This window comes from Streptomyces sp. NPDC087263 (assembly GCF_044744645.1).
In the GTDB taxonomy this organism is placed as follows: domain Bacteria; phylum Actinomycetota; class Actinomycetes; order Streptomycetales; family Streptomycetaceae; genus Streptomyces.
In genome coordinates this window covers 687,060-802,402 of sequence record NZ_JBIUYT010000002.1, presented here as the reverse complement: position 1 = coordinate 802,402, position 115,343 = coordinate 687,060, and the positions used below count along the sequence as shown (strand labels likewise).

Below are 115,343 nucleotides of genomic sequence, written 5' to 3'. Positions count from 1 at the left end.
CGCGATGGATCCCGTACTGATCCTGATGGTCCTCGTCATGTTCGTGGTGCTGCTGACGCCGGTCGGTGTCTTCATCGCCGCAGCCGTACGGTTCGGCGGTGAGCGGCGCGACCGCAGGCTTGCCGCGCTGCGGCTGGTCGGCTCCGACAGCCGGATGACCCGGCGGATCGCCGCCGGTGAGGCGCTCGCGGGCGCCGTGGTCGGGCTCGGCTTCGGCACGGTCTTCTTCCTGATCGGCCGTGAGATCGCGGGCTCCGTCGAGGTCCTGGACGTCAGCGTGTTCCCCAGCTATCTGAACCCCTCGCCCGCCCTGGCCGCGCTGGTCGCTCTCGCGGTCCCGGCGGCGGCGGTGCTGGTCACCCTGCTCGCGCTGCGCGGTGTGGTCATCGAGCCGCTCGGTGTGGTGCGCTCGGCACGGCCGGCGCGGCGCCGGCTGTGGTGGCGGCTGCTGCTGCCGCTGGGCGGGCTCGCGATGCTCTACCCGATGATCGGGCAGGGCCGGGAGAACGGGGACTTCAACCAGTACCTCGTGATCGGCGGCGTCATCCTGCTGCTCGTCGGCGTCACCGCGCTGCTGCCGTGGATCGTCGAGGCCGTCGTCGCGCGGCTCGGCTCCGGTGGCGTCGCCTGGCAACTTGCCGTCCGCAGGCTCCAGTTGAGCAGCGGTGCGGCGGCTCGCATGGTCAACGGTATTGCGGTGGCGGTGGCCGGGGCGATCGCCCTGCAGATGCTGTTCGCCGGCGTCGAGAGCGACTACGTCGAGGCTTCCAAGAACGATCTGACGCGGGCACAGTTTCAGGTGTCCGTGCCGAACGGGGTCCCGCTCGACCCGGCCGCCGAGAAGTTCGAGCGGACCAAGGGCGTCACGAGGGTCTCGGCGTCCTCCGAGGGCTACCTCGGCGACCTCAGGAAGGACCCCGAGTTCTCCAACGGGATCACGGTCGCCGACTGCGCTTCCCTGCGCGAGGTGGCGACTCTGCCCTCGTGCCATGACGGCGACGTCTTCGCCGTCAAGGGCGCCGACTACGACACCGACACGGAAGAGCTGGCCAAGCCGGGCAAGACGCTCTACATCGACCCGTCGTTCACGGACCTCCCGCGGTCCCAGGAGGTCGCCTGGACCGTGCCGCAGGACCTGAAGCAGGCCAAGGCGGTCGAGGACCAGACCGGTTCGTACCGCGGCGGGTTCCTGTTCACGCCGAGCGCCCTGCCGGCGAAGGCCGCGCCGGCCGTCTACGGGCAGATCTATCTCAGCGTCGACGAGTCGGTGCCGGACGTGAACGAGTACGTACGGAACACGGCGACGAGCATCAGCCGGTTCTCCAACCCCTTCCTGTGGTCGTCCAGCGACCAGTCCGAGCAGTACACCTCCATCCGCACCGGCCTGTTCGTCGGCGCCACCTGCGTCCTCTTCCTCATCGGCGCGAGCCTGCTGGTCTCCCAACTCGAGCAACTGCGCGAACGCAAGAAGCTGTTGTCGGTCCTGGTCGCCTTCGGCACCCGGCGCCGCACGCTGAGCCTGTCGGTGCTCTGGCAGACCGCGATCCCGATCGCCCTCGGCCTGGCCCTGGCCTCGGCGGTGGGCCTGACCCTGGGAACGGTCCTGCTGAAGATGTCGACCACTCCGGTACGGGTGGACTGGGCGAGCGTCCTGTCGATGACCGGCATCGGCGCGGGAGTCGTGGTCCTGGTGACGCTGCTCAGCCTGCCACCGCTGCTGCGGCTGATGCGGCCGGAAGGGTTGCGGACGGAGTAGGGCACGGAGCGGGTCCGTGCGCGTCCGAGCGGGGCCCGTACAGGCCCGCTCGGACGCGCACGGGCCATGGCCGCAGCGCCCCGGGCAGCAGTCTGTGGCAGCATCGGCCTCGTCCAGCCCATGGGAACCGCCCCCGAAGAGGGGCGTTCCTTCGCTGCAACGGAGCTTCATGCGGTCATGTCACTCGATGAACTGAAGTCCGCCGTACCGGACTACGCGAAGGACCTGCGCCTCAACCTCGACCTGGTCATCGACAACTCCGCCCTCACCCAGCAGCAGCTGTGGGGGACGGTGCTGGCGTGCGCCATCGCTTCCCGTTCCCCTCGTGTACTGCGGGAGTTGGCGCCCGAGGCCAGGGCGAACCTGTCCGCGGAGGCGTACACCGCCGCCAAGTCGGCTGCCGCCGTCATGGCGCTGAGCAACGTCTTCCACCGCACGCGCCACCTGCTCTCCGACCCGGAGTACGGGAAGTTGCGCGCCGGTCTGCGGATGAACGTGATCGGCGACCCGGGAGTCGAGAGGGTCGACTTCGAGCTGTGGTCGGTCGCCGTCTCCGCCATCAACGGCTGCGGTGCGTGCCTCGACTCCCACGAGCAGGCGCTCCGCAGGGCCGGGGCGGACCGCGAGACGATCCAGGAGGCGTTCAAGATCGCGTCGGTCGTCCAGGCCGTGGGTACGACGCTGGACGCCGAGGCGGTTCTCGCGGAGTAGTCGCACGTGGTGCGCGGGCGGACATGTTCAGCGCGGGCCCACCCCGGCCCGTCCGCGCCGGGATGTGGGGAACCACGCAAGTGAAACGGGCTGTTCCCCGGCCGAACCGAGGTCAATTCTGACGGAGGGTGTCCGTGCCCGGGCCGCCGGAGAGCGTGTCCGTGCCGGGGCCGCCGTACAGCTTGTCGTTGCCACTGTTTCCGTAGAGGGTGTCCTTGCCGCTGTTGCCGTACAGGGTGTCGTTGCCCTTCCCGCCGTACAGGTGGTCGTTCCCGGTCCCGCCGGAGATCTTGTCGGCGCCGTCGCCGCCGTACAGGCTCTGACCTCCCGCACCCCCGCTGATCACGTCGTTGCCCGCGCCACCGTCGACGAAACCGGTGGAGTAGATCGTGTCGTTGCCCTTGTTGCCCAGCGCGAGGGTCCCGTCGCCCGCGTGGATTGTGTCGTTGCCGTCACCGCCCATCGCGACCGAGGCCTCCCCGACGGCGAGGGTGTCGTTGCCGGCACCGCCGTCGACGTAGTTGCCGTTGACGCCACTGGCTTCGGTCAACGTGTCGTTTCCGGTACCGAGGTCGATCGACGCGAAGTTGTAGTCCTGCTCGGTCATGTTGGTATAGGCGACGGTGTCGTTTCCCTCGCCGAGATCCACCTTCAGGGTGGCGTACGGATCCTGGCTGTCCGAGATCGGGACCTCGCATTCGGTAATGCCGGGGCCGCGATACGAGCAGTTGTCGCCGAAGTCGATCGGCACGACGTCCTGGATGACGTAGGCGATGCTCCCGAGGCCGTTGAGATGGGCCGCGGTGATGGTCACCTTGTTCACCTGGCCGTCGGCGGCCGTGTACACGACTGACCCGTCGATGACCTCGGCGGTGGCCGACGATGTCGCGGCCCCGGCGGTCCCGGCGAGCGCCAGTGGAGCGGCCAGCCCTCCACCGAGAGCCAGCGTCAGCGCCGACGCGACTCGTAACATCGGCCGATTGACGAGATAAGGGGACATGGCAAAGCCTCCTTTTTGCGGACGTATGCTTTCTTGACGCAATGTGTGTGACCCGCCTGGGCGGCACTTGGTTGTACGCCCACTCGCCCGGTTCTCCCCGCTTCGCGCCGGCTGAGGGACAACACGTTGTCCCGCTCTGCAACCTTCCATCCCTCTCGCTCGTCGGTTCCAGTGGGGCTGGAGTGTGCCGCGTGCTGATTCTCACGTCCGTAAAAGACGGGATCGGCGGCCCTTTGTCATATCGCGCGGTGTTAGTTTGCTGAGCTGACCCGAGATACGAACCTGTGTGCCACACGAGAGTGAAGCGGAGCGGATCGACCCATGGGACGAGCGGATGAGAGACGAGCGCGGCAGGCGCAGGGCCACCGCCGCGCGGCGCCCAAGCGCTCGGCCAGGGGCAAGGACAAGGCCGGCCGCCGCAGTGGCATACGCCGGTTCCTGAACTGGAAGACGATCCTCGGCACGTTCTTCGGCTTCTGCCTGCTCGGCATGGGCGCCTTCATCGTGCTCTACATGATCGTCGACGTGCCCAAGGGCAACGCGGCCGCGGAGTTGCAGAGCAACATCTACCAGTACAGCGACGGCACGACCCTCACGCGCACCGGCAAGGTCAACCGCGAGGTCGTGGACCTGGCCAAGGTGCCCAAGGGCGTCCAGAAGACCTTCGTCGCCGCCGAGAACAAGTCCTTCTACACCGACTCGGGCATCGACCTGAAGGGCACGGCCCGCGGTCTGATCAACACCCTGTCGGGCAAGGGCCTGCAAGGTGGCTCGACGATCACCCAGCAGTACGTCAAGAACTACTACCTCACCCAGGACCAGACCGTCACGCGCAAGCTGAAGGAAATGGTCATCTCCCTGAAGGTGGACCAGCAGCAGTCCAAGGACGACATCCTCGCGGGGTACATCAACACCAGCTACTACGGTCGTAACTCGTACGGCATCCAGGCCGCGGCGCAGGCGTACTACCGCGTCGACGCGAGTGACCTCACCGTCGCGCAGGGCGCGTATCTCGCCTCGCTCCTCCAGGCGCCGAGCCAGTACGACTGGGCGGTCGCCACGGAAACCGGCAAGGAGCTGGTCACGGCCCGCTGGAACTACACCCTGGACAACATGGTCGAGCAGGGCTGGCTGGACTCGGCCGAGCGCGAGGCCATGAAGTTCCCGGTGCCCAAGGACCCCCAGGGCGCGCCCGGAATGGAGGGCCAGGTCGGCTACCTCTGGGACGCGGCCAACAACGCGCTGGCGCAGCAACTCGTCACCGACGGCACCGCCGCCGACCTGGACGACGCGAAGGCGCTGGTCGACGCGGGCGGCTGGACCATCAAGCTCAACATCGACAAGAAGAAGCAGGGCCAGCTGGAGGACGCCGTCAAGGCGAAGCTGACCAGCAACCTGGACGCCAAGAAGCGGGACGTCGACGCGGACGTCCAGGCCGGCGCCGTCTCCGTCGACCCGAAGACCGGCAAGGTCCTCGCGATGTACGGCGGCACGGACTACTTCAAGCACTACATCAACAACGCGACCCGCTCCGACTACCAGCCCGCGTCCACCTTCAAGCCGGTGATCCTCGCGGCCGCGCTGGACCAGAACGCCAAGACGCAGGACGACAAGCCGATCACGGCGAACACGATCTACGACGGTACGAGCGGCCGCCCGGTGAAGGGCAGCGCCATCGCCTTCTCGCCGCCGAACGAGGACGACCAGGACTACGGCGACGTCACCGTCCAGACCGCGATGAACAAGTCCATCAACTCCGTCTTCGCGCAGATGGGCGTCGACGTCGGCATGGACAACGTGCTGAAGGTCGCGGCCGACCTCGGCATGGACACCAAGGGAGTGCAGGCGGTGCCCGCGCAGACGCTGGGCACCATGGGCGCCAGCCCGCTGGAGATGGCGGGCATGTACGCCACCCTCGACAACCACGGCAGGAAGGTCACCCCGGCCATCGTGGCGTCGGCGGAGCACAAGGACCGTACGGTCAAGTTCGCCGACCCGATCGGCGAGCAGGTCATCAGCGTGGAAGCCGCCGACACCGTCACCTCGGTGCTGACGGGTGTGGTCGACGACGGTACGGCCCGGGTTTCGGTGGCCCAGGCGGACAACCGCAAGGGCCAGCAGGTCGCGGGCAAGACGGGCACCTCCGACGACAACAAGTCGGCCTGGTTCACCGGCTACACGCCGAACCTGGTCACCTCGGTCGGCCTGTTCGGTGAGGGCGCGCCCGGCAGCAAGGAAGCGAGCAAGCAGGTCTCCCTGAGCGGCGCCGCGGGCGGTGGCCGTGTCAACGGCGGTGGCTTCCCGGCGGAGATCTGGGCGGACTTCACCTTCGGCGCGATGGGCAAGGTCACCAAGTTCGACCTGGACACCACGCAGGGCGCGGCGGTGAAGCCCACCCCAACGCCCACCGTCACGCAGACGCCGTCCAGCACGCCCTCGACGGAGCCGACCACGGAGAAACCGACGACCGAGCCGCCGACGACCACCAGCAGCGCTCCGGTGACCCCGTCGGAGGAGCCCACGACGACCGCGCCGACGACCGGGGCTCCGACCACCCCGTCGGCGCCATCGACCATCGGGATACCGGAGGATCCGGCCGATCCGAACAGCCCGTAAGCACGGCGTGGGGGCGCCCGGTGATACACCGGGCGCCCCCACGCTCGTACTCAGCCTCCGTTGACGTTGTTCGCGATCCGGTCGCCGATCTCCTTGTCGACGTTGCGCCAGTACTGGACGGCGCGGTCGAGGACGGGACGCGAGACGGCGGCCTTCAGGTGGCCGCTGATGTTGGACACCAGCCGGTCGCGGGCCGCGTCGTCCAGCACCTGGCGGACCATCGTGCCCGCCTGGCCCCAGTCGTCGTCCTCGCGGTGCAGCGCGTACGCCTCGCGGACCAGCTCGCCGGCGGTCTGCCAGCTCGCGGGGTCACCGAAGCGCCCGTAGTCGGCCGCGGGGCCGCCGTAGGAGTTGGGCGCGTACGGCATCGCCGCGTTGGACGCCTCGTAGCGCATCGGGCCGTCCTTGGCGTACGAGTTCACCGGGGAGCGCGGCCGGTTGGGTGGCAGCTGGTTGTAGTTCGGGCCGATCCGGTACCGGTGGGTGTCCGGGTACGAGAAGAGCCGGCCGAGCAGCATCTTGTCCGGCGAGGGGCCGATGCCCGGCACCAGGTTCGACGGCTCGAACGCGGCCTGCTCGATGTGGATGAAGTGGTCGTCCGGGTTCTCGTTGAGGGTCATCCGGCCGACGTCGATCAGCGGGTAGTCCCCCTGGGGCCAGACCTTGGTCAGGTCGAAGGGGTTGAAGCGGTAGTCCGCCGCGTCCTCGAACGGCATGATCTGGACCTTCAGGGACCAGCTCGGCGCGTTCCCGGCCTCGATCGACTCGTACAGGTCACGGCGGTGCTTGTCCGCGTCGTGACCGGCGAGCTCGTCCGCCTCGGCCTGGGTGAGGAACTCGATGCCCTGGTCGGTCTTGAAGTGGTACTTCACCCAGAACCGCTCACCGGCGCCGTTGATCCACATGTAGGTGTGGGAGCTGTAGCCGTTCATGTGGCGGAACGTCTTCGGGATGCCGCGGTCGCCCATCAGCCAGGTCACCTGGTGTGCCGACTCGGGGGAGAGGGTCCAGAAGTCCCACTGCATGTCGTTGCTGCGCAGCCCGGTGGCCGGGTGCCGCTTCTGCGAGCGGATGAAGTCCTGGAACTTGATCGTGTCACGGACGAAGAAGACCGGGGTGTTGTTGCCCACCAGGTCGTAATTGCCGTGCTCGGTGTAGAACTTGAGCGCGAAACCGCGGGGGTCACGCCAGGTGTCGGGCGAGCCCATCTCGCCGGCGACGGTGGAGAACCGCGCCAGCATGTCGGTGCGCTTGCCCGGCTGGAAGAGGTCGGCCTTGGTGAACTGGCTGACGTCATTGGTGACTTCGAAGAATCCGTACGCGCCACTGCCCTTGGCGTGCACCACACGCTCGGGGACCCGCTCCCGGTTGAACTGGGCCATCTTCTCGATGAGGTAGTGGTCCTGGAGCAGGATCGGGCCGTCAGGACCCACGGTGAGCGAGTGTTCGTCGCTCTCCACCGGAATTCCGACGTTGTTCGTGGTGTACGGAGCCTTCTGGGGTGCCTGAGTCACGAGCGTCCTCCCGTCAAAGAAGAGGGTTGTTAGGTCGCTTCGTCCACCACAGCAGTCAACTCCGCCGACGGGATGTCGGCAACATTTGGACTGGGTCCAATTCCGGTTCGCATCTGGATGGCTGCTGAGGAGGGCCCCGCGCGGGTACCCCCTCAGCTCCGGTTCAACTCGAACCAGACGACCTTTCCCGTGCTCAGCCGCGTGGCGCCCCACCGCCTGGCCAGTTTGTTGACCAGGATCAGCCCGCGTCCGCCCTCGTCCGTGGCGCGCGCCTGCCGCAGCCGCGGAAGCTGCGGCACGTCGTCACCGACCTCGCAGCGCAGGACGTCCGTACGCAGCAGCCGCAGCGTCACCGGCCGTGACGCATAGCGCACGGCGTTGGTCACGAGCTCGCTGACGAGCAGCTCCACGGAGTCGCTCATCTCCTCCATGCCCCAGCGGGCCAGCGCCCGCCGGGCGAGCTTCCGGGCCCGCCCCGGGGCCGCGTCCTCCGGCTCCAGGTACCAGTACGCGACATCGCTCGGTGCGATCCCGTCGAAGCGGGCGGCGAGCAGCGCGATGTCGTCGTCCCGGTCGCCCGGGCCGAGCATGTCGAGCACGTCGTCGCAGAGCGCTTCCAGCGGCGGCGGATGGTCCGGCCCGGTCAGCGCCGCGGTCGCGGCCAGCCGCTCACGCAGCTGCTCTATCCCGGTCCACACGTCTCTGAGACGGGACTCGACCAGGCCGTCGGTGTACAGCAGCAGCGTCGCCCCGGCGGGCGCGTCCAGCTCGACCGCCTCGAAGTCCACCCCGCCCACACCGATGGGGGCGCCCGGCGGTATGCGCAGCACCTCGGCCCGGCCGCCCAGGTGCAGCAGGATGGGCGGAGGATGACCCGCGTTGGCGATCGTGATCCGGTGCGAGACCGGGTCGTAGACGGCGTACAGGCAGGTCGCCATCCGGTCGGTGCCCAGGCGTTGCGCCTGCTCGTCCAGGTGGTGCAGCACCTCCTGCGGCGGCAGATCGAGCCCGGCGAGTGTCTGCGCGGTCGTCCGCAGCTGGCCCATGATGGCGGCCGAGGTCATCGAGTGGCCCATGACGTCACCGACGACGAGGGCGACACGGCTGCCCGGCAGCGGGATCGCGTCGTACCAGTCGCCGCCGACGCGCGCGGTCTCGGCGGCCGGAAGATAGCGGGACGCCAGCCGCACACCCGTGGGCCTGGGCAGCGTCTCGGGCAGCATCGTGCGTTGCAGCTCGTCGGCGATGTACGCCTCGCGCCCGTACAGCACCGCCTTGTCGATCCCGAGCGCGGTGTGCGTGGCCAACTGGGCGGCGACCAGCAGGTCATCGGTCTCGAAGGCGAACCGCTCCGGACGGCGCAGGAACAGCGCGGCGCCGATCACCCGGCGGCGGCCGCGCAGCGGGGCCAGGATCGCGCGCTGCCCGCACGGCACGGACAGCTCGTCGCCGAGCAGCTCGGGCAGCGCGGCACGGGCCGCGGGCGCGTCGGCGAACACGGGCCGTACACCGCGCAGCACCTCGGCGAGGGCGCCACCGGGGCGCACCTCGCACAGCTCGGCGGAGACCGGCGGCAGCTCGACGGGCTCCGGCTGGAACGCGGGCGGCAGGGCGTTCTCCGCCGCCCGCTCCGAGGGGATCCGGTCGGTGCGCCGCAGCCGCAGCACGAGGGGCCCGGTGGGCCGCTCGTCACCGACCGGCAGCGGGTCGCGCAGATAGACCAGGATCTCGTCCGAGAAGGTCGGCACGGTCGCCCGGCACAGACCCATCACGATCTCGTCGAGGTCGATGCCCCGGGCGATCCTGCGGGTCGCGGCGCCCACGAAGCGCAGCCGGTCCCCGTCCCGCCGCATCGGCATCGGGCCACCCGGCGGCAGGCTCTGTCCGGTACGCCGGTCCGTGCCGCCGGAGCTCGCCGACGGCTGCTCCTGATCGGCGCCCTGCTGGGCCGGAACGCTGTCGGGAGCGGGGCGCGGGCGGTGCGGATCGGGCACGGCGGCCGAGGACTGGGCGTGCTCAGGGCCGGGGGATGCCGACGAAGGCGTGTCGGTGCCGGCCGAGGCCTGAGCGGCGGACGGCCCCGGCGGGAAGGGCACCGCCGTACCCGGTCCGGACGAGGCGTCGCCCGAGCGTGCCTGTACCGGTAACCCTGTGCTTCCTGAGACCTGCGACGGCTGCTCCGGGGTATGCAGGAGCGCCCCGCGTGGGTCCGCGGGGGCGGCTGGCCGGCCGGCGCCGGGCTTGCGGCGCTCGTGCGAGGTGGGGTGCTCCGTCACGCGTGTCGAATCCATCCGTCCGGGGCTGCGCGCCGTGCGCACAGTTCGTCCCGCAGCCCCGATACCCGGAATGTGTGCCCCGGGAACGGAATCTGCGCGTCGTCAGGACCGGGCTGGTCCGTTACCGGCCGGAGCGCAGTTGCGGCTCCGCCGGACACCGTCGCGGCCCGGTCCGGCCGCTGCGGCCACCCGCCCGCCGTACGGCCGTGGCCCTCGTACCCCTCGCTCACGTCTTGCCGCCCCTCGGTGACGTATGGTCAAGCCCGCCCCATACTGCGGGAGTTGTTCCTGCCGTGCGCCCTTGCGGAAGACGATCCTACGGTTGTACCACGGGGGCGCATCAAGGGTCTCATGAGGACACATGCGCGGGCGTACGGTCCCAGTCATCGGGGAGGGCGGGAACCGGCCATGCCGGATCGGGCCGCCAGTGCTGCCAGCCGTCGCGGAACGGCGAACCCCAGGAGCGGATCACCTCCACCGCGGCCCACCCCGCTTCCCTTACCCTTCCGGCCAGTTGGGCGTCCATCAGACCGGCCCGCTGAGCCTGCGCGAACTCGTCCTCGTCCAGCCAGCGCCAACTCCGGTCCGGATGCACGGCGATGTCCAGGAAGTGGTCCTCCGAGTCGACACCGCCCTCCCAACGGGCCATCGGCGCCTCAAGGTTCACGTACCAGTTCTTGAAACGCCATCCAGGCTCCCAGAAAAGCCACACCGACCAGGGCTCGCCGGGCCGCGCCAGTTTGAGCACCCCCGTGCCGAACCAGCGGTCGAGCCGCACCGTGCGCGGCTTCGTGTAGCGGGACTCGAGCGGTTCTCCGTGCACGGGCGTGCCGTCGGCCAGCACCGGCCGCACACACTCGGTGCCGGGTGCCATCCACACGGCCAGCAGTTCGTCGTCGTCCTGTACGACGGTCACCGGGCGGCAGATGTGGAAGCGCTCGCCGGCGTTCTCCCGGTACCGCCACAGGATCTGACTCCCGGGGGCCCAGTGCGCCGTCGAGCCGCCCGTTTCCACTTCTCTCACCGCTCCACCGTCTGTCATGACCAGATATTAGGTGCCCGGGGCATACGACGCTGTGGAGTGCGTCATGGTTCTCCCCACCGGCCGCAGGACGTTACGAAGGTGACATCAGCTGTTTGTCGGAGGGCGAAGCCTGTTACGGACGCGTCATCCGCAGGACATCCAAGGCCTCGTCCAACTGCTCGACCGTCAGATCGCCCCGCTCCACATACCCCGACTCCAGCACGACCTGGCGGATCGTCTGCCGCTCCGCCAGCGCCTTCTTGGCGACCTTGGCGGCCTCCTCGTACCCGATGTACTTGTTCAGCGGCGTGACGACCGACGGTGACGACTCGGCGTACTCCCGGGCCCGTTCGCGGTGCGCGACGATTCCGTCCACGGTCCGGTCGGCGAGCAGCCGCGAGACATTGGCGAGCAGCCGGACGGACTCCAGCACGTTCTTGCCGATGACCGGCAGCATGACGTTGAGTTCGAAGTTCCCGGCCGCTCCGGCGGTGGCGACGGTCGCGTCGTTGCCGATGACCTGCGCGGCGACCATCAGAACGGCCTCCGGAATGACCGGATTCACCTTGCCCGGCATGATCGAGGACCCCGGTTGCAGATCCGGCAGGCTGATCTCCGCGAGCCCCGTCCGTGGCCCGGAAGCCATCCACCGCAGGTCGTTCGCGATCTTCGTCAGCCCGACCGCGATCGTCCTGAGCTGCCCGCTCGTCTCCACGATCCCGTCGCGCGCCCCCTGCGCCTCGAAATGGTCGCGCGCCTCCGTCAGCGGCAGCCCGGTGTTCCTGGCCACCTCCGCGATCACGGCGGCGGAGAACCCGGGCGGCGTGTTGATCCCGGTCCCCACGGCCGTCCCGCCCAGCGGCAGTTCGGCCAGCCGCGGCAGCGAGGCGTTGAGCCGCTCGACCCCGTACCGCACCTGGGCCGCGTACCCCCCGAACTCCTGCCCCAGCGTCACCGGCGTCGCGTCCATCAGGTGCGTACGGCCCGACTTCACGACGTCGGCGAACTCCTGCGACTTGCGGGTGAGCGAGGCGGCGAGGTGGTCGAGGGCGGGGATGAGGTCGCGGGTCACGGCGGCGGTGGCGGCGATGTGGATGGACGACGGGAACACGTCGTTCGACGACTGGGACGCGTTGACGTGGTCATTGGGGTGTACGTCCCTGCCGAGCCGCTCCGTCGCGAGCGTGGCGATGACCTCGTTGGCGTTCATGTTGGACGAGGTTCCTGACCCCGTCTGGAACACGTCCACGGGGAAGTGTGCGTCCCAGTCACCCCGGGCGACTTCGGCGGCCGCCTCCTGGATGGCCTCGGCGATGTCCTTCCCGACCACACCCAGCTCGCCGTTCACCTTCGCCGCGGCCGCCTTGATCCGGGCGAGGGCTTCGATGTGAGCGCGTTCGAGACGCCGGCCGGAGATCGGGAAGTTCTCCACGGCCCGCTGCGTCTGGGCTCGCCACTTGGCGTCGACGGGGACATGGACCTCGCCCATGGAGTCGTGCTCGATGCGGTAGTCGCTGTCGCTCATACAGGGTTAACCGTGTTCGCGGGCGGTGGTGTTCCCTGGTGAGGTTTTTCGCCCCCTCCGCCCCTACCCGTCCCTTGCTCCTGGGGCTCCGCCCCAGACCCCGCCAGGGGGCGCTGCCCCCTGCACCCCCGCTCCTCAAACGCCGGAGGGGCTGAATCTTTCCCCACCCGAGCCGGTTCTTTCAGCCCGTCCGGCGTTTGAGGACGAGGCCGTTCAGGCCGACAGCGGGGGTCTGGGGGGGGCGGCAGCCCCCAGGGGCAAGGGACGGGTAGGGGCGGAGGGGGCGAAAAGAGTTACCCCAGCCCAGGCCCCCGTACCGGAATCGAAGTGAACGTAGGCGCCGGTGCCGGGTCCTGGAAGAAGTCGTTGCCCTTGTCGTCGACGACGACGAACGCCGGGAAGTCCTCGACCTCGATCTTCCAGACGGCCTCCATGCCGAGCTCCTCGTACTCGACGACCTCGACCTTCTTGATGCAGTCCTGGGCAAGCCGCGCCGCGGGCCCACCGATGGACCCGAGATAGAAGCCCCCGTGCGCGTCACACGCGCTGGTGACCTGCGCGGACCGATTCCCCTTCGCCAGCATCACCCTGGACCCGCCCGCCGCCTGGAACTGCTCGACGTAGGAGTCCATCCGCCCGGCGGTGGTCGGTCCGAAGGAACCGGACGCATACCCCTCGGGAGTCTTCGCCGGCCCGGCGTAGTACACCGGGTGGTCCTTCAGGTACTGCGGCATCTCCTCACCCGCATCGAGCCGCTCCTTGATCTTGGCGTGCGCGATGTCGCGCGCCACGACGAGCGGCCCGGAGAGCGAGAGCCGGGTCTTCACCGGGTACTTCGTCAGCTCGGCGAGGATGTCGTCCATGGGCTGGTTGAGGTCGATACGGACGACGTCGCCGTCCGACTCCAGATGCTCGTCCGTCGTCTCCGGAAGGAAGCGCGCCGGGTCGGTCTCCAGCTGCTCCAGGAAGACGCCCTCGGCGGTGACCTTCGCGAGCGCCTGCCGGTCGGCCGAGCAGGACACCGCGATGGCGACCGGGCAGGACGCACCATGCCGCGGAAGCCGCACCACCCGCACGTCGTGGCAGAAGTACTTGCCCCCGAACTGCGCCCCGATCCCGATCCGCTGCGTCAGCTCGAAGACCTTCTGCTCAAGGTCCTTGTCCCGGAAGCCGTGCCCGAGCTCGGAACCCTCGGCCGGAATCTCGTCCAGGTAGTGCGCGGACGCGTACTTCGCGGTCTTCAGGGCGTACTCGGCGCTCGTACCGCCGACCACGATCGCCAGGTGGTACGGCGGGCACGCGGCCGTACCGAGTGAACGGATCTTCTCCTCCAGGAACTTCATCATGGAGGCCTCGTTGAGGACCGCCTTCGTCTCCTGGTAGAGGAACGACTTGTTGGCGGAGCCGCCGCCCTTGGCCATGAACAGGAACTTGTACGCGCCGCCGTCGGTCGCGTACAGCTCGATCTGTGCGGGGAGGTTCGAGCCGGTGTTCTTCTCCTCCCACATGGTGAGCGGAGCCATCTGCGAGTACCGCAGGTTCAGGTTCAGGTAGGCGTCGTAGATGCCGCGCGAGAGGGCCGCCTCGTCGGAGCCCTGGGTGAGCACGTTCTGCCCGCGCTTGCCCATGACGATCGCCGTGCCGGTGTCCTGGCACATGGGCAGGACACCCGCGGCGGCGATGTTCGCGTTCTTCAGGAGGTCGAGCGCGACGAACTTGTCGTTGCCCGACGCCTCCGGGTCGTCGATGATGCGCCGCAGCTGCGCGAGGTGGGCGGGTCGCAGATAGTGCTGGATGTCGTGGATGGCCTCCGCGGCGAGCTGCCGCAGCGCCTCCGGCTCGACCTTGAGGAACGTCCGCCCGTCGGCCTCGAAGGTGGAGACACCCTCGGAGGTCACCAGCCGGTACGGAGTGGTGTCCTCTCCCTGGGGGAGCAGATCGGTGTACGCGAACTCAGGCATCTAGCCCATTCCTCACTTGACGGACAGCGGCATGCCTCCATCGGCAGCATCCACCAGCGTAGAACCTGACTGTGACACCAAGCTTGTGAGGTAAGGCTCAGTTCGTCATCCACACCCCCTAGTCGCGATCTATCGCGTTTGGGTACGCTGATGCCGTGGACCTTCAGAAGCGCCCTGACCCGACAGTCCCCACGCCTGCTCCGGCGTCTGCTCCGGCGGTGGCGAAGCCGGCCGAGCTCCGTGCCTCGGACGCCGACCGCGACCGGATCACCGACATCCTGCGCGACGCGCTCGCTGAGGGGCGCCTCACCCCGGAGGAGCACTCCGAGCGGGTGGAAGGGGTGTTGTCCACCAAGACGGTGGGCGAGCTGGACCAGTTCGTCCGGGACCTGCCCGCCGCCCACGGGGCCCGCGCGACCCCGGCGTACACGATCGCGCCGAACCGCCCCTCGGTGGGCGCGATCCCCCTGGAGCCCGATGACAACGTGGTGGCGGTGTTCAGCGCCGCCGTCCGCAAGGGCCGCTGGCGAGCGGGCCGCCGTATCCACGCGTACGCGGTCTTCGGCAGCGTCGAGATAGACCTCACCGAGGCGATCTTCGAGTACCAACAGGTCGTGATCAAGGCGATCTCGGTCTTCGGCAACGTGGAGATCCGCGTCCCGGAGAACGTGTCGCTGCGGGGCAGCGGCGCCGGTGTGCTGGGCAACTTCGAGGTGGACACGCTGGATTCGGGCGATCCCGGCGCGCCCGTGATCTACGTGGACGGTCTCGCCGTACTGGGAAACGTCGAGGCGAAGCCCAAGCGGGGCAAGCTGATCGCGGACATCCTCGGCCGCGTGACGGACCGGGTGTCCGACCGGCTGGACAAGAGTTTGCGCAAACACCTGGACCGTTGACGCCTGTGAATCCGACGGCTCCCGGGGCGAATTGGTCCAGTCGCGGCAGCCCGGACTTCCTGTGGTCGTCGTGGAGAAATCCCGGGCTTGGGAACCCAGTGCATAGGCGCGCGCACAGCGGGTAGGCCTTGCTGCATCGTCCCCTGGAGGGCGCTGTGGACCTCCCGCGGCGCCCGGCACGCTCGCGAAGCCGTCGTCAGGAGTAGACCGTGCTGCAACCGCTGCATCAGTCCCTGCAGGTAGCCGCCGTTCAGGCGCAGCGGGCGCCAGTGCGGGACAGGGATCAGGAAGCCCCATGGCACACGGAGGCCGTGTGCCGGCGGGACGAGGCAGGCCTGTTCTTCGCGCCCTCCAAGGAGCCCACCGCGGCCCGCCTCTCCCGTGAGGAGGCGGCGAAGCGCGTCTGTGCCCGCTGTCCGGTGATGGTCGAGTGCCGGGAACACGCGCTCCTGCAACCCGAGCCGTACGGAGTGTGGGGCGGCCTCACCGCCGCCGAGCGCCGCGTGGTCCTCGCCCGTCGCCGCCGCCGCGACCTCGAACTGAAGAAGGCGGCCCACCCGACGGGGACGATAGCCGCGGCCGGCTAGACCGGAGCACACGAAAGAAGGGGCGCCCCTCCGCACAAGGGGCGCCCCTCGATCTTCATGGGTGCGGGGAACTGCGCGACCAGCCACAGCGGACCCGCGGGTACGGGCGACCGCAGTGACCCGGCGAAACCGGCGGAGCTACTTGGCCCGGTCGAAGTCGATCGCGCTGTACGCCCGCAGCTTGCTCAGCCGGTGCTCCGAGGTGATCTGCCGGACCGTCCCGGACTTGGACCGCATGACGATCGACTCGGTCGTCGCGGTCTCGGCGCGATACCGGACCCCCCGCAGCAGCTCGCCGTCCGTGATGCCGGTGGCGACGAAGAAGACGTTCTCGCCGGAGACCAGGTCGTCCGTGTACAGGACGCGGTCGAGGTCATGGCCCGCGTCGATCGCGCGCCGCTTCTCCTCGTCGTCCTTGGGCCACAACTTGCCCTGGATGGTGCCGCCGAGGCATTTCACGGCGCAGGCCGAGATGATGCCCTCGGGGGTGCCGCCGATGCCGAGGAGCAGGTCGATGCCGGTGCCCTCGCGCAGGGCCAGGATCGAGCCGGCGACATCGCCGTCGGTGATCAGCTTGATCCGGGCGCCCGTCTCGCGGATCTCCTTGATGATCCCGTCGTGCCGCGGCCGGTCGAGGATGACGACGGTGACGTCCTCGGGCGTGGACCGTTTCGCCCTGGCGACGCGGCGGATGTTCACCGACACGGGCGCGTTGATGTCGACGAAGTCAGCGGCCTCCGGGCCGGTGACCAGTTTGTCCATGTAGAAGACCGCGGACGGGTCGAACATGGTGCCGCGGTCGGCGGCGGCGAGCACGGCGATCGCGTTCGTCATGCCCTTCGCGGTGAGGGTGGTTCCGTCGATCGGGTCGACGGCGATGTCGACCTCGGCGCCGGTCCCGTCACCGACGTGCTCTCCGTTGAAGAGCATCGGGGCCTCGTCCTTCTCACCTTCACCGATGACGACGACGCCGTTCATCGAGACGGTGGAGACGAGGGTTCGCATGGCCCGCACGGCGGCACCGTCGGCGCCGATCTTGTCGCCGCGGCCGACCCAGCGGCCTGCGGCCATGGCGGCTGCTTCGGTGACCCTGACCAGTTCCAGGGCGAGGTTTCGGTCGGGGGCCTCTGAGGGGACCTCGAGTTCGGACGGCAGATGATGCTCGGTCATCGAGACGCACCTTTCTGATACGACGACGGCCGGATGAGGGTGTACCTCGACTCTATCGTTAGGCTGACAAAATGAGCAGGGGACCCCACGGATGAGCAGGCCAGGGCACCTGCGACGATAGAGCCGTGGCAGGTATGAAAGGCAAGCAGTCGGTCCGGGACATGATTCTTTCCCTGGCCCTCATCGGGCTCGTGGCGGGCGTCATCTACGTCTTCATCCCGCACGACGACTCCGAACCCGAGCTCAAGCGCGTCGACTACCGCGTCGAGCTGCTCACCGCTCGCCGCGCGGCGGCCTATCCCGTGGCGGCGCCCGAGGGGCTGCCCACGGCGTGGAAGGCGACGTCGGTGCGGTACGACGGCTCGGAGTTCGACGCCTGGCACCTGGGCTTCCAGGACCCCGACGGCCAGTACGTGGCGGTCGAGCAGTCCACCGAGAAGTCGGCCGCGTTCATCGCGACGGCCAGTCAGGGCGCCGAGGAGACGCAGGCCACCCAGCGCATAGGCGACCAGACGTGGCAGCGGTACGAGGGCACCCAGTACGACGCACTCGTGCTCAAGGCCAAGGACTCCACGACGGTGGTGACCGGGACGGCGTCGTTCGGGCAGTTGACCAAGATGGCGCAGGCCCTGAAGACGACGTAACCGTCCCGGGTGGGGATGTGGGAAGGGCCCCGGCGCTACCGCCGGGGCCCTTCGCCCTGTCCATCACCGCGTCACACGGTCGTGATGACCTGCTCGCTCTCCAGTCGCGGGGAGCGCGGGAACGCGGCGTCCTCGCCGGGTCGGCCGATGTTGACGACCATCAGCGGGGTGTGGTCGTCGTCCAGGAACTCCTTCTGGACGCCGGCGGCGTCGAAGCCGCTCATCGGGCCCGCGGCAAGACCGGCGGCGCGGACGCCGATGATGAAGTACGCGGCCTGGAGGGAGGCGTTCAGGGCGGCCGACTTCTCGCGGAATTCGCGCGAGCCGCCGAAGACGTCCTTGGCGCCGGGGAAGTGCGGGAAGAGCTGCGGCAGCTCCTCGTGGAACTCGTTGTCGGCGGAGAGGATCGCGACCAGCGGGGCCGCGGCCGTCTTCGGCCGGTTGCCCTCCGCCATGACCGCGACGAGACGCTCACGGGCTTCGGCGGAGCGGACCAGGGTGATCCGCAGCGGCGACTGGTTCATGGAGGTCGGACCGTACTTGACCAGGTCGTAGATCGCCTGCACCTGCTCATCGGTCACTGGCTCGTCGGTGAAGGTGTTCGCGGTGCGGGCCTCGCGGAACAGCAGGTCCTGTGCGGTGGGGTCAAGAACGAGAGACATGGTTGAACCTTCTCGATACGTTGCGACGGATCCGGGGGGATCGGCTGGCAACATCGAGAGTACGCCACTATGTTTAAAGTTCAATTAAAAGCGGAGCGAAGTGATTCGCTTCACAGGTTCCGATGTCGTTCGCCTGAGGGGTGGAGCTACTCGGACCGGGTGTCGTCCGGGTCCTCCCCGTCACCGCCCTCGGCTCCCTCTTCCTCGGCCAGCGCCGCGTCCAGCCGCGCCCGCGCGCCCTCCAGCCAGCGGCGGCACACCTTCGCCAGCTCCTCGCCCCGCTCCCAGAGCGCGAGGGACTCCTCCAAGGTCGTGCCGCCGGCCTCCAGCCGGCGTACGACCTCGATCAGCTCGTCCCGCGCCTGCTCGTACCCGAGCGTCTCGTCCACCTTGCTGGTCATGCGCCCACCCTATGCATCGACTCGGACGGAGAACTCACCCTCGGCGACCCGCGCTCGCAGCGGCTCGTCCGCCGTCACCTCGGCGGGGTCCCGGACCACATGGCCGTCGGCCTTCTGCAGTACGGCATAACCCCGCTGGAGCGTCGCGGCGGGGGAGAGGGCCACCACGCGCGCGCGGGTGTGCGTCAGCTCGGAGTCGGCGCGGTCGAGGAGGTGGCCCAGGGTGCGCCGGCCGCGGTCCAGGACCGAGGCGACGTGATCCGCCCGCTCGTCGATCATCCGGTGCGGATCCTCTATCGAGGGCCGGGCCAGCGCGTGTGCCAGGCCGCGCTCCTCACGGTCGATGAAGGCATGGACGCTGCGCCGCGCCCGGTCCCGCAGAAGCCGCACCCGCTCGTACTCCTCGCCGACGTCCGGCACGACCTTCTTCGCGGCGTCGGTCGGCGTGGACGCGCGCAGGTCGGCCACATAGTCCAGGAGCGGGGTGTCGGGCTCGTGCCCGATGGCCGACACGACGGGCGTACGGCAGGCCGCGACCGCCCGTACCAACTGCTCGTCCGAGAACGGCAGCAGGTCCTCCACGCTGCCGCCGCCGCGCGCCACGACGATCACGTCGACGCCCTCCAGCGCGTCCAGGTCCTTCACGGCCTGCACGACCTGCGGCACGGCGTGCACGCCCTGTACGGCGACGTTGCGGACCTCGAAGCGGACGGCCGGCCAGCGGTGCCGCGCGTTCTCCAGCACGTCCCGCTCGGCCGCGGACGCCCGCCCGCACACCAGCCCGATGAGCTGCGGCAGGAAGGGCAGCGCCTTCTTGCGCTCCGGCGCGAACAGCCCCTCGGCGGCCAGCGCCTTCTTCAACTGCTCCAGACGCGCGAGCAGTTCGCCCACCCCCACCGGCTTGATCTCGGTGGCCCGCAGCGACAACTGCCCCCGCGGCGCATACCACTCGGGCTTCGCCAGTACGACGACACGAGCGCCCTCGGTCACCACATCGGCCACCGAGTCGAACACCTGCCGATAGCAGGTCACGCTCACGGAGATGTCGTACGACGGGTCGCGCAGCGTCAGGAAGACGACGCCAGCGCCCGGGCGCCGCGACAACTGGGTGATCTGACCCTCGGCCCACACCGCGCCGAGCCGGTCGATCCATCCCCCGATGAGCCGCGACACCTCGCCGACGGGCAGCGGAGCCTCTGCGGACGTGTTGAGAGCCATGCCGCGAGAGTAGCCGCAGCCTCGGACAACACAGCTGCACGATCCAGCCTGTCCGGCGTGCGAGGAGGAGGCGATGCCATCCCGATCCCCCACTCACGGGGGCCGCGGTTTCAGCCCGTCCGGCGTGCGAGGACGAGGAGCGCCATCCTGATCTCCCACCCACTCACGGGGGCCGCGGTCTCAGCCCGTCCGGCGTTTGAGGACGAGGCCGTTCAGGCCGATGCGGGGGTCTGGGGGCGGCAGCCCCCAGGAACAAGGGACGGGTAGGGGCGGAGGGGGCGAAAACCCACACGGCCGGCCCCAGCGGCGGCCGACTAACCAGCCCCCGCGACGCCCCGACCTCTCTGTCCCACCAACACCGCCAGCCCCACCGCCAGCCAGATCGCGCCCACCACCTGGGCCGTCCCCGAGGCCTCGACGATCACGGCGACAGTGATCGCGGCGCCGACGACCGGAACCAGGATGTGCCGCCACCACACCACGGGCCCGCCCCGACGGCGTACGGCGAACCAGCCCACCACGCTCGCGTGCAGCAGCGTGAACGCGGTCAGCGCACCGACGTTGACCACCGACACCAGTTGGTCGAGGCCGTCGTCGCGCCGTGCCGCCCAGACCGCGGCGATCAGCGTGATGACGGCCGCGCACAGCAGCGCCGGCCTCGGCACGCCGGAGTCGGTCTTCGCCAGGACCCGCGGCAGCCGCCGGTCACGGGCCATCGCGAACACGAGACGGCCCGCCGCGGCCTGCCCGGCGAGCGCGGCGAAGGCCGCGCCGATCGCCTTGCTCACGGCCACCAGGTCGTGCAGCCAGCTCCCGACGGAGGTGTCCACGGCGTCGTAGAAGGCCGATCCCTGCCTCCCGGGGTCGGCGGCGAGCTGCGCGGACGTCGTCGGATCGAGGAGCGCCACCAGGTAGGTCTGCGCCACGAACAGCACGCCCGCGAGCGCCAGGCAGAACAGCACCGCCCTGGCCACCTTCTCCGAACCTCCGGTGACCTCCTCCGCGAAGGAGGCGATCGCGTCGAAGCCCAGATAGGACAGGACGGCGATCGACACCGCGCCGATGACCGCCGACAGCGCGAACGCCCCCTGGGTGCCGTCACCGGACAGCGGCGACAGCCAGCCCCGGTGGGCCCCGTCGCGCGCGAGCATGACGATCGCCGACACGACGAAGACAAGAAGGACCACGATCTCCATCGCGAGCACCAGGAGACCGACCCGGGCCGCGGCCCGTACGCCCCACAGGTTCAGCAGCGTCGTGATGACCACGGCGAGCGCGGTCCACACCCACCGGGACACCTCCGGGACCAGCGCGTTCATCGCGATGCCGGAGAAGAGGTACGCCACGGCCGGGATGAGCAGATAGTCCAGCATCGCCATCCAGCCGGCGACGAACCCCGCCTCTTTCCCGAGCCCCACGCGCGCGTAGGCGAACACCGAACCCGCCTGGGGGACCACACGGACCATCTGCGCATAGCTGAACGCGGTGAACGCCATCGCGACGGTCGCCACGACGTAGACCAGGGCCACCGCGCCGTGCGACTTGGCGTCGAGGGTGCCGAAGATGCCGACGGGTGCCATGGGGGCAATGAACAGCAGCCCGTAGACCACCAGGTCCCGGAAGCCGAGACTGCGCCGCAGCCCGCGCTCCTCACCCGCACCACCGACCGCTTCCGCCGAGGTCTGTGTGTCGGACATCCGTGCCTCCCGAGAGTCGCGGCCGGCCTCATCCCTCCCAGCTCTCCAACAGTCTCCCCAAGGAGGCGATCTTTGACCTGTCGGGCGCGGCCTTACGATGGGGTGCATGACTGCTTCGCCTGGCCGCCGTGTCCTGCTTGCCGCCCCCCGGGGCTACTGCGCGGGTGTGGACCGCGCCGTGATCGCCGTCGAGAAGGCCCTTGAGCAGTACGGGGCCCCTATCTATGTCCGCCACGAGATCGTGCACAACAAGTACGTCGTCCGGACCCTGGAAAAGAAGGGTGCGATTTTCGTCGAGCGGACGGCGGAGGTCCCCGAGGGGGCCATCGTCATGTTCTCGGCGCACGGTGTCGCCCCCGCCGTCCACGACGAGGCCGCCGCCGGAAAGCTCGCCACCATCGACGCGACCTGCCCGCTGGTCACCAAGGTCCACAAGGAAGCCGTCCGTTTCGCGAAGGACGACTTCGACATCCTCCTGATCGGGCACGAGGGCCACGAGGAGGTCATCGGTACGTCCGGTGAGGCGCCCGAGCACATCACGCTCGTCGACGGCCCCTCGGACGTCGCCAAGGTCGAGGTCCGCGACCCGTCCAAGGTCGTCTGGCTCTCCCAGACCACGCTGTCCGTCGACGAGACCATGGAAACGGTCGACGCGCTCAAGGAGAAGTTCCCGCAGCTCATCTCGCCGCCCAGCGACGACATCTGCTATGCCACGCAGAACCGTCAGATCGCGGTGAAGAAGCTCGCCGAGGACGCCGAGCTGGTGATCGTGGTGGGCTCCAAGAACTCCTCGAACTCGATCCGGATGGTCGAGGTCGCCCTGGACGCGGGTGCCCCCGCCGCACACCTGGTGGACTTCGCCTCCGAGATCGACGAGACCTGGCTGGACGGCGTCAGCACGGTCGGCCTGACCTCCGGTGCCTCGGTGCCGGACGTGCTGGTGGACGAGGTGCTGGAGTGGCTGTCCGCCCGTGGTTACGGCGACGTGGAGACGGTGAAGACGGCCGACGAGTCCATCACCTTCTCGCTGCCGAAGGAGCTGCGCCGCGATCTGCGCGCGGAGGCGGCGGCCCTGGTGGCGGAGCGCACTGGCGGCAAGTGACCGACCGGCCGGTCGCACGGCCTCCGGACGTGAAGGTTCCGGGGCTGTGCTCCGTCCGAGAAGTGACTGTCAGTCGCACCACGTAACGTGGGATCCATGCAGATCTTTGGTGTGGACATCGGTGGTTCGGGGATCAAGGGTGCTCCGGTGGACCTGGACCGCGGCGAATTGACGGAGGAGCGCTTCAAGGTGCTCACCCCGCATCCCGCGACGCCCGACTCGGTGGCGGACGGCGTGAAAGAGGTCGTGGATCACTTCGGCTGGACGGGTCCGGTCGGGATCACGTTCCCCGGAGTGGTCACCGGCGAGGCCATCATCCGCACGGCCGCCAATGTCGACAAGAACTGGATCGACACCGACGCGCGCGCCCTGCTCAGCGAGCGGCTCGGCGGCCTTCCGGTGACGGTGCTGAACGACGCGGACGCGGCGGGCGTCGCCGAGATGCAGTTCGGCGCGGGCCGCGACCGTCAGGGCACGGTCATTCTGCTCACCTTCGGCACGGGCATCGGCAGCGCGCTCTTCATCGACGGCGAGCTGGTGCCGAACACCGAGCTGGGCCACCTGGAGCTGGGCGGCCACGACGCGGAGAAGCGCGCGTCCACCAAGGCCAAGGATGACAACGAGCTCACCTGGGAGCACTGGGCGCGCCGGGTCACGAAGTACCTCGCCCATGTGGAGATGCTCTTCTCGCCCGAGCTCTTCATCATCGGCGGAGGCGTCAGCCGCAAGGCCGACAGATTCCTCCCCCTGATCGAGGGCATCAGGGCCGAGATCGTCCCGGCGCAGCTGCAGAACAACGCGGGGATCGTGGGGGCGGCGATGCGGGCGGCGAAGGCGTCGTAGGCGGTCGGGGGGCTTTTGGAGCTGGACTTTCCGGCAGGGCGAGACGGGTCGCTGTGGTGGGAAACCGCCGTGAAGGGGCGAAAACCACAGCGGACCTTAGGCGGAACGACGCCGCACAGGAGCCTGGGCCTGCGTCGCCCTGCGCTGGGCGGCCCTGCGGCTCATGAGCCGAACCTTCCGTACGGTCGCGATGAGCCCCGCGACCAGGGTCCCCCCGTACAGCCATCCCGCCTGCACGGCGAGCGCGGTGACCAGCCCCATCAGCCGCCCCCCGACCCCACCTCCGCTGTTGTCGGCGACGGGCAGCAGGCCGAAGGCGAAGGCGATCGGTACGACGACCGGCGCGGTGACGAGGTCACCGCGCCGCACCCACACCGCGGTCAGCGCGCAGACCGGCAGGAACAGCACGCCGTACACCAGCGGCGACGCCCCGAACAGCAACTGGTCGAGGCAGCCGAGCGCGAACATCAGCGCACCGCAGAACAGCCCGCTGCCCAGCCCGGTGAGCCGGGGGTTCGGCATCCGCCGTACCGCCTGGACGACGGGCGGAACGGGCCGCCGGGTCACCGCCGAACTCCGCCGCACCGCGCCCGCCGTACTCCGCCCGGCCTGCGAGGGGAACGGCGTGCCGCGGCGCGGTCGGTACTGCGGTCCGGCCTGAGAGGGACGCGTCCTGTGTTGCTCCACTGGACCAACTTAGGTCGGTTTATGTGTGGAATAGGCCTTCAGACACGCCGGAGAGCAGACCTTGGCCAAGCGTTCGATACGTCGCCGGTGCGGGATCGCGCACGCCGTAGACTGGTGGATCGGCCCGCGCTCTCCCGGGGCCCCCTCGCCCATCCTCATGTACGGGAAGTCGTAACGTGTCGCTCACGATCGGAATCGTCGGTCTGCCCAATGTCGGCAAGTCGACCATGTTCAACGCCCTGACCAAGAACGACGTGCTCGCGGCCAACTACCCGTTCGCCACGATCGAGCCGAACGTCGGGGTGGTCGGCGTCCCTGACGCGCGACTGGCGACGCTGGCCGGGATCTTCGGCTCGCAGAAGATCCTTCCCGCCACCGTCGACTTCGTCGACATCGCCGGCATCGTGAAGGGCGCCTCCGAGGGTGAGGGCCTGGGCAACAAGTTCCTCGCGAACATCCGCGAGTCCGACGCGATCTGCCAGGTCATCCGCGCCTTCCAGGACGAGAACGTCGTCCATGTCGACGGCAAGGTCTCGCCCAAGGACGACATCGAGACGATCAACACCGAGCTGATTCTCGCGGATCTCCAGACGATCGAGAAGGTCCTGCCGCGCCTCCAGCGGGAGTCGCGCATCAAGAAGGACATCGGCCCGAAGGTCGCGGCGGTCGAGGCCGCCCAGGCGATCCTGGAGCGGGGCGAGACCCTCTTCTCCGCGGGCATCGTCCAGGGCTCCGGCAACGAGGAGCTGCTGCACGACCTGCACCTGCTCACCACCAAGCCGTTCCTCTACGTCTTCAACGTCGACGAGGACGAGCTGGTCGACGACGCCTTCAAGGCCGAGCAGCGCGCCCTGGTCGCCCCCGCCGAGGCGATCTTCCTCAACGCCAAGCTGGAGGCGGACCTCGCCGAGCTCGACGAGGAGGAAGCGATGGAGCTCCTGGAGTCGGTCGGCGTCGAGGAGCCCGGCATGGCGACCCTGGCCCGCGTCGGCTTCGACACCCTCGGCCTCCAGACCTATCTGACGGCCGGCCCGAAGGAATCCCGCGCCTGGACCATCAAGAAGGGCGCCACCGCCCCCGAGGCCGCCGGTGTCATCCACACCGACTTCCAGAAGGGCTTCATCAAGGCCGAGGTCATCTCCTTCGCCGACCTCGTCGAGACCGGCTCGGTCGCCGAGGCCCGAGCCAAGGGCAAGGCCCGCATGGAAGGCAAGGACTACGTCATGCAGGACGGCGACGTGGTGGAGTTCCGGTTCAATGTGTAATCGGGTCTTTACTCCACGCTGGTAATTCGTCAGGTGTGCAGGTGGGAAGGGGCCGGGCTTTGGTGAGGCCGGCCGGCTCCTTCTGTGTTCCCGGACCTCGCGAGTGCCCCTGGAACCACAGAGCTCCTCACTGTTCACGCTGTGAACGGTGAGGAGAGGCGCCTGGTCCGGCGAGCAATCCGCAGTACCCGCAGCGTGCCCAGGAGCGGCGGACTTGCGGAGCCGTGCAGAAGCGCCGCTCCGCGTGCCAGTGCCGCGTCGGCGGTCAGCAGCTCGATCTCGACGAAGGCGTTCAGCAGTGCGTGGCCGGGAGCCGAGACCTGGAAGGGCAGTTCACGGGCTGCCTTCAGGGCCGCCCGGGCCGCGCTGACCTCGTGCTCCACCAACAGGCGCAGACCGGGCGGCTCATGCCCCGCCACGAGGTCCGCCACCGTGACCGAGAAACTCGCCAGCGTCTGAGCCGGAATGCCCGGTCGCCCTTCTGCGACGTCCTCGGCGAGATCATTGACGAAGTCCAGTCGCTGGCTGCCGTCGATGAGCGTCCGGCACATCGCCCGGTACCGGCCGTCAACGTCCTCAGGACCCAGCAGTACCGCGACCAGCATGAAGGCGGGCAGTGAGTAGGCGTCCACGTAGGCCTGGTAGTCGGCCTCGGAGACGAAGCCGGTGAACTCCAGCTCGGCGCCGGCGGTGGACAGATACTCCTCCACCACTTCCCGAAGCCGTGGATACGCAGCGACAGTGTGCAGCAAGGTGCGGATCAGCGGGTCGTCGGCCACGCCTGTTTCCAGTGCCTTGCGAACCCGCAGCTCCCAGGATGCCCATGCCGCGATCCGCTGCGGCTTCGGGCCGGTGTCCAGCAGGTTGTCCCCGTGGTGCATCACGGCCGTCGCGGCCACCACATGCGGCAGCACCGACGGCGGCAGCAGCAAACGGGCCGCCAGGTAGGAACTACGGCGGAACCGCGACACCAGCCGACGCCCGTGGTCGTAGTCGTTGCGCAGTTGCGGCTCCCGGACCCCAGCCGCCGTCAGGCTCCGCTGCCACGTGCTCACTTTCGTCACCCTCCCGGGCATTCGTGGGCCTTCCCGGTGCAGTCCTTCGTCGCGGAAGTGACCTGGATGGGCAGGCCTCCCGGCGTGGCACCGTCGCCGAGGCCGAACTTCCTTCGTGCGGAGTGCGGTTGTCGTCGGTGGAGCCGGCATCCGCCGTGATTCTGTCACGTAGGAGGGGGGCCGCCTCTTACGAAGGCTGCCCCCCGATCAGGCCAAGGCCGTCGCTGTCAGTGCTCCGTGGAAGGATGCGCGCATCGGGGCGGACGGCTCAAGAGGGGCGCGGCATGGCGGGTGTGGAGGGGAGTGGGAGGCCGGGTCCGGCGCGGGCGGGGAGGGCCGGTGAGGCCCTGCCGGTCGGGCGGCGGGCCAGGGAACTGGTCGTGGCGGGCGCGCGGTTGTACGGGGCCGCGCGGGCCGTGCTCGCCGATCACGCGCGGGCCCTCGAAGCGGTGCGGGCGGCGCTGGCGCCGATACATGCCGAACTGGTCGCCGGAGAGCTGGAGTCCATCCCCGTCTCGCGGCTGAAGGACGTCACCGAGGGGCGGTTGCGGCTCGGCGCGCTGGAGTCGGCCGGGTTCGAATCGGTGCGGGCGGTGTACGGGACGAGCCGGTACGAGCTGCGGCAGGTGCCCGGCGTGGGGGCGCAGACCGCCGACCGTGCGCTCGCCGCCGCGCGGCAGATCGCGCGGGCGGTGGAGGAGACCGTCTCCGTGCGGATCGACGTCGATCACCCGGAGCCCCGGACGACCGCCCTGGTCGTCGCCCTGCGCACCCTGGTGGAGGCCGGTCCGGACCTGCGCCGGGCCGTGGACGCGGCCACCCGGCTCGACGAGCGGCTCGGCGCGCTGCTGCCGGCGGCCCGACCCGCCGGAGGGCGGCTGCGGATGGCGCTCGCGGGGCGGCAGCGGCGCGAGAGCGCCTGGGCGGCGGTCGTGGAACTGCGGGAGCTGACCACCGGCGCCGCCGCCAGAGACGTACGACTGCTGCTGGCCAGGCGTCGGCGGACCTGTTGCGCGAACCCGCCTCCGACATCGAGGCGTGGGTCGACTTCGAGCTGCGTTCCACGGAGTACTACAGCCAGCTCGCCGAGGTGTCGCAGCAGCGTCCGGATGTCGAGGCCTCCGAGGGGTTCCTGCCGTCGGAGGTCGCCGAGCGGGTGCACGCGCAGGAGCTGGACGACACGCACCGGCGGGTCTCGCTGCGCGGCTATCAGGCCTTCGGCGCCCGTTTCGCGCTGGCCCAGCGGCGGGTCGTCCTCGGCGACGAGATGGGGCTCGGGAAGACCGTGCAGGCCATCGCGGCGCTCGCCCACCTCGCGGCGGGCGGACACAGCCACTTCCTGGTCGTCTGCCCGGCCAGCGTGCTGATCAACTGGACGCGCGAGATCGGCGCGCGCAGCACCCTGCGGGCCCTGCCGGTGCACGGCTCCGAGCGGCTGGACGCGTACGAGGAGTGGCGGGAGCGCGGAGGTGTCGCGATCACCACGTACGACGTGCTGCACAGCCTGCCCGAGCCCGACGGCACCAAGGGCTCCACGGATACCAGGCCGGGGATGCTCGTCGTCGACGAGGCGCACTACGTGAAGAACCCCGACACCCGTCGCTCCAAGTCGGTCGCCGCCTGGACAGGACACTGCGACCGTGTCCTGTTCCTTACCGGTACGCCTATGGAGAACCGTGTCGAGGAGTTCCGCACCCTGGTCCGCTACCTTCAGCCCGGCCTTCTCCCCACCATCCACAACGGCTCCGCGGCCGCGGGCCCGCACGTCTTCCGCCGGTCCGTCGCCCCCGCGTATCTGCGCCGCAACCAGCAGGACGTCCTGACTGAACTGCCCGCCCTGCTCCAGGTCGACGAGTGGGAGGAGTTCGGCGCGGCGGACCGGGCGGCGTACCGCAAGGCCGTCGAGGACGGGAACTTCATGGCGATGCGCCGTGCCGGGTACGCCGACGCGGCGAGGTCGGCGAAGCTGCAACGGCTGCGGGAGCTGGTGGCGGAGGCGGCGGAGAACGGTCTGAAGGTCGTCGTGTTCTCCTACTTCAAGGACGTCCTCGCCACCGTCCAACACGCCCTGGGGGAGGGGATGTTCGGCCCGATCTCCGGCGCCGTTCCCGCCGCGCGCAGACAGCGCCTGGTGGACGATTTCACGGCCGCCCCCGGGCACGCGGTGCTGCTCTGCCAGATCGAGGCCGGCGGCGTCGGCCTCAATCTGCAGGCGGCGTCCGTGGTCATCCTCTGCGAGCCGCAGGTCAAGCCGACCATGGAGCACCAGGCCGTGGCCCGCGCCCACCGCATGGGCCAGGTCCGCCCGGTCCAGGTCCACCGCCTCCTCGCCACCGACAGCGTCGACCAGCGACTTCTGGACATCCTGAAGAACAAGACCCGCCTCTTCGACGCCTACGCCCGCCGCAGCGACACCGCCGAGCACACCCCGGACGCCGTCGACGTCTCGGACAGCGGCCTCGCCCGCCGCATCGTCGAGGAGGAACAGCAGCGCCTGGCGGGCGTGGTTTCCAAGGCCGTCCCTCAGTGAGCCAGTCCCGACTTCACCCCCGCCCCGCACAGCGGCACCACCGCCGACCGCTCGCCCAGCACCCCGTCACGGACGGCCGCCCAGCACGCCACCCCCGTCGACTCCACATACAGCCCCCGTGACGCCAAGTCCGTCTGTGCGTGCCGGATCTGGTCCTCCGTCACCGTAAGGAACGCGCCACCGGAGTCCCGTACGGCGCGCAGGATCTGGCGGGCCCGCGGCGGGCGCGGGATCGCGATGCCCTCGGCGAAGGTGGGAGCCGTCGGGGCCGGCCCGATCAAGTCGTCGGCGCCCGCGTGCCAGGCCTCGGCGAGCGGGGCGACGGCGGCGGCCTGGACCGCGTAGAGGGCGGGCCGGCGGTCGATGAGGCCCGCCGAGTGGAGTTCGGCGACGGCGAGGGCGGCGCCCAGGAGGAGGGTGCCGTTGCCCACGGGGACGACGAGGACGTCGGGGAGGCGGCCGCCGAGGTCCTCCCAGAGTTCGTGGACGTAGGTCTTGGTTCCGGCCAGGAAGTAGGGGTTGAAGACGTGCGAGGCGTAGAACACGCCCTCCTCGTCCGCGGCCTCCCGGGCGGCCGCCGCGGTGGCCTCACGGTCGCCGTCGACCACGCGCAGCCGCGCCCCGTGTGCCCCGATCTGCTCCAGCTTCTTCGGTGACGTGCCCTCGGGGACGTAGACGGTGCACGGCAGCGCGGCCCGCGCGCAGTACGCGGCGATCGCCGTCCCCGCGTTGCCGCTGCTGTCCGCGAGCACCTGCCGGGCCCCCAGCCGCAGGGCCAGCTCGGCGAGGAGCACGGCACCGCGGTCCTTGAACGACAGCGTCGGCATCAGGAAGTCGAGCTTGGCCGAGATGCCGTCCCGGAGCGGGACCAGGGGCGTACGGCCTTCGCCCAGGCTGATGGTGGGAGCCGCCAGCGGCAGGCACTCCGTGTAGCGCCAGAGTGAATTGACCCGCCCGGTAAGGGACTTGAGGGTCGCCGGTGTCGGGGCGAAGTCCAGGTCGAGCGGGCCGCGGCAGGCCGGGCAGCACCAGGCGAGCGAACCGGCGGGGACGCGGGTGCCGTCCACCGGGCAGTAACAATCCGGCAATGAGGTCATGTGCGCAGCGTAGATGTGCGGTTTGGTGACGTTGTGTCATGACTGGCGCATGGCACATGTGTTACGTCCCCGCAGGGCCCCTTGTGCAATTCCTGCGGGAGCCTCAATCATTCGGCAGACGCACAGGTTTTGCACGGGGTTCGAACAGGATCCGCACAGTGGATCGGCATGGCGATTCGCACAGTGGGTCGGCATGGCCCTGTCTGCCTGTGCTGTACCGCCCCCACGACAGCGCACCACCGATTGAGGAGGATCCCTCAGATGGCAGTGATGCGTCACACCCGCCGAAGAATGGCCGGTATAGCAAGCGCGGCCCTCGTCCTCGGAGTCGTCTCCGCCCTCCCCGCGAACGCGGCGCCGGAGCGAGTAGGACAGATCCAGTACGCCGGCGCCGCCAACGCGGTCGCCGACAGCTACATCGTGACCCTCAAGGCGGACGCCGCGAAGGCCGGTTCCACCGAGGCCAAGGCCCTCGCCAAGGAGTACGGCGCCACCATCGAGCGTACGTACAAGAAGGCCCTGAACGGCTACGCGGTCGAGGCCACCGAGGCCGAGGCGAAGGAGTTCGCCGCCGACCCGGCGGTCGCCTCCGTCGTCCAGAACCGCACCTTCCACGTCAGTGCGACCCAGCCCAGCCCGCCCTCCTGGGGCCTGGACCGCATCGACCAGAAGACCCTTCCGCTCGACAACAGCTACACCTACCCGGATTCGGCCGGGACGGGCGTGACGGCGTACATCATTGACACCGGCGTACGCATCACGCACAGCGACTTCGGCACCCGTGCCTCCTACGGCTACGACGCCGTCGACAACGACAACACCGCGCAGGACGGCAACGGCCACGGCACGCACGTCGCGGGCACGGTCGCCGGAACCCTGCACGGCGTCGCGAAGAAGGCCAAGATCGTCGGCGTCCGTGTTCTCGACAACGCCGGCTCGGGCACGACCGCAGGGGTCGTCGCGGGCATCGACTGGGTGGCCGCGAACGCGGTCAAGCCGGCCGTCGCCAACCTGTCGCTCGGCGGCGGCGCGGACACCACGCTCGACACGGCCGTCCGCAACGCGATCGCCTCCGGGGTCACCTTCTCCATCGCGGCGGGCAACAGCAACGCGAACGCGGCGAACTACTCGCCCGCGCGCGTCACCGAGGCCATCACGGTCGGCGCGACCACCTCGACCGACGCCCGCGCCAGCTACTCCAACTACGGCACGGTCCTGGACATCTTCGCGCCGGGCTCCTCGATCACCTCGTCGTGGAACACCAGCGACACGGCCACGAGCACCATCTCCGGTACGTCGATGGCGGCACCGCACGTGGCGGGCGCGGCGGCGCTCTATCTGGCCGACAACCCGACGGCCACACCCGCGCAGGTGGCGACAGCGCTCATCAACCTCTCGTCGACCGGCGTGGTCACCGGACCCGGCACGGGCTCGCCGAACCGGTTGCTCAACGTCCCCGGCGGTACGACGACTCCGCCGCCGACCGGGCCGCGCTTCGAGAACACCGCCGACTATGCGATCGCCGACAACACCACCGTCGAGTCGCCGGTCACGGTGAGCGGGGTCACGGGCAACGCACCCGCGGCGCTGAGCGTGCCGGTGAACATCGTTCACACGTACATCGGTGACCTCCAGGTGCAACTGATCGCACCCGACGGCACGGCGTACACGCTGAAGGCGTACAGCACCGGCGGCAGCACCGACAACATCAACACCACGTACTCCGTGAACGCCTCTTCCGAGGTCGCCAACGGCGTATGGAAGCTGCGGGTCAGTGACAACGCGGCGCAGGACGTGGGGCGGATCGACTCCTGGGCCCTGCAGTTCTGAGCCCTGAGCCCTGAGCCCTGAGCCCTGAGCCCTGAGTTCTGAGTTCTGAGTTCTGAGTTCTGAGTTCTGAGCAGGGACAGCGACTACTCGTCCTCGCGGTACGGCTTCGGGTCCGTGACCCGGCCGGCCGCGAGGACGAGGCGTGAGGCGCCGTGCAGCGCAAGGAGGACGTCGAGCACGGGCCCCCGCATTCCGTCCCCGCTCGTGCCGCGTTTACGATGCGCCCAGCCGTACTGCTGTTCGTACGGCGCTTCGTACGCCGACCCCGCACCCGCCCGGACCAGGAGCAAGGTACGTACCTGTGGCCATATCCCCGCCGCCCGGCCCCCAGCAGCCCGAGGGCCAGTACCCGCCTCCAGGGACGCCTCCAGGGACGCCACCGGGCCCGTACCCACAGGGCCCCTACTCCCAAGGCCCGTACCAGCAGCAGCCGTTCCAGCAGCCCCACCAGCCCTGGGGCTACGGCTACCCCGCGCCCATCCCGCCGGTCCCCGTCAACGGGCTTGCGATCTCCGCGCTCGTGCTCGGCCTTCTCTGCTTCCTGCCCGGCGTCGGGCTGGTCCTCGGGATCGTCGCGTTGGGGCAGATCAAGAAGCGGGGCGAGCGGGGCAAGGAGATGGCGGTCGGGGGTGTGGTGCTGTCCTCGCTCGGGATGGTGCTGGCCCTGCTCGCGGTCACCACGGGCGGTGCGCGCGACTTCTGGGACGGCTTCAAGGAGGCGGCGAACGACTCGCAGAACAGCACCTTCTCGCTCGACAAGGGCGACTGCTTCGACGTGCCGGGCGGTTCGCTGGAGGGCATGACGTACGACGTCGACAAGGTGCCGTGCGAAGGTGAGCACCATGGCGAGGTGCTCGCGAACTTCCTGATGAGCGAAGGAAGTTACCCCGGTGACAGCGTGGTCGCGGACACCGCCGACGACAAGTGCTACACGCTCCAGGACACGTACGCGATGGACACCTGGGCCGTCCCGGACAATGTCGACCTGTACTACTTCACGCCGACCCGGGAGAGCTGGGGCCTGGGCGACCGCGAGATCACCTGCGTGTTCGGGAACGTCGAGGAGACGGCCAGTCTGACCGGCTCGCTGCGCCAGGACGCCACGACGCTCGACGCGGACCAACTCGCCTACCTGGAGGCCGCGCGCGTGCTGAACACGGCGATGGACTCGGTGCCTGACACGGAGTACGTCGAGGACGATCTGCCGGGTCACAAGGAGTGGGCGACCAGGGTGGCGGACGCCCTCACGGAGCAGGCGGGCATGCTCCGGGGCCACACCTTCGCCCCCGACGCCGCCGAGCCCGTCGCCACTCTCCTGAAGGACCTCGACCTCGCGCAGGAGGAGTGGGCGAAGGCGGCGGACGCGGGGGACGTGGACGCCTTCTACGTGCACTACGAGAAGGGGCTGGACCTCACCGACCCCGACAAGACGGTCACCACGCGCGAGGCTCTGGGCCTTGCCACCACCCCGCCGACGTACGGCGGGGACGGCGGCTCGGCGGACGACGGCGGAGGTGACCCCGATCTGGAGGTGTGACGGCGGCTATACCGGGGAGAAAGTGCCTGGGTAAAGCCCTTGGCAAGCGCAAGTCATCACATCGAGTGAATCTTTGGCCTTTGCTTGCGTGAGACAACCCACGGTTGCCAGGCTGTTGCTGTCTGTACAACCTGATGGGAGCGGCCAGTGACATTCGGTGAGCAGCCGGCCTACCTGCGCGTCGCGGGTGATCTCCGCCAGAAGATCGTCGACGGTTCACTGCCCCCGCACACCCGCCTCCCCTCGCAGGCCAGGATCCGCGAGGAGTACGGCGTCTCGGACACGGTCGCGCTGGAGGCACGCAAGGTGCTGATGGCCGAGGGCCTGGTCGAGGGCCGCTCCGGCTCGGGCACCTACGTACGGGAGCGACCGGTGCCGCGCAGCGTCGCCCGCTCCGGATACCGCCCGGACAGCGGCGCCACCCCGTTCCGTCAGGAGCAGGCCGACGTCTCCGCGCGAGGCACCTGGGAGTCCCGCAGCCGGCAGGTCGAGGCGAGCGCCGCGATCGCCGAGCGGCTCTCCGTGCAGCCCGGCGACCGCGTGATGTGCACGAACTACGTCTACCGGGACGGAGGTGAGGCGATGATGCTCTCCACGTCCTGGGAACCCCTCGCCGTCACCGGCCGTACGCCGGTGATGCTGCCCGAGGAGGGCCCGCTCGGCGGCATGGGTGTCGTCGAGCGCATGGCGGCCATCGACGTGATCGTGGACAACGTCACGGAGGAGGTGGGCGCCCGCCCAGGTCTCGCGGAGGAGCTCCTCTCGCTCGGCGGCGTTCCCGGGCACGTGGTCGTCGTGATCCAGCGGACGTTCTTCGCGTCGGGGCGTCCGGTGGAGACAGCGGACGTCGTCGTACCGGCGGACCGGTACCGGATCTCGTACCACCTGCCCGTGAAGTAGCCGAGGGGAGTGGGCGGCCGCGCCGGTGCAGCAGTCGAGGGCAGCGGGCGGCCGCGCCGGTGGAGTGGTCGCGAGGGGTGCGGTAGTGGCCGCCGGTTAAGTAGCCGCAGGGAGCGTGGCAGCAGCCGCCGGTGAAGTAGTCGCAGGGGGCGCGGCAGCAGCTGCCGCCGGTGAAGTGGCCCCCAAACCAGCCCGGTTGGAATCTGGCCTTTCTCAACAGCCGTACCCTGTAAGGACTTTGCCCTGCTCGGAGGCGTGGCGGAATGCGGTCGACGGCGCGTTCGGCGGCGTGCGCCCCAGGACTCAAGTCCACTTCCTGGCTTGTTGCGTACCTCTTTGTGAAAAGCCGTGTTCGCTGCGTGAAGGTTAGGCGTAGGCTCGGGCATATGCGGATTGCGGTTTCGTTAGAGGTCGAGGCAAGGCGGGGGCCCGGGGCGGGAAGCGGAGGGGCTCGATGAACGACGGCACGATCACTCTTCCCTGGCTCGTCATCCGGCAGGACGACAACGGCAATCGCTATCGCGTGGGCAGGTACGCGACCCGTGCCGAGGCACAGAAGATCGCGGACAGCCTCGACGACCGCGGACACAAGCAGCTCTACTGGGTCGAGCGGCTCGGCCAGAACGGGCAGAGCGCGAGCAGGTGATCCCGACCGGCGGGCGCGCCCGGGGGCCGGGGGCGCTCCCGTAGGCTCCGGCGCATGACCGAACGGACCGTGGTGGTCGGAGCCGCCCTCCTGAACGGCGGGCGACTGCTCGCCGCCCGCCGCAGCGCGCCCCCGGAGCTCGCCGGACGCTGGGAACTCCCCGGCGGCAAGGTCGAGCCCGGTGAGACCCCCGAACTGGCCCTGGCGCGCGAGCTGCACGAGGAACTCGGCGTCACCGCGGAGCCGGTCGGCCGCGTCCCGGGGGAGTGGCCCCTGAGAGTGCCGTACGTCCTCCAGGTGTGGACCGCACGGCTGCGCCCCAGCTCGCCCGATCCGCGGCCACTCCAGGACCACGACGAGCTGTGCTGGCTGACACCGGGCGAGATCTGGGACGTGGACTGGCTGGACCAGGACGTTCCCGCCGTGAAGGCGACGCTGCTGGTGTGGGACACCGGTCGGGTTGTAGGGCGAGATCTGGGACCGCTGGGTGGTCTGCTCAGGCCGTGAGATGCCGCTCAGGCTCTACCTGACGGCGGGCTCGGCCTGTGGTGGGGCCGGTGCCTTCTTGCGTGGCTGGGCGAGAACCACGGCTCCGACGACCGCCGCCGCTCCGAGGAACTGGAGCGGGCGTAGTGACTGGTCGAGGAAGAGGTAGCCGAGGACGGTCGCGCACAGCGGTGAGGCGAACGAGAGGAACGAGGCCGCGAGCGCCGGCAGCAGCGAGAGGCCGCGGAACCACAGGACGTACGCGATCAGCGCGCCGATGATGCTCAGATAGGCGAACCCGCCGACGTTGCCCCAGGTCAAATGGTCGGGAAGGGTCTCGCCGAGCAGCGTGACCGGCAGCAGGACGAGCCCGCCGACGGTGAGCTGCCAGCCGGTGAAGGTCAGCAGCGAGACCCCTTCGGGCCGGCCCCAGCGCTTGGTGAGCACGATGCCTGAGGCCATGGACAGGGCGCCGAGGAGACCCGCGACCACGCCGATGGTGTCGAGCCCGGCGTGCGGCTGAAGGACGAGCAGGGCGACACCGACGGCCGCGAGCAGGCAGGAGCCGATGTGCAGGGGCTGGATGCGGGCCTTGAGCAGGACCGCGCCGAGCAGCAGCACGATCATCGGCTGGACGGCCATGACCAGGGCGGCCACTCCGCCGGGCAGGTGGTAGGCGGCGAGGAAGAGGAAGTAGAAGAAGGCGCCGATGTTCAGCACCCCCAGCACGATGGCCCGCCACCACCAGATGCCCCTGGGCAGCACCCGGGTCCACAGCAGCAGGGCCAGACCGGCGGGCAGGGCCCGCACGGTGGAGGCCAGCAGCGGCCGGTCGGGCGGCAGGAACTCGGTGGTGATCAGGTAGGTGGAGCCCCATACGGCGGGGGCGAGCACGGTGAGCGCGGAGGTGCCCGCGCGGCGCTGGCTGTTCCCGCGCAGCCCTTCGGGCGACGGCAAGAAATTGATCTTGTTCACGGTGGTCATGACGGACGATCCCCTGTCGTTCGGTGAGTGACGTGCCGCGGTGCTGGGTGACATGTCTGCGGCAGACCGAGCCCGCCCCCGTCGCCCGCGGCCCGTCAGCGGCCGTAGGAGCTGCTGGTGGTGCCTTTTCCGTGGTGCTTTTCCGTGGCGCCCTGTGGTGGCCGTCAGCGCCCGTGGGTCTCGCTGGAACAGCTCGGCGCACGGTCCCGGCGGCCCGGGTGGAGCCGCTCCTCGGGCGGATAGCCCGGCGGCACGAGCAGCGCGATGTGCAGGTCGTCGCGGCCGGCGACCCCGATGGCCTTCTTGACCTTGTCCTCGGCCCAGCCGTTCATCGGGTTGGTCGCCAGGCCCGCGGCCTCGGCGGCGATCATCGCGTCCTTGACCGCGTACTCGCGATCGAGCCCCCGGGCACGCAGGTCCTCGTGGAAGAGCCGGGCGTCGTCGGGAGCGGCGGCCACGAACGTCTGGATTCTGCGGCGCGAGCGGATCACCCCTGCCACGGTGGAATGATCTGCCTCGACGGAACCCACGGAACCCACGGAACCCACGGAACCCACGGAACCCACGGAACCCACGGAAGCACCTTTCGACGTCGAACTATCTGACATCGAAGCTAATCGCCGAACTAGAATGAAGTCAAACAGTTTGACGTCGAATTAACGAAGGGGAGGTGGCCCACGTGCGCGACTCCGTCGACGAGATCCTCGATCAGTGGTCGGCCCTGCGAACCGACTTGGACCTCGATGCCATGGGTGCCGTCGGGCGCATCATGCGCCTCTCGCGGTTTGCAAGTGCCAGCATCAAGGATTACTTCGCGCAATACGGCATGGAGAGCTGGGAGTTCGACGTCCTCGCCACGCTCCGCCGCAGCGACGGGGCCCTCACCCCCAAGGCCCTCGCCGCGAGTGTCATGATCGGCTCGGCCGCCCTCACCAACCGCGTGGACCGTCTCGTGGCCCGAGGTCTGGTGACGCGCGATGCCATCCCCGGGAACCGCCGCAGCTTTCACATCAGCCTGACCGGCGAGGGGCGGGAACTCGTCGACCGCACTATCGAAGGTCACGTCCAGAACCAGCGCAGACTTCTCTCCGGTCTCGGTGACGGCGACTTCGAGGAGCTGGAACGGATCATGCGGGCCCTGCTCGTCTCGCTCGGGGACACTCGCTGACGTCCGGAGGTGGGGGCGCGTTGGATGACCTTCGTTCGGCGCTTCGTACGCCGTTCGCGCCACAGTGCGCCGTCAGGTGCGGTAAGGCGTCCCGGATATCGGGTATGTGCCAATTAACCCCATGAAACCGGACATGGGTGCGCTTCGGGCCTGGGAAGTGATCGGCGTGATCGACACCGAAGGCGACTGTGCCGAGTGGACCTTTCCCGCGGAGCCGGGAGCCGTCCGCAACGCTCGGGCCGTCGTCCGGGACCAGCTGCGCACCTGGCAGCTGGATTGCCTCGCTGATATTGCCGCGCTGCTGGTCAGCGAACTGGTGACGAACTCGCTGCGACATGCGACGGGCCCCATCGGCGTACGGCTGTTGCGGCGCGGCGGAGAGCCGGACGCCCTGCTGGTCGAGGTCTCCGACCCGCTGCCCGACCCTCCCCGCGAACGGACCGCCGACGTCGACGACGAAGGCGGCCGCGGACTACAGCTGGTGGCCAGATCCTCGCGTCGCTGGGGCACCCGGCCGGGGGACACCGGCAAGACGGTCTGGTTCGAGCTGGCGGTGCCTGGATGAGGGGGATCCGTCCGGAGCACGGGCCAAACGATTGGTTCAGGCCACTGGCGGTTGCCGGACTCTTGGATTCGACGGGGTGCCACCTGGTTAGAAGACTGGGAGTATGTCGCGGCCGGTCCAAAAATCATCGGGACCGTGCTGTGATCGTGAACACCGTGTTGTGTGGCGCCGTAGTACTGGATACTGCGGTCAGCCGCCCCCGGTGACCGGTGCCGGACGCGGTGAGCTGGAGGGGACGGTTCGCGTGAGCGAGATACCAGCGAAGGCCACGGAGTCCGAGGACCCGTCGGACGGCGCGAGGACTGGCGCCGTGGGTGACTCGGCCGTGGGTGACTCCGTCGTGCGTCGATCCACCTTGTCCCCCTTGGACGAGGGGATGGGCGACACGAGAGGCGGCAGGGCGGGCGACGGGATGTGGCAGAGCAGCCCGCCCGGCTCGATCTACGACTACATCAAGGTCGCCTCGTTCTCCATAGGCGCCGACGGACTGGTCGACCAGTGGAGTCTGCGCGCGGAGCAGCTCTTCGGGATATCCGCGGACCGCGCCGTCGGCATGGACCCCATAGCGGCGTTCGTCGCCCCGGACCGGCGTGACTTCGGACACCGCAAGATGGCGGAGATCCTCGACGGCCGGGAGTGGACCGGCGTGGTTCCCTTCCGGATGCCGCCCACCGAGACCGATCAGGACGGCACCGAGGGCCTCGCAGAGGTCTATGTGATGCCGACCACCAACGAGGACGGCGAGCGGGCCGCCGTGTGCATCGTCGTCGACGTCCGCACCCTCCGGCGGATTGAGACGGACCTCGCCGCCTCGCAGGCGATTTTCGGACAATCTCCGTTCGGCTTTCTGCTGATCGACACGGACCTGCGGGTCCGGCGTGCCAACCAGCGGTTCGCCTCGACCTTCGGCGGCACCCCCGCGGACCACCGCGGGCGCGGCGTCCACGACTATCTGCCGCGCTCCGAGGCCGAGCGTGTCGCCGCGACCCTGCGCCGTGTCCTGGAAACCGGCGACTCCATCACGGACATGCACGTCACAGGCCATGTGCCCGGCTCCGAAGAGCGCCGCCACTGGTCCATCAACCTCTACCGCGTGCACAGCGGCAGTGGCCGCCCCATCGGCATCGCCTGGCTCGGAACCGACATCACGGCCCGCCGCGCCGCAGCCCGCGAAGCCGCCTCCGCACGGCGCAATCTCGCTCTTCTGAACGAGGCCGGCGCCCGCATCGGCAACTCCCTCGACCTGGAGACCACCGCCCGCGAACTCCTCGACGTCGTCGTCCCCGGCTTCTGCGACCTTGCCACCGTCGACCTCTACCAGGGCCTCCTGGCCGGTGACGAGACCCCGCCGGGGCTCGCCGACGGCAGCGCCGAACTGCGCCGCGTCGCCTTCGCCAGTGCCGTCTCCGACGCGCCCCTCGCCGGCGGACCCGCGCCCGTCGCCGTCGGCGCCGTCCACCGCTTCCCGTTCAACTCGCCCTGCGCGGACGTCCTGCGCACGGCCCGCCCCCAGTACCTCCCCGCCGAAGAGGGCGGCCTCATCCAGTCCACGCTCGCCGTGCCGATGGTCGCGCACGACACCGTGGTGGGGCTCGTGCAGTTCTCGCGTACGAAGGGCAGCGAGCCGTTCGGGGACCGTGACCGGGCGCTTGCGGTGGAGCTCGCCGCGCGGGCCGCGGTCTGCATCGACAACGCACGCCTCTACCGCCGTGAGCACGAGCGCGCGCTCATCCTGCAGCGCTCCCTGCTGCCCCCGGGCGACCCCGAGGCCTCCGGCCTGGACATCGCCTGCCGGTATCTGCCCGGCAACGCGGCCACCGAGGTCGGCGGCGACTGGTTCGACGTCATCGAACTGCCCGGTCACCGCACCGCGTTGGTGGTCGGCGACGTGATGGGGCGCGGTCTGCGCGCGGCGGTCGCGATGGGAGAACTGCGCACCGCCGTACGGACGCTGGCCCTTCTCGACCTCGAACCGGCCGAGGTGCTCTCGGCGTTGGACGAGATCGCCCGCGGACTCGGCACGCCGGGCGGTGTCCAGCAGGCCACCCGCACGGCCCGCACATCCCGCGACGCCGATCTCTCCGAGGTCTACCTGGCCACCTGTGTGTACGCGGTCTACGACTCCGTCACGCGCCGGTGCACCTTCGCCAACGCTGGCCATCTGCCGCCGGTCCTGGTGGAGCCCGGCGAGGCCGCGCTGATGCTCGACGTGCCGCCGGGCATGCCGCTGGGTGTCGGCGGCGAGCCCTTCGAGGAGGTCGAGGTCGAACTTGCCGAGGGTGCTCTTTTGGCGCTCTACACGGATGGACTGGTCGAATCGCGCGACCATCCCCTCGACGAGGGCCTGCAAGCCTTCGTCAGCGCGCTGACCGACCCCTCCAGCCCCCTGGAGGACGTCTGCGACCACGTCCTCAACACCCTCGACACCCTGCACGGCGAGGACGACATCGCGTTGCTCATGGCACGGGTCCAGGGGCTGCCCGCCGACTCCGTCGGCGACTGGACCCTGCCGCGCGAGCCGCGCAGCGTGGGGCGGGCCCGGGAGTACGCGCGCACCCAGCTGGTGTCCTGGGGCCTCGAACCGCTCGTCGACACCGCCGAGCTGCTGGTCAGCGAACTGGTCACCAACGCCCTCCGCTACGGCGAGGGCGAGATCAGGCTCCGGCTCCTCCTCGACCGAACCCTGGTCTGCGAGGTCTGGGACGCCGGCCTCGTCCAGCCCCGCCGACGCCGCGCCCGCGACACGGACGAGGGCGGCCGCGGCCTCCAACTCGTCGGCCTTCTCTCCGCAGGTTGGGGCTCCCGACGCACACCACGCGGCAAGACAGTGTGGTTCGAACTCCCCCTCCCGCACGGAGGGAAGGCCCTGGCGGATCCGGCGGAGGCGCTGCTCAGCCTGTTCTGACGCCGGGGGGAGATCTTTTGGCCTGTCCGGCATTCGAGGACGAGGCAGTGCCGTCCCGATCCCCCACCCACCTTCGTCGGGGCTCCGCCCCGTTCCAGCCCGTCCGGCGTTTGAGGACGAGCGCGTTCAGCGTGATACGGGTGTCTGGGGGCGGAGCCCCCAGGAACAAGGGACGGGCAGGGGCGGAGGGGGTGGAGGGGGCGAAAAAACCCGAACCCGCGCCCACGCGCTACGGCGCCGCCCGCCGCCCCCGCGTCCGGCATCCGCCGAAACTCGCGGGACCACCACCCGCTAGCAGGATCCCCCCGAGCAACGCCCCGCCCACCCCGGCCCCTTCGCCCAGGGGATGCCCGTACGCCCGTACATCCCGCTCCGCGAGCACCCGCGCCCGCTGGGCAAGCCCCTCGGCAGCCTGAGCCTCGGCAAGCTCACCCGAGAGCTGCCGTTCCGCCTCCGCCAGGCGGGTACGCGCCTCCCAGCCCACCGCCCCCCGATGCGTGGTGACGAAGTCGGCCGCGATGGCGACCGAACTACGCGCGGGGAGGAGGACATGATCAAGGACCCCGTCGGTGAGATCCGCACCGACCCGAGCCACTCGGCGCAACGCGTCGAGCGGATCCTGCGCCCCGCCGGCCGACAGCGGACGCCGTACGTCGGCAAGGACCGACTCGGCCTGCGCGACACGGCCGGCAGGCTCAGGCGAACCGTCGGCCGTGCTCTCCGGCTCGCCCCGCGCCTTGGCGAGGCCGTCCTCCACCACGGCGATCGCGATAGGCAACTGCTCCTCGGCAGCGGCCAGTTCGCCCGCGAGCCGGTCGACACCGTCGACGAGGACGGCCGCCTGGTCGACGGCCCCCTCCGCGGCGCGCAGACAGGCGGCGGCCAGGTCTTCGTCGCCCCGGTCGAGCGACTGCCGCGCCCGGTTGAGATGCACCGTCGCGAACAGGAGCCGGTCCTTGGCCTGTTCGACGTATCCGGCTACGGGAACGGACGCGGAAGGCGCGTACCGCTCGCGGAGTTCACGGAGCGTCGCCTCGGCGGCCGGGGTGCGCGTGGCGAGCCGACGAAAGCGGGCCTCGGCGTACTCCAACGCGGTCGGCGCGTCCTGCTCCAGGGCGCGCAGCTGGTCGAACCCGGCCGCCTCCGTGTCCAGCCGTCGCCCGGCCTCTGCGCACAGCGCGACGACCTCCTCCAGCAACTGACGGCGCTCGTCGTCGGATTCCGGTCCCGGGTCGTCCAGCCGCTGCCGCAGCCGGAAGGCCGCCGCCAGTTCGGACCTCGCGAACGCCAGCGCCTCCGCGTACGGCTTCACCGCCTCGTCGCCGAACCGGGCCGTGACGAGACCGAGTTCCTCGGCGCTGGTGCGGACGCAGTCGTCGGTGTCCACGAGCGACTGCTGGGCCTGCCGGTCGAGTTCGGCAAGCGGCACGATCGCCGGGGCCACCCCGCCCGGTGTCGTACGCGTCCTCGCCCGCCGCCTGCGCCGCGTGTAGGCGTACGCCGCCAGCACACCCGCCGCGCCCGCCGCGACGACCGGCAGTACGAGATCCCCGGTGTCCGTCCCGCCACCACCGGCGGCCTCGCGCGTCGGCGCCGCCGCACTCCGCGACATGGTCACCGGATCGTGATCATCGGCGCCCGTTCGAGCCAGCGGCAACACCAGCCACCCCACCGCCACCAGCCCCCCGAACAGGCCATACACGCCCCGCACGGCTCTGCGCGACGCCGCTCGGCGCGACCGGTTTCCACTCTGGGGCGATGCCACATTTGGGAGCGTATGACCGCCCGCGCGCCGCCGCGACCGGGGTGCGCCGACACGGGGGTCCTTAGGGTTTCGGAGGATGCGGGGGCGTACCGGAGGGGGCACGGGGATGGACACGGAGCGGACGGATTCAGAGGCGGGGCCGGATTCCGAGGCACAGGCGGAGCTCACGCCCGCCCCGACGGGCGCGGAGCCCGACCTCGACCCCGACCTCGACCCCAAGCGCAAGCGCAACTCCGACCTCGACCCCGACCCCGGCCTCGCCCCCGATCCCGCCCCCGCCCCCGACGCGACCGCAGACCAAGCCCCCCGAGCCCCCGGCGCCGGCCGAACCTCCCACCCTCGCCGAGTCCTCCGCGCCTGGCGGCACCCCCGCCTCCGTTGGCCCAAGCGCATCGCCCTCGGGCTGGTGCTCCTTCTCGTCCTCCCGGCCCTCGGCGCAGGCATCGCGCTGCGAGTGAACTACGCCGGAGACCCGGGCCCCGGCACCCAGACCAGAAACCGTGACGCCCTGTGGCTGGGCCACGCCTGGATAGACGGGCGGAAGGACGACGCGGATGTCCGCGCGCTCGCGGAGCAGGTGCGGGACAGCGGGATACGGGACCTGTACGTGCATGCGGGACCCTTGGAGCATGACGGGTCGTTGCCCGAGTCGGCCTATCCGCAGGCGGATTGGCTGATCGGGGCCGTGCGCCGCGAGGTGCCCGGCGTACGGGTGCAGGCCTGGCTCGGGGACGTACTGGCGAGTGAGGGGCCGGAGGGGCTGCGGCTGGAGCGGGAGGAGACGCGGGTCGCAGTGGTCGGGTCCACCGAGCAGGTCCTCGGGGCCGGCTTCGACGGCGTCCACTTCGACCTGGAGCCGCTGCACTCGGGCGACGACGACTACCTTTCCCTTCTCGACGACCTGCACACGGTCACCCAGGACCGCGGCGTCCTCCTCTCCGTCGCCGCCCACCAGATCGACCCGTTCCCGGCCGCCAACTCCATCAGGGGCACCCTCACGGGCCACCCGAAGTGGTGGTCCCAGGCCTACTTCGGCCAAGTAGCCCGCCGCGTCGACCAGATCGCCCTCATGTCCTACGACACGGCGCTTCCGCTGGAGAGCCTGTACGGCGGATACGTCGCCCAGCAGACCTCCCTAGCTCTCGAAGTCACCCCGGAATCAACGGACTTGCTGATGGGCCTGCCGTTCTTCCACGACGACGATCTGAGCCACCACGAATCCGCCGAGACGGTCGAGGCGGCCGTACGCGGCACCCGCCTGGGCCTCTCCCGCACGGACCGCGACCGGGAGCGCTTCGGGGTGGCCCTGTACATCGATTTCGCCGCCGAGGAGTCCGACTGGGCGGCGTACAGGGAGGGTTGGGTGTCGTGATCGTGGGCGCGTGATGCCCACACCTGCGGAGGGGCTGGATCGCCGCCGGTGTCGCCTGCACGGCGCTCGTGATCACGGGCAGCGCACTCGTGACCCGTGCCGAGCGGCTGGGCCCCGCCCGATCGTGACGGGCGACGTCCGCGACCCGCTCACGCACGATGACCTGGCACGATCGTCGATGGCAGCGGCAAGGGGAAGGTGACGTAAGCATTCCGCCACCCAGGTGTCATGCGGGGTTCGCCTGTATGGACGCGTCTGTTGGTTGTGAACTGCCTGTGTGGGGCATACCGTCCCACTTTCCCTATCCCCGTGAGGGCCACACAGTGATACGAGCGATACTCGCCAACAAGGTTGCCCGGCAAGCCTTGCGCCCCGTAACAGAGCTCATCGACCAGCGCATAGAGCGCCAGGCCCGTCGTATCGTCCAGAACTCCCTGAAGAACGTTCCGCAGAACGCCGAGTACGACGCGTTGCAGCAGGAGCTGAAGACGCTGCGCAACCGCCAGCGCCCCCTGGAGCTGTTCTTCGACGAGACCGGGCGCGGCTCGTCACGGCTGACGTCCGCACCCAATCTCGACCGCGCGATCAGTCAGTTGGCGGAGGTGACAGGCGACCGGGACGGTGCCGAGCGCAATGTCGCGCAGGCGTTCCGGCTGCTCATCGCGATGGAGGCGCTCGGGGTCGGCCGGATCGCCGGCGGCACGATGAACATCGTCGGCAAGCTGTCCGCCGTGCCGCTGCTCGACCCGCCGAACGACGAGATCCTGGAGATCGGGACTCTGTACGGGATGTTCGGCGCGGCCCTGATCCGCATGATGGAGCGCACAGGACGTGACCCGAGTCTGACGATCGTCGACCCTCTGGCGGGTAAGCAGCTACAGCCCGGCGCCGCCGTGGGGAAGGACGCGTCGGGCGCTCCCGTACGCGAAGCGGCGGTGCGCACCAATCTGGCGCTGGTGGGCGCGGCCGGCGCGGGGGCCCGGATCCAGCAGGGCTTCTCCGAGGACCCGGAAGTACGCGCGCTGCTCTCCGACCGCTCCTATGGCGTGATCATCGTCGACGGCGACCACTCCGCCGCCGGTGTCGAGGCCGATCTGCAGTGGGCGGAGCAGATCGTCGCGCCCGGCGGCATCGTCGTCCTGGACGACTTCGGTCACCCCAAGTGGCCCGGGATCAAAGAGGCCTTCGAGAAGCACATGACGGGGGACACCCGGCTCAAGTTCCTCGGCCAGGTGGCCCACTCCGGCTATCTCCGAGCGGAGGCGTGAGGCGCCTCAGGTCTAGGTCCGCCGCCGGATCTTGCTCCCGAGCCACACGAGCGGGTCGTACTTGCGGTCAACGGCCCTTTCCTTCAGGGGAATCAGCGCATTGTCCGTGATCTTGATGCCCTCGGGGCAGACCTCGGTGCAGCACTTGGTGATGTTGCAGTAGCCGAGGCCGTGTTCGTCCTGGGCGGTGCGTTTGCGGTCCAGGCCGGACTCGGCGGCGGCGTCCAGCGGATGCATGTCGAGTTCGGCCACGCGCATCAGGAAGCGCGGGCCCGCGAACGCCGGTTTGTTCTCCTCGTGGTCCCGGACGACATGGCAGGTGTCCTGGCACAGGAAGCACTCGATGCACTTGCGGAACTCCTGCGGGCGGTCCACGTCCTCCTGCTGCATCCGGTACTCGCCCAGGCCCAGCCCGGGGGGCGGCACGAAGGCCGGGACCTCACGCGCCTTCGCGTAGTTGAAGCCCACGTCCGTGACGAGATCGCGTACGACGGGAAAGGCGCGCAGCGGTGTGACGGTGATCGTCTCCTCCCGCGTGAACACCGACATCCGCGTCATGCACAGCAGCCGCGGCCGTCCGTTGACCTCCGCCGAGCACGAACCGCACTTGCCCGCCTTGCAGTTCCAGCGCACGGCCAGGTCGGAAGCCTGGGTCGCCTGGAGGCGGTGGATGATGTCGAGGACCACCTCACCGTCGTTGACCTCGACCTCGAAGTCCTTCAGACCGCCGCCCTTCGCATCCCCGCGCCACACCTTGAATCGGGCCTCATAGCTGCTCACTCGTAGAGCTCCTCTTCGGCGAGGTACTTGACCAGCTCCTCTTTCTCGAAGAGGGCCAGCAGGTCGGCGCGGATGGGTTCGGTGGTCTCGCTGGTCAGGTCGATCTGACCGTGCACGGGGTCGGTCGCCGCCAACCCGCCGGTGGGGTCGGTCAGTTGGCACAGGAGGTTGATACGGCGCCAGGTGCGCTCCATCGCCGGGTGGTCCTCGCGGGTGTGGCCGCCACGGGACTCCGTACGCTCCAGAGCGGCTCGTGCGACGCATTCGCTGACCAGGAGCATGTTGCGCAGGTCGAGGGCGAGGTGCCAGCCCGGGTTGAACTGGCGGTGGCCCTCCACCCCGGCCCGGCGGGCCCGTACCCGCAGATCCGCGAGCTTCTCCAGGGCCGCTTCCATCTCCTGCTCCCGACGGATGATGCCGACCAGGTCGTTCATCGTCTGCTGGAGTTCCTGGTGGAGGGTGTACGGGTTCTCGGGTGGGCGGCCGCCGGGGGTCTGGGGGCCGTCCCCCAGATGAGCACTGTCCTGGCCCGGCTCGGGTCCCTCGGCGGAGAACGGCCGCAGTGCCTCCGCCGCTGCCGCATCGATCTGGAGGTCGTCAACCGGGGGCCGTTCACCCAGCTCCGTCGCGTACCGCGCGGCGTGCAGTCCCGCCCGGCGCCCGAACACCAGCAGGTCGGAGAGCGAGTTGCCGCCGAGCCGGTTGGAGCCGTGCATGCCTCCGGCGACCTCACCGGCCGCGAACAGGCCGGGTACCCCGCGCGCCGCCGCCGTGTCCGACTCGACCGCGATGCCGCCCATGACGTAGTGGCAGGTCGGGCCGACCTCCATCGCCTCGGCGGTGATGTCGACGTCCGCCAGCTCCTTGAACTGGTGGTACATGGAGGGGAGTCGGCGCCGGATCAGCTCGGCGGGCATACGGGTGGAGACGTCGAGGAAGACCCCGCCGTGGGGTGTTCCGCGGCCGGCCTTCACCTCGGAGTTGATGGCGCGCGCGACCTCGTCCCGGGGCAGCAGTTCGGGGGGACGCCGGTTGTGGTCCGGGTCCTCGTACCAGCGGTCGCCTTCCTCCTCCGACTGCGCGTACTTCTCCTTGAAGACGTCCGGGATGTAGTCGAACATGAACCGTTTGCCGTCGGAGTTGCGCAGGACGCCCCCGTCGCCGCGTACCGACTCCGTGACGAGGATGCCCTTCACCGAGGGCGGCCAGACCATGCCCGTCGGATGGAACTGCACGAACTCCATGTTCAGCAGGGGCGCTCCGGCCAGCAGGGCCAGTGCGTGCCCGTCGCCCGTGTACTCCCACGAGTTCGACGTCACCTTGAAGGACTTGCCGATGCCGCCGGTCGCGATCACCACCGAGGGTGCTTCGAGGACGAAGAAGCGGCCGGACTCGCGCTGGTAGCAGAAGGCCCCGGAGACGCGCTCGCCGTCCTTCAGAACCCTGGTGACGGTGCACTCCTGATACACCTTCAGACGACTCTCGTAGTCGCCCGTCTCCTTCATGTCCGCCTGCTGAAGAGCCACGATCTTCTGCTGGAGGGTCCGGATCAGTTCAAGTCCCGTCCGGTCGCCGACATGCGCGAGCCGCGGATACTCGTGCCCGCCGAAGTTGCGCTGCGAGATCCGCCCGTCCTTCGTACGGTCGAAGAGGGCGCCCCAGGTCTCCAACTCCCATACCCGGTCCGGTGCTTCCTGCGCGTGCAGCTCGGCCATCCGCCACTGGTTGAGGAACTTCCCGCCGCGCATGGTGTCGCGGAAGTGGACCTGCCAGTTGTCACCGGAGTTGACGTTGCCCATGGCGGCCGCGATGCCGCCCTCGGCCATCACCGTGTGCGCCTTGCCGAACAGGGACTTGCAGATCACGGCCGTACGGGCGCCACGCTCGCGTGCCTCGATGGCGGCGCGCAGTCCGGCGCCCCCGGCACCGACCACGACGACGTCCCACTCCTGCCGATCGACCACGGACATCAGAAGAACCTCGGATCGTCAAAGGCGCCGGACGCGACCAGATACACGTAGAAGTCGGCGAGCGCCACGCTCACCAACGACGCCCAGGCGAGCAGCATGTGACGGGCATTCAGCTTCCCGACCCACTGCCACATCCGGTAGCGCACGGGATGCTTGGAGAAGTACCTGAGCTTCCCGCCGACGATGTGCCGACAGGAGTGGCAGGACAGGGTGTACGCCCAGATCAGGCTGATGTTGAGCAGGAAGACCAGGGTGCCCAGGCCCATGTGGCCCCAGTTGTAGTGCTCGTCGCGGAAGGAGAGCACGGTGTCGTACGTGAGGATCCCGGCGACGACGATGGCCGCGTAGAAGAAGTACCGGTGGATGTTCTGGAGCACCAGCGGGAAGCGGGTCTCGCCCGAGTACTTCTTGTGCGGCTCGGCGACCGCGCAGGCCGGCGGGCTCGCCCAGAAGCCGCGGTAGTAGGCCTTGCGGTAGTAGTAGCAGGTCAGCCGGAAGCCGAGCGGGAAGATCAGGATGAGGATGGCGGGGGAGATGCCCCACCAGCTCCCGAAGAGGTCGGCGTTGGGTCCGGAGCGCATGGGCTCGCAGCGGTCCGCCAGACAGGGTGAGTAGAACGGCGAGACGTACGGCGCCGCGTAGTAGTCCGTGTCGGCGAACGCCCGCCATGTCGAGTAGACGATGAAGGCCAGCAGACCGGCCGCGGTGGCGGCGGGCGCCAGCCACCAGCGGTCCGTCCGCAGGTGCGGGGCGGTGATCGCGGCGCGTGTACCGGCGCGTACACCGCCGCTGTGGGGATGGGGTTCCGTACCAGTGGCCAACTCATGACTCCGGTCGGGTTCGCGTTCGGGTTCCGGTCCAGGGGGCGGATTCAGGGGGCGCGGCGGTCGCGGGCGCCGAGTCCCTCGTCGTCCGAGTCCGTCCACAGGGACGTGTCGTACGGGGTGTCGGGGATGGATACGAGGTCGGGGCGCCGGAGGGTGGTCAGGCCGGGGGCGGCCTCCTTCAGCAGCGCGACGCTCTCGCGGAGGTGGTCGGCGTCGGTGCGCACGCGGCGCATCTCCAGGCCCGGGCCGATCTGCTGCTCCAGGCGGCTCACCGACCTCGCGAGGTCGTCGAGGCAGCGCTGGACTGACGTCAGGTCGTCTTGCACGGACATGACTTGCCCTCACTTCCCGGGGCGCGTCGGCCCCTCGGCGGCAACGTTCATGCGCCTGCGAGTGTTGCGCGTCACATGAGCCCCTGTGAAGGCATCTGCACGGATTGGTGGATCGCGCGCCTCCGTGCGCCGGGGCTGGGGGTTGGTTTTCTCGCCCCCTCCGCCCCTGCCCGTCCCGTGTTCCTGGGGGCGCTGCACCCAGACCCCCGTGTCGCGCTGAACGCGCTCGTCCTCAATCGCCGGACGGGCTGAAAGGGGGCGGCGGGGCCGAGAAGCGTTGTTCGTTGCGCCGCACGGGTGGGCTTCCGCCCTTCCCCCGCCGTGTCGCCGCCCCGTCGGCGAACCCCTCCCCTTCAGTGGGCGCATACATCTGATCAGCTCCATATACCGCCAAACGTGATCAGAAGCCGACAGTAGAGCGTCCCCCGGAGGTTGCAGTGATGTCCCACGACGGCGTCGGTCTGCGCGCGGTGATGCGCTCGGTCGCGTTTCTCACCGCGGGCGCGCTCGCGGTACCCGTTCTCACCGCGTGCAGCGAGCAGGACCAGGCGGGCAAGCCGGTGGCCGCGCAGGACATCGCGCCCGCGACCCGCGACCTGATCGCCGACGGCGGCACCCTGCGCTGGGCCGTGGACGCCGTACCGGAGACGCTCAACACCTTCCAGGCGGACGCCGACGCCGCGACGTCGAGGGTCGCCGGCGCCGTACTGCCCTCGATGTTCCGGCTCGACCCGAACGGGCGGCCGCAGGCCAACCCCGACTACCTGGAGTCCGCGAAGGTCGCCGACCGCGAGCCCAAGCAGGTCGTGCTGTACAAGCTCAACCAGCAGGCCGTCTGGAGCGACGGCCGCGAGATCGGCGCCCCCGACTTCGCTGCCCAGTGGCGCGCCCTGTCCGGCAAGGACACCGCGTACTGGACGGCCCGCAACGCGGGCTACGACCGCATCGAGAAGATCGAACGCGGCGCCAACGACCTGGAGGTCAAGGTCACCTTCAGCCGCCCGTACGCCGACTGGAAGTCGCTGTTCTCGCCGCTGTACCCGAAGGACGTCATGGGCACCCCGGACACCTTCAACGACGGCGCGCGCCGCAAGCTGAAGGTCACCGCGGGACCCTTCGCACTGAAGAAGGTCGACCACGAGGACGGCAAGGTCACCCTCACCCGCAACCCGCGCTGGTGGGGGCGGCCCACCAAGCTCTCCGAGATCGTGCTGCGCGCCGTCCCCCGCGACGAGCGGGCCGCCGCACTCGCCGCCGACAAGCTCGACCTGGCCGAGATCGACCCCTCCGAGGCCGAGCGGATCACCCTCGCGGCCCGCGACAAGGGCAGCACGCCCCTCCAGGGTCCCGGTGCCGCGCTCACCCCCGCGAAGGCGCTGCACTCCTGGGCCCTCGCGCACGGCTCCGACGAGGAGGCCGCGGGCGAGGAGATCAGCGCCCGGCAGAAGCGGCGGGAGACGCTCGCGGAGTACGCCGACCAGCAGTCCGCCCTGCGCGGTTTCGTGGTCCGCAAGTCCCTCGAACCCGCCTACACCCAGCTTGCCCTCAACGGCTCCGAGGGCCCTCTCGCCGACGAGCGCGTCCGCCGCGCCGTGGCCCGCGCCCTCGACCGCGAGGAGCTCGCCAAGGTGGTCCTCGAACCGCTCGGCCTGCCCGCCGTGCCGGTCGGCAGCCACCTCGCGCTCTCGGGCCAGCAGGCGTACGCCGACAACAGCGGCGCCCTCGGCGGTCAGGACACCGAGGAGGCGCGGGCGCTGCTCGCGGACGCCGGATGGGTGCCCGGCGGGCCGGTCAAGAAGCAGAAGAAGGCGGAGAAGGCGGCCGGGTCCGAGGGCGAGCTGGCGGACTCCCAAGAAGGCTCCCAAGACGGCCCCCAGGAAGGCTCCGGGGAAGGTGCCGACGACGGGACGTACATCGTCGGCGAGGACAACAAGCCCGCCGAGGCCGACCGGGAGAAGAAGAAGGACCCCAAGGACCACTCCAGGAAGCAGTCCGGACGGTACGCGGACGAGCAGGCCGGCAAGCACCTCGACGGCAAGCAGTACGGGCGCAAGGAGGCGAACGAGGCCAAGAGGGGTGGTGCGCCCGGCGCGTACGCCCCCAAGGGCACGGCCGCCCCGGCGGGCGCCGCGGCCGGCGCACTCGCCAAGGACGGCAAGCCGCTCACCCTCCGCTTCGTGGTCCCCTCCGGCCCCGGCTCGGAGTCGCTGCGCGCCGTCGCCGACCGCATCTCGCGGATGCTGGAGCGCGTCGGCGTCCGCACGGAGATGAACCGGGTCCCCGACGACAGCTACTTCAAGGACCACATCGCGTCCGGCGAGTACGACCTGGCGCTGTACTCCTGGCCCGCCTCCGCCTACCCGGCCACCGACGCCCGCCCCATCTACTCCAAGCCCGTGCCGGCCGCCGACGGCTCCCTCACCGTCGAGCAGAACTACACCCGCGTGGGCACCGACCAGGTCGACCAGCTCTTCGACCAGGCCATCGCCACACTCGACGAGGAAGAGGGGCGCTCCCTGGTCCGCAAGGCCGACGCCCGCATCTGGGCCGCCGCCGGATCGATTCCCCTCTACCAGCGCCCCCAGCTGACAGCCGCCCGTTCCAACCTCGCGAACACCGGCGCCTTCGGCTTCCAGACCCCTGTCTACGAGGACATGGGCTTCCTGCGAAAGGGCGCGCAGGGCCCGCAGGGGACGGAGAAGAAGGACAAGTAGGGGACAAGTAGTCCTCTCGCGCAGATCCTCTTCGCTCAGATCATCCTCAAGCCGAGTGCCGGACGGGACCGGGCTGGGCAGAGTGTCCCCGACGGCCGGTGATCACCACCGGCCGTCGGAGACACCGGGGGAAGACCATGCGCGAACACACTCGCAGGAACACGGCGGCGGGTCTCGCCGCGGCGGCGCTGTTCGTCGCCGGCACGGGCTGCACGAGCGGTGCGGACCAGAAGGACAGACAGGACAGTGCCGTGCCGTGCAGGCAAGGGACGTACGCCTGGTCCGGCATCGAACGCGAGCAGAAGCTGACCGGGCTCGCCGACCCGATCAGGCTGACGACGAAGACGGACTCCGTGTCGGTGGACCTCAATCCGCTGAGGGGCGTCAGGTACCAGCCCCACATGACCTCCACGGCCCCCGGTGTCCGGGCGGCCGACGCCATCAAGGCGCTGGGCAGGCATCTCAAGACGACGGTGCCCCTCGCGGACCCCTCGGAGGCGGCCGTGCCGAGCGAACTCGGGGAGCACTTCGAGGCACATACAGGGCACCTCCAGGGGGCGTACTACGCATGGATGTACGTCGATCTGGTCGAGGCCGATTTCACGTACACCTGTCGGGGTGGCGGCCCCCAGCCGGTCAAGGGCCATGTACTGACCTGGGAGACGACCGGCAGCGGGTTCCTGACCTGCGGCGACCCCCGCGACGTCGGGGGCTTCGCCCCAACGGGCGCCGCCGAGCGCACCGCCGCCCGGAAGCTCTGCCCGACCGATTCGCCCGCCGCGAAGAGCGCCTGACCACGAGCCCGGGAACGCCGTGCGCGGGCCTGCGTCCGCAGGCCCGCGGAGGCCGCGGGTGTCAGGGCCACGTAGCATGGGGTAAGGCCGTGGCGCGTTCAGCCCGGCAGGGCCCCACCCCGGTGAGCGGAGGGGCCGTCCACTCACTCCGGGAGAAGCGCCTCAATATGGCCACGCGCCACGACATCCGCAACGTTGCCATCGTCGCCCACGTCGACCATGGCAAGACCACTCTGGTCGACGCCATGCTCAAGCAGGCCGGTGCCTTCGCCGCGCACGCCGCCGAGTCGCTCGACGACCGCATGATGGACTCGAATGACCTGGAGCGTGAGAAGGGCATCACGATCCTGGCCAAGAACACGGCCGTGAAGTACCACCCGAAGGATGGCGGCGACGTCATCACCATCAACATCATCGACACCCCCGGCCACGCCGACTTCGGTGGCGAGGTCGAGCGCGGTCTGTCGATGGTGGACGCGGTCGTCCTGCTGGTCGACGCCTCCGAGGGTCCGCTGCCGCAGACCCGCTTCGTGCTGCGCAAGGCGCTCCAGCAGCGTCTGCCGGTCATCCTGTGCATCAACAAGACCGACCGCCCGGACTCCCGGATCGACGAGGTCGTCAACGAGACCTACGACCTCTTCCTGGACCTGGAGGCGGACGAGGAGCAGATCGAGTTCCCCATCGTCTACGCGTGCGCGCGTGACGGAGTGGCCTCGCTGACCAAGCCGGAGGACGGCACCGTCCCGGCCGACAGCGACAGCCTGGAGCCCTTCTTCTCCACGATCCTGTCGCACGTCCCGGCCCCCGAGTTCGACGAGGCCGCCCCGCTCCAGGCGCACGTCACCAACCTGGACGCCGACAACTTCCTCGGCCGTATCGCGCTGCTCCGCGTCGAGCAGGGCGAGCTGCGCAAGGGCCAGACCGTCACGTGGATCAAGCGCGACGGCACGATGTCCAACGTGCGCATCACCGAGCTCCTGATGACCGAGGCGCTCACCCGCAAGCCGGCCGAGATGGCGGGCCCCGGTGACATCTGTGCCGTGGCCGGTATCCCGGACATCATGATCGGCGAGACCCTCGCCGACCCCGCGAACCCGATCGCGCTGCCGCTGATCACGGTCGACGAGCCGGCGATCTCGATGACCATCGGTACGAACACCTCGCCGCTGGTCGGCCGCGGCGGCACCGGCAAGGGCGCCTCCGCGAAGGCGGCCGTCAAGGACCGCAAGGTCACCGCCCGTCAGGTCAAGGACCGTCTGGACCGCGAGCTGGTCGGTAACGTCTCGCTGCGCGTCCTGGACACCGAGCGTCCCGACGCCTGGGAGGTCCAGGGCCGTGGTGAGCTCGCGCTCGCCATCCTGGTCGAGCAGATGCGCCGTGAGGGCTTCGAGCTGACCATCGGCAAGCCGCAGGTCGTCACCCAGGTGATCGACGGCAAGGTCCACGAGCCGGTCGAGCGCATGACGATCGACGTCCCCGAGGAGCACATGGGCGCGGTCACGCAGCTCATGGGCGTCCGCAAGGGCCGGATGGACAACATGTCGAACCACGGTTCGGGCTGGGTCCGTCTGGAGTTCGTCGTGCCGTCCCGTGGCCTCATCGGCTTCCGGACCGAGTTCCTCACCGGCACCCGCGGTACCGGCATCGCGCACTCGATCCACGAGGGCCACGAGCCCTGGTTCGGCGTGCTCACGACCCGTAACAACGGCTCGCTGGTCGCCGACCGCGCGGGCGCCGTCACCGCGTTCGCGATGACAAACCTCCAGGAGCGCGGTGTGCTCTTCACCGACCCCGGCACCGAGGTGTACGAGGGCATGATCGTCGGCGAGAACTCGCGCGCCGACGACATGGACGTGAACATCACCAAGGAGAAGAAGCTCACCAACATGCGGTCCGCCGCGGCCGACTCCTTCGAGGCGATCGTCCCGCCGCGCAAGCTCTCGCTGGAGCAGTCGCTGGAGTTCTGCCGCGACGACGAGTGCGTCGAGGTGACTCCGGAATCCGTTCGCATCCGCAAGGTCAACCTGGACGCCCGCGAGCGCGGCCGCGCCGCGAGCCGCGCCAAGCACGGCTGATCCGGCTGTTTCCGGACGGCTGAGCGCGCCGTCGGGCGCGGCTGATCCGGCCGTCCGGAAAAGCTGATCCGGCCCCCTCGGCATGACCGAGTCACCGGCAACTGAGCCCGGGTTCCCCCATGATGGGGAACCCGGGCTTTTTGCTGCGACAGATCGAGCCGTCCCGCATGACACCTGCAACCGGATTTCCCGTCGCACCGTGTCCGAAATGCGGTTCCTCCCGCCCGATACATATGTAACAAGTCCGTTTCGCGGACTTCTCCCGCAGATGATTTTGTCCAGATTTTGGAAGATGTACGTGTCAGCTGTGATGGAACCGAGACCTAAAGGCAGTGGTCGGTATCTGGCTCATGTCAGATAGTTAGCCGCGTAACGCTCGGGTCAATGGGTCATGCGCTGCCGGGGGCAGCGCCGACTCACGAGCACTGTGGGGCGCTTGACCCTCCGTCAGGGGTGTCGGAGGTCAAGCAAGAAGCCCCTCCTGTCCGTGCACCGGTTGAGTCATGAGGAGGCACAAGATGCCAACTACGCGTGTTCACCTGCGAGTTGTCGCCCGCCGCGCCCTGGCGCCCAGCGACTACTAGGCATACGTCTCTCCTGATTCACATGGTCCGAACCGTGGCCGCCCCCACCCTGTGGTGGCCCGCGGACTCGGCGTACCCATGAAATGGACGAACCATGACCAGTCCGATCGAGATCCAGGGCGCGGAAGCCTCCACCGAGGTCGACGAGAAGGCCGGGCCGAAACGTTCCGAGCAGCCGGAGAAGTTGGCGGGCCGATCGCCCGGCCAGCTGATGTGGCTCCGGTTCAAGCGTGACCGCACCGGTGTGCTGTCCGCGTACATCGTGCTCTTCTTCTTCCTGATCGCCGCCCTCGCTCCGCTGATCTCGAAGCTGTACGGCAAGAATCCGTACACGCTCTACGGGCAGGACGACCCGACGCTCCTGAACGACTTCAACATGCCGTCAGGACCCAACGGCGGCATCACGTCCGAGTTCTGGTTCGGCATCGAACCGACTCTGGGGCGCGATGTGTTCATGCAGCTCCTGTACGGCATGCGTACCTCGCTCTACACGGCACTCGCGGCGACGGTCGCCATGGTGATCATGGGCATCGTCATCGGGCTGGTCGGCGGGTACTTCGGCGGCAAGGTCGACTACTGGCTCGGCCGCCTCACGGACTTCCTGCTGGCCTTCCCCAACCAGCTGTTCATGATCGCGTCCATGCCCGTGATCACGGTGGTGTTCGTCGCTCCTGACGAGGAGACGCCCACCTACATCCGCACGCTCGCCATCGTCGGCGTGCTGTGGTTCCTCGGCTGGATGGGGCTCTCCCGGCTGATCCGGGCGGTCACCCTCTCGCTGCGTGAGCGCGAGTTCGTCGAGGCCGCGAAGGTCGCCGGCGCCTCCCCGTGGCGGATCATCCGCAAGGAACTGCTGCCCAACCTCGTCACACCGATCCTGGTGCAGGGCACGTACATGCTGCCCAGCACCATTCTGTCGGTCGCGTTTCTCTCCTTCGTCGGCGTCGGATACACCGAGCCGACGCCTGACTGGGGCCGGATGTTCGCCATTGGGTCGGACATCTACGAACAGGACCCTGTCTACATGTTCTTCCCGGGTGTCGCCATGGTCGTCTTCGTCGTGGCGTTCAACCTCCTCGGGGACTCCGTCCGGGATGCCTTCGATCCCAAGACGGGCCGCTGATACCAGCGAGGGCCGCTGCCCCCCGGGAGCCGGCGACGGGGCCGTGCACCGCAAGGCAGCACCAGTGATCACTACTCACAGGCAGGTGGACTCGACTCCATGAGCATCCTCAGTTCCCGCAGAGGGCGGACCGCACTCGCCGCGGTCGCGGTCGGCGCCCTGGCGCTGGCCGGCTGCAGCAGCAGTGACAGCGGCAGCAACACCGACGACAGCAAGAAGAAGGAAGACGCCGCCGCGCAGTCCGCGGCCGTGAAGTTCGGCACCGCGGCGGACTCCACGGGTCCCGCGGCGGAGGTCGCCGGAGCCAAGGCCGGCGGCACCATACAGGTCTATCAGGAGACCGACTTCTCGCACCTCGACCCCGCCCAGATCTACGTCAGCGACGGCGGCCTGCTCTCCAAGCTGATCTACCGCGGTCTGACCACGTACAAGGAAGACGACAACGGCGGTCTCACCGTCGTCGGTGACCTCGCCACCGACCCGGGCAAGATCTCCGACGGCGGCAAGACCTGGACGTTCACGCTCAAGGACGGCATCAAGGACGAGAACGGTCATGTGATCGACTCGGCCGACATCAGGCACACCATCGAGCGGCTCTACGACCCGTTCATCACGGACGGGCCGACCTACGTCCAGCAGTGGCTGTCGGGCTCCGGTACCACCTACCGCGACGCGTACGCGGGTCCGTTCAAGGACAAGCACCTGCCGGACACCGTGCTGGCCACGCCCGACGCCAAGACCGTCGTCTTCAAGTTCAAGAACGCGCAGCCGGACCTGGCGCAGGCCCTGGCCATGCCCGGATACTCCATCGTGCCCGAGGAGACGGACACCAAGGAGAAGTACGACACCGACCCGGTCGCCGTCGGTCCGTACAAGATCTCGGAGTTCAAGCCTGGCAAGAGCGTGTCGCTGGTCAAGAACGCCAACTGGGACGCGGCCTCGGACCCGATGCGTCACCAGTACGTCGACGGCTTCAACATCGAGGTCAACCACGACGACGAGGACCAGACCAAGACGATCCTCGCCGACCGCGGTGACGCCCAGAACGCGATCATGATGACCGGTCAGGTCGCCACCACGCAGGTGCAGAAGGTCGTGTCCGACGCCGCGGCGATGAAGCGCTCCGTCCAGGGCTACGCGCCGTACGTGTGGCAGCTGAACTTCAACCTGGACCGCGTCAAGGACAAGAAGCTCCGTGACGCGATCACCCTGGCCCTGCCGGCCACCTCGGTCTTCAAGGCCGACGGCGGCGCCTACGGCGGTGAGGTCGCCAACAGCCTGATGTCGCCCACCACTCCGGGCTACGACAAGGCGTACGACCCCTTCAACCGGGCCAAGAAGCCCAACGGTGACATCGAGGCGGCCAAGAAGCTGGTCGAGGAGGCCGGCGCCGACGGCAAGAAGATCGTCTACGCCTACGCCAACACCCCGGTCCGCCAGCAGCAGGCCCTCCTCATCGAGAACGCCCTCGGGAAGATCGGTCTGGACGTCCAGAAGAAGGAGATCGACTCCGCCACCTGGTACGAGCAGGTCGGCAAGGTCGACAACGGCTTCGACATCTACATGACCGGCTGGGGCCAGGACTGGGCCTCCGCCAGCACCGTCTTCCCGCCGCTGTACGACGGCACGCAGATCCAGGACGGTTCGTCGAACTACGCGCACATCAACGACGACCACGTGAACTCCGAGATCGTCCGCATTCAGAAGATCACGGACTCCGCGGAGGCCACCAAGGCCTGGAACGCCCTCAACCAGTACATCAGCGAGAAGGTCAACCCGGCCGCGCCGATCTACTACACCAAGGTGTTCCAGATCGCCGGCTCCAACGTGGGCGGCCTGCGCTACTCCACGGTGACCAGCTACATCGACCCGACCCGGGTCTTCCTCAAGAGCTGATCATGGTCCCGGGGGCGCACTCAGCCGAGCGCGCCCCCGGGTGCTCCTGTCCGTCCCTGGCCGTAGCCGTCCCGAGAGCAGCGTTCCGCCATGCTTCGATTCATCCTTCGCCGGACGTTCGGCGCGATGCTCATCCTTCTGCTGATCAGCGTCGTCACGTTCCTCATGTACTACGCCATTCCCCAGGATCCGGCGTTGCTCTCGTGCGCCAAGAACTGCACCCCGGACGCGCTGGCGATCATCCACAAGAACCTGGGCATGGACGAACCGTTGCCCGTGCAGTACTGGAAGTTCCTCTCCGGCGTCTTCGTCGGGCGGGACTTCGCCGTGGGTCACTGCCCAGCCCCCTGCTTCGGCGTCTCCTTCCGCGACCAGCAGATGGTCTGGGACACGATCATGGACCGCTTCCCGCTGACGCTGTCGCTCACGGTCGGCGGCCTGGTCGTCTTCCTCATCGTCGGCCTCGGCACCGGCATGATCGCCGCCCGTTTCCGGGGGACCTGGCTGGACAAGGGCGCCAGCAGCATCTCGCTGGTCCTCAGCTCGTTCCAGATCTACTTCCTCGGCCCGATCGTCCTCGGCATCTTCGTCTACAGCACGGGCTGGCTCGACAAGCCCAAGTACGTGCCGCTGACCGAGAATCCGTGGGGGTGGTTCATGGGCCTGCTGATCCCCTGGCTCGTCATGTCCGTGATCTTCACCGCCAACTACACGCGTATGGCACGCTCGACGATGATCGAGCAGCTCCAGGAGGAGCATGTGCGCGCCGCCCGAGCGAAGGGCATGTCCGGCAGATACGTCTTCTTCCGGTACGCCTGGCGCGGCTCGCTCATTCCCATCCTCACCATCCTCGGCATGGACCTCTCCGCACTGCTCGGCGGCGCCATCGTCACCGAGTTCACCTTCGGTCTCGCGGGCCTCGGCCGGCTCGCGGTCGACTCGGTGATCGGCAAGGACCTGCCGAAACTGATGGGCGTGATGCTCGTCAGCGCCGCGTTCATCCTTGTACTGAACGTCATCGTCGATGCCCTGTACGCGGTGGTCGATCCGCGGGTACGACTGGCGTAGTCCCGTAGTCCCGTAGTCCCGTAGTCCCGTAGTCCCGTAGTCCCGTAGTTCAGATGGCTCCGTAGTCGAGTAGCCCCGTAGTAGCTCTGCCGTATTGGCTGTGCCGCAGTCCTGCTCGTCGTCCTGCTTCGTAGTACCGGGAGAAACCGCAGTGACCACTCTCACCAAGCCGGAGGACGCGCCGGCTCCCACCGGATCCGACGCGTTTCTCTCGGTCCGCGACCTGCACGTGCGGTTCTCCACGGAGGACGGCGACGTCAAGGCGGTCGACGGTCTCTCCTTCGATCTGGAGCGCGGTACGACCCTCGGCATCGTCGGTGAGTCCGGGTCGGGGAAGTCCGTCACCAACCTGACGGTCCTCGGCCTGCACAGCCCGCTCAACACCACGATCGAGGGCGAGATCGTCCTCGACGGCAAAGAGCTGACCACCGCCACGGAGAGCGAACTGGAGAAGCTCCGTGGCAACAAGATGGCGATGATCTTCCAGGACGCGCTGACCGCGCTGTCGCCCTACCACTCGGTCGGGCGGCAGATCGGTGAGCCGTTCCGCAAGCACACCGGAGCCTCCAAGAAGGAGGCGAGGGCGCGGGCGATCGAGATGCTGACGAAGGTCGGCATCCCGCACGCCAAGGAGCGTGTGGACGACTACCCGCACCAGTTCTCCGGCGGTATGCGCCAGCGCGTGATGATCGCGATGTCCCTCGTCTGCAACCCGGATCTACTGATCGCCGACGAGCCGACGACGGCCCTCGACGTGACCGTCCAGGCACAGATCCTGGACCTCCTGAAAGACCTCCAGCAGGAGTTCGGCTCCGCCATCATCATGATCACCCACGATCTCGGGGTGGTCGCGAACATGGCGGACGACCTGCTCGTGATGTACGCGGGCCGGGCGGTCGAGCGCGGCACGGTCCGCGAGGTACTCAAGGCCCCGCAACACCCGTACACCTGGGGACTGTTGGGATCCATGCCGCGCCTCACGGCGGATGTCGACGAACCGCTGGTGCCCATTCCGGGCGCGCCCCCGTCGCTGCTGAACCCGCCCTCGGGGTGCCCGTTCCATCCGCGGTGCACCTTCACGGCCGAGGTCGAGGGCTCCGACCGCTGTGTGGACGTACGGCCCGAACTTCCGGTGGGGCGCGGCTCGGCCTGCCATCTGACACCGGATCAAAAGAGCCACATCTTCACCGACACGATTCGGCCCAGGCTGGGCTGAGGGGACTGACTGTGAGCGACGAGAAAACCGCGGTCGTGACCGACGCGATCCCCGGGCAGCGGGACGAGGCACGGGAACCGCTGCTGCGTGTCACCGACCTGAAGAAGCACTTCCCGGTCAAGGGTGGCTTCCCGATCAAGCGCACGGTCGGCGCCGTCCAGGCCGTGGACGGGGTCTCCTTCGACGTGTTCCCCGGCGAAAGCCTGGGCGTGGTGGGCGAGTCGGGCTGCGGCAAGTCCACGACGGGACGGCTGCTGACCCGGCTCCTTGAGCCGACGGACGGCACGATCCTGTACCGCGGAAAGGACATCAGCCGTTCCACCCGGCGGCAACTGCGCCCGATCCGCTCCGAGATCCAGATGATCTTCCAGGATCCGTACGCCTCGCTGAACCCCCGTCAGACGGTCGGCACCATCATCTCCGCCCCGATGGAGATCAACGGAGTCCGTCCGCCGGGCGGGCGCGAGGCCCGGGTACGGGAGCTCCTGGAGACGGTGGGCCTCAACCCCGAGCACTACAACCGTTTCCCGCACGAGTTCTCCGGCGGGCAGCGGCAACGTATCGGCGTGGCAAGGGCGTTGGCGCTGTCTCCCAAGCTGATCGTGGCGGACGAGCCGGTGTCCGCGCTGGACGTCTCGATCCAGGCGCAGGTCGTGAACCTGCTCCAGGAGGTCCAGCGCGAGATGGGCATCGCGTTCGTCTTCATCGCCCACGACCTGGCGATCGTCCGGCACTTCTCGCACCGTGTCGCGGTCATGTACCTCGGCAAGATCGTGGAGATCGCCGACCGTACGTCGCTGTACACCGGCCCGCGCCACCCCTACACCCACGCGCTGATGTCGGCCGTCCCCGATGCCGACATCGACGCCGAGAAGAAGGAACGCATCCGGCTGGAAGGCGATGTGCCTTCGCCCATCTCCCCGCCCTCCGGCTGCCGCTTCCGCACTCGCTGCTGGAAGGCGCAGGACAAGTGCGCGCAGGAGGAGCCACCGCTGGTCCGCCTTTCGGGGAACGCCGAGGGCCACCTGACGGCGTGCCACTTCCCGGAGGACCCGACGATCGGGGCTCGCGCGGAGGACATCATCCTGGACCCGGCGCTGGCGGCGCTGGAGGACGGGATCACGAAGAACTGAGGTTCACGGCCTGTCGGGGCGGGCCACCGTGATGATCTCCGGGGCGGCGGGGGTGAACGGCCCCCGCCCCCAGTCCCCGAACCGCTCGTGCACGACGAACCCCGCCTCGGCGAGAAACCCGTCGAGCGCGTCCGGGCCGATGAACCGCAGCGTGCTGCGGCTGACCCGGGGCTGCTCCCACTCCGGGTGGACGAAGGTCTCGGTGAACGTGACACGGTCCCCGGCGACGGGTGTCTCGACGTCGTGCCAGACCCGTACGACATTGCCGCGGGCGTCCGTCACCTCGCGCACGCGCTCGGGAGTCCACCTCTCCCAGGCGCGGCCGGCCGGGTTGCGGGTCTCGAAGACGAACCGGCCGTCGGGGGCGAGGGCCTGGCGCACCGCGGTCAGGGCTTCGCGTAACTGCTCGTCGCCCAGCAGCACTTGAAACGCGTGGCCGGTCATCACGACGAGGTCGAACTCCCGCTCCCAGCGCGTCGCGGCGAGATCCCCGAGCACCCACTCGACGCCGGGCCGCCGCCGCGCCTGCACCAGCATCGCCGCGGCGGGATCGAGCCCGCAGAGCCGTCCTTCGTGGCCGGCCTCGCGGGCCCGCCCGAGCAACTGCCCCGTCCCGCACCCGACGTCGAGCACGGACCGCGCGGACAGCACGAGGTCCAGATAGAAGTCGTCACCGGGCCCCCAGGGATTGAGGGTGTCGTACAGGGCGGCCAGCGAGAGGTCACTGAACGAATGGTCAGCCATCGCAGCAGTCTCTCAGCCCGGTGGGCTCGCTCGAGTCAGTGAGCGCGACACGGGCGGCTGCTCGCGTGCGCAGGTAACTGCGGCGAGGGGTCGGGGAGTTGGAAGGACGTGCGGTGGCTGTCGTCCTCCTCGACGTGGACGGCCCGTTGCGTGGTCATCGAGGACTGACCCGCGGGCGTCGAGGCGGCCCTGGCGGTCGGCTGCACGATGTGCGCGGTGGCGAGCACCCGCCGGCCGGCGGAACTCGCTCGTGCGGACGACTGATTCGCCTCGCTGCGGGAGACGGGCGGGGCGCTGAGCGCTGAGCGCTGGGGGCGTCGGGCGGGGCGCTGATCCGATATTCGCGGGGGAGCGATGGCGATGAGGATGAGGCTGAGGATGAGGAGGATAAGGATGGGGACGGGGGGAGAGGGCTGGCGGAACGAGGGGGTTAATCGCTCGACATCAAACGGGCGGGCGAGGATGCTTCACCCCGATGACGACGACACGAACAGACACGCCTCCCGCCTGGGACGAGCGCACGCAGTTGGCCACCTTCCTCGACTACGTCCGCGCGACGGCCCACGCCAAGTGCGAGGACGTCTCGCCGGAGGACGCCCGCAAGGCCCCGCTGCCGGGCTCCCCGTTGATGACCCTGTGCGGACTGATCAGCCACCTGCACTGGGTCGAGTACTCCTGGTTCCAGGTGGTGTTCCTCGGCGAGGAAAATGAAGGCCCCTGGACGGACGAGGACCCCGACCGTGAGATGCGCATCGCCGTCGACGTTCCGTTGACGGACCTGCTGGCCCGGTACGAGGAACAGTGCGCGCGCTACCGCCGGTTGGTGGCCGAGCACGACCTCGACACCACCGCCAAGCGCACCATCCGCGACGGCCGCCATGTCAACCTCCGCTGGATCATCCTCCACCTGATCGAGGAGACGGCCCGCCACAATGGCCACCTCGACATCCTGCGCGAACTGGCCGACGGCCGGACCGGTGACTAGGGTCTGCCCGGCGGACCATGCCGCAGACGCGGGGTGTGGCACGCCCCTCTGCGGCGTTGTCGTCGGTCGCCGACTCCCCCACTCTCGGCTTCGCTCGAGCGGGGGGACGCCCATCGCGTCGACTCCCTCGTCCGCCTTGCAGCTGCACGCACCACACCCCGCTCACCAGCGCTGATCAGTTGCCGCCGATTTCCTGCGTCCTGATCCGCCGGACAGACCCTGGACCTTGGGAGAGACAGGCTTGCTGAACCCCACCATCCGCACCCTCACCTTCGACTGCACCGGCGACCCGTACGATCTCGGCCTCTTCTGGAGCGAGTTGCTCGGCCGCCCCCTGGCCGACGACGACAAGCCCGGCGACCCCGAAGCGCTGATCCGCGACCCGTCCGGAGGCCCGACCCTCCTCTTCGTCCACGTTCCGGAGGGCAAGGCGGCCAAGAACCGGGTCCACCTGGACTTGCAGCCACAGGGACGTACACGTGCGGAGGAGGTCACACGGGCCCTCGGCCTCGGCGCCCGGCGGATCGCGGACCAGACCCGCCCGGACGGCGGCGGGTGGGTGGTCCTGGCCGATCCCGAAGGGAACGAATTCTGCGTGGAGCGGGGGGAGTTGGGCTGAGAGCGGCGGCGGAGTCCCGCCTGCGGACTCTCGACTGCCGCTTCGTTCCCGACGATGCGGATGATGTTCCCCGCTCCGGTTGATGGGGCCTGCGCATCATGCTGCTTCGCCCCGGTCGAGACGAAGGCCCGCACCCGGGGCGGGGTGCGGGCCTTCGTTCCCCCGGAACCGGACGTTCGTCTGCTCGGGTCAATGGGCCGGCGAACTTCGGTCCCGCAGGTCGCGGGCTGACGGAATGGGGTGTGTCAGGCCGCGACCTCGGGGTCTTTGGCGAGGCGGGGAGCCGGGACGGACTCCTTGACCTCGGGGTAGTGGCACGCCGTCAGATGGCCGTCGCTGCTGCCGCCGATCTGGACCAGCGGCGGAGCCTCGGACGCGCACTTGTCGGTGGCCTTCCAGCAGCGGGTGCGGAAGCGGCAGCCGGAGGGCGGGTTGAGCGGCGAGGGCACGTCACCGGTGAGGAGGATGCGCTCGCGGGAGGGAACGTCGTCCGCCGTGGCCTCGGGAACGGCGGACAGGAGCGCGCGCGTGTACGGGTGGCGCGGGTTGTCGTACAGGTCCTCGCGGTTGGCGATCTCGACGATCTTGCCGAGGTACATCACGGCGACGCGCTGTGAGAAGTGGCGGACGACGGCGAGGTCGTGGGCGATGAAGAGGAACGCGATCCCCAGGTCCTTCTGGAGATCCTGGAGGAGGTTCACGACCTGCGCCTGGATCGAGACGTCGAGGGCCGAGACCGGCTCGTCCGCCACGATCAGCTTGGGCGAGAGGGCCAACGCCCTTGCCACGCCGATACGTTGCCGCTGGCCGCCGGAGAACTCGTGCGGGAAACGGTTGTAGTGCTCGGGGTTGAGGCCGACGGTTTCGAGGAGTTCGCGTACGCGGTTCTCGCGGCCGCCCGCCGGGTTGATGGCGTTGATCTCCATCGGACCCGAGATGATCTTTCCGACCGTCTGACGGGGGTTCAGAGAGGCGTACGGATCCTGGAAGATCATCTGGATCTCGGAGCGGACCGGGGCGAGCTGCCGGCGGTTCGCGTGCGTGATGTCCTGGCCGCGGTAGGAGATCTTTCCGGCGGTGGGCTCCAGGAGGCGCGTGATCAGCCGGCCGGTCGTCGACTTGCCGCAGCCGGACTCACCGACGAGACCCAGGCTCTCGCCCTCGGCGATCTGGAAGTCGAGGCCGTCCACCGCCTGGACCGCGCCGATCTTCCGTTTGATGGGGAAGCCTCCCATCACCGGGAAGTGCTTGGTCAGACCGGTGACGTCCAGGAGGGGTTTCGTGTTGCTCATGATCGTGAGGTCCCGTCTCGGTTACGTCAGTGCGACCGGGTCGCGGCGTAGTCGGCGAAGAAGTCGAGGCGCTGGTCCGCCGTGAGGTGGCAGGCGGCACCGCGCCCGTCCGTGATCTTCAGTGGCGGCTGCGCGGTGGAGCAGAGGCCGCCCGCGACCTTCTCGGTGAAGGTGCACCGCGGGTGGAAGCGGCAGCCCGTCGGCGGGTTGAGGAGAGAGGGCGGGGTACCGGGGATCGGCGACAGCGGAACGTCGACCGGTCCCTCGAGGCTCGGCATCGAGCCCAGCAGACCCCAGGTGTACGGGTGCTGCGGCTGCCGCAGCACCTCCCTCTTGGTCCCGCGCTCCACGCACCGGCCGCCGTACATCACCAGCACGTCGTCCGCGATGTCGGCGATGACACCGAGGTCGTGGGTGATGAAGATGATCGCCGTGCCGAACTCCTGCTGGAGGTCCTTGAGGAGGTCCATGATCTGGGCCTGGACCGTCACGTCGAGTGCCGTCGTCGGCTCGTCGGCGACCAGCAGCTCCGGGTCGCAGACCAGCGCCATCGCGATCATCGCGCGCTGGCGCATACCGCCCGAGAACTGGTGCGGGTAGTCGTCGACCCGCATGTCCGGCTGCGGGATGCCGACCCGCTTGAGCATTTCGATCGACCGCGCGCGGGCCTCCTTCCTGGAGGCGCCGGTGTGCTTGCGGTACGTCTCGCCGATCTGCTTGCCGATCGTGTGGTACGGCGACAGCGAGGCCAGCGCGTCCTGGAAGATCATGGACATCTTGTTGCCGCGCAGCCGCTCCATCTCCCGCTCGGAGGCGGTCAGCAGCTCCTTGCCGTCGAGCAGGATCTCGCCCTCGATGTCGGTGCGGTTGCGGTCGTGGAGGCCCAGGATCGTCAGGTTCGTGACGGACTTGCCCGAGCCCGACTCGCCCACGATGCCGAGCGTCTTGCCCTTGGCCAGGTCGAAGGTGAGACCGTCGACGGCCTTGACGGTGCCGTCTTCGGTGGAGAAGTGGACCTTCAGATCCCTGACGGACAGGAAGGGCTGCTGATCGGTGCTCGTCACGGGGACGCTCCTGAGGGGGGTGATGCCGGGGTAGCTGTCGGGGGCGGGGTGCCCGGGGTCAGGCGAGCCGGATCCGCGGGTCGATGAGGGCGTAGACGGCGTCGACGATGATGTTGAAGAACACGATCGCGCCGGCCGCCAGGATGGTGACGCCGAGCAGCATGGGCAGGTCGCTCTTGTTCACGGAGTCCACCGCGAGGCGGCCGATGCCCTGCATGCTGAAGACCGACTCCGTGATGATCGCGCCGCCGATCAGGGTGCCGAGGTCGATGCCGAAGACCGTGACGATGGGACCCATCGCGCCGCGCCAGGCGAACCGGAAGAAGACGTTCGCACGGGACAGGCCCTTGGCGCGGGCGGTGCGGACGTAGTCCTCGCTGAGCTGTTCGACGAGCTGGGAGCGGGTCATACGGGTGTAGTTGGCGGTGAAGATGATCGCCAGGGTCAGCCAGGGCAGCAGGAGCCCGGAGAACCAGGCGACGGGGTCCTCGGTGATGGGCGTGTACGAAGGCTGCGAGAACAGACCGAGCTTCGAGACCAGGAAGAACATCGCGATGTAGCCGACGAAGTAGATCTGCAGCGAGGAGCCGAACAGCGAGGCCGAGCTGGCGAACTTGTCCAGGAACTTGCCCTGCTTGAGGGCGGCGATCATGCCCGCGCCGACACCGACGATCAGGAACACGATGGCCGCGCCGAAGGCGAGTGAGAGGGTCGTCGGCAGCCGGTCGAGGATCGTGCCGAGGACGGGCTCGCGGTTGGCGAAGGAGTAGCCGAGGCAGGGGGCGTTGCAGTTCCCGAAGCTGGCGTAGTCGCGCCCGACGAAGACGCCCTTGAGCCAGTCCCAGTACTGCACCGGGATCGGGTGGTCGATGCCCAGGTTTTTCCGGATCTGCGCGAGCATGTCGGGCGTGCAGTTCTTGCCACAGGACATCATCGCCGGGTCACGCGGGATGGCGTAGAAGAGGCCGAAGGTGATGGCACTGATGATCAGCAGAATGACCAGTGCGCCGAGGACTCGGCGGATGAGGAAGCGGGGCATGGGGGCGTGACTTTCCGGACGGGGCGCCGTCGCCGGGGGCGTGGAGGGGAGAGGGCCGGAGGGGGCGGCCGGGCGAACGGCCGCCCCCCAGGTCGTACGGCTTACTTCTTGGCGTAGAGCTTGGTGAGCGCGACGCAGGTGTTGCCGCTGTCGTACACGACGTTGCCGACCTTGGAGCCATGCATCCAGTTGCGGATGGAGTGGTAGTCCGGGACCACCGCGGCCAGTTCCATGATCTGGCGGTCGATGTTGCCCCAGGCCTTGTTCGCCTCAGCGGTGTCCGTGATCGTGGAGGCCGCGTTGATCGCCTTGTTGACGCTCGCGTCGTTCAGCTGGGCGTAGTTGCTGCGGCCGTCGCCGATGTTCTCGCCGCTCCAGCAGGGGTAGAAGACCGAGTAACCGTTCGGCCAGTCCGGGCTCCAGCCGGCGGCGAACAGGTCGTAGTCGTTGTCGATCTTGCCGATCTGGGTGTAGAACGTCGACTTGTCGACCTGCTTGTTGACGACCGTGAAGCCGGCTTGCTCCAGAGCGTTCTTGATCGCCACGGCCGACTTCACCGCGGTGTCCGAGGACTGGTAGGCGATGACCAGCTTCTGGCCCTCCTTGCCGGCCTCCTTCAGCAGCGCCTTGGCCTTGGCCGGGTCGCCGCCGGGCTTCGTGGTCACGCCGTACAGGTCGAACTTCGTGTAACCCGGGGTGACCGGCGAGAGGATCGTGGTGGCCAGCTCGCTGGTGGAGGCGCCGCCGCGGATCGTCTGCAGCTGCTGGTGCGGCCAGGCCCAGTTGATGGCCTGACGGACCTTGACGTCCTTGATACGGGTCGTGTTGATCGGCCAGTAGTAGGTGACCGTGTCGACCTCGGTGAGCACCCGCTTCTTGAGCGTGGCGTTGGTGAGGACCTGGGCGATGCGCTCCGGGGCGACCTCGTTGAAGATCGACATCGCGTACTGGTCGTTGCCCTGGTCCGAGATGTAGCGGTCGGTCGAGGCGAGCAGCTCGAAGCCGAACTGGAAGACGAACTTGTCCGGGTAGTTGTTGCGGATCGCGTCGGTCGCCGGGTCCCAGTGCTCGTTGCGCACGTAGGTCAGCGACTTGCCGACACTGCGGCTGCCGATCTTGTACGGGCCGGAGGAGAACGGACGCTTGTCGTAGCTCTCCTTGGTGTCGTTCTTCTTGTTCACCAGTCCGTAGCCCGGCATGGCGAGCGTGAAGTTGAAGTCGGCGCGCGCCTCGGTCAGGCGGAAGGTGACGGTCTTGCCGTCGGTCTCCACGGAGTCGAGGGACTTGCCGTCGTAGGGCCCGGTGTACTTGTCGCCGCCGACCAGCCACTGCTGGACGTAGCGGGGACCCTCGGTGACGAAGGTGGCGAAGAGGCGCTCGAAGGTGTGGCGGACGTCGTCCAGGGAGATGTCCGAGCCGTCCTCCCACTTGACGCCGTCCTTCAGCGTGAAGGACCAGGTCTTGCCGCCGTCCTTCATGGTGCCGGCGTCGGTGGCGAGGTCGCCGACCAGGGTCGCGCCGCCCTTGGCGTCGATCTTGTAGCCGGTGAGGCCGCGGAGGATCGGCCGAGTGATGGCGCCCTCGGTGGAGACGTAGATCTGCGCCGGGTCCAGGTGGTCCATGTCGAACTGGTCGAGCGAGTAGATCGTCCCGCCCTTGACCGCCCCCGTGACCTCCGGCGCCGGGCCGGTCGAGTCGGCCTTGGTGCCGACCGGGATCTCCTGGGTCTTCGAGCCGCTGACCGAGGGGACCTTGCTGGCCGACTTGGTGTCGCTGCCACCGCATGCGGTCAGCACCGACGCCGAGGCCGCGACCACACCGGTGGCTATCAGGAAGTTTCTACGGGAGAAAGACATGGGTGAACCTGCCTTACGAGGACGATCGAAACGGATGGGCCGGCCGCCTGAAACGACCGGGTGGAACGGGGTGGCTACCGCTTGGACTTCGGGTCGAGCGCATCGCGCACCGAGTCGCCGAGCAGGTTGAAGGCGAGGACGAAGATCACCATGGACACGCCCGGGAAGAGCATGAAGGTGAGGTCCTCGGTGTAGAACTGGGCGCCGCGCTGGATCATGACGCCCCAGTCCGGGGTCGGGTCGATGATGCCGACGCCGAGGAAGGACAGCCCGGCCTCCGCGGTCACATAGGCGGGGAGCATCAACGTGGACTGGATGAGGATCGGCGTCCACAGGTTGGGAAGCAGCTCCTTGAACACGATGCGCCGTGGTGATGCGCCGGTGACCTTGGCCGCCTCGATGTACTCCCTCTCGCGCAGACCCAGGACCTGGCCGCGCAGCAGTCGGGCGATGGAGGCCCAGCCGAAGGCGGAGAGGACCAGGATCAGGGCGGCGGCCCGCAAAGAGGTGGGGATGTTGTCGTCGGGGGCGACGAACAGTCCGTACACGACCGGCATGAAGGCGATGAAGAACAGCGTGGACGGGAACGACAGCACGATGTCGATGATCCGGCCGACGAGATAGTCGGTCTTGCCGCCCAGATACCCCGCGGTGGTCCCGACGATCACGCCGACGACGGTGGTCAGCAGGGTGGCGGCCACGGCGATGCCCAGCGATGTCCTGATGCCGTACAGCAGGTAGGTGAAGACGTCCCTGCCCAGCTGCGGCTCGATGCCGAACCAGAACTCCGAGCTCATCCCGCCGTTCGCTCCGGCCGGGTAGGAGAAGGCGTCCAGGAGTTCCGGGCGCTGGCTGGCGTACGTCGTGTACGGGTTCTTGCCGTACAGCTTCGCTATCAGCGGGGCGCAGATCGCGATCGCGAAGAAGAAGATCACGATGTAGGCCGATATGACGCCCGTGTGGTCGCGTTTGAACCGCTTCCAGGCGAGTCGTCCCGGGGAGCGACTCTCGGAGCCCTTGGGGGTGGAAGAGGGCGTCGTCGTCTCGACGCTCTCGTCGGTCACCTCAAGCGGGGCGGCCGCGGAAGGAGTGGGGAGGGTCATGGTGCTCCGTGCCCGAAGGGGTCAAGGGCTCCGCAGGGCGCTCCCTACGGGCTACGCCGGACTTTTTCAACGCAATTCATGCAAGGTCAATAAAATCTGGCCCCCCTTGGGTTTGTCTTTACTTTCTTTACCTCGACTTGACTCAAGCATAACTACGCGTGTAGCGCGCCGTAGCCGATCCGTGTCCAGAAACGGACCAACTGCCCTAATCGGGCAAGGCGTTCGATATGCGGACGCTGGAGTCTCGGAATGCGTACATCCGGCGGACGCAATCCAACGGTTCCGCATCGAACCGTGAAGATCCGTTGTGCCGGTCGTCCGAAGCGTCGGCGTCAGGTGTGTCGACAACTGGCGTATCAGATTTCGGGGTGCCTGCATATGGCTGGCGCTTCCACTCGAAAGGGTGGGCTGAATGTGCAATATGCCATTTATGGGCCGATATTGAGCGCTAAAGGCACAGCGCACCGGAGTCGACAGCGAACGCCCCGGCGCCGGCGGCACAGCGCACTCTTGAGGAGGCACTCCATGCGTGGAGCCACGCACGCCAAATGGGCCGCATGTGCGGCCGCGGTAGCCCTCGCGGCGACCGCCTGTGGGGGCGGAGGGAGTGGCAGCGGCGGCGACGGCACCGGAGTCGTGAGTTCCTCGTGGGGAGACCCGCAGAACCCGCTGGAACCGGCCAACACCAACGAGGTGCAGGGCGGCAAGGTCCTGGACATGATCTTCCGCGGGCTCAAGCGGTACAACGCCAAGACCGGCGCCGCCGAGGACATGCTCGCCGACAAGATCGACACCACGGACTCGCAGAACTTCACGGTCACGATCAAGGGCGGCTGGAAGTTCAGCAACGGCGAGGCCGTCACCGCGCAGTCCTTCGTCGACGCCTGGAACTACGGCGCCAGCCTCAAGAACAACCAGAAGAACGCGTACTTCTTCGGGTACATCGACGGGTACGACAAGACCCACCCGGAGGACGGCAGCAAGCAGAGCGCCGACACCCTGTCCGGGCTGAAGGTCACCGGCACCGACACCTTCACCGTCAGGCTCAACCAGAAGTTCTCGACGTTCCCCGACACCCTCGGCTACGCCGCTTTCTCGCCACTGCCCAAGGCGTTCTTCGACGACCACGCGAACTGGCTGAAGAAGCCCATCGGCAACGGGCCCTACACCGTGGACGCGTACACCAAGGGCTCGCAGATGTCCCTGCGGAAGTGGGACGGCTACTCCGGCACGGACAAGGCGCAGAACGGCGGTGTGGATCTCAAGGTCTACACCGACAACAACACCGCCTACACCGACCTCATGGCCGGCAACCTCGACCTCGTCGATGACGTGCCCGCCTCCCAGCTCAAGAACGTGAAGAGCGACCTCGGTGACCGGTACATCAATACTCCGGCCGGCATCATCCAGACGCTCGCTTTCCCGTTCTATGACAAGAATTGGGGCAAAGCAGGGGTGGAGAAGGTCCGCCAGGGACTGTCCATGGCGATCAACCGTGCGCAGATCACCGACACGATCTTCCAGAAGACCCGCACTCCGGCTTCCGACTGGACCTCACCGGTGCTCGGCGCGGACGGCGGCTTCAAGGAGGGGCTCTGCGGTGCCGCCTGCGACTACAACCCGACCGAGGCCAAGAAGCTGATCGAGGAGGGCGGAGGCCTCCCCGGCGGGCAGATCAAGATCTCGTACAACGCGGACACCGGCTCGCACAAGGAGTGGGTCGACGCCGTCTGCAACTCCGTCAACAACGCGATGGGCAACGACAAGGCCTGCGTCGGCAACCCCGTCGGCACCTTCGCCGACTTCCGCAGCCAGATCACCTCGGACAAGATGTCGGGCCCCTTCCGGGCCGGCTGGCAGATGGACTACCCGCTGATCCAGAACTTCCTCCAGCCGCTGTACTACACCAACGCCTCCTCCAACGACGGCAAATGGACCAACCCGGACTTCGACAAACTCGTCGACCAGGCGAACGCCGAGACCGACCGGGCCAAGGCCGTGAAGCTCTTCCAGCAGGCCGAGGAGGTCCTGCGGGACGACATGGGCGCCATCCCGCTCTGGTACCAGAACGGCAGCGCCGGCTACTCGGACCAGATCTCCAACGTGGCGCTCAACCAGTTCAGCGTCCCCGTCTACAGCGAGATCAAGGTCAACTGAGCCGCGCCGGGCGGCCCCCCGACGGGGCCGCCCTCCCCTACCCCCGGAGCCCTCATGGGACGGTACGTAATCCGGCGCCTGCTGCAGATGATCCCGGTCTTCATCGGCGCCACCCTGCTGATCTTCCTGATGGTCAACGTGATGGGTGACCCCATCGCCGGCCTCTGCGGAGACCGGGCCTGCGACCCCGCCACCGCCGCCCAGCTCAGGAAGGAGTTCGGCCTCGACAAGCCCGTGTGGCAGCAGTACCTGACCTACATGGGCAACGTCTTCACCGGCGACTTCGGCACCGCCTTCAACGGGCAGCCGGTCACCGAACTGATGTCGACCGCCTTCCCCGTCACCATCCGGCTCACCATCGTCGCGATCGTCATCGAGATCGTCATCGGCATCGCGCTGGGCGTCATCACCGGCCTGCGGCGCGGTCGGCCCGTCGACTCCGGCGTCCTGCTGTTCACCCTCGTCGTCATCTCGGTGCCCACCTTCGTCACCGGCCTGCTGCTCCAACTGCTGCTCGGCGTCGAGTGGGGCTGGATCAAACCGTCGGTCTCCTCGGACGCCGAATTCGGCGAACTGATCGTCCCCGGCCTGGTCCTGGCCTCCGTCTCCCTCGCCTACGTGACCCGGCTGACCCGGACCTCCATCGCGGAGAACAAACGGTCCGACTACGTCCGTACGGCGATCGCCAAGGGCCTGCCCCGGCGCCGGGTGATCACCAAGCACCTGCTGCGGAACTCACTCATCCCGGTGGTCACCTTCATCGGCACGGACATCGGCGCGCTCATGGGCGGCGCGATCGTCACCGAGCGGATCTTCAACATCCACGGCGTCGGCTTCCAGCTCTACCAGGGGATTCTCCGCCAGAACACGCAGACCGTCGTGGGCTTCGTGACCGTCCTGGTCCTGGTGTTCCTGGTCGCCAACCTGCTCGTGGACCTGCTGTACGCCGTACTCGACCCGAGGATCCGCTATGCCTGAACCCCAGCCGCCAAAGCCGTGGATGTCGGGCGGTGGCCGCGTCCCGGAGGACGGCGCGATCGCCTCCACGGGCATGGGCGGCGCGATGGACCTCGCCATGAGCGAGGGGGAGACCCTGGAGCGGACTCCTGGGGGCCCAGAAGGCACCGGTCCCCAGGAGAAGCCGCGTTCGCTCTGGTCGGACGCCTGGCGCGACCTACGCCGCAACCCCGTCTTCATCCTCTCCGGGCTCGTCATCCTCTTCCTGGTGGTCATCTCCCTCTGGCCCTCGCTGATCGCCTCCGGGAACCCGCTCAACTGCGACCTGGCCAAGGCCCAGGAGGGCTCCCAGCCCGGCCACCCCTTCGGGTACGACGGACAGGGCTGCGACGTCTACACGCGGACGGTGTACGGCACGCGCGTCTCGATCGCCGTCGGCGTCTGCGCCACGCTCGGGGTCGCGATCCTCGGGTCGGTGCTCGGCGGGCTCGCCGGGTTCTTCGGCGGGGTGTGGGACGCGGTCCTTTCCAGGATCACGGACATCTTCTTCGCGATCCCCGTGGTGCTCGGCGGCCTGGTCCTCCTCTCCGTGGTGACGAGCAATACGGTCTGGCCGGTCATCGGGTTCATGGTGCTGCTCGGCTGGCCGCAGCTCTCCCGCATCGCACGAGGCTCGGTCATCACCACCAAGCAGAACGACTACGTCCAGGCCGCCCGCGCCCTCGGCGCCTCCAACTCACGGCTCCTGCTGCGGCACATCACACCGAACGCCGTCGCGCCGGTGATCGTCGTCGCGACCATCGCGCTCGGCACGTACATCGCGCTGGAGGCGACCCTCTCCTACCTCGGTGTCGGCCTGAAGCCCCCGACGGTCTCCTGGGGCATCGACATCTCCGCGGCGTCCGCGTACATCCGCAACGCCCCGCACATGCTCCTGTGGCCCGCCGGAGCCCTCGCGATCACCGTCCTGGCGTTCATCATGCTCGGCGACGCGGTGCGCGACGCCCTCGACCCGAAGCTGAGGTGACCGCCGTGCTGCTCGAAGTGCGCGATCTGCACGTGGAGTTCAGGACCAGGGACGGGGTCGCCAAGGCCGTCAACGGGGTCACCTACAGCGTGGACGAGGGCGAGACCCTTGCCGTGCTCGGCGAGTCCGGCTCCGGCAAGTCGGTGACCGCGCAGGCGATCATGGGCATCCTCGACGTGCCGCCCGGGAAGATCACCGGCGGTGAAGTCCTCTTCCAGGGCCGGGACCTGCTCAAGCTCAAGGAGGAGGAGCGGCGCAAGGTCCGCGGCGCCGAGATGGCGATGATCTTCCAGGACGCGCTGTCCTCCCTCAACCCCGTGCTCAGCGTCGGCGACCAGCTCGGCGAGATGTTCACCGTGCACCGCGGGATGTCCAGGAAGGCCGCCCGGGCCAAGGCCATCGAGCTGATGGAACGGGTACGGATCCCGGCCGCCGCCGAGCGTGTGCGCGACTATCCGCACCAGTTCTCCGGCGGTATGCGCCAGCGCATCATGATCGCCATGGCGCTGGCGCTGGAACCCGCCCTGATCATCGCCGACGAACCGACCACCGCGCTCGACGTCACCGTCCAGGCCCAAGTCATGGACCTGCTCGCCGAGTTGCAGCGCGAGCTCCACATGGGGCTCATCCTCATCACCCACGACCTCGGCGTGGTCGCGGACGTCGCCGACCGGATCGCCGTGATGTACGCGGGCCGGATCGTCGAGTCGGCGCCGGTCCACGACATCTACAAGGCCCCCGCGCACCCGTACACCAAGGGCCTGTTGGAGTCGATCCCGCGCCTGGACCAGAAGGGCCAGGAGCTCTACGCCATCAAGGGCCTGCCGCCGAACCTGATGCACATCCCCCCGGGTTGCGCCTTCAACCCCCGCTGCCCGATGGCCCAGGACATCTGCCGGACCGACGTGCCGCCGCTCGCGGAGGTCGACGAGAACCGCAGGAGCGCCTGCTTCTTCTGGAGGGAGTGCCTCGATGACACAAGCAGCCACTGAGGCGACACCAGCAGCCACCACGGAGGCGCTTCTGGAGGTCAGCGGGCTGGTCAAGCACTACCCGCTGACCCAGGGCATCGTCTTCAGAAAACAGATCGGCGCCGTCAAGGCCGTCGACGGCGTCGACTTCCACCTCGACCGGGGCGAGACCCTCGGCATCGTCGGCGAGTCCGGCTGCGGCAAGTCGACGGTCGCCAAGATGCTGGTCAACCTGGAGAAGCCGACCGCCGGAGTGATCAAGTACAAGGGCGAGGACATCACGAAGATGTCCGGCAAGGCCCTCAAAGCCGTACGCCGCAACATCCAGATGGTCTTCCAGGACCCGTACACCTCGCTCAACCCGCGCATGACCGTCGGCGACATCATCGGGGAGCCGTACGAGATCCACCCCGAGGTCGCGCCCAAGGGCGACCGGCGGCAAAGGGTCCAGGACCTGCTCGACGTGGTCGGACTGAACCCCGAGTACATCAACCGCTATCCGCACCAGTTCTCCGGCGGACAGCGCCAACGCATCGGTATCGCACGGGGGTTGGCGCTGCGCCCCGAGATCATCGTCGCGGACGAGCCGGTGTCCGCGCTCGACGTCTCGGTCCAGGCGCAGGTGATCAACCTGCTCGACCGACTCCAGGACGAGTTCAACCTGTCGTACGTCTTCATCGCGCACGACCTCTCCATCGTGCGGCACATCTCCGACCGGGTCGGCGTGATGTACCTCGGGCGGATCGTGGAGACGGGCCGGGGCGCCGAGATCTACGACCACCCGACGCACCCCTACACACAGGCCCTGCTCTCCGCCGTCCCCGTCCCCGACCCCGAGGCCCGGGAACACCGCGAGCGGATCATCCTCACCGGGGACGTGCCCTCCCCGGCGAACATCCCGTCCGGGTGCCGCTTCCGTACCCGCTGCTGGAAGGCGCAGGAGCGCTGCGCGCTGGAGGTGCCGCTGCTCGCGGTGCCCGCGGAGTTCCGGCTCACCGAGGGTCCGGCCGCGCACGACTCGGCCTGTCACTTCGCGGAGGAGAAACAGGTGGTGCCGCCGGAGGACCCCACAGAGGGGGCGGCATAGCCGCACAAATGTGCACCAATCGCGTTTACACGCAGGCAACTTCACGGAAGCGGACCCGATATACGGACGCGTCAGTCTGAACAACGTACGGCCGTGCGGGTGCCGTAAGCGGGCCGGGACGCGCCATGTCGTCCCGGCCCGCTGCCGCATTTTGCGCCTAAACCGGCGCCGCTCTCGCGGACATGGTGCGCACCTCCTTGCGCCTAAACCGGCGCCGCTCTCGCGGACCGGGTGCTCGCCGTCGTGGTTCCTCAATTGATGGTTGTTGTGCTCTGTGGGATCTTTTCCGCTCAGGCCGGCTTGAGGGCGCGTCGTAGGAAGTCCACCTGGAGCAGCAAGAGGTTCTCCGCGACCTGTTCCTGTGGAGTCATGTGGGTGACGCCCGACAGGGGGAGTACCTCGTGCGGGCGGCCGGCGGACAGCAGGGCCGAGGACAGGCGGAGGGTGTGGGCGACCACCACGTTGTCGTCGGCGAGGCCGTGCACGATCATCATGGGGCGGGCCGGTTCCGCGGCGGCCACCAGGCCGTTGTCGTCGATCAGCGAGTTCGCGGCGTACACCTCGGGCCGGGTGTTCGGGTCGCCCAGGTAGCGCTCCGTGTAGTGCGTGTCGTACAGCCGCTGGTCGGTGACCGGGGCTCCCACGATGCCCGCGTGGAACACGTCCGGGCGGCGCAGCACGGCGAGCCCCGCCAGATATCCGCCGAACGACCAGCCCCTGATGGCGACCCGGGTGAGATCCAGCGGGAAGGTCTCGGCGAGCGACTGGAGCGCGTCGATCTGGTCCTGGAGCACGACTGCGGCCACATCGTCCTTGATCGCCTTCTCCCAGGCCGGCGAACGGCCGGGGGTGCCCCGCCCGTCCGCGACGACCACCGCGAAGCCCTGGTCCGCGAACCACTGCGAGGTGAGGTGCGCGTTGTGCGCGGCCAGCACCCGGGAGCCGTGCGGACCGCCGTAGGGGTCCATGAGGACGGGCAGGGGAGTGTCGCCGCGGTAGTCCGTAGGCATAAGCACGGCGCATGGGATTTTCCGTGCGCCCCCCTGTGTGAGGGTCACGCGTGGGGACAGACCGGGACTTTCGGCGTACGAGGTGATCGTCGCCGCTCGCTTTCCGTCGCGCAGTACCTGCACTCGGGCGCCCGGCCGGTCCAGTACCGCCGAGACGAGCACGGTCACGCCCCCGGCGCGCACCGCCGAGTGCACGCCTGGCTCCTGGGAGAGGCGCTCCAGGCCGAGCTCGTTGACCCGGTACACATGGACTTCGCCGGTCTCGGGCGCGGCCGCCGCCTCGCCCGCCGACGCCGAGATCAGCACCTCCTCGTCCGTCACGTCGAGCACTGCGCGCACGTGCAACTGCGGTCCTGTGAGGGGGCGTTCACCGAACGCGAGGACGCGCGCGCCACCCTCGTCGGCGATCCGGACGAGCTGCCCGGCGGGGCTCCAGCACGGCACGCCGGGGAAAAGATCAAGCCATTGTGGATCTTCGTCCGCGTGCACCATCCGGGTCACTCCGGTGTCCGGATCCACCGCCAGGAACAGCTGGCTCAACTGGTCCCGCGCCTGCACGAGAACCAGCGGTGCACCAGCCTCTGACCAGTGCACATGCGCCAGATACGGGTACCGCGCCCGGTCCCACACAACCTCCGTGCGCACCCCGTCGAGATCGATGACGTAGAGCCGTACGTCCGCGTTGGCGCTTCCAGCCGCCGGATACGCGACCTGTTGCGGATCGCGTTCGGGCTGTGCGGGATCGGAGATCCACCAGCGGCGTACAGGTGCGTCGTCGGCCCGCGCGACCAACAGCCGGTCCCCTTGCGGCGACCACCAGAAGCCGCGCGAACGCTGCATCTCCTCGGCCGCGATGAACTCAGCCAATCCATAGGAAACCGTCCCTGGTTCTGCCGAGGGCTCCGGCTCGGCGAGCGCCCGGTCGTTCTCGCCCTCGGCGCCGACAACTCGCAGGGCGCTCCCGGAGACGTACGCCACGAGCCGCCCGTCGGGTGAGGGGCGCGGGTCGATCACCGGTCCGGGGACGCGGAGTTCGCGTGCCGTGCCGGCCCGCAGCTCGGCCGTGAAAAGCCGCCCTGACAAGGCGAAAGAGGCCAACTCCACTGCCGTGTCGGTGGCGTAGCCGACGATCCCGCCACTGCCCTCGCGGCTGCGCTCGCGGCGCGCGCGTTCCGCCGTCGACAGGTGCTCCGTGACGCCCCCGAGCAGCGCCTGTGGATCGGCCGCGACGCGCTCCGTGCCGTCCGCCACGTCGAGCACCCACAGCAGATTCGCCCGGTCCGTACCGGAGCGGGAACGCAGGAACACCACGCGGGAACCGTCCGGGGCCACGGCGAAGGCGCGGGGCGCGCCGAGCGTGAACCGCTGGGTACGGGCGTGCTGTCGGGGGAAGGAGAGGGGCTCGGTCGTCATGCCCCGACCATATTGGCCATGCGCCCCCTTGTGCGGCCGTGCGCCGATCGATGCGCGCGTACGGATAGTTATGATCACTAGCGCTGTGTGGGTATGAACCCGCTGGCTGCTGTATGGATTTACCGACCCCTCATGTCCGACCCCCGTACCGGACCCGTGTCCCTGGGATCTTTGGAGGTGAACCGCCGTGGCACTCTCGATTTCGGCGGTGGTGCTGCTGGCGATCATCGTCTTCATCCTGGTGAAGAAGTCAGGACTGAAGGCGCCGCACGCCATCGTGTGTGTCCTGCTCGGGTTCTATCTCGCCTCCTCGACGGTCGCTCCCACGATCAGCGAGGTGACCACGAACATCGCGGGCATGATCGGCAGCATCAACTTCTGACCGCCCCCGTCCGACCGGCCAGGCTCTCCGACCGACCCCGACCCGCGCCCGCCGCAGCGGCGGGGCGGGCGCCTCGTAGGGTGGGTTCCATGACGGAACTGCCCGACCGGCGTCTGCTTCTGGTGCACGCGCACCCGGACGACGAGTCGATCAACAACGGCGCGACCATGGCCAGGTACGCGGCCGAGGGCGCCCAGGTGACGCTGGTGACCTGCACCCTCGGCGAAGAGGGTGAGGTCATCCCGCCGGGGCTCGCCCACCTCGCGCCGGACCGCGAGGGCGGGCTCGGCCCGTACCGGATCGGCGAGCTGGCCGCCGCCATGAAGGAACTCGGCGTCACCGACCACCGCTTCCTGGGCGGCCCCGGGCGCTATCGCGACTCCGGGATGATGGGCACCGAGCAGAACCGGCGCCCCGGCGCCTTCTGGTCCGTCGAAGTGGACGAAGCCGCCGGACACCTCGTCGAGGTGATCCGAGAGGCACGCCCCCAGGTGCTCGTCACCTACGACCCCGACGGGGGTTATGGGCACCCGGACCACATCCAGGCCCACCGCGTGGCCATGCGCGCCGCAGAGCTGGCCGCGCAGCCGTCCTTCCGCACCGATCTCGGTGAACCCTGGGAGATCGCCAAGATCTACTGGAACCGGGTCCCGCGTTCCGTGGCCGCGGCGGGGTTCGCGCGGCTTCGGGAAGCGCTGCCCGGACTGGCGTACGCGAAGTCGGCCGTCATCGACGACGTACCGGGTGTGGTCGACGACTCGGTGATCACCACCGAGATCGACGGAACCGCCCACGCCGCCGCCAAGGCCGCCGCGATGCGCGCGCACGCCACCCAGGTCGAAGTGGCCGAGCCCTGGTTCGTCCTGTCCAACGAACTCGCTCAGCCGCTGTTCATCACGGAGTACTACGAGTTGGTGGCGGGCGAGCGACCGAGGTCGCGGGAAACCGATCTGTTCGCGGGGATCGACCTGCACGAGCGAAAGGCGGGCGTGTGATGAGTACGACGGGACAGCGGGGGAGTGGGATCGCCCAGCCGCTGGCACTGCCCTCGGGCGGGCGCATCGCCGTCTACGTGGGACTTTTCGTCCTCGGCGCCGTCGTCGGGGCCGCCGGGGCGCTGGTGCAACCCGGCTGGTTCCCGGGCGGGTTGCTGCTCGCGATCGCCGGCGCGGCCGGGCTCTTCCTGGGCGGGGCACAGGGTGTCTGCACCAGAGCCGGGGCCGTCGTTCCCGCGGCCGGCTGGATGGTCGCCGTCATCCTGCTCACCGCCAGCCGCCCGGAAGGCGACTTCCTCTTCGGCGCGGGATTCGGCTCCTACCTTTTCCTGCTCGGTGGAATGGCTGTGGCTGTGATGTGCGCCACGCTTGGACAAGTACGGCAACCTGGCGGCTCCGCCGTCCGACTTGGCAAGTGACGTACCACTTCGCCGTATCCGGCAGGTGCGGGTCCCGTGGGGTTTTCCTTGGCGGGCGAGGTTTGCGGGCCGGACATGGCCAGTATGGTGGTGCGCGCCGCCGAGCTGCCCGAGATGAGGTCGAGTAAACGGGCGGCGGAGCCAACCGGGAGAACTTGCCTTGAGTCGTGAAACTGACAGTTCGTCCTCCGGGCCCAACGGGCGCGGTGGAGCCGCGTACCCGTCGGGGACGCCGCCGTACGGGACCCCACAGGCCACCGACAGCGGTGCTGACGCGGCCCGTTCGGCTGCCGGCACCCCTCCGGAGGAGCGCAAGACCGAGACCACGCTGACGACGCGGATCCGGATCAACATCCCTGGATCGCGGCCCATCCCGCCCGTCGTGGTGCGTACACCGGTCGCCGACGCGTCCGCCGACGGTGCCGACAGCCCGGCCGGTGGCGCGGAGCCACCGCGTGCCCTGACCTCCGGCGGCGGAGCGGCCACCTACATGGACGCTCCGGGGGGCGCCGCTCCGGCTCCCGCGGCTGCCGCCGCCGAAGAGAAGGCGAGCGACTGGTTCGCGCCGCGCAAGTCCGGTGCGCCCAAGGGCGGCCCGGGCGGCGGGTCCACCAACGGGGCAGGTCTGCCCGGTGGTTCGGGTCCCGGGGGCGGCGCCGGTCCTGCCGGGCCGCAGGGTTCGGGCGGCCAGGGTGCCGGTGGCGGCCGTCACAGTGCTCCCGGCGGTGCGCGTCCCGCCGGCGCGAACGGCGCCGGTCCGCAGGGCGCCCCCGGTGGCGCCCGGCCCGGCGGAGCGAACGCGCCCCGTCCCGGCGGTACGAACGGTGCCGGGCTGCCCGGTGCCACCGGCGCCGGACCTGTGGCACCCGGCCACGGTGGCGGCACCGGTTCCTTCGACGTCTCCGGAGCGCTCGGCAACACCGCCTCCTTCCCGGCGATCGGATCCGGCGCCGGTGAACAGCGGCGCGACGACCTCCCGTACTTCTCGGAGTTCCCCGACGACGGCCGACGCGGTCTTGGCCCCGGCCCCTCGGGGCCGACCGGTGGTCCGGTCACCGGGGACGGTCCGCTGGTTCCCCCGATGGGCCCGGGCGTGGCGCCGGGCAGTCTGGCCGCGGGGCCTGGTGGGCCGGGGATGAGGCCGGGTGGGCCCGGCGCGGGCTCGGGGTACCCCCGTGGAGGTCCCGGAGGTCCCGGAGGTCAGGCAGGGCCCCAGGCGGGCCCTGGAGGCCAGGCAGGTCCGGGAGCCTCGGGCTATCCCGGCAGCGGCCCGGAATACAACTTCGCGAGCGGTCTCAGCGACGACACCGCGATCCTCACGCCGCAGAAGCCGGCCCCCGAACCGGGCCTCGGCGGCTACGGCGGCGCCGGGGAGAACGTCTCCGGGCACACCCTGACCAGCGGCATCCCCTTCGTACCCGCCACCCAGAACTCCCCGTTCGGGCCCGGCGCGCACCCCGACGGACCGCTGCCGCACACCCCGCCGAAGCTGCCCGAGCCGGTCCAGGAGCCCGCGCCCACGGGCAAGCGGACCAAGAAGAAGGGCCGCAGCAAGCTGGTGCTCCTCGGCGTCGGCGTGTTCGTCATAGGCGGTGGTGCCTACGGCGCCGGGCTGCTGATGAACCACTCGGACGTACCCAAGGGCACCACCGTGCTGGGCGTCGACATCGGCGGCGGCACCCGGGACGACGCCGTCAAGAAGCTCGACGACGCCTTCGGCGACCATACGAACAAGGCGCTCAGCCTGTCGGTCGACGGCGAGACGGTCTCGCTCAAGCCGGACCAGGCCGGCCTCCAGCTCGACACCCAGGCGACGGTCCGCGCCGCCGCGGGCAGCGACTACAACCCCGTCTCGGTGATCGGCTCCCTGTTCGGCCAGGAGCGTGTCGTCGAGCCCGCGATGCCCGTCGACGAGGAGAAGCTCAAGGCCGCCCTCCAGAGCACCGCGGGCGGCTCCGGTTCGGCGAGCGACGGCACGGTCAAGTTCGAGTCCGGCAAGGCCGTCGCCGTGTACGGCAAGGCGGGCAAGGGCATCGACGTCGCGTCCTCCACGCAGGCCGTCGAGGACGCCTACCGCACGCAGGTGGAGACCGGCACGGCCCCGCCCGTTCAGGTCGCCACGTCCACCCAGCAGCCGACGGTCAGCGACGCCGAGGTCGACCGGATGATGAAGGAGTTCGCGGAGCCGGCGATGTCGGCCATCGTGACCGTGCAGACGGACGCGGCGCACTCGATCCAGATGAGTCCGCAGAACTCGCTGTGGAAGTTCCTCGGGGTGGCGGCCGTCGACGGCAAGCTGGTCGACAAGCCGAACCTGACCGCTCTGGAGGAGCTCTACGGTCAGACCTTCGACGGTGTGCTCATCACCCGGGCCAACGGCGAGAAGACGGCGGTGACACCGCAGGACGTCTACGGCGCCCTGCGCCAGGCACTGCTGAGCACGACCGACCGGGTCGCGGTCATCGAGACCAACCCCAGCTAGGTCCTGTCGTCACATTCCCGTCGTCGCCCGGAGGGCGGCCTCGCGGCGTCAGGGCCCAGCGGTCGCCTCCGAGAGGGCGCCCGGCCATGAACTCCCATGGCCGGGCGCCCTCTTGTCGTCCGCCAGGATCCGATCCCGAACGCCTGTGCCGGGCCGTATGACATCTGTCATCCCGGATGCGCGACAGGCGGCACTGCCGGTGGTGCCCCTCGCGCCGCCACGATGGATCACATGACAACGACTGCGACGGCCACCACCTCGGTGGTCGGGTTCGAATCGGTGACCAAGAGCTACGGCGGAGTCCGGGCCGTGGACGGACTGACGCTCGACCTGCACCCGGGCGAGACCGTCGCCCTCCTCGGCCCCAACGGCGCGGGCAAGTCGACCACCCTCGACCTGCTGCTCGGCCTCAAGCGGCCCGACAGCGGTGTGGTCCGGGTGTTCGGGGCGGGCCCGCGCGAGGCCATCGTCGCCGGCCGGGTCGGAGCGATGCTTCAGAGCGGCGGACTGATGGACGAGGTCACCGTCGGAGAACTGGTGAGGCTCGCCTGCGATCTGCACCCGAAGCCGTTCCGGGCCACCGACGTACTGGCCCGCGCGGGCATCTCACAGCTCGCCGACCGCAAGGTCAACAAGCTCTCCGGCGGCCAGGAACAGCGTGTGCGCTTCGCCCTCGCCACCGCCGGCGACAGCGACCTGATCGTGCTCGACGAGCCCACCACCGGCATGGACGTCTCCGCCCGCCAGGCCTTCTGGGCCACCATGCGCGAGCAGGCCGACCAGGGCCGTACGGTCCTCTTCGCCACGCACTACCTGGAGGAGGCCGACGCGATCGCCGACCGGGTGCTCGTCCTGCACCGGGGCCACCTGCTGGCCGACGGCACCGCCGCCGAGATCAAGGCGAAGGCGGGCGCGCGGCGGATCGCCTTCGACCTGAAGACCTCCACGGGTGAGGCCGGTGAGGTCGGTGAGGCCGGCGGGGTCGACGAGGCCGCGCTGCGGGCGCTGCCCTTCCTCACCACCATCGACATCTCCGGCCACACGGTCCGCATCCAGTCGACCGACGCCGACGCGACCGTCCACGCGCTGTACGGCCTCGGCGTCTACCCCCGCAACCTCGAAGTCGCCGGGCTCGGTCTCGAGCAGGCCTTCGTCGCCATCACCGCCGCCGAGGAGGCGAAGCAGAAGTGAACAGCCTCATCAAGCTGGAGATCACCCGCGCCCTGCGCAACCGCAAGTTCCTGTTCTTCTCGGTGATCTACCCCTCGGCCCTGTTCCTGCTGATCGCGGGCAGCGCCGACAGTACGACCGAAGTGGACGGCACCGGGCTCACCCTGCCGACCTTCTACATGGTCTCCATGGCCTCCTTCGGCGCCCTGACCGCCGTCCTGATGGGCAACAGCGAGCGCATCGCCAAGGAGCGGGAGAGCGGCTGGGTACGGCAGTTGCGGCTCACCACACTGCCGGGCCGCGGTTATGTACTCGCCAAGACCGCGAGCGCCGCCGTCATCAGCCTGCCCTCGATCGTGATCGTCTTCGTCGTCGCGGCGGCCGTGAAGGACGTACGCCTCGACGCCTGGCAGTGGGTGGTCCTCACCTTCGCCATCTGGGCCGGCAGCCTGGTCTTCGCCGCGCTCGGTGTCGCCATCGGCTACCTCGCCAGCGGGGACGCGGTCCGCCCGATCACGATGATCGTCTACTTCGGCCTGTCGATGCTCGGCGGCCTGTGGCTGCCCAGTACGACCTTCCCCGACTGGCTCCAGGACATCGCGAAGTGGCTGCCCACGCACGCGTACGCTGCTCTGGGGCAGTCCATCGAACTGGGCAACGCCCCGCACGTGACTGACCTCGCCATCCTCGCCGTCTCCTTCGTCCTGTTCGCGGGAGGCGCGGCCTGGCTGTACCGGAAGGACACGCTGAAGGCGTGAGCGGCGTCGGCATCGGGCAGCGCCCGCAGAACCGCAGGCAGAAGATGGTCAAGTCGCTGTGGACCGGCATCTGGCTCGTCTACCTGAGCGCGCCCGTCAGCGACCTGCTGAACGGCGGGCACAGCACCGGCGTCCGGATCCTCGGCTGGATCGGCCTGGTCGCCTTCGTCTGCTGGTACATGATCCTGGTCTTCCGTACCGGCCGCGGCGAGACCAACGCCCTGGTGCTCGGCTCCCTCGGAGTCCTCGCCGCCCAGTCGGCGGTCCTGTCCCTCACCCTGGGCCGGGAGTGGCTCGTCCTCTTCGTGTACGTCGCGATCGCGTCCGGCGCCGCGCTGCCGCTGCGTTGGGCGCGCTGGAGCATCCCGGGCAGCGCCGCCCTGCTGACAGCGACCGCCCTGGCCGTCCCGGACGGCACGGCATATCTGGGCGCGCTCCTCATCCCGGCGGTCCTCGGCGGGTTCGCGATGACCGGCGTACGTGAACTCGTGCGCACGGCCATCGCGCTGCGCGAGGCCCGCGCCACCGTCGCCCAGCTCGCCGCGAACGAGGAACGGCTGCGGCTCGCCCGTGACCTGCACGACCTGCTCGGGCACTCGCTGTCGCTGATCACGCTCAAGAGCGAGCTGGCCGGGCGCATGCTCCCCGACCACCCCGACAAGGCGGCCCAGCAGGTCGCCGACATCGAGAACGTCAGCCGCCAGGCCCTCGTCGACGTACGCGAGGCGGTCAGCGGCTACCGGCGGCCCCGGCTGGCGGGTGAACTCGCGGGCATGAGCGTCGCGTTGACGGCGGCGGGCGTGATCGCGGACCTGCCGGCCGAGCCGGACCTCACCGGGGTCCCCGAGGAGAGCGAGTCCGCGCTGGCCTGGGCGCTGCGTGAGGCGGTCACCAATGTCGTACGGCACAGCGGGGCCCGGCGTTGCGTGGTGGGGCTCGTGCGCCGTCAGACGCTGGACGGGCCGGTGCTCGAACTGTCCGTGGAGGACGACGGGGCCGGGCGCTCGGGCGGCTCCGTCGACGGGCCCGGCAACGGTCTCACCGGGCTGTCCGAACGTCTGGAGAAGGCGGGCGGGACGTTGGAGGCCGGGCGGGCACGGAAGGGGTTCCGGCTGGTCGCGCGGGTGCCTACGGGCGATACGGGCGACGCGGCCGACCAGCTCGACGGACCCGTAGGATCCGGGGCATGAGCCGCACGATCAAGGTCCTGCTCGCCGAGGACCAGTCGATGGTCCGCGAGGCACTCGCCGCCCTGCTGGGACTTGAGCCGGACATCGAGGTCGTCGCCCAAGTGGCGCGCGGGGACGAGGTGTTGGCGGCGGCGCGAGAGCACGACGTGGACGTGGTGCTGCTCGACATCGAGATGCCGGGCAAGACGGGCATCGAGGCGGCGGCCGAGGTCCACCGGGCTCTTCCCGGCCTCAAACTGGTCATCCTCACGACCTTCGGCCGCCCCGGCTATCTGCGCAGCGCCATGGAGGCCGGCGCCGACGCCTTCCTGGTCAAGGACGCCCCGGCCGCCCAACTCGCCGAAGCGGTACGGAAGGTACTCGTCGGCGAGCGCGTCATCGACCCCACCCTGGCCGCCGCCGCCCTCGCCGAGGGCGCCAACCCACTGACCGACCGCGAACGCGAGGTCCTGCGCGCGGCGGCCGACGGCTCCACCAACGCCGAACTGGCCCTCACCCTCCACCTCTCCCAGGGCACCGTCCGCAACTACCTCTCCACGGCGATCCAGAAACTGGCGGTGCGGAACAGGGCGGAGGCGGTACGGATCGCGAGGGAGAAGGGCTGGCTGTAGTGCCCCACAGGGGCGCGGGGAACTACGTGACCAGCCACGATGCAGGCCGCCGTCGCGCGACACGGCGGATCCCGCTACGGCGACCGGGCGACCTCAGTTGAGCATGGAACGCGCGGCGTGCGCCTGCTGCCGCACACGGTCCCCGGCCGCTTCATCCACCGCGGCCACCACATCCGCATAAGCGTCGAGCTCAACCGCCCCACCGAGGAAGTCCCCACGCTGGACAAGAAGTTGAGCCCGCTCGTACCGCAACCGAGCGGGATGCGACGGCAGCGCCAAGGACAACTCGACGGCCCACAGGGCCACATCGGACCGCTCGGGCCGAGCGGCAGCCCACGCACGGATGTTGTTCAGGATCCGCAGAACGACATCGAGCGGGTCGGCGGGAGAGAGCATCGCCGCGTCGAGCGGCGCCCCCGTCGCCCCCGCGACGAGCAGCTCCGCGTCGGAGCCGGTGAGCACGCGGCCGCCGTCGAAGGGGTCGGCGAGGATCTGCTGCTCCGGGGGCCCGAAGCCGACGACGAAATGCCCGGGCAGGGCGACGCCGTACACGGGCGCACCGGCCCGCCGTGCGACCTCCATCCACACCACGGAGAGCAGGATGGGCAGCCCGCGCCGTCGCCGCAGCACCTCGTGGAGCAGCGAGGAACCGAGCCGCTGGTAGTCCCCGAGCGAACCCCGGAACTCGCAGCGCCCGCCGAGGAGTTCACCGAGCGCGGCCGCCCAGGACCGAGGCCCGCCGGGCCGGAACGGCAACAGCCCCGCCAGCCGGTCCAGCTCGATCTGCGCCGCGTCCATGCCGGCCTGGTCGAGGCCGCCGTCCGCCGCGGCCCCCACCAGCAGGCACAGCACCGCCAGATCGGGCCGCTCGGCCCGTGCCTCCTCACCGAACCGCCGCCGCACCTCGGCGGCCCGCTCCGGCTCCGGGGGATGAGGCGAACGCATAGCAGCTTCGTGCCCGTTCACGACGATCGATACCGGTCGCTGCCGGGAATCTGCGGCGTTTGCCGGGACCGATCACCGCCGGACGCTTGTGGCGTCTGTGGCATCTGTGGTGTCTGTGGCTCTCGGTAGTGGTGATACGCGTGATGTGCCCCGAACCCCATCCCGCCGTACAGCGCACGCGCCCCCGCGTTGTCGGCCTCCACCTGGAGCCAGGCCGCCGAGGCACCCTCGTCCAGGGCACGGCGGGCCAGCGCGGCCATCACAGTCGTGGCGAGCCCCTGCCGCCGGTACGCCGGGTCGACCTCGACGGCGGCGAAACCGGCCCACCGCCCGTCCACCACGCACCGCCCGATCGCGGCCGGAGCGGCCCCCGCCGCGCCCGGCACCGTCGCGAACCACGCCGAGGGCCCGCTCCCCAGCACCGCCAGGGCCACCTCGCTCAGCCCCTTGCGCTGGTAGCGGTCCAGCCAGGCCGCGTCCGCCTCGCGGGAGACCACGACAGCGGGAGCCTCCCGGTCCCCGACCGGCGCGAGCGCCCCGACCCACAGCTCGGCCGTCACCTCACGTGCCCACCCGCGTGCCTCCAGCTCGGCGCACAGCAGCTCCTGCGTGCCCTCGGCCCCGGTGGCGGTCTGGACGTACGCGGGCAGGCCACGGGCGGCGTACCAGCCCCGTACGTACGTCAGAGCCTCGTCCAGTGGCAGCCCGGCCTCGCCGAGCGGCAGCACGGAGTTGGCGCGCCGGGTGAACCCGGAGGCCGCCCGCAGCTCCCACGCACCGAGCCGCTCACTCTCCACCGGCCGCCAGGCCCGTGCGGAGACCCGCGCCAGTTCCTCGTACGACGCCGCCGGCCCGCGCCGCCGCGCCGGAGCGGACGGCACGACCTTCCCCGCGACCAGCGAGGATTCCGAAATACGGACGCGTTCGCCGGTCCGCCGTGTGATCGTCAACACACTGTCGTCCCATGATGTGAGAACACCCACCGTGTCAGTGAATTTCTCCCCGTCGGCGGCACCCGTGTATCGCCGTCGGACCGAGACGCGTTTGCCCACGTCAGCAGCGGTGATGCGGACCTCAAGGCGACCGGACGCAGAGATTTCCACAGGTCAGTTCACCCCTCCTGTTCGGATCAGGACCAAGAACGGAGATACTAGGTGTGGGCATCGACGACGCCGCGCTTCCGCGCGCCAGGCGGCGGAGCCTATGGAGGCCCGCCAGCGCCCTATCGAGGAGGAACGACAGCGTGACCTACGTCATCGCGCAGCCTTGTGTCGACGTCAAGGACAAGGCGTGCATCGAGGAGTGCCCGGTCGACTGCATCTACGAGGGCTCCCGGTCCTTGTACATCCACCCGGACGAATGCGTCGACTGTGGAGCCTGTGAGCCGGTGTGCCCGGTCGAGGCGATCTTCTACGAGGACGACACTCCCGAGGAGTGGAAGGACTATTACAAGGCGAACGTCGAGTTCTTCGACGAGCTCGGCTCGCCCGGCGGCGCCAGCAAGCTCGGCCTGATCGAGCGCGACCACCCCTTCGTCGCAGCGCTCCCGCCGCAGAACCAGTAAGCGGCCCGCACCCACGCGCCGCCTCGGTCCCGTACGGCCTGATCGCCTTGATCGCCGTACGGGACCGAGGCGTTTGCCGTACCGGTGAGCACAGCGACTGCACGTGAGTGCAGCGAGTACCAGCGATACGTATGGGCCCCAGGCCGCCGTACGTTCGAGAAAGTGAGCCCATCCCGTGTCCGCAGTCACCGACCGGCTTCCCGCCTTCCCCTGGGACAAGCTTGAGCCCTACAAGGCGACGGCCGCCGCCCACCCGGGCGGCATCGTCGACCTGTCCGTCGGCACCCCTGTCGACCCGGTGCCCGAGCTGATCCAGAAAGCTCTGGTGGCGGCCGCGGACTCGCCGGGCTATCCCACGGTGTGGGGCACCCCCGAGCTGCGCGACGCGCTCACGGGCTGGGTGGAACGACGGCTCGGCGCACGGGACGTCACCCACCACCACGTACTCCCGATCGTCGGCTCCAAGGAACTGGTCGCCTGGCTCCCGACCCAGCTCGGCCTGGGCCCCGGGGACAAGGTCGCCTACCCGCGCCTGGCGTACCCGACATACGAGGTCGGCGCCCGCCTGGCCCAGGCGGACCACGTGGCGTACGACGACCCGACGGACCTGGACCCGACGGGCCTGAAGCTCCTCTGGCTGAACTCCCCGTCGAACCCGACGGGCCGCGTCCTGTCCCGGGCCGAGCTCACCCGGATCGTCGCCTGGGCCCGGGAGCACGGCATCCTCGTCTTCTCCGACGAGTGCTACATCGAACTGGGCTGGGAGGCCGACCCGGTCTCGGTCCTCCACCCGGACGTGTGCGGCGGCTCGTACGAGGGGATCGTCTCGGTCCACTCGCTCTCGAAGCGGTCGAACCTGGCCGGCTACCGCGCCGCGTTCCTCGCCGGCGACCCGGCCGTCCTCGGCGACCTCCTCCAGATCCGCAAGCACGGCGGCCTGATGACCTCCGCGCCGACCCAGGCCGCGGTGGTCGCCGCCCTGTCCGACGACGCCCACGTCCGCGAACAGCGCGAGCGCTACGCCGCCCGCCGCACCGCCCTGCGCGACGCCCTGCTGCGGCACGGCTTCCGCATCGAACAGAGCGAGGCCAGCCTCTATCTCTGGGCCACCCGGGACGAGTCCTGCTGGACCACCGTCGCCCACCTCGCCGACCTCGGCATCCTCGTCGCCCCGGGCGACTTCTACGGCCCAGCGGGCGAGAACTTCGTACGCGTGGCTCTCACGGCGACGGACGAGAGAGTGACGGCAGCGGTGGACCGCCTGGCGGGATAACCCGCTGCCGACTGCCGACTGCCGTTGCTGTCGGCGCGGCTACCGCTTTTGCTACCGCTGTGGGCAATCGTCCCGCAGGGCGGGACGGGTGGGCACGGCCGACAGCGCCGGGTGCCGTGTGAGCAGGGCCCAGCTCCCGCAGGGGCACAGCGAAACGGGGGTCCAGGGAAACAGCTTCCCTGGACCCCCGTAGCCGTACAGCCTCGGCGCCTAGCCGAGCGGCAGCCCCTTCAGCGGCAGCTGCTCCGTGGGCAGTCCGCCCTTGGTGACGGCGTCGGTCGGCAGCCCCTTGGTAACCGCGTCCGTCGGAAGGCCGGCTCCCGCCGCCTTGGCGGTGTCACCGACCAGGCCTCCGGCCTGCCCCGCGGTGTCACCGGCCACCTGCTGCGCGGCCGGCGTCGCCGTCTTGGCGACCTTCCCGCTGGTCTTGCCCGCGGCCGGCACTGTCTTCTTGACCGCGTCGCCGCCGGACTTGCCGGCGAGCCCGGTCACGTTCTGAGCCGCACCGTCGACCGTGTTGCCGACGCTCGCCCCGTCCAGGGCGGTCAGCCCGCCGAGGTTGGGGGTGGTCGGCAGTTCGGGCGCCGCGCTGGCGGAGCCGGCCGCACCGACCCCGGCAGCCGCTCCCGCTGCGACGAGCAGCGCGGCACGGGCGATCCGGCGGGTCAGGGGGAGGGACATGATGCTCCTTAGACGGAAGAGAACGGTGAAATATCCATCCAGGCCCGGCAGTTGACCAACAAGTTGTCGGCCTACCGTCGACCGACCGAAGGTGATCGTTCCGGACTCGGACGCAGTGACTACCGCTCGAAGCCCGCGAAGGTTGCGGTGATCCAACGTAAAGAGTTGGTAATGCGTCGCATAATCATCTGCGGACAAAGGTGGGTAAAAAGCACCCGGTCAGAAAGTCTGCCGAATCCTTACGCCCCTTTGTTTTCAAGGGATTCGGCGGAAACGGCAGCGACCGCGCGAAAACCCGCATCCATCGCCGTCGGCACTCGCCCCGGGTCCCCCCAACGGGTGAGGACCCGTACTACTGCCCGGTGACGATTCGGACCTCGGCGGTGGACGTCTCCGCGGCCGGGCCCCCGTTCGCGTCGGACGTACTCCACCTGCTGTCGGTGCTGCCGGCCGTCCACTCCCGCCCCGCGTACGAGACGCGGTCGATGTGCAGTACCGAGGAGTTGGCCACGGCCCAGTGCGCCAGCTCCCAGCCACGCTGCCCGACGGTGGCCGTGGTGGTGCTCCCGGAGGCTTCCGCGGACACGGGCAGGGTCACGGTCCGGCTCGCGGTGGTCGTCGAGGGGGAGGCCGAGGGGGAGGTCGGGGCCGAGGTCTCCGTGGCGCTCACATCCGCCCCCGCCTCCTGGAGCACATCACGCCCGAAGTCCCGTACGAGCGCGGACCGTACCGCGTCCGGGCCGCCCGCCGGGGTCGACCCGGCGGGGCCCTGGCAGGTGAGGGTGGCCGCCGAGCGGCCGGTCAGAGCCGCGGCCAGCAGTGTGGCGTCCGGCTCGTGCTTCGCGTACGCGTCAGGAAAGGCGCTGCGCTGCACGCGCTGCGCGGCAACCGTGAGCGGGAGCTGCGCATAGTCGTCGACCTTGGCCAGGTGCTCGTAGAAGATGTCCGCCGCGTACGTCGGATCCATGATCTCCGCCGTCGTGCCCCAGCCCTGCGAGGGCCGCTGCTGGAAGAGGCCGAGCGAGTCCCGGTCGCCGTGCTTGATGTTGCGCAGGCCCGACTCCTGGAGCGCGGTGGCCAGGGCGATGGTCACGGCTCGCTCGGGCATGTCACGGTTGGTGCCGACCGCCGAGATCGTCGCCGCGTTCACCGCCTGCTCCGGCGTGAACTCGTACGACTCGCCGTCGTTCCTGCCCGAGACGACCGTGCAACGGGGAACGCCCGGCCCTCCGGTGAGGTACTGCACCGTGAGATAGGCGGCGAGCGCGAGCAGGACCACGACGGCCCCTCCGAAACGGAGGAGGCGGCCGCGCCGGACGGGGGTGGGGGACGGCTCTGACACGTCGTACAAGGTACTGGAGGTCCATGTTGGAGATGTGTGGGGCTGTGGATAACCGGTTCGAGCCGATGGAGCCGTGAGCGCTAGGGTCGGCCGCATGGCCGATACCCCCCTTGACCTCACGCTGGACGCTGCCGAGTTGACCGCGCGGCTCGTCGACCTCCCCTCGGAGAGCGGCAGCGAGAAGCCCCTCGCGGACGCCGTCGAGACCGCGTTGCGTGCCCTGCCGCACCTGACGGTCGACCGGTACGGCAACAACGTCGTCGCGCGGACGAACCTGGGCCGCGCCGAGCGCGTCGTCCTGGCCGGCCACATCGACACGGTCCCCATCGCGGACAACGTCCCGTCCCGCCTCGACGAGGACGGCGTGCTCTGGGGCTGTGGCACCTGCGACATGAAGTCGGGGGTGGCGGTCCAGCTGCGCATCGCGGCCACGGTGCCCGCCCCCAACCGCGACCTCACTTTCGTCTTCTACGACAACGAAGAGGTCGCCGCACACCTGAACGGTCTGAAGCATGTGTCCGAAGCCCACCCCGACTGGCTGAAGGGCGACTTCGCGATCCTCCTGGAGCCGACGGACGGCCAGGTGGAGGGCGGCTGCCAGGGCACGCTCAGGGTGTTCCTGAAGTTCAAGGGGGAGCGGGCGCACTCCGCGCGCGCGTGGATGGGCTCCAACGCGATCCACGCGGCGGCCCCCGCCCTGGCCAAGCTGGCCGCGTACGAGCCGCGCACGCCTGTCGTGGACGGCCTGCGCTTCCACGAGGGCCTCAACGCCGTGCGCGTCGAAGGCGGCGTCGCCACGAACGTCATCCCCGACGCCTGCACCCTGGTCGTCAACTTCCGCTACGCGCCCGACCGCAGCGAGGCCGAGGCGGAGGCGTTCGTCCGCGACTACTTCGCGGACTGCGGCGTGGACGAGTTCATCGTCGACGACCACACCGGCGGAGCCCGCCCGGGCCTCACCCACCCGGCAGCGGCGGCCTTCATGGCGGCCGTCGGCGGTGAGGCCCGCCCCAAGTTCGGCTGGACCGACGTCGCCCGCTTCAGCGCGCTCGGGGTGCCGGCGGTGAACTACGGGCCCGGCGCCCAGCTGCTGGCCCACAAGGTGGATGAGCGGGTCAAGGCATCCGCGATCCCGGAGGCCGAGGAGCGGCTGCGCGCCTGGCTGACGGCCTGAGAGGCGGCCGAGACGCGAGCTGAGCCCTGCCGGTGTCCGGCGGACATGCTCGCGTCCCCCCTCCGTAACCCGCGTAGATCTACGCTGGGGTGGAACTACCGCAAGCGGAGGGAGCGCACATGGCTACTGGCAACCCCGAGGGCAAGAAGCGGCCACCGGAGGAGCAGCGGCTGGGACCGGTGCTGCGGAGGCGGGATCAGGTGCAGGCGAGCACCACGGACCAGCGCCTGCTGGACGCGGGCGGGCCCTCCGACTGGGTGCACACGGACCCCTGGCGGGTGCTCCGCATCCAGTCGGAGTTCATCGAGGGCTTCGGCACACTGGCCGAACTCCCGCCCGCGATCAGCGTGTTCGGATCCGCCCGTACGAAGGCGGACTCGCCCGAGTACGCGGCGGGCGTGGCGCTCGGCCGCGGTCTCGTCGAGGCCGGTTTCGCCGTGATCACCGGCGGTGGCCCGGGCGCCATGGAAGCCGCCAACAAGGGCGCCTGCGAGGCCAAGGGCATCTCCGTCGGCCTCGGCATCGAGCTGCCCTTCGAGCAGGGCCTCAACCAGTACGTCGACATCGGCCTCAACTTCCGGTACTTCTTCGTCCGCAAGATGATGTTCGTCAAGTACGCGCAGGGCTTCGTGGTCCTGCCCGGCGGACTCGGCACCCTGGACGAACTCTTCGAGGCGCTGACCCTGGTGCAGACCCAGAAGGTCACCCGCTTCCCCATCGTCCTCTTCGGCACGGAGTACTGGGGCGGCCTGGTCGACTGGCTCAAGAACACCCTCATCGCCCAGGGCAAGGCCTCGGAGAAGGACCTGCTTCTCTTCCACCTGACGGACGACGTGGACGAGGCGGTGTCGCTGGTGTCGAAGGAAGCGGGACGGTAGCAGTTTTCGGCCCGTCCGGCGTTTGAGGACGAGCGCGTTCAGCGCGATTGCGGGGGTCTGGGGGCGGTAGCCCCCAGATACGGGACGGGTAGGGGCGGAGGGGGCGAACAAACCCCTACGCCAGCCCCCGCCGCGCCACAGCCGGCGCCCGACGCCCCGCGATCGACGCCACCATGTCCAGCACCTGCCGGGTCTCCGCGACCTCGTGGACGCGGTACACCTGCGCCCCCAGCCACGCCGAGACGGCGGTGGTCGCCAGCGTCCCCACCACCCGCTCCTTCACCGGCTTGTCCAAGGTCTCGCCCACGAAGTCCTTGTTGGAGAGGGAGACGAGAACAGGCCACCCGGTGGACACCATCTCGCCGAGCCGCCGCGTCGCCTCCAGACTGTGCCGCGTGTTCTTCCCGAAGTCGTGCCCAGGATCGATCAGCACGGACTCCCGGGCCACGCCCAGCGACACCGCCCGCTCGGCAAGACCCAGGGTCACCCGGAGAATGTCGGCCATGACGTCGTCGTACGCGATCCGATGCGGACGCGTACGCGGCTCGGCGCCCCCGGCGTGGGTGCACACCAGCCCCACCCCGTACCGCGCGGCCACCTCGGCCAGCCGCGGATCCACCCCGCCCCACGCGTCGTTGAGCAGATCCGCCCCGACCTCGCAGACCGCCTCGGCGACCTCGTGCCGCCAGGTGTCGACGCTGATGATCACATCGGGGAAACGCCGCCGGACCTCGGCGACGAACCCGACCGTGCGACGCGCCTCCTCCTCGGCGGTCACCTCTTCCCCCGGCCCCGCCTTGACCCCGCCGATGTCGATGATGGCAGCGCCCTCGGACACCGCCTGTTCCACCCGGGCGAGCGCGGGCTCGTCGCGGAACGTGGACCCCTGGTCGTAGAAGGAGTCCGGGGTCCGGTTGACGATGGCCATGATCACCGGCTCGTGCGGGTCGAATTCGTGCCTGCCCAGCCTGAGCATCCCCTGTGACCTCTCCCAGTTGGTCCCGCTGATAAGCCGCCTGTGACCTTAACTGTCAGACTCGCATGGCACGATCGGACCCGACACTGTCAGCATCAGCACCAACCGCTTCAGCACAGTCCGCTGCAGCGCTATCCACGCCGGCGCGCCCCGCGTCGGCACCAGAGCGTGGGGACCTCAGCGATGTTCATGTTCTTGTTCCTGGTCGTCGCGCTCGCCGTCGTGGTCGCCGCGGTGACGGTGGCCGTGGTGGGCGGCGGCGAGAGCGCACCCCTCCCCGAGGCCGGGCCCGAGCGGCTGGTGGACCCGTTTCCGCCGGACCGTCCCGTGAACCGGGAGGATGTCGAGATCCTGCGCTTCCCCGTCGCCGTACGCGGTTACCGCATGGCGGACGTCGATGACGCCCTCGGCCGCCTCGGCGCCGAGATCGGCGAGCGGGACGCCCGGATCGCCGACCTGGAGGCGGCACTCGACGGCGCCAGGTCCGCTTCGGTCACCTCCACCTCGCTGCGGAAGCCCGTCGAGGAGGATCACCAGTGACCGACGCACTCGCGGGCGCTGACGGCGCGCTGCGCTGCCCCTGGGCGCTGTCGACCGAGGACTACGTGGCGTACCACGACGAGGAGTGGGGCCGCCCGGTCCACGGCGACGGCGCGCTGTACGAGCGGCTGTGCCTGGAGGCATTCCAGTCGGGCCTGTCCTGGATCACGATCCTGCGGCGCCGCGAGGGGTTCCGTGCCGCCTTCGCCGGCTTCGAGGTGGCCAAGGTGGCGACCTTCACCGACGCGGACAAGGAGCGCCTGCTCGCCGACCCCGGCATCATCCGCAACCGCGCCAAGATCGAGGCGACGGTCGCCAACGCGCGCGTGCTGAGCGACTGGGCACCGGGTGAGCTGGACGAGCTGATCTGGTCCTTCGCCCCCGCCCCGGCCGGCCGCCCGGCCCCGAAGAGGCTCGGCGACGTCCCGGCCGTCACCGACGAGTCGATCGCCCTCTCCAAGGCCCTCAAGAAGCGCGGCATCCGCTTCGTCGGCCCGACGACGGCGTACGCCCTGATGCAGGCATGCGGCCTGGTCAACGACCACTTGGTCGATTGCGTGTCCAGGAGTGCCCAGTAGGGCCGCAGAGAACTGCGCGACCGGCCACACCCGGCCCGCAGTTCCCCGCGAACCGTCACCGCCCCAGGTACTTCGGCTTCTCCTTGTTCACGAACGCCTGCACAGCGATCATGTGGTCCTCCGACTCGCCCGCCCAGGTCTGGAGCTCGTCCTCCTTCTCCAGGGACTCGTCCAGCGAGTGGGACAGGGCGTAGGCGAGGGACTCCTTCAGCGCGGCGTACGCGAGGGTCGGCCCCTCGGCCAGCGCGCGGGCCACCTGCTCCGCCTCGGCGCGCAACTCGCCCGGGGGCACAAGCCGGTTTGCGATCCCCAGGTCGAAGGCCTCCTGCGCCGTGATGTTGCGCGGAAAGAGCAGCAGATCGGCGGCGCGGCTCGGGCCGACGACCCGCGGCAGCGTCCAGGAGATGCCGGAGTCGGCGGTCAGTGCGACCCCGGCGAAGGACGTGTTGAAGGATGCGGTATCGGCCACGACGCGGTAGTCCGCGGCGAGCGCGAAACCGAATCCCGCCCCGGCCGCGACGCCGTTCACGGCGGCCACCACCGGTTTCGCCGCGCCGGTCAGCGCGCGCACGATCGGGTTGTAGTGGTCGTGCACGGTGCTCATGACGCCCTTGCCCGCGCCCGACTCGCGCGGCGCGAGCAGCCCGCCGACGTGCTCCTTGAGGTCCTGGCCCACGCAGAACGCCCGGTCACCGGCGGCGGTCAGCAGCACGGCCCGTACGGAGTCGTCGGCCGCGGCGGCCTGTGCCGCGTCCCGGAAGGCGACCTTGATCTCGGTGTTCAGCGCGTTCATCGCCTCGGGGCGGTTCAGCGTGATCGTCGCGAGTCCGTCGCTCACCTCGTAGAGCACGGTGTCGGCCATGGTGGGTTCCCCTCCGGTGTCGCGGCTCCGTCGTACCCGCCTACCCGCCGGTACGTCCTGCTTCCGAGGACAGCATGACGGAGATCACCGACAGCGGAGCCGTTCGGACATGTGACCTGCGTCAAAGAATTCGGGACCTTGGAAGGTCATGCGGCGGCGCAGTATCGCAGTCACATCGCCGAATTGAGTGGTTTTGCTCAAGCGCGTTGCGCAAGCGATGCCGACTGATGTTGGTCATCGGGTCCTGAGATGCGGGATAATGGCCTGGAAGCAATGTGTTCGATGCCGGTGACGCGTGTCCTATGAGGGGACGGGCGTGCCCTTCTAAGGGGCCGTCGGCGACGATGAGCTGGTTTCAGGAAGGGGAACGAGCATGGCGGCCATGAAGCCGCGGACGGGCGATGGCCCGCTCGAGGTGACCAAGGAGGGGCGGGGCATCGTCATGCGCGTTCCGCTCGAAGGCGGCGGACGGCTCGTCGTCGAGCTGACCCCTGACGAGGCCGACGCTCTTGGCGACGCCCTCAAGAAGGTCGTCGGCTGACGCGGGACGCGACCATACCCCTTCAGCTGCCCCGGCATCGCACGCGGTGCCGGGGCAGCTGTATTTGCGGGGTACGGCGTCGATGAAACCCCTGGTCAGGGGCGCTGGCCGAGGGTCATGGTCAGCGCTTGACCGCGCATAGCAGGCCGTCGCCGACCGGCAGCAGCGAGGGGATCAGATCCTGGCTCTCGCGCACCGCGCGCAACAGTTCGCGCAGCCGCCCGACCTCCGCGGGCTGTGGCCCGGAGTCCACCGTGCGGCCGTCCGCGAAGACGCCCTCGAAGACGACGAGCCCGCCCGGACGCAACAGGCGCAACGATTCAGCGAAGTACTCCAGACACTCCAGACGGTCGCCGTCGCAGAACACGAGGTCGTATCCGGAGTCCGCCAGCCGGGGCAGGACGTCGAGGGCGCGGCCCGGGATGAAGCGGGCGCGATTGCTCGCGAAGCCGGCCGCGCGGAAGGCCTGGCGGGCGAACTGCTGGCGCTCCGGCTCGGGATCCACCGTGGTCAGTACCCCGTCCGGCCGCATGCCGTTGAGCAGATGAATTCCGGATACCCCGGTCCCGGTCCCGATCTCCGCCACCGCCTTCGCGTCCACGGTGGCGGCGAGCAACCGCAGCGCGGCCCCGGTACCGGGCGACACCGAGCGCAGCCCTGCGTCCTGAGCCCGGTCCCGGGCCCAGAGCACTGCTTCGTCCTCGGCGGCAAAGGCGTCGGCGAACGCCGCCCAGCTTGGCTGCCGGTTGCCGGTAATGACGCTCTCCTGTCCCCGTAGATGCCTGGCCGTGACTGTATCCGTTGGCGCCGGGAACCCGCAGATGGGACCAGGCGTTTAGAGGGGTGGGGAAACGCACTGGGGGAAGCACATGGATCAGACCGCGGAGCAGGGCGGTGAGCAAGTGCTGACGCAGCGATATGAGCGCGTATCAAATTCTCGTAAAACCGCTTATCCGGAGCTAACGGGCGAGGTGGCTATGGTAGGGGCTCCACTGGACACCACCAGAGCCGACAGGGGAGGTGCGGCTGCGCCTGTGGATCGGGGAGGAGTGCTGCGGCGCTTTCTCAGGTCGGCGGGTGAGCCGAAATCCGTGACCAACACCGCTGACCGTTTCCACAGTGCCGACTCCGGGCAGACCGCGACGTTCACCACCGACGCGGAGTCGCCGGCGTGGACTCCGCCCACCTGGGAGGAGATCGTCAGCACGCACAGCGGCCGGGTGTACCGGCTCGCCTACCGCCTGACGGGCAACCAGCACGACGCCGAGGACCTGACACAAGAGGTCTTCGTCCGTGTCTTCCGCTCCCTGTCGACCTACACGCCCGGCACCTTCGAGGGCTGGCTGCACCGCATCACCACGAATCTCTTCCTGGACATGGTGCGCCGCAAGCAGCGCATCCGCTTCGACGCCCTCGGCGACGACGCGGCCGAGCGTCTGCCCAGCCGTGAGCCGTCCCCGCAGCAGGTCTTCAACGACGCGCACTTCGACGCGGACGTCCAGCAGGCGCTGGACACCCTCGCGCCCGAGTTCCGCGCCGCGGTCGTCCTCTGTGACATCGAGGGACTGTCGTACGAGGAGATCGCCGCGACCCTGGGCGTCAAGCTCGGCACGGTCCGCAGCCGGATCCACCGTGGCCGTTCGCAGCTGCGCAAAGCCCTCGCACACCGGTCTCCCGAGGCCCGTGCCGAGCGCCGCGGCTTCGCGGTGACCGGTGTGCCCGCGCTGGGAGGAGGGGGCGCGTCCGCGTGAGTGGATCACGTCCTACATCTGCTGAGCAGCATCTGGGAGACCGACTGTCCGCCCTCGTGGACGGAGAGCTCGGTCATGAGTCGCGCGAGCGCGTCCTGGCCCACCTCGCCACCTGTGCGAAGTGCAAGGCCGAGGCGGCAGCCCAGCGCCGACTGAAGAACGTGTTCGCGGAGATGGCCCCGCCGCCGCCCTCCGAAAGCTTCCTGGCCCGTCTCCAAGGGCTCCCCGGCGGAGGTGATTCCGGCACAAGCGCCGGCTCGCCGCTGGGCGGGGGAGCCTTCGGCGGAAGAATCCCCGGCGGCTCCGACGGCACCGGCATCTTCGGAGTGAGGGGCGAGTCCTTCGGCTACGTCCCCTCCGAACCCCACGCCGACGTGCTGCCCCCCTCCCCGGGGCGCGGCTTCCGTATCCATGACGTCAGCCGTCACGAGGCCGAGCGGTCGGCCTCGCGCGGGCTGCGCTTCGCCTTCGCCGCGGCGGGAGCCGTGTCGCTGGCCGCGGTCGCGCTCGGCGGGGTGTCGACCGGGACCACCGCTGACACCACGGCCGCGCGGGGCGAGTCCGGTACCGGAAGCAATGTGACGCCGACGCGTCCGCAGGGCGCAGGAACCTCGACGGCTCCTGACGCGCAGCGGCGCCGGTCCGTGGGGCCGCTCCTCGCACAGGGCAAGCCGACGCTCGGCCAGAACACGGTGGCGCCCACCGAGGTGTCCGCGCCGCTGCTGCCCGGAGTCCCCGCTCCGGCCGACCGCGCCCAGGAGGTCATGCACACGCTGACGGCCCCGGTGGTCGCCGGTGCCGCAGTGATGTCCCCGCTCATACGTCCGTTCACCGAGGTCGACCCGGTCGCACTGACTTCCTGGTCCACGGCGCCGGACATCACCACCCCGGGCCTTCTCGCGGCCCCCGGGCCCCTCTTGTCCCCCGCTTCCTCCCCGTCCCCCTCCGCACCCTCCTCCGGCACCATCCGCTGACCCGCCCTCTGCGCGGCGGCCCCTGAACCTGGTTGAATCCGGGGTGGGCCGCGTTCGCCGGAGGGATCGCGGGCGCGGAGTCGACAATCTGCGGCAACCGTCGGCGAGTTGTGCCCGGGGGCCAGGTGTGGGGAGAGCATGAACGACGGGAAGCCCACGAAGCCGAAGTGGTGGAGCCGGCCCCGGCCGCCGGTCGCCTCCGGGGAGGCCGGGACAGGCCCGTCCGAGGGCGCACGGATACCCGACGCCCAGACCGAGGGCGATTTCGAGCTTCAGCGACCTCTCGGGGACGGTGACCCGACGCCGCCCGGCGCGGACCCCGAGGGCGACTTCGAGTTGGCCGGGCCCCGGCCGTACGGCCGGGAAGACGCTGATCCCGGTGGGGCCGGTGACCATGCCGATGCCGATGCCGTTGATGTCTCGGCAGGGTCGGGCATCGGCGGCGACAGTGGCTTGGCAACGTCGGGCGCTGATGGTCACAGCACTTCGGCAGGGTCGGGTGCCGGTGTCGGCACCGGCGGCGACTTTGACCTGGCCGGCCCCGTTCCGGTCCACGGCGCAGCCGAGTCGAACGGCATCCCCGCCGACGGCCTTGCCAACCGCCCCGCGGCCTCTCCCACCGACCCCTCCGTCGAGCGCTCCGTGGCCCCTCCCACAGACCGCTCCGCCGACCATCCGTCCGAACTTCCCCCAGCTCTTCCTCCCGACCTTCCTCCCCACAGCCCTTCGGACCTTCCTGCGCGTGCTGTGTCGGCTGACCGGTCCTCGGTCGAGTTGTCTGCGGGTCTTCCTCCGGACCGTCCTTCGGACCTTCCTCCGCGTGCTGTGCCCGCTGACCGGACTCCGGTCGAGGTGTCTGCGGCTCTTCCTCCCCACAGCCCTTCCGACCTTCCTCCGCGTGCGGTGCCGGCCGACCGGTCCTCGGCCGAGGTGTCCGCGGCTCTTCCTCCGGACCGTCCTTCCGACCGCCCATCCCACGCCCTGCCCGCCGACCAGACCCCGGCAGGCCGCCCCAAGCCCCTGCACGCCCCCGACCCCTACAGCACCCCGCCCTACGGCGAACCGGGCCCCTGGGCGTCCGCCCCGCCCGTCCAGCACCCCGCGGTCACGCCCGCGCACGGCACCCACGTCCCGGCGGCGACCCCAGCGCCCCCAGCGACTCCGTCACCCACGACACCGGCTCACGGCACATACGAACCCCCCGCCCCGGCCCCTGCCGCACCCGCACCCCCCGCACCCACCCCCTGGCAGAACTACGACCCCTGGGCCGCCCCCGGCCCCCTCCAGCAGAACGGCGCGGTCGTCGTCACCAAGGCGCAGCAGCTCAGGCGTGCGAAGAAGGCGCTGGTCGCCGGGGCCGTGTTGATCGCGCTCGTCTCCGGAGGCGTCGGAGGGATCGTCGGGGTGTATCTGGAGCGGAACGGCGGGGTGAGTGACGTAGAGCTGCCGCAGGCCGGGAAGGAGGCGCCCGGGCGGGCTCCGGACAGCGTGGCCGGGATCGCGGCGCAGGCGCTGCCCAGCGTCGTCACCCTGCATGTGAGCGGGTCCGACCAGGAGGGCACCGGCACCGGGTTCGTGCTCGACGGCCAGGGGCACATCCTCACCAACAACCACGTGGTCGAACCGGCCGCCGACGGCGGCGACATATCCGTGACCTTCAGCAGCGGCGACACCGCCGAGGCGAAGGTGGTGGGGCGCGACAGCGGGTACGACCTCGCCGTCGTCCGGGTGTCCGGCGTCAGCGGCCTGGACCCCATGCCGCTGGGCAACTCCGACAACGTCCAGGTCGGCGACCCGGTCGTCGCCATCGGCGCGCCCTTCGACCTCGCCAACACCGTCACCTCCGGCATCATCAGCGCCAAGGAGCGGCCCATCACGGCGGGCGGGGAGAGCGGCGACGGCAGTGACGTCTCGTACGTGGACGCCTTGCAGACCGACGCTCCGATCAACCCCGGCAACTCCGGCGGCCCCCTCCTCGACTCCAGGGCCCGCGTCATCGGAATCAACAGCGCCATCCGCTCCGCGGACAGCGGTTCCGGCCCGGAGAGCGGTCAGGCAGGGTCGATCGGGCTCGGTTTCGCCATCCCCATCAACCAGGGCAAGCGCGTCGCCGAGGAGATCATCAACACCGGCAAGGCGACCCACCCCGTGATCGGGGTCACGCTCGACATGGAGTACGCGGGCGACGGCGCCAAGGTCGGGACACAGGGCGGCGACGGCGGTCCGGCGGTCACGGCGGGCGGCCCGGGCGCCAAGGCGGGCATCAAGACGGGCGACATCATCACCGAGGTCGACGGTCGGCGCGTGCACTCGGGCGAGGAGCTGATCGTGAGGGTCCGCGCCCACCGCCCCGGCGACACACTGCGGCTGACCCTCCTGCGTGGCGGTACGGAAAAGCAGCTCACGCTGGTCCTCGGTTCGGCCGACAGCGACTGACGGGAATCTCACGGAAAGACGGCCGAGGGCTGCCCTGAACGGCAAACATCGCGGAAAACCCGGCGTGTACATGAACCCGGAAGCCCCGGGACAGTTCCGGACGGACGGGATGGCCGGGTACCGTGGACACGGCCCGGACCACGGAAGAACCGCCGAGGGCCCGAGGACCGAGGACATCGCAAGGAGCTTCAGGTGTTCAATGACATAGGACCGCTCGAGGTCGTGGCGCTCGTTGTCCTCGCCGTGCTCGTCTTCGGTCCGGACAAGCTCCCGAAGATGATCCAGGATGTCACGCGCACGATCCGCAAGATCCGCGAGTTCTCGGAGAGTGCCAAGGCGGACATCCGCGAGGAACTCGGCCCGGGGTTCAAAGACTTCGAGTTCGAGGACCTCAACCCCAAGACGTTCATCCGCAAGCAGCTGGACAACGACGAGCTGGGGCTCAAGGAAATCCGCAACGGCTTCGACCTGAAGAAGGAGATGGCCGAGGTCACGGACGCGGTGCACGCCCGTGAGTCCGAAGCGTCCGCCGGCTCCTCCAGCCCTTCCGGTGGCTCCGTCGACATGACGAAGAAGCCCGAGAAGCTCGACCTCGCCAAGGACGAGCGCCCGCCCTTCGACGCGGACGCCACCTGAGCCGTACGAACGCGCCGCCTGAGGCCGTCGAGCGTGCCGCCTGAGGCCGTACGAGCGCGCCACCTGAGCCCGTACGAGCGCGCCACCTGTGTCGCAAGAGCGTGCCCCTGCGCCGTACGGGACGCGCCCTCTGCGCCGTAGACGGCCCTCGCCACAGGTGATCTGAGTCTCACACGGCCTCAAAACATACCCACGCGCCGGGCGGTTTCCCGGCTGCTCGGAGTGGTGTGGCTATGCTGCCCAGTTGTTGTGCGGACCGATAAGGACGCCCGAGGGGGGTGGGCCCACCGGTCCGACGAGAGCTAGGAGGCGTCCGGCAGATGGAGACGACAAGTCGGGTAGGCGCGCAGGCGCCGGCCGCGGAGGGCGGCCAGCAGGTCCCCTCCGCCCGGCGCACGGTCGACGGTTACCTGCTGGCGCCCTTCCCGTGGTACGGCCTCGACGAGGCCTTCACGGGACCGCGCTGGCTGATGCAGGTCGGTACCTCGGCGGACGGTGCCGTCGAGCACGGTTCGATCGGGCACGGCGAAGAGCCCAGCGTGCGTGGCGAGACGACGGAGGACAAGGAGCGCTTCGCGGTCGTGGTGACCGTCGCGGCCAGCCCCGTACGACGCAGCGCGGACGGTACGGGTCTGCTGGAGGCCACCTCGGTCTCCTCGGCGGCCTGGCTCGCGGGAGTGGGGCTGCTGTCCTTCACCTGGCCCGGCCAGATGGACCACACCCTGCGGGACGACTGGCTGGACCAGCAGACGGAAACGGCATGGGTCCTGGCCGACGACCTGAGCGGCGCCGAGTGGTCCTCCCTGTCCCTCCCCGTGGACGGTGTCCCCACGCCCTTCCACTACCGCGAGTCCGAGTTCGGCTGGGTCCTCGCGGGTTCCACCCAGGAGGGCGTCCACGTGGGCGCGTACGGGCGGGGCATGAGCGCGTACGGGCTGGGCTTCTCGGTGATCAAGGACATCGGGGCGTACGCCTAGGCGGCGGGCGTACGAGGCTACGAGGAGGGGGGCGCCGTCACTCAAGACGGCGCCCCCCTCTTTGTGGGGAGCGTTTCAACCTGCGGGCGCGTCGTGGTTGCTCGCGCCGTTCCCCGCGCCCTGAAGGGGCGCCTCCAGTCCCGTACTCAGAATTTGTTGCGCGGCGTGATCCCCAGGGACATGCCCGACAGGCCGCGGGCCCGGCCACCCAGCTTGCCGGCGATGGCGCGCAGGGCGGAGCCCGCCGGGGAGTCCGGGTCGGTCAGGACGACGGGCTTGCCCTCGTCGCCGCCCTCGCGGAGGCGGACGTCGATGGGGATGCTGCCGAGGACCGGGACGTGGGCGCCCGTGGTGCGGGTCAGGCCCTCGGCGACGGCCTGGCCGCCGCCCGTGCCGAAGATGTCGACCATCTCGCCGCAGTGCGGGCAGGGCAGGCCCGACATGTTCTCGACGACGCCGACGATCTTCTGGTGGGTCTGCACGGCGATGGAGCCCGCGCGCTCGGCGACCTCGGCGGCGGCCTGCTGAGGCGTCGTCACGACGAGGATCTCGGCGTTCGGGACGAGCTGCGCGACCGAGATCGCGATGTCGCCCGTGCCCGGCGGAAGGTCGAGGAGCAGTACGTCCAGGTCGCCCCAGAAGACGTCCGCCAGGAACTGCTGGAGGGCGCGGTGGAGCATCGGGCCGCGCCATACGACGGGCGCGTTGCCCGGCGTGAACATCCCGATCGAGATCACCTTCACGCCGTGCGCGGACGGCGGCATGATCATGTTCTCGACCTGGGTCGGCTTGCCGTCGGCGCCGAGCATGCGCGGCACGGAGTGGCCGTAGATGTCGGCGTCGACGACACCGACCTTGAGGCCGTCGGCCGCCATCGCCGCCGCAAGGTTCACCGTCACCGAGGACTTGCCGACGCCGCCCTTGCCGGAGGCGACCGCGTACACGCGCGTGAGCGAGCCGGGCTGGGCGAAGGGGACCTCGCGCTCGGCCGTCCCGCCGCGCAGCGCGGCCGCGAGCTCGCGGCGCTGTTCGTCGCCCATCACGTCCAGCGTCACGTCGACGTGCGTGACGCCCGCGACCGCCGCGACCGCGGCCGTCACGGTGTCCGTGATGGTCTGGCGCATAGGGCAGCCGGAGACGGTCAGATAGATAGTGACCGCGACTGCACCATCCGCAGCGATCTCAACCGATTTGACCATCCCCAGTTCGGTGATGGGTCGTTGGATCTCGGGGTCGTTCACCGTCGCCAGTGCTTCGCGCACCGCGTCTTCCGTAGCCACCATGCTGTCGATGGTACGGGGCTCCCCATGTGCCCCGGAAAGCCTTGTCACAGGTCGTCTGCGTCACGTCCCCGGGGCCGCTCCGACGGGAATACGACACGGCCGTCCGGACGCCGCTCCTCCAGTTCCCTGATCAGGTCCTGGAGCTCGGAGCGGATCCAGTCGCGGGTGGCGACCTCGCCGAGGCCCACGCGCAGCGAGGCGATCTCCCGGGTGAGGTACTCGGTGTCCGCGATCGACCGCTCGTTCTGCTTGCGGTCCTGTTCGAGGTTGACCCGGTCGCGGTCGTCCTGCCGGTTCTGCGCGAGCAGGATCAGCGGGGCGGCGTAGGAGGCCTGGAGCGACAGCATCAGGGTCAGGAAGATGAACGGGTAGTTGTCGAAGCGCAGGTCGCCCGGCGCGAAGACGTTCCACAGCACCCACACCACGACGACGACGGTCATCCAGACGATGAACCGCCCGGTGCCCAGGAACCGCGCGATCCGCTCCGAGAACCGCCCGAACGCCTCCGGGTCCCACTCGGGCAGCAGTCTGCGGCGCATCGGCTTCGGCTGGTCGAGCCGGTTGCGCGGCCGGGGGGCCGCGGTCGCCCCGGAGACGGCGCGCTCGCGCGTCTCGCGTTCAGGCGCCATCGGCCACCCCCTCGTCGTCCACCTCGTCCTCGTCGAGGTGGAACTCCGTCTCCCGCCAGTCCTCGGGCAGCATGTGGTCCAGTACGTCGTCCACGGTCACCGCGCCGAGCAGCGAGCCGCTCTCGTCGACGACGGGCGCCGCGACCATGTCGTACGTCGCGAAGAACCCGGCGACGACGGGCAGCGCGGCGTCCGGGGAAAGGGGCTGTAGATCGTCGTCGAGGATCGCACTGACCAGGGTGTACGGCGGGTCGCGCAGGAGCCGCTGGAAGTGGGCGGTGCCCAGGTACTTGCCCGTGGGTGTCTCGTCCGGCGCGCGGCACACGTACACCTGGGCGGCGAGCGAGGGGGAGAGGTCGGGGCTGCGGACCCGGGCGAGTGCCTCGGCGATCGTCGCATCGGGCCGCAGAATGATGGGCTCGGTCGTCATCAGACCGCCGGCGGTCCGCTCCTCATACGCCATCAGCCGCCGTACGTCGGCCGCGTCGCCGGGCCGCATCAGCTTCAGCAGCCGCTCCACGTCGTCCTCGGGGAGTTCGGCGAGCAGGTCGGCGGCGTCGTCCGGGGCCATCGCCTCCAGGACGTCGGCCGCGCGTTCCTCCTTGAGCTTGCCGAGGATCTCGATCTGGTCGTCCTCGGGGAGCTGTTCGAGCACGTCGGCGAGGCGGTCGTCGTCCAGCGCGGCGGCCACCTCGCCGCGCCGCTTCGGCGACAGGTGGTGCATGACGTTCGCGAGGTCGGCCGGGCGCAGCTGCTCGAAGGTGGCGAGGAGGCTCTCGGCGCCCTGCCCCTGCTCGTCCAGCGAGAATCCGGTGAGCGCGGACCACTCGACGGTCAGGGTCACCCCCTTGGTGCGCCTGAACGCCCCGCTGCGGCCCTTGCGGACGAAGACCCGGTCGATCTCCCAGTCCCGTCGTGCCGGGAGCTGCTGGATGGACACGTCGAGCACGGTCACCTCCTCGTCCGTCTCGACGAGGGTGAGGCGCCGGTCGAGGAGTTCGCCGAACACGAGCCGCTCCGTGGGCCGTTGTTCGAAGCGGCGCACGTTCAGGACTCCGGTGGTGATGACCTGGCCGCTCTCGATGCCGGTCACCCGGGTCATGGGCAGGAAGATGCGGCGGCGCGTGGACAGTTCGACGACCAGGCCGAGGATCCGGGGCGGCCGCCGCGCGACACGCAGAATGGCGACCAGGTCCCGCACGCGGCCCACCTGGTCGCCGTTCGGGTCGAAGACGGCGACGCCGGCCAGGTGCGAGACGAAGATCCGGGGGGCGCCTGCGGCCATGCCCGCGCCTCCTGTTCCTGCCGTTTTGTCCGCTCGAGTGGGCTTCAGGCTAGCCCGTCCCGGTCGGATACGCCCTGGTGGGCGGTCCGGACGGACCCCTTCCGGCGGGCGAGGGAAGCACCGGTACGCTGCCGTAACGCCGCCGCCGGACCCCCGCTCGAAAGGCGCCCCACCTGTGACTGCAATTCTCCAGGGCCGTACCCGCAGGGCCGCACTGGTGAGCGCGATGTGCGCACTGGTCGTGACGGGGACAGGACTGACGGGGTGCAGTAGCGAGGATCCGGACGCGGGCACGAACGGGGTGGGCAAGCTGACCGCCGCCCAGATCCAGACGAAGACGAAGCAGGCGGCCGAGGCGGCGAAGACGGTACGGCTCGCCGGAACCGTCGTGACCAACGGGACCACGTACACCCTCGACATGAGCCTCAAGGACGACGGCGGCACCGGGTCGGTCACCTCGAAGGAGTCGACCTTCCGGCTGCTGAGGGTCGGCGAGCACCTCTATCTGAAGGCCGACGCGGACTTCTGGACCCACCCGGACGGCTCGGGCGGCGCCACCTCGACGGACACGGACGTCGCCGACAAGCTCAGCGGCATGTACGTGAAGGTTCCCACCGACGACCCCACCTACAAGCGCTTCAGCGGCTTCACCGACAAGGACGTCCTCCTCGACGGCCTGCTCACCCTCCAGGGCACCCTCTCCACCGACGGCTACCACGAGCAGTCCGGCGTCCGCACCTTCCGCATCACCGGAGGCGACGGCTCGGGCGGCTCCCTGGACGTCTCCCTGGAGGGAACGGCGTACCCCCTCCTCCTGGTCCGCGCGGGCAACGCCGGCACCCTCCGCCTCACGGACTGGGGCAAGGACTTCGCCCTGACGGAGCCCACCAAGAAGGAGACGGTGGACTACGGGCAGCAGCTGCCGTCCTCGTAGGCCTGCCGCGCCTGGCTCAGTCGTAGGCGTGCCGCGCCTGCTTCTAGCGTCGCCTGCGCTTCTTGAAGAGGAGACGGGGAAGACCCGCGGGGGCCGGCTGCCGGGTGGTGGCGGGGGTGGGCAGCGGCGGCGCGGAGAGCGAGCCGTCGGGGAGTTCGGAGGTGCCGCCCGTCGGATCGAGGCGCACCACCCGGCACTCGCGGGCCCAGCGCTCGGGCATCGCCTCCCCGTCGGGGGCGTTCAGCCGCTTGCCCTTGAGCTCGGCGACCGTCGCCTCCCACTCCGGGGATCGGGGCGTCAGCTCCACGACCTTCGCGGTCCAGGCCACCAGGCGCCCGCCCTTGTCCTTGCTGCGTACGGTGACGACCGCGTCGCCCCCGTCGACCAGTCCCGGCAGCGGCTGCTCGCCGGGCCCGTCGCCGATCAGACAGGCCGCGCCGTCGTGCCACACGTGCCACAGGGCGCGGGTGGGCACGGCACGGGCCTGCCCCTGAAGTACCGGCACCTCGCTGCCCCGGACCCAGATCAGCCCGGACTTCTTGGTGGCCTCCTCGACGAGGGCCTGGTCGAGCAGCTCTTGCGTCATGGGGCCAAGACTAACCAGCCGGGGTTCACAGCCAGCCGTTGCGCTTGAGCGTGCGGTGGATTCCCACGCAGAGGGTCACCATGAGGCCCATGACCACCGGGTAGCCGTACCGCCAGTGCAGCTCCGGCATGTGCTCGAAGTTCATGCCGTACACCCCGCACACCATCGTCGGTACGGCGATGATCGCGGCCCAGGACGTGATCTTGCGCATGTCCTCGTTCTGCGCGACGGACGCCTGCGCGAGGTTGGCCTGGAGGATCGAGTTGAGCAGCTCGTCGAAGCCGAGGACCTGCTCCTGGACCCGGGCGAGGTGGTCGGCGACATCGCGGAAGTACTTCTGGATGTCGGGGTCGACCAGCCGCATCGGCCGCTCGCTCAGCAGCTGCATGGGGCGCAGCAGCGGCGACACCGCCCGCTTGAACTCCAGCACCTCACGCTTGAGCTGGTAGATCTGCCCGGCGTCGGTGCCGCGCGGGGAGCCCTTGCGGCCGGGGGAGAAGACCTGGGTCTCGACCTCGTCGATGTCGTCCTGCACGGCGTCCGCGACCGCGATGTAGCCGTCGACGACATGGTCGGCGATGGCGTGCAGGACGGCGGAGGGCCCCTTGGCGAGGAGCTCGGGGTCGTCCTGGAGCCGGTGCCGCAGCGCCCGCAGTGAACCCTGCCCGCCGTGCCGGACGGTGATGAAGAAGTCCCGCCCGGTGAAGCACATGACCTCGCCGGTCTCGACGATCTCGCTGGTGGCGGTCAGCTGGTCGTGCTCGACGTAGTGGATGGTCTTGAAGACGGTGAAGAGCGAGTCGTCGTACCGCTCCAGCTTGGGTCGCTGGTGGGCCTGCACGGCGTCCTCGACGGCGAGCGGGTGCAGCCCGAACTCGCTTGCGATACCGGAGAATTCGGCCTCGGTCGGCTCGTGCAGACCGATCCACACGAAGCCGCCGTCACGGTGCACCTGACGCACCGCCTGGTGCGGCGTCAGGGGCTCGCGGGTCTCCACCCGGGCGCCGTCGCGGTAGATGGCGCAGTCGACCACGGCGGAGGGGGTCCCGGGGTCGCGCGTGGTGTCGTACGAGCCACTGTCCTTGCGGAGCGAGGGACGGGGGCGGACCGCGGCACGGAGGTCACGAATCATCGACATGGCAGGCTCCTTCGCAACGGAGGCGGCCGGCGGCGGTTGGAACTGCCCGGAATGGGGACGTCCTGACTGCGGATGTTTGGTACGTCCACAAAGCGGGGAGCACCGCACCGTCGCGGTGGCAGCTTCGCTACTGATTCAGATCAGGCAGATCACGTCTGGATCAGACGGATCGCGTTCGGATCGAACGGATCAGGTGGGAACGAAGCGCTCTTCCGTGGTGCACCGGGCAACGCTGACACGTATGCACACGTTCGCAGGAGGCGACAGCCAGCAGGATTACAGAGCCAGCTAAGGAACTCAGCGACCGGAAGAGCGGGTAGTACTGCACGGATGACTTCGGTCCATTGCAGCCCCACCTCCTCCGGTCGGTCCCCCGTGAGGGACGATCCATCCCCCGTAGGGAGTCCAGCTCCCTCCACAGGGGAGTTGGACGGTTCCCCCGTGGGGGGATTCAGCCTCAGAGGGCCGGGACTTGAGAGCGACGCTTCTGCGTGCTGCCCCGGCCGAGGGCCCAGAGTATCAGCGCACCGAAGCGTCAAGGCGCCGCTTTACCCCGTACTAACGAGTTCTATGCTCGGTTCATGGCTGATGTTCTCCCTCTGGTCGAGGCCCGGATGCGTTCCGCGCTGGGCGAGCCCGACGCGCGGGCCGCGGTCACCTTCCTCGGTACCGACCGCGTCGAAGTGCTCCGTTTCACCGAGGGCGACATCGTCCGCTACGCGACGCTCGGCATGTCCGCCCAGCCGATGGCGGACCCCACGTCGGTGGTCGCCGACCCCGTGAAAGGCCCGCGCGCCGAGCTGGTCCTCTCGGTGCGCGCCGGCGCCGCCGACACCGACAAGGTGCTCCGCCCGCTCGCCGTACTCGCCGCGTCCCCGCAGGTCGAGGGCCTGATCGTGGCTCCCGGCGCCTCGCTCGACGTGGGCGAACCCCTGTGGCCGGGCGCGCCGTTCACCTCCGTACTGGTCGCCGAGCCGGGTGGCCTGGTGGAGGACCTCGACCTGGACGAGCCCGCCGACCCCGTACGTTTCCTGCCCCTGCTTCCCATGACGCCGAACGAGGCCGCGTGGAAGCGGGTGCACGGCGCGGGCGCTCTCCAGGAGCGCTGGCTCAGCGGCGGAACGGACCTGCGTGATCCACTGCGCAGGTCCGTTCCGCTGGACTGAGGTTTCTGGCCCACTCCGGCTGATCCCAGGTCAGAGCCTGGCCGAAATCAGTCAGTTGGCAAAGACGGTGGCACTGTCCTCCGTGGCGTGCCGCGGCTCCAGCACCTCGGCGTCGTGCCTGAGCGCGTCCCGTCGTACGAAGACCACCGCGGCGCCGATCACCGCCGTGAGGGCGGCGACCACGAACGGGATGTGGATGTCGCTCCACTCCTCGATCTTCGGCGCGAAGTACGGCGCCGCCGCGGCCGCGAACCACCGCACGAAGTTGTACCCGGCGCTCGCCACCGGGCGTGGTGCGTCCGAGACTCCCAGGGCCAGTTCCGTGTAGACGGTGTTGTTCACGCCGATGAAGGCGCCGGACAGGATCGTGCAGACCACGGCGATGGTGTGACTGCCGTAACCGAGGACGAGTACGTCGACGGCGAGCAGGACCAGTGAGCCGCCGAGCACCTTGAGCGAGCCGAAGCGGGCCTGCATACGCGGGGCGACGATCACCGAGAAGAGGGCGAGCAGCAGGCCCCAGCAGAAGAAGACGGCGCCCGACTTGTACGGGGTCATGTTCAGCACGAACGGGGTGAAGGCCAGCACGGTGAAGAACGTGTAGTTGTAGAAGAACGCCGAGACGGCCGCTGAGGCGAGGCCGCCGTGGCCCAGTGCGCGGATCGGGTCGAGCAGGGAGGTCTTCTTCGCGGGCTTCGGCTGCTCCTTCAGGAACGCCGTGATGCACAGGAAGCCGACCGCCATCAGGAACGCGGTGCCGAAGAACGGGTAGCGCCAGCTCGCGTTGCCGAGCAGCGCGCCCAGCAGGGGCCCGCACGCCATGCCGAGGCCCAGGGCCGACTCGTACAGCAGGATCGCCGCGGCGCTGCCACCGGCCGCCGAGCCGACGATCACGGCGAGGGCCGTGGACACGAACAGCGCGTTGCCCAGGCCCCAGCCGGCCCGGAACCCGACGAGTTCGCCGACCGATCCGGACGTGCCCGCCAGGCCCGCGAAGACGACCACGAGGGCGAGGCCGAGCAGCAGGGTCTTCTTGCCGCCGATGCGGCTGGAGACGAAGCCCGTCACCAGCATCGCGACGGCGGTGATCAGGAAGTACGAGGTGAAGAGCAGCGAGACCTGGCTGGTGGTGGCGTCCAGGCCCTTGGCGATGGACGGCAGGATCGGGTCGACGAGCCCGATGCCCATGAAGGCGACGACGGACGCCCCGGCCGTCGCCCAGACGGCCTTGGGCTGGCGCAGGATGCTGCCGGCTCCCGCGTCGAAAGGGTCGCCGATGGGGTCCGCTTCAGCCGCTTCTCCTGTGGTGGTGCGCATACGTGGTCCTCGCAGTCCTCGACCAGATCGTTGACGTATACACATAATAAGTTAGGTCGACTAAATAATGCAAGCTACATCTAATTTCCCCGGGTGGCCCCGGGTGAGGTGCGGGCGCCGGACGGGTGATCGTCCTTGACGCGGCGCAGGACGGGGAGGACCGTTGGGCTCTATGAGGGGCGAACCCAGTTGCCCGAAGTGTGGTGGCCGGGTCAGGGCTCCCGGCCTCTTTGCCGACTCCTGGCAGTGCGATCTGCACGGCACCGTGCATCCGCTGCAGCCCGTGATCCCGCCCAGCGTCGAGGCCCTCGGCGTGGTGGTGCACCGTGCCCGGGTGCCCGTGTGGATGCCGTGGCCACTGCCGGTCGGCTGGCTGTTCACCGGCGCCGCCTTCGCCGGTGACGACCGCAGCGGCGGGCGCGCGACCGCCGTCGCCTGCTCCGGACCCGGACCGCTCGGCGGCACAGGAGAACTGATCCTCATCGCCGAGGAACTCGGCGTCGGTCTCGGCGCGCGGTACGCGGGAGTCGACGGCCCCGACCCCGGCCCGTACATGAGCGTCGAGAAACCGCCCGAGGCGAAGGTCCTCGCGGCCGGCCGCCCCACACCCCTCTGGCATGTGGCCGGCGCTCCCGAGGACCGCGCCGTCTTCGCGGGCGAGGCGCTCGGGCTGTGGCTGTGGGCGGTCGTGTGGCCCGAGCAGTCGGGGCTGCTGATGTACGACGAACTGGTGCTGACCGACCTACGGGACGCGGGCGCCGAGGCGGACCTGCTGCCGTGCGGGGCGCTGTCGCCGCGGATCCTGGAACCGTAGGGCTCACGGCGGTTCGTAGGGGGCGCCGGGTGTGTGCGGGTGTGACAGGGGAGGGTCGGGTTCCCGTTACCCTTGGGTGTTCCCCTCCGTGCCCCTGGGTGTTCTCGTCCCTTCCGTGTCCTTGGGCGTCCTCTTTCCGTCCCGTCCGTCTGGAGTCCGCGTAGTGCGCATCGACCTGCACGCCCACTCCACCGCGTCCGACGGTATGGACACCCCGGCCCAGCTGGTCCGCAACGCTGCCGCCGCCGGTCTGGACGTCGTCGCGCTGACCGACCACGACACGACCCGCGGGTACGCCGAGGCGATCGACGCGCTGCCCGCCGGGCTCACGCTGGTCACCGGGGCCGAGCTCTCCTGCCGCCTGGACGGCATCAGCATGCACGTGCTGGCCTACCTCTTCGACCCCGAGGAGCCCGCGCTGCTCGCCGAGCGTGAGCTCGTACGGGACGACCGGGTGCCGCGCGCCAAGGGCATGGTCGCCCGACTCCAGGAGCTCGGGGTACCGATCACCTGGACGCAGGTGGCGCGCATCGCGGGCGAGGGTTCGGTCGGGCGGC

100 protein-coding genes and 1 pseudogene (2 of these 101 cut by a window edge) are annotated in these 115,343 nt (G+C 69.5%); 59 read left to right on the top strand and 42 right to left on the bottom strand.

Annotation, left to right across the window (positions count from 1 at the left end):
* Positions 1-1,756 carry the 3' portion of an ABC transporter permease gene (locus ACIPC1_RS08800; RefSeq protein ID WP_402514576.1) on the top strand. Its footprint begins 590 nt before the window's first position, so 1,756 of the gene's 2,346 nt are visible here — the last part of the coding sequence; the start codon falls outside the window, past its left edge; its stop codon occupies positions 1,754-1,756.
* Positions 1,757-1,933: 177 nt separating this feature from the next.
* Positions 1,934-2,467: an alkyl hydroperoxide reductase gene (locus ACIPC1_RS08795; RefSeq protein ID WP_402514573.1), complete on the top strand. Its 534-nt coding sequence runs from the start codon at positions 1,934-1,936 to the stop codon at positions 2,465-2,467.
* Positions 2,468-2,579: 112 nt separating this feature from the next.
* Here the strand turns inward: ACIPC1_RS08795 and ACIPC1_RS08790 are convergent, their stop codons facing one another.
* Entirely contained in the window at positions 2,580-3,467 is an 888-nt protein-coding gene (locus ACIPC1_RS08790) for a calcium-binding protein (RefSeq protein ID WP_402514571.1), read from the bottom strand.
* A gap of 321 nt (positions 3,468-3,788) precedes the next feature.
* Here ACIPC1_RS08790 and ACIPC1_RS08785 point away from each other — a divergent pair, with 321 nt between their 5' ends.
* Positions 3,789-6,083 (top strand): transglycosylase domain-containing protein, encoded by a 2,295-nt coding sequence (locus ACIPC1_RS08785; RefSeq protein ID WP_402514568.1) that lies wholly within the window; start codon positions 3,789-3,791, stop codon positions 6,081-6,083.
* Between the two features lie 50 nt (positions 6,084-6,133).
* Here the strand turns inward: ACIPC1_RS08785 and ACIPC1_RS08780 are convergent, their stop codons facing one another.
* From ACIPC1_RS08780 to ACIPC1_RS08760, 5 genes are all read right to left on the bottom strand, one after another.
* Complete coding sequence (locus ACIPC1_RS08780) at positions 6,134-7,597, bottom strand: catalase (RefSeq protein WP_402514566.1); 1,464 nt, start codon at positions 7,595-7,597, stop codon at positions 6,134-6,136.
* Between the two features lie 152 nt (positions 7,598-7,749).
* Positions 7,750-9,888: a SpoIIE family protein phosphatase gene (locus ACIPC1_RS08775; protein WP_402514563.1), complete on the bottom strand. Its 2,139-nt coding sequence runs from the start codon at positions 9,886-9,888 to the stop codon at positions 7,750-7,752.
* Positions 9,889-10,222: 334 nt separating this feature from the next.
* Positions 10,223-10,915: a DUF402 domain-containing protein gene (locus ACIPC1_RS08770; RefSeq protein ID WP_402514561.1), complete on the bottom strand. Its 693-nt coding sequence runs from the start codon at positions 10,913-10,915 to the stop codon at positions 10,223-10,225.
* Positions 10,916-11,030: 115 nt separating this feature from the next.
* The gene (locus ACIPC1_RS08765) at positions 11,031-12,422 is read right to left on the bottom strand and encodes a class II fumarate hydratase (protein ID WP_402514559.1); all 1,392 of its coding nucleotides are present in this window, start codon (positions 12,420-12,422) and stop codon (positions 11,031-11,033) included.
* Between the two features lie 293 nt (positions 12,423-12,715).
* Positions 12,716-14,383: a fumarate hydratase gene (locus ACIPC1_RS08760; protein ID WP_402514557.1), complete on the bottom strand. Its 1,668-nt coding sequence runs from the start codon at positions 14,381-14,383 to the stop codon at positions 12,716-12,718.
* 155 nt (positions 14,384-14,538) lie between these two features.
* Between ACIPC1_RS08760 and ACIPC1_RS08755 the strand changes: the two genes are divergently transcribed.
* Together ACIPC1_RS08755 and ACIPC1_RS08750 are read left to right on the top strand one after the other, a co-directional pair.
* Positions 14,539-15,279, top strand: a complete 741-nt coding sequence (locus ACIPC1_RS08755; RefSeq protein ID WP_402514554.1) for a DUF1707 domain-containing protein — start codon at positions 14,539-14,541, stop codon at positions 15,277-15,279.
* Between the two features lie 209 nt (positions 15,280-15,488).
* Positions 15,489-15,866, top strand: coding sequence for a WhiB family transcriptional regulator (locus ACIPC1_RS08750; protein ID WP_402514551.1), 378 nt, complete (start codon positions 15,489-15,491; stop codon positions 15,864-15,866).
* Positions 15,867-16,004: 138 nt separating this feature from the next.
* Here the strand turns inward: ACIPC1_RS08750 and glpX are convergent, their stop codons facing one another.
* Entirely contained in the window at positions 16,005-17,036 is a 1,032-nt protein-coding gene (gene glpX, locus ACIPC1_RS08745) for a class II fructose-bisphosphatase (RefSeq protein WP_402514549.1), read from the bottom strand.
* A 125-nt stretch (positions 17,037-17,161) separates the two neighbouring features.
* Here glpX and ACIPC1_RS08740 point away from each other — a divergent pair, with 125 nt between their 5' ends.
* Positions 17,162-17,680, top strand: coding sequence for a DUF4245 domain-containing protein (locus ACIPC1_RS08740; RefSeq protein ID WP_402514548.1), 519 nt, complete (start codon positions 17,162-17,164; stop codon positions 17,678-17,680).
* A gap of 71 nt (positions 17,681-17,751) precedes the next feature.
* Here ACIPC1_RS08740 and ACIPC1_RS08735 read toward each other — a convergent pair whose 3' ends face one another.
* The 4 genes from ACIPC1_RS08735 to ACIPC1_RS08720 all read right to left on the bottom strand — a co-directional run bounded on the left by ACIPC1_RS08735 (position 17,752) and on the right by ACIPC1_RS08720 (position 21,658).
* Positions 17,752-18,342 carry a malonic semialdehyde reductase gene (locus ACIPC1_RS08735; protein ID WP_402514546.1) on the bottom strand — a complete coding sequence of 197 codons (591 nt, stop codon included), beginning with the start codon at positions 18,340-18,342 and terminating at the stop codon, positions 17,752-17,754.
* 146 nt (positions 18,343-18,488) lie between these two features.
* On the bottom strand, positions 18,489-18,743 hold the full coding sequence (locus ACIPC1_RS08730) for an exodeoxyribonuclease VII small subunit (RefSeq protein ID WP_402514544.1): 255 nt from the start codon (positions 18,741-18,743) through the stop codon (positions 18,489-18,491).
* Between the two features lie 9 nt (positions 18,744-18,752).
* Entirely contained in the window at positions 18,753-19,961 is a 1,209-nt protein-coding gene (xseA, locus tag ACIPC1_RS08725) for an exodeoxyribonuclease VII large subunit (RefSeq protein WP_402514543.1), read from the bottom strand.
* A 314-nt stretch (positions 19,962-20,275) separates the two neighbouring features.
* The gene (locus tag ACIPC1_RS08720) at positions 20,276-21,658 is read right to left on the bottom strand and encodes an APC family permease (RefSeq protein ID WP_402514542.1); all 1,383 of its coding nucleotides are present in this window, start codon (positions 21,656-21,658) and stop codon (positions 20,276-20,278) included.
* A gap of 97 nt (positions 21,659-21,755) precedes the next feature.
* On the opposite strand from ACIPC1_RS08720, the gene ACIPC1_RS08715 reads away from it, so the two are divergent.
* Together ACIPC1_RS08715 and ppgK are read left to right on the top strand one after the other, a co-directional pair.
* Positions 21,756-22,760, top strand: coding sequence for a 4-hydroxy-3-methylbut-2-enyl diphosphate reductase (locus ACIPC1_RS08715; RefSeq protein WP_402514540.1), 1,005 nt, complete (start codon positions 21,756-21,758; stop codon positions 22,758-22,760).
* Positions 22,761-22,856: 96 nt separating this feature from the next.
* A complete protein-coding gene (gene ppgK / locus ACIPC1_RS08710; protein ID WP_402514539.1) occupies positions 22,857-23,603 on the top strand; it encodes a polyphosphate--glucose phosphotransferase in 747 nt (248 codons plus the stop codon).
* Between the two features lie 96 nt (positions 23,604-23,699).
* On the opposite strand, the gene ACIPC1_RS08705 is transcribed toward ppgK, so the two are convergent.
* Positions 23,700-24,290, bottom strand: coding sequence for a DUF6542 domain-containing protein (locus ACIPC1_RS08705; RefSeq protein ID WP_402514536.1), 591 nt, complete (start codon positions 24,288-24,290; stop codon positions 23,700-23,702).
* Positions 24,291-24,466: 176 nt separating this feature from the next.
* On the opposite strand from ACIPC1_RS08705, the gene ychF reads away from it, so the two are divergent.
* Positions 24,467-25,555 carry a redox-regulated ATPase YchF gene (ychF, locus tag ACIPC1_RS08700; protein WP_402514533.1) on the top strand — a complete coding sequence of 363 codons (1,089 nt, stop codon included), beginning with the start codon at positions 24,467-24,469 and terminating at the stop codon, positions 25,553-25,555.
* 134 nt (positions 25,556-25,689) lie between these two features.
* On the opposite strand, the gene ACIPC1_RS08695 is transcribed toward ychF, so the two are convergent.
* Positions 25,690-26,610, bottom strand: coding sequence for a squalene/phytoene synthase family protein (locus tag ACIPC1_RS08695; RefSeq protein WP_402514532.1), 921 nt, complete (start codon positions 26,608-26,610; stop codon positions 25,690-25,692).
* A 284-nt stretch (positions 26,611-26,894) separates the two neighbouring features.
* Between ACIPC1_RS08695 and ACIPC1_RS08690 the strand changes: the two are divergent.
* Positions 26,895-29,140 (top strand): annotated as a pseudogene (locus tag ACIPC1_RS08690) (DEAD/DEAH box helicase).
* Here ACIPC1_RS08690 and ACIPC1_RS08685 read toward each other — a convergent pair.
* The gene (locus ACIPC1_RS08685) at positions 29,134-30,237 is read right to left on the bottom strand and encodes a pyridoxal-phosphate dependent enzyme (RefSeq protein ID WP_402514530.1); all 1,104 of its coding nucleotides are present in this window, start codon (positions 30,235-30,237) and stop codon (positions 29,134-29,136) included. The pseudogene ACIPC1_RS08690 and the gene ACIPC1_RS08685 overlap by 7 nt on opposite strands.
* 261 nt (positions 30,238-30,498) lie before the next feature.
* Between ACIPC1_RS08685 and ACIPC1_RS08680 the strand changes: the two genes are divergently transcribed.
* Positions 30,499-32,067: a S8 family peptidase gene (locus ACIPC1_RS08680; RefSeq protein WP_402514528.1), complete on the top strand. Its 1,569-nt coding sequence runs from the start codon at positions 30,499-30,501 to the stop codon at positions 32,065-32,067.
* 83 nt (positions 32,068-32,150) lie between these two features.
* Here the strand turns inward: ACIPC1_RS08680 and ACIPC1_RS08675 are convergent, their stop codons facing one another.
* Positions 32,151-32,357: a hypothetical protein gene (locus tag ACIPC1_RS08675; protein ID WP_402514527.1), complete on the bottom strand. Its 207-nt coding sequence runs from the start codon at positions 32,355-32,357 to the stop codon at positions 32,151-32,153.
* 11 nt (positions 32,358-32,368) lie between these two features.
* Here ACIPC1_RS08675 and ACIPC1_RS08670 point away from each other — a divergent pair, with 11 nt between their 5' ends.
* The 4 genes from ACIPC1_RS08670 to ACIPC1_RS08655 all read left to right on the top strand — a co-directional run bounded on the left by ACIPC1_RS08670 (position 32,369) and on the right by ACIPC1_RS08655 (position 35,657).
* Positions 32,369-33,604, top strand: a complete 1,236-nt coding sequence (locus ACIPC1_RS08670) for a DUF4190 domain-containing protein (RefSeq protein WP_402514525.1) — start codon at positions 32,369-32,371, stop codon at positions 33,602-33,604.
* 147 nt (positions 33,605-33,751) lie between these two features.
* Positions 33,752-34,504, top strand: coding sequence for a GntR family transcriptional regulator (locus ACIPC1_RS08665; RefSeq protein WP_402514522.1), 753 nt, complete (start codon positions 33,752-33,754; stop codon positions 34,502-34,504).
* A gap of 454 nt (positions 34,505-34,958) precedes the next feature.
* Positions 34,959-35,150, top strand: a complete 192-nt coding sequence (locus ACIPC1_RS08660; RefSeq protein ID WP_384388765.1) for an SPOR domain-containing protein — start codon at positions 34,959-34,961, stop codon at positions 35,148-35,150.
* Positions 35,151-35,204: 54 nt separating this feature from the next.
* On the top strand, positions 35,205-35,657 hold the full coding sequence (locus tag ACIPC1_RS08655; protein ID WP_402514519.1) for a (deoxy)nucleoside triphosphate pyrophosphohydrolase: 453 nt from the start codon (positions 35,205-35,207) through the stop codon (positions 35,655-35,657).
* A gap of 15 nt (positions 35,658-35,672) precedes the next feature.
* On the opposite strand, the gene ACIPC1_RS08650 is transcribed toward ACIPC1_RS08655, so the two are convergent.
* The gene (locus ACIPC1_RS08650) at positions 35,673-36,620 is read right to left on the bottom strand and encodes an EamA family transporter (protein WP_402514517.1); all 948 of its coding nucleotides are present in this window, start codon (positions 36,618-36,620) and stop codon (positions 35,673-35,675) included.
* 164 nt (positions 36,621-36,784) lie between these two features.
* The gene (locus ACIPC1_RS08645; protein WP_402514516.1) at positions 36,785-37,120 is read right to left on the bottom strand and encodes a hypothetical protein; all 336 of its coding nucleotides are present in this window, start codon (positions 37,118-37,120) and stop codon (positions 36,785-36,787) included.
* 179 nt (positions 37,121-37,299) lie between these two features.
* On the opposite strand from ACIPC1_RS08645, the gene ACIPC1_RS08640 reads away from it, so the two are divergent.
* The 3 genes from ACIPC1_RS08640 (at position 37,300) to ACIPC1_RS08630 (ending at position 41,258) form a co-directional block, all read left to right on the top strand.
* A complete protein-coding gene (locus ACIPC1_RS08640) occupies positions 37,300-37,788 on the top strand; it encodes a MarR family winged helix-turn-helix transcriptional regulator (RefSeq protein ID WP_402514515.1) in 489 nt (162 codons plus the stop codon).
* A gap of 133 nt (positions 37,789-37,921) precedes the next feature.
* Positions 37,922-38,353: an ATP-binding protein gene (locus ACIPC1_RS08635; protein WP_402514878.1), complete on the top strand. Its 432-nt coding sequence runs from the start codon at positions 37,922-37,924 to the stop codon at positions 38,351-38,353.
* Between the two features lie 244 nt (positions 38,354-38,597).
* Positions 38,598-41,258, top strand: a complete 2,661-nt coding sequence (locus tag ACIPC1_RS08630) for a SpoIIE family protein phosphatase (protein WP_402514512.1) — start codon at positions 38,598-38,600, stop codon at positions 41,256-41,258.
* Between the two features lie 229 nt (positions 41,259-41,487).
* Here the strand turns inward: ACIPC1_RS08630 and ACIPC1_RS08625 are convergent, their stop codons facing one another.
* On the bottom strand, positions 41,488-42,870 hold the full coding sequence (locus ACIPC1_RS08625) for a hypothetical protein (protein WP_402514511.1): 1,383 nt from the start codon (positions 42,868-42,870) through the stop codon (positions 41,488-41,490).
* 259 nt (positions 42,871-43,129) lie between these two features.
* On the opposite strand from ACIPC1_RS08625, the gene ACIPC1_RS08620 reads away from it, so the two are divergent.
* Both ACIPC1_RS08620 and ACIPC1_RS08615 read left to right on the top strand, forming a co-directional pair.
* Positions 43,130-44,395 (top strand): hypothetical protein, encoded by a 1,266-nt coding sequence (locus tag ACIPC1_RS08620; RefSeq protein WP_402514508.1) that lies wholly within the window; start codon positions 43,130-43,132, stop codon positions 44,393-44,395.
* A 365-nt stretch (positions 44,396-44,760) separates the two neighbouring features.
* Entirely contained in the window at positions 44,761-45,663 is a 903-nt protein-coding gene (locus ACIPC1_RS08615) for a class I SAM-dependent methyltransferase (protein WP_402514506.1), read from the top strand.
* 12 nt (positions 45,664-45,675) lie between these two features.
* On the opposite strand, the gene ACIPC1_RS08610 is transcribed toward ACIPC1_RS08615, so the two are convergent.
* The 4 genes from ACIPC1_RS08610 to ACIPC1_RS08595 are packed head-to-tail and all read right to left on the bottom strand — an operon-like array spanning position 45,676 to position 49,572.
* The gene (locus ACIPC1_RS08610; RefSeq protein ID WP_402514504.1) at positions 45,676-46,443 is read right to left on the bottom strand and encodes a succinate dehydrogenase/fumarate reductase iron-sulfur subunit; all 768 of its coding nucleotides are present in this window, start codon (positions 46,441-46,443) and stop codon (positions 45,676-45,678) included.
* Entirely contained in the window at positions 46,440-48,413 is a 1,974-nt protein-coding gene (locus ACIPC1_RS08605; protein WP_402514502.1) for a fumarate reductase/succinate dehydrogenase flavoprotein subunit, read from the bottom strand. Before ACIPC1_RS08605 ends, ACIPC1_RS08610 begins: the two co-directional genes overlap by 4 nt.
* The gene (locus tag ACIPC1_RS08600; protein WP_402514500.1) at positions 48,413-49,234 is read right to left on the bottom strand and encodes a hypothetical protein; all 822 of its coding nucleotides are present in this window, start codon (positions 49,232-49,234) and stop codon (positions 48,413-48,415) included. The genes ACIPC1_RS08605 and ACIPC1_RS08600 overlap by 1 nt, the downstream gene beginning before the upstream one ends.
* 50 nt (positions 49,235-49,284) lie before the next feature.
* A complete protein-coding gene (locus ACIPC1_RS08595) occupies positions 49,285-49,572 on the bottom strand; it encodes a hypothetical protein (protein ID WP_402514498.1) in 288 nt (95 codons plus the stop codon).
* A 440-nt stretch (positions 49,573-50,012) separates the two neighbouring features.
* Here ACIPC1_RS08595 and ACIPC1_RS08590 point away from each other — a divergent pair, with 440 nt between their 5' ends.
* The 8 genes from ACIPC1_RS08590 to ACIPC1_RS08555 all read left to right on the top strand — a co-directional run bounded on the left by ACIPC1_RS08590 (position 50,013) and on the right by ACIPC1_RS08555 (position 62,175).
* Positions 50,013-52,286: an ABC transporter family substrate-binding protein gene (locus ACIPC1_RS08590; protein WP_402514496.1), complete on the top strand. Its 2,274-nt coding sequence runs from the start codon at positions 50,013-50,015 to the stop codon at positions 52,284-52,286.
* 137 nt (positions 52,287-52,423) lie between these two features.
* Complete coding sequence (locus ACIPC1_RS08585) at positions 52,424-53,080, top strand: hypothetical protein (RefSeq protein ID WP_402514494.1); 657 nt, start codon at positions 52,424-52,426, stop codon at positions 53,078-53,080.
* A 167-nt stretch (positions 53,081-53,247) separates the two neighbouring features.
* Entirely contained in the window at positions 53,248-55,155 is a 1,908-nt protein-coding gene (typA, locus tag ACIPC1_RS08580) for a translational GTPase TypA (protein WP_402514493.1), read from the top strand.
* Between the two features lie 678 nt (positions 55,156-55,833).
* Positions 55,834-56,862, top strand: a complete 1,029-nt coding sequence (locus tag ACIPC1_RS08575; protein ID WP_402514492.1) for an ABC transporter permease — start codon at positions 55,834-55,836, stop codon at positions 56,860-56,862.
* Positions 56,863-56,961: 99 nt separating this feature from the next.
* Positions 56,962-58,758, top strand: coding sequence for an ABC transporter substrate-binding protein (locus ACIPC1_RS08570; protein ID WP_402514490.1), 1,797 nt, complete (start codon positions 56,962-56,964; stop codon positions 58,756-58,758).
* 90 nt (positions 58,759-58,848) lie between these two features.
* On the top strand, positions 58,849-59,826 hold the full coding sequence (locus ACIPC1_RS08565; protein WP_402514487.1) for an ABC transporter permease: 978 nt from the start codon (positions 58,849-58,851) through the stop codon (positions 59,824-59,826).
* Positions 59,827-59,977: 151 nt separating this feature from the next.
* A complete protein-coding gene (locus ACIPC1_RS08560; protein WP_384388725.1) occupies positions 59,978-61,042 on the top strand; it encodes an ABC transporter ATP-binding protein in 1,065 nt (354 codons plus the stop codon).
* A gap of 35 nt (positions 61,043-61,077) precedes the next feature.
* Positions 61,078-62,175 carry an ABC transporter ATP-binding protein gene (locus ACIPC1_RS08555; protein ID WP_402514877.1) on the top strand — a complete coding sequence of 366 codons (1,098 nt, stop codon included), beginning with the start codon at positions 61,078-61,080 and terminating at the stop codon, positions 62,173-62,175.
* 3 nt (positions 62,176-62,178) lie between these two features.
* Here ACIPC1_RS08555 and ACIPC1_RS08550 read toward each other — a convergent pair whose 3' ends face one another.
* Complete coding sequence (locus ACIPC1_RS08550; protein WP_402514486.1) at positions 62,179-62,919, bottom strand: class I SAM-dependent methyltransferase; 741 nt, start codon at positions 62,917-62,919, stop codon at positions 62,179-62,181.
* Between the two features lie 475 nt (positions 62,920-63,394).
* On the opposite strand from ACIPC1_RS08550, the gene ACIPC1_RS08545 reads away from it, so the two are divergent.
* Together ACIPC1_RS08545 and ACIPC1_RS08540 are read left to right on the top strand one after the other, a co-directional pair.
* A complete protein-coding gene (locus ACIPC1_RS08545; RefSeq protein ID WP_402514484.1) occupies positions 63,395-63,904 on the top strand; it encodes a DinB family protein in 510 nt (169 codons plus the stop codon).
* Positions 63,905-64,145: 241 nt separating this feature from the next.
* Entirely contained in the window at positions 64,146-64,523 is a 378-nt protein-coding gene (locus ACIPC1_RS08540; protein ID WP_402514482.1) for a VOC family protein, read from the top strand.
* Between the two features lie 245 nt (positions 64,524-64,768).
* Here ACIPC1_RS08540 and ACIPC1_RS08535 read toward each other — a convergent pair whose 3' ends face one another.
* The 5 genes from ACIPC1_RS08535 to ACIPC1_RS08515 form a co-directional block, all read right to left on the bottom strand.
* Complete coding sequence (locus tag ACIPC1_RS08535) at positions 64,769-65,815, bottom strand: ABC transporter ATP-binding protein (RefSeq protein WP_402514480.1); 1,047 nt, start codon at positions 65,813-65,815, stop codon at positions 64,769-64,771.
* A gap of 26 nt (positions 65,816-65,841) precedes the next feature.
* A complete protein-coding gene (locus ACIPC1_RS08530) occupies positions 65,842-66,879 on the bottom strand; it encodes an ABC transporter ATP-binding protein (protein ID WP_402514478.1) in 1,038 nt (345 codons plus the stop codon).
* 58 nt (positions 66,880-66,937) lie between these two features.
* Positions 66,938-67,918 carry an ABC transporter permease gene (locus ACIPC1_RS08525; protein ID WP_402514476.1) on the bottom strand — a complete coding sequence of 327 codons (981 nt, stop codon included), beginning with the start codon at positions 67,916-67,918 and terminating at the stop codon, positions 66,938-66,940.
* Between the two features lie 101 nt (positions 67,919-68,019).
* Positions 68,020-69,774 carry an ABC transporter substrate-binding protein gene (locus ACIPC1_RS08520; protein ID WP_402514474.1) on the bottom strand — a complete coding sequence of 585 codons (1,755 nt, stop codon included), beginning with the start codon at positions 69,772-69,774 and terminating at the stop codon, positions 68,020-68,022.
* Between the two features lie 74 nt (positions 69,775-69,848).
* Complete coding sequence (locus ACIPC1_RS08515; protein ID WP_402514472.1) at positions 69,849-70,877, bottom strand: ABC transporter permease; 1,029 nt, start codon at positions 70,875-70,877, stop codon at positions 69,849-69,851.
* A gap of 525 nt (positions 70,878-71,402) precedes the next feature.
* On the opposite strand from ACIPC1_RS08515, the gene ACIPC1_RS08510 reads away from it, so the two are divergent.
* The 5 genes from ACIPC1_RS08510 to ACIPC1_RS08490 are packed head-to-tail and all read left to right on the top strand — an operon-like array spanning position 71,403 to position 77,076.
* On the top strand, positions 71,403-73,034 hold the full coding sequence (locus ACIPC1_RS08510) for an ABC transporter substrate-binding protein (protein ID WP_402514469.1): 1,632 nt from the start codon (positions 71,403-71,405) through the stop codon (positions 73,032-73,034).
* 54 nt (positions 73,035-73,088) lie between these two features.
* Entirely contained in the window at positions 73,089-74,012 is a 924-nt protein-coding gene (locus ACIPC1_RS08505; RefSeq protein WP_388669175.1) for an ABC transporter permease, read from the top strand.
* Positions 74,005-75,018, top strand: a complete 1,014-nt coding sequence (locus tag ACIPC1_RS08500) for an ABC transporter permease (protein ID WP_402514466.1) — start codon at positions 74,005-74,007, stop codon at positions 75,016-75,018. The genes ACIPC1_RS08505 and ACIPC1_RS08500 overlap by 8 nt, the downstream gene beginning before the upstream one ends.
* A gap of 5 nt (positions 75,019-75,023) precedes the next feature.
* Positions 75,024-76,010, top strand: coding sequence for an ABC transporter ATP-binding protein (locus ACIPC1_RS08495; protein WP_384388688.1), 987 nt, complete (start codon positions 75,024-75,026; stop codon positions 76,008-76,010).
* A complete protein-coding gene (locus tag ACIPC1_RS08490) occupies positions 75,991-77,076 on the top strand; it encodes an ABC transporter ATP-binding protein (RefSeq protein ID WP_402514464.1) in 1,086 nt (361 codons plus the stop codon). Before ACIPC1_RS08495 ends, ACIPC1_RS08490 begins: the two co-directional genes overlap by 20 nt.
* A 290-nt stretch (positions 77,077-77,366) precedes the next feature.
* Here the strand turns inward: ACIPC1_RS08490 and ACIPC1_RS08485 are convergent, their stop codons facing one another.
* Positions 77,367-79,499: a prolyl oligopeptidase family serine peptidase gene (locus tag ACIPC1_RS08485; protein WP_402514461.1), complete on the bottom strand. Its 2,133-nt coding sequence runs from the start codon at positions 79,497-79,499 to the stop codon at positions 77,367-77,369.
* Between the two features lie 187 nt (positions 79,500-79,686).
* Here ACIPC1_RS08485 and ACIPC1_RS08480 point away from each other — a divergent pair, with 187 nt between their 5' ends.
* The 8 genes from ACIPC1_RS08480 (at position 79,687) to ACIPC1_RS08445 (ending at position 87,506) form a co-directional block, all read left to right on the top strand.
* Positions 79,687-79,881 carry a hypothetical protein gene (locus ACIPC1_RS08480; protein ID WP_384388679.1) on the top strand — a complete coding sequence of 65 codons (195 nt, stop codon included), beginning with the start codon at positions 79,687-79,689 and terminating at the stop codon, positions 79,879-79,881.
* Positions 79,882-79,970: 89 nt separating this feature from the next.
* Positions 79,971-80,876, top strand: coding sequence for an N-acetyl-1-D-myo-inositol-2-amino-2-deoxy-alpha-D-glucopyranoside deacetylase (mshB, locus tag ACIPC1_RS08475; protein WP_402514459.1), 906 nt, complete (start codon positions 79,971-79,973; stop codon positions 80,874-80,876).
* On the top strand, positions 80,876-81,295 hold the full coding sequence (locus ACIPC1_RS08470) for a DUF6113 family protein (protein WP_402514456.1): 420 nt from the start codon (positions 80,876-80,878) through the stop codon (positions 81,293-81,295). Before mshB ends, ACIPC1_RS08470 begins: the two co-directional genes overlap by 1 nt.
* 160 nt (positions 81,296-81,455) lie before the next feature.
* Positions 81,456-83,777, top strand: coding sequence for a hypothetical protein (locus ACIPC1_RS08465; protein ID WP_402514455.1), 2,322 nt, complete (start codon positions 81,456-81,458; stop codon positions 83,775-83,777).
* Positions 83,778-84,008: 231 nt separating this feature from the next.
* Complete coding sequence (locus ACIPC1_RS08460; protein WP_402514452.1) at positions 84,009-84,968, top strand: ABC transporter ATP-binding protein; 960 nt, start codon at positions 84,009-84,011, stop codon at positions 84,966-84,968.
* A complete protein-coding gene (locus ACIPC1_RS08455) occupies positions 84,965-85,705 on the top strand; it encodes an ABC transporter permease (protein WP_384392999.1) in 741 nt (246 codons plus the stop codon). The genes ACIPC1_RS08460 and ACIPC1_RS08455 overlap by 4 nt, the downstream gene beginning before the upstream one ends.
* The gene (locus ACIPC1_RS08450) at positions 85,702-86,895 is read left to right on the top strand and encodes a sensor histidine kinase (RefSeq protein ID WP_402514449.1); all 1,194 of its coding nucleotides are present in this window, start codon (positions 85,702-85,704) and stop codon (positions 86,893-86,895) included. The genes ACIPC1_RS08455 and ACIPC1_RS08450 overlap by 4 nt, the downstream gene beginning before the upstream one ends.
* Entirely contained in the window at positions 86,892-87,506 is a 615-nt protein-coding gene (locus ACIPC1_RS08445) for a response regulator transcription factor (RefSeq protein WP_402514447.1), read from the top strand. The genes ACIPC1_RS08450 and ACIPC1_RS08445 overlap by 4 nt, the downstream gene beginning before the upstream one ends.
* 93 nt (positions 87,507-87,599) lie before the next feature.
* On the opposite strand, the gene ACIPC1_RS08440 is transcribed toward ACIPC1_RS08445, so the two are convergent.
* Together ACIPC1_RS08440 and ACIPC1_RS08435 are read right to left on the bottom strand one after the other, a co-directional pair.
* Positions 87,600-88,451: a tetratricopeptide repeat protein gene (locus ACIPC1_RS08440; RefSeq protein WP_402514446.1), complete on the bottom strand. Its 852-nt coding sequence runs from the start codon at positions 88,449-88,451 to the stop codon at positions 87,600-87,602.
* Positions 88,452-88,468: 17 nt separating this feature from the next.
* On the bottom strand, positions 88,469-89,554 hold the full coding sequence (locus ACIPC1_RS08435; protein WP_402514443.1) for a GNAT family N-acetyltransferase: 1,086 nt from the start codon (positions 89,552-89,554) through the stop codon (positions 88,469-88,471).
* Between the two features lie 140 nt (positions 89,555-89,694).
* Here ACIPC1_RS08435 and fdxA point away from each other — a divergent pair, with 140 nt between their 5' ends.
* On the top strand, positions 89,695-90,015 hold the full coding sequence (gene fdxA, locus ACIPC1_RS08430; RefSeq protein ID WP_019058397.1) for a ferredoxin: 321 nt from the start codon (positions 89,695-89,697) through the stop codon (positions 90,013-90,015).
* A gap of 175 nt (positions 90,016-90,190) precedes the next feature.
* A complete protein-coding gene (locus ACIPC1_RS08425) occupies positions 90,191-91,288 on the top strand; it encodes a bifunctional succinyldiaminopimelate transaminase/glutamate-prephenate aminotransferase (protein WP_402514440.1) in 1,098 nt (365 codons plus the stop codon).
* Positions 91,289-91,498: 210 nt separating this feature from the next.
* On the opposite strand, the gene ACIPC1_RS08420 is transcribed toward ACIPC1_RS08425, so the two are convergent.
* Positions 91,499-91,969 carry an ATP-binding protein gene (locus ACIPC1_RS08420; protein ID WP_384393016.1) on the bottom strand — a complete coding sequence of 157 codons (471 nt, stop codon included), beginning with the start codon at positions 91,967-91,969 and terminating at the stop codon, positions 91,499-91,501.
* A 352-nt stretch (positions 91,970-92,321) separates the two neighbouring features.
* Complete coding sequence (locus ACIPC1_RS08415; protein WP_402514436.1) at positions 92,322-93,311, bottom strand: heavy metal transporter; 990 nt, start codon at positions 93,309-93,311, stop codon at positions 92,322-92,324.
* 94 nt (positions 93,312-93,405) lie between these two features.
* Between ACIPC1_RS08415 and dapE the strand changes: the two genes are divergently transcribed.
* Together dapE and ACIPC1_RS08405 are read left to right on the top strand one after the other, a co-directional pair.
* A complete protein-coding gene (gene dapE, locus ACIPC1_RS08410; RefSeq protein WP_402514435.1) occupies positions 93,406-94,485 on the top strand; it encodes a succinyl-diaminopimelate desuccinylase in 1,080 nt (359 codons plus the stop codon).
* 119 nt (positions 94,486-94,604) lie between these two features.
* Complete coding sequence (locus ACIPC1_RS08405) at positions 94,605-95,363, top strand: TIGR00730 family Rossman fold protein (RefSeq protein WP_365435368.1); 759 nt, start codon at positions 94,605-94,607, stop codon at positions 95,361-95,363.
* Between the two features lie 115 nt (positions 95,364-95,478).
* On the opposite strand, the gene folP is transcribed toward ACIPC1_RS08405, so the two are convergent.
* Positions 95,479-96,339 (bottom strand): dihydropteroate synthase, encoded by an 861-nt coding sequence (gene folP, locus ACIPC1_RS08400; protein WP_402514433.1) that lies wholly within the window; start codon positions 96,337-96,339, stop codon positions 95,479-95,481.
* A gap of 183 nt (positions 96,340-96,522) precedes the next feature.
* Between folP and ACIPC1_RS08395 the strand changes: the two genes are divergently transcribed.
* Together ACIPC1_RS08395 and ACIPC1_RS08390 are read left to right on the top strand one after the other, a co-directional pair.
* Entirely contained in the window at positions 96,523-96,879 is a 357-nt protein-coding gene (locus tag ACIPC1_RS08395; RefSeq protein ID WP_402514431.1) for a DivIVA domain-containing protein, read from the top strand.
* Complete coding sequence (locus tag ACIPC1_RS08390; RefSeq protein WP_402514429.1) at positions 96,876-97,457, top strand: DNA-3-methyladenine glycosylase I; 582 nt, start codon at positions 96,876-96,878, stop codon at positions 97,455-97,457. Before ACIPC1_RS08395 ends, ACIPC1_RS08390 begins: the two co-directional genes overlap by 4 nt.
* Positions 97,458-97,512: 55 nt before the next feature.
* Here the strand turns inward: ACIPC1_RS08390 and ACIPC1_RS08385 are convergent, their stop codons facing one another.
* Positions 97,513-98,319 (bottom strand): enoyl-CoA hydratase/isomerase family protein, encoded by an 807-nt coding sequence (locus ACIPC1_RS08385; RefSeq protein WP_384393033.1) that lies wholly within the window; start codon positions 98,317-98,319, stop codon positions 97,513-97,515.
* A gap of 373 nt (positions 98,320-98,692) precedes the next feature.
* On the opposite strand from ACIPC1_RS08385, the gene ACIPC1_RS08380 reads away from it, so the two are divergent.
* On the top strand, positions 98,693-98,860 hold the full coding sequence (locus tag ACIPC1_RS08380) for a DUF3117 domain-containing protein (protein ID WP_003966491.1): 168 nt from the start codon (positions 98,693-98,695) through the stop codon (positions 98,858-98,860).
* 121 nt (positions 98,861-98,981) lie between these two features.
* On the opposite strand, the gene ACIPC1_RS08375 is transcribed toward ACIPC1_RS08380, so the two are convergent.
* A complete protein-coding gene (locus tag ACIPC1_RS08375; protein WP_402514876.1) occupies positions 98,982-99,683 on the bottom strand; it encodes an O-methyltransferase in 702 nt (233 codons plus the stop codon).
* A gap of 226 nt (positions 99,684-99,909) precedes the next feature.
* Between ACIPC1_RS08375 and sigE the strand changes: the two genes are divergently transcribed.
* From sigE to ACIPC1_RS08350, 5 genes are all read left to right on the top strand, one after another.
* On the top strand, positions 99,910-100,611 hold the full coding sequence (gene sigE, locus ACIPC1_RS08370) for an RNA polymerase sigma factor SigE (RefSeq protein ID WP_402514873.1): 702 nt from the start codon (positions 99,910-99,912) through the stop codon (positions 100,609-100,611).
* Positions 100,608-101,585 carry a zf-HC2 domain-containing protein gene (locus tag ACIPC1_RS08365; RefSeq protein WP_402514427.1) on the top strand — a complete coding sequence of 326 codons (978 nt, stop codon included), beginning with the start codon at positions 100,608-100,610 and terminating at the stop codon, positions 101,583-101,585. The genes sigE and ACIPC1_RS08365 overlap by 4 nt, the downstream gene beginning before the upstream one ends.
* 825 nt (positions 101,586-102,410) lie before the next feature.
* Entirely contained in the window at positions 102,411-104,021 is a 1,611-nt protein-coding gene (locus ACIPC1_RS08360; protein ID WP_402514425.1) for a trypsin-like peptidase domain-containing protein, read from the top strand.
* 192 nt (positions 104,022-104,213) lie between these two features.
* Positions 104,214-104,657 (top strand): sec-independent translocase, encoded by a 444-nt coding sequence (locus ACIPC1_RS08355; protein WP_402514424.1) that lies wholly within the window; start codon positions 104,214-104,216, stop codon positions 104,655-104,657.
* A gap of 320 nt (positions 104,658-104,977) precedes the next feature.
* Positions 104,978-105,634 carry a hypothetical protein gene (locus ACIPC1_RS08350; RefSeq protein ID WP_402514422.1) on the top strand — a complete coding sequence of 219 codons (657 nt, stop codon included), beginning with the start codon at positions 104,978-104,980 and terminating at the stop codon, positions 105,632-105,634.
* A gap of 146 nt (positions 105,635-105,780) precedes the next feature.
* On the opposite strand, the gene ACIPC1_RS08345 is transcribed toward ACIPC1_RS08350, so the two are convergent.
* The 3 genes from ACIPC1_RS08345 to ACIPC1_RS08335 are packed head-to-tail and all read right to left on the bottom strand — an operon-like array spanning position 105,781 to position 108,831.
* Positions 105,781-106,914 carry an Mrp/NBP35 family ATP-binding protein gene (locus ACIPC1_RS08345; RefSeq protein WP_384393694.1) on the bottom strand — a complete coding sequence of 378 codons (1,134 nt, stop codon included), beginning with the start codon at positions 106,912-106,914 and terminating at the stop codon, positions 105,781-105,783.
* Positions 106,915-106,961: 47 nt separating this feature from the next.
* A complete protein-coding gene (locus ACIPC1_RS08340) occupies positions 106,962-107,546 on the bottom strand; it encodes a DUF1003 domain-containing protein (protein WP_402514421.1) in 585 nt (194 codons plus the stop codon).
* A complete protein-coding gene (locus tag ACIPC1_RS08335; RefSeq protein ID WP_402514418.1) occupies positions 107,536-108,831 on the bottom strand; it encodes a magnesium transporter MgtE N-terminal domain-containing protein in 1,296 nt (431 codons plus the stop codon). The genes ACIPC1_RS08340 and ACIPC1_RS08335 overlap by 11 nt, the downstream gene beginning before the upstream one ends.
* 226 nt (positions 108,832-109,057) lie before the next feature.
* On the opposite strand from ACIPC1_RS08335, the gene ACIPC1_RS08330 reads away from it, so the two are divergent.
* A complete protein-coding gene (locus ACIPC1_RS08330) occupies positions 109,058-109,765 on the top strand; it encodes a hypothetical protein (RefSeq protein WP_402514871.1) in 708 nt (235 codons plus the stop codon).
* Between the two features lie 43 nt (positions 109,766-109,808).
* On the opposite strand, the gene ACIPC1_RS08325 is transcribed toward ACIPC1_RS08330, so the two are convergent.
* Both ACIPC1_RS08325 and ACIPC1_RS08320 read right to left on the bottom strand, forming a co-directional pair.
* Positions 109,809-110,351, bottom strand: a complete 543-nt coding sequence (locus tag ACIPC1_RS08325; RefSeq protein ID WP_402514416.1) for a hypothetical protein — start codon at positions 110,349-110,351, stop codon at positions 109,809-109,811.
* Positions 110,352-110,376: 25 nt separating this feature from the next.
* Entirely contained in the window at positions 110,377-111,489 is a 1,113-nt protein-coding gene (locus ACIPC1_RS08320; RefSeq protein ID WP_384393673.1) for a magnesium and cobalt transport protein CorA, read from the bottom strand.
* 581 nt (positions 111,490-112,070) lie between these two features.
* On the opposite strand from ACIPC1_RS08320, the gene ACIPC1_RS08315 reads away from it, so the two are divergent.
* Entirely contained in the window at positions 112,071-112,655 is a 585-nt protein-coding gene (locus tag ACIPC1_RS08315) for a suppressor of fused domain protein (RefSeq protein WP_384393676.1), read from the top strand.
* A gap of 51 nt (positions 112,656-112,706) precedes the next feature.
* On the opposite strand, the gene ACIPC1_RS08310 is transcribed toward ACIPC1_RS08315, so the two are convergent.
* Positions 112,707-113,972 carry an MFS transporter gene (locus ACIPC1_RS08310; protein ID WP_402514412.1) on the bottom strand — a complete coding sequence of 422 codons (1,266 nt, stop codon included), beginning with the start codon at positions 113,970-113,972 and terminating at the stop codon, positions 112,707-112,709.
* 172 nt (positions 113,973-114,144) lie between these two features.
* Here ACIPC1_RS08310 and ACIPC1_RS08305 point away from each other — a divergent pair, with 172 nt between their 5' ends.
* Positions 114,145-114,786 carry a DUF6758 family protein gene (locus ACIPC1_RS08305; protein ID WP_384393680.1) on the top strand — a complete coding sequence of 214 codons (642 nt, stop codon included), beginning with the start codon at positions 114,145-114,147 and terminating at the stop codon, positions 114,784-114,786.
* Between the two features lie 163 nt (positions 114,787-114,949).
* On the top strand, positions 114,950-115,343 hold the beginning of the coding sequence (locus tag ACIPC1_RS08300) for a PHP domain-containing protein (protein WP_402514409.1). It continues 473 nt past the right edge of the window; only the first 394 of its 867 coding nucleotides appear in the window; its start codon is at positions 114,950-114,952; the stop codon falls past the right edge of the window.

Coding starts and splice junctions, on each gene's coding strand:
- ACIPC1_RS08635 (WP_402514878.1), top strand. CDS start 37,922: ATGGGTGCGCTTCGGGCCTGGGAAGTGATCGGCGTGATCGACACCGAA.
- ACIPC1_RS08730 (WP_402514544.1), bottom strand. CDS start 18,743: ATGACCAGCAAGGTGGACGAGACGCTCGGGTACGAGCAGGCGCGGGAC.
- ACIPC1_RS08625 (WP_402514511.1), bottom strand. CDS start 42,870: ATGTCGCGGAGTGCGGCGGCGCCGACGCGCGAGGCCGCCGGTGGTGGC.
- typA (WP_402514493.1), top strand. CDS start 53,248: ATGGCCACGCGCCACGACATCCGCAACGTTGCCATCGTCGCCCACGTC.
- ACIPC1_RS08515 (WP_402514472.1), bottom strand. CDS start 70,877: ATGACCCTCCCCACTCCTTCCGCGGCCGCCCCGCTTGAGGTGACCGAC.
- xseA (WP_402514543.1), bottom strand. CDS start 19,961: ATGGCTCTCAACACGTCCGCAGAGGCTCCGCTGCCCGTCGGCGAGGTG.
- ACIPC1_RS08685 (WP_402514530.1), bottom strand. CDS start 30,237: ATGACCTCATTGCCGGATTGTTACTGCCCGGTGGACGGCACCCGCGTC.
- ACIPC1_RS08655 (WP_402514519.1), top strand. CDS start 35,205: ATGACCGAACGGACCGTGGTGGTCGGAGCCGCCCTCCTGAACGGCGGG.
- ACIPC1_RS08765 (WP_402514559.1), bottom strand. CDS start 12,422: ATGAGCGACAGCGACTACCGCATCGAGCACGACTCCATGGGCGAGGTC.
- ACIPC1_RS08595 (WP_402514498.1), bottom strand. CDS start 49,572: ATGTCCGTGCAAGACGACCTGACGTCAGTCCAGCGCTGCCTCGACGAC.
- ACIPC1_RS08575 (WP_402514492.1), top strand. CDS start 55,834: ATGACCAGTCCGATCGAGATCCAGGGCGCGGAAGCCTCCACCGAGGTC.
- ACIPC1_RS08420 (WP_384393016.1), bottom strand. CDS start 91,969: ATGTCCCTCCCCCTGACCCGCCGGATCGCCCGTGCCGCGCTGCTCGTC.
- ACIPC1_RS08315 (WP_384393676.1), top strand. CDS start 112,071: ATGGCTGATGTTCTCCCTCTGGTCGAGGCCCGGATGCGTTCCGCGCTG.
- ACIPC1_RS08405 (WP_365435368.1), top strand. CDS start 94,605: ATGGCTACTGGCAACCCCGAGGGCAAGAAGCGGCCACCGGAGGAGCAG.
- ACIPC1_RS08395 (WP_402514431.1), top strand. CDS start 96,523: ATGTTCATGTTCTTGTTCCTGGTCGTCGCGCTCGCCGTCGTGGTCGCC.
- ACIPC1_RS08550 (WP_402514486.1), bottom strand. CDS start 62,919: ATGGCTGACCATTCGTTCAGTGACCTCTCGCTGGCCGCCCTGTACGAC.
- ACIPC1_RS08385 (WP_384393033.1), bottom strand. CDS start 98,319: ATGGCCGACACCGTGCTCTACGAGGTGAGCGACGGACTCGCGACGATC.
- ACIPC1_RS08445 (WP_402514447.1), top strand. CDS start 86,892: ATGAGCCGCACGATCAAGGTCCTGCTCGCCGAGGACCAGTCGATGGTC.
- ACIPC1_RS08715 (WP_402514540.1), top strand. CDS start 21,756: ATGGGGTGCATGACTGCTTCGCCTGGCCGCCGTGTCCTGCTTGCCGCC.
- ACIPC1_RS08525 (WP_402514476.1), bottom strand. CDS start 67,918: ATGCCCCGCTTCCTCATCCGCCGAGTCCTCGGCGCACTGGTCATTCTG.
- ACIPC1_RS08785 (WP_402514568.1), top strand. CDS start 3,789: ATGGGACGAGCGGATGAGAGACGAGCGCGGCAGGCGCAGGGCCACCGC.
- ACIPC1_RS08310 (WP_402514412.1), bottom strand. CDS start 113,972: ATGCGCACCACCACAGGAGAAGCGGCTGAAGCGGACCCCATCGGCGAC.
- ACIPC1_RS08335 (WP_402514418.1), bottom strand. CDS start 108,831: ATGGCCGCAGGCGCCCCCCGGATCTTCGTCTCGCACCTGGCCGGCGTC.
- ACIPC1_RS08330 (WP_402514871.1), top strand. CDS start 109,058: ATGTGCGCACTGGTCGTGACGGGGACAGGACTGACGGGGTGCAGTAGC.
- ACIPC1_RS08660 (WP_384388765.1), top strand. CDS start 34,959: ATGAACGACGGCACGATCACTCTTCCCTGGCTCGTCATCCGGCAGGAC.
- ACIPC1_RS08775 (WP_402514563.1), bottom strand. CDS start 9,888: ATGGATTCGACACGCGTGACGGAGCACCCCACCTCGCACGAGCGCCGC.
- ACIPC1_RS08735 (WP_402514546.1), bottom strand. CDS start 18,342: ATGTCTCTCGTTCTTGACCCCACCGCACAGGACCTGCTGTTCCGCGAG.
- ACIPC1_RS08490 (WP_402514464.1), top strand. CDS start 75,991: ATGACACAAGCAGCCACTGAGGCGACACCAGCAGCCACCACGGAGGCG.
- ACIPC1_RS08520 (WP_402514474.1), bottom strand. CDS start 69,774: ATGTCTTTCTCCCGTAGAAACTTCCTGATAGCCACCGGTGTGGTCGCG.
- ACIPC1_RS08680 (WP_402514528.1), top strand. CDS start 30,499: ATGGCAGTGATGCGTCACACCCGCCGAAGAATGGCCGGTATAGCAAGC.
- ACIPC1_RS08325 (WP_402514416.1), bottom strand. CDS start 110,351: ATGACGCAAGAGCTGCTCGACCAGGCCCTCGTCGAGGAGGCCACCAAG.
- ACIPC1_RS08790 (WP_402514571.1), bottom strand. CDS start 3,467: ATGTCCCCTTATCTCGTCAATCGGCCGATGTTACGAGTCGCGTCGGCG.
- ACIPC1_RS08545 (WP_402514484.1), top strand. CDS start 63,395: ATGACGACGACACGAACAGACACGCCTCCCGCCTGGGACGAGCGCACG.
- folP (WP_402514433.1), bottom strand. CDS start 96,339: ATGCTCAGGCTGGGCAGGCACGAATTCGACCCGCACGAGCCGGTGATC.
- ACIPC1_RS08350 (WP_402514422.1), top strand. CDS start 104,978: ATGGAGACGACAAGTCGGGTAGGCGCGCAGGCGCCGGCCGCGGAGGGC.
- ACIPC1_RS08440 (WP_402514446.1), bottom strand. CDS start 88,451: ATGCGTTCGCCTCATCCCCCGGAGCCGGAGCGGGCCGCCGAGGTGCGG.
- ACIPC1_RS08505 (WP_388669175.1), top strand. CDS start 73,089: ATGGGACGGTACGTAATCCGGCGCCTGCTGCAGATGATCCCGGTCTTC.
- ACIPC1_RS08795 (WP_402514573.1), top strand. CDS start 1,934: ATGTCACTCGATGAACTGAAGTCCGCCGTACCGGACTACGCGAAGGAC.
- ACIPC1_RS08590 (WP_402514496.1), top strand. CDS start 50,013: ATGTCCCACGACGGCGTCGGTCTGCGCGCGGTGATGCGCTCGGTCGCG.
- ACIPC1_RS08320 (WP_384393673.1), bottom strand. CDS start 111,489: ATGTCGATGATTCGTGACCTCCGTGCCGCGGTCCGCCCCCGTCCCTCG.
- ACIPC1_RS08535 (WP_402514480.1), bottom strand. CDS start 65,815: ATGAGCAACACGAAACCCCTCCTGGACGTCACCGGTCTGACCAAGCAC.
- dapE (WP_402514435.1), top strand. CDS start 93,406: ATGGCCGATACCCCCCTTGACCTCACGCTGGACGCTGCCGAGTTGACC.
- ACIPC1_RS08650 (WP_402514517.1), bottom strand. CDS start 36,620: ATGACCACCGTGAACAAGATCAATTTCTTGCCGTCGCCCGAAGGGCTG.
- ppgK (WP_402514539.1), top strand. CDS start 22,857: ATGCAGATCTTTGGTGTGGACATCGGTGGTTCGGGGATCAAGGGTGCT.
- glpX (WP_402514549.1), bottom strand. CDS start 17,036: ATGACCGAGCATCATCTGCCGTCCGAACTCGAGGTCCCCTCAGAGGCC.
- ACIPC1_RS08500 (WP_402514466.1), top strand. CDS start 74,005: ATGCCTGAACCCCAGCCGCCAAAGCCGTGGATGTCGGGCGGTGGCCGC.
- ACIPC1_RS08470 (WP_402514456.1), top strand. CDS start 80,876: ATGAGTACGACGGGACAGCGGGGGAGTGGGATCGCCCAGCCGCTGGCA.
- ACIPC1_RS08510 (WP_402514469.1), top strand. CDS start 71,403: ATGCGTGGAGCCACGCACGCCAAATGGGCCGCATGTGCGGCCGCGGTA.
- ACIPC1_RS08620 (WP_402514508.1), top strand. CDS start 43,130: ATGGACACGGAGCGGACGGATTCAGAGGCGGGGCCGGATTCCGAGGCA.
- ACIPC1_RS08460 (WP_402514452.1), top strand. CDS start 84,009: ATGACAACGACTGCGACGGCCACCACCTCGGTGGTCGGGTTCGAATCG.
- mshB (WP_402514459.1), top strand. CDS start 79,971: ATGACGGAACTGCCCGACCGGCGTCTGCTTCTGGTGCACGCGCACCCG.
- ACIPC1_RS08770 (WP_402514561.1), bottom strand. CDS start 10,915: ATGACAGACGGTGGAGCGGTGAGAGAAGTGGAAACGGGCGGCTCGACG.
- ACIPC1_RS08565 (WP_402514487.1), top strand. CDS start 58,849: ATGCTTCGATTCATCCTTCGCCGGACGTTCGGCGCGATGCTCATCCTT.
- ACIPC1_RS08305 (WP_384393680.1), top strand. CDS start 114,145: ATGAGGGGCGAACCCAGTTGCCCGAAGTGTGGTGGCCGGGTCAGGGCT.
- ACIPC1_RS08720 (WP_402514542.1), bottom strand. CDS start 21,658: ATGTCCGACACACAGACCTCGGCGGAAGCGGTCGGTGGTGCGGGTGAG.
- ACIPC1_RS08570 (WP_402514490.1), top strand. CDS start 56,962: ATGAGCATCCTCAGTTCCCGCAGAGGGCGGACCGCACTCGCCGCGGTC.
- ACIPC1_RS08380 (WP_003966491.1), top strand. CDS start 98,693: ATGGCGGCCATGAAGCCGCGGACGGGCGATGGCCCGCTCGAGGTGACC.
- ACIPC1_RS08485 (WP_402514461.1), bottom strand. CDS start 79,499: ATGACGACCGAGCCCCTCTCCTTCCCCCGACAGCACGCCCGTACCCAG.
- ACIPC1_RS08760 (WP_402514557.1), bottom strand. CDS start 14,383: ATGCCTGAGTTCGCGTACACCGATCTGCTCCCCCAGGGAGAGGACACC.
- ACIPC1_RS08605 (WP_402514502.1), bottom strand. CDS start 48,413: ATGTCCGTGGTCGATCGGCAGGAGTGGGACGTCGTCGTGGTCGGTGCC.
- ACIPC1_RS08340 (WP_402514421.1), bottom strand. CDS start 107,546: ATGGCGCCTGAACGCGAGACGCGCGAGCGCGCCGTCTCCGGGGCGACC.
- ACIPC1_RS08585 (WP_402514494.1), top strand. CDS start 52,424: ATGCGCGAACACACTCGCAGGAACACGGCGGCGGGTCTCGCCGCGGCG.